We start from the raw sequence: 113,663 nt of genomic DNA, 5'->3' as shown, positions 1-113,663 counted from the left end.
GTCGTAGATCTGCACGATGGACGGGTTGTTGAGCCTGGCCGCGGTCCGCGCCTCGCGGGTGGTGCGCAGCAGCTGGCGCTCGTGGTCTCCCGGCGGAAGACCCGGTGGCAGCAGCACTTCCTTGATCGCGACCAACCGGTTGAGAAGGGTGTCCTGCCCCTCCCACACCACGCCCATTCCGCCCTGGCCGATTTTACGCAACAGGCGGTAACGCCGGGCGATCAGCTGTTCGCCGTCCGGTGACACCATGTCCGCTTCGCCCCTTGATCCCCGGTCAATTGGCCGCAAGTTTCCCATATCGCGGGGGCTGGTGCTGGCGGTCGGGGCGGCGTCTTGCCAGATAAAGCCGAATGTTGTTCTACTGAGCGCCACGGCAACGACTGATATCGAGGAGACGCGATGAGTGAACGCACGGGCCCGCTGGCCGGGGTTCGGGTGCTCGAACTGGCCGGACTCGCGCCCGGGCCGTTCGCCGGAATGATGCTGGCCGACCACGGCGCGGAGGTGTTGCGCGTCGACCGGGTGGCGGCGGTGGAGCGGGCGGGCGACCGCCCGAGGAACGACGTGATGGACCGCGGGAAGCGGACGATCGGGCTCGACCTGAAGTCCCCCGAAGGAGTGTCGGCCCTCAAGGAACTGGCCCGCCACGCCGACGTGATCATCGAGGTCTTCCGCCCCGGCGTCGCCGAGCGGCTCGGCATCGGGCCGGCCGACCTGCACGCGGTCAACGAACGCCTCATCTACGGGCGGATGACCGGCTGGGGTCAGCAGGGCCCGCTGGCGTCCACCGCCGGGCACGACATCGATTACATCGCCGTGTCGGGCGTCCTCTCGATGCTCGGCCGTACCGGCGAGAAACCGACACCGCCGATCAACATCCTGGGCGACTTCGCCGGCGGCGGCCTGATGCTGGCGTACGGCGTGCTGCTCGCGCTGGTCGAGCGGGGACGGACCGGCAAGGGACGGGTGATCGACGCCGCCATGGTGGACGGCGCGTCGGTGCTGTTCGCGATGTTCCACCACGGCGCGCAGAGCGGGTCATGGGGGCCTCGCGGGACCAATCTGCTTGATACGGGCGCGCCGATGTACGACACCTACGAGACGGCCGACGGCGAACACATGGCGGTCGGCGCGCTGGAACCGCAGTTCTGGGCCGAGATGGTGACCCTGATGGGGCTGACCGAGCTGCCCGACCGCGACGACCGGGCCAACTGGCCCGCGCTGCGGGAGCGGCTCGCCGGGGCGTTCAGGTCCAGGACCCGGGCCGAGTGGGAGGCGGTGTTCGAGGGCTCGGACGCGTGCGTCTCACCCGTGCTGTCCGCGGCCGAGGCCACCGTCCATCCGCACAACACGGCACGGGGCACGTTCGTCCGGGTCGGCGAGGTCACGCAGCCCGCGCCCGCCCCCCGCCTGGACGGCGTGCCCGAGGCCGACCTGTCACCGGCCACCCGGCTGACCGACCTCTCCTCCTGGGGACTGACCCGGGAGGACGCGACCGCACTACGCGACAAGGGAGTTCTCGCTTGAACATCTTCGAGGCGCTCTACACGACCAGGGCGATGCGGCGGGTCAAGCCCGATCCCATCCCGCAGGACGTGCAGCGGAGCATCCTGGACGCGGCGATCAGGGCGCCCAGCGGCGGGAACGCCCAGAGCTGGCGCTTCCTGCTCGTCGACGACCCGGCGGTGCGCGGCCGGCTGGGACCGCTCTACCGCGACGCGCTCGGCCGCCTCTTCGAAGGCCACTACAAGGTTCTTCGGGAGAAGGCGGAGGAGTCCGGCGACGAGCAGACCCTGCGGGTGCTGAGATCGGCCAAACACCTGGCCGACCACTTCGAGGGCTATCCGCTGCTGTTGTTCGCCTTCACCCGCAACGATCCCGGCGGTGGCTCGATCTTCCCCTCGGTGTGGAGCGCGCAGCTCGCGGCCCGCGCGCACGGCGTCGGCTCGGCGCTGACCAGCGTGCTCGGCATCTTCCACAAGGAGGAGACCTTCGAGATCCTCGGCGTCCCCGGCGACAAGGGCTGGAACCTGTCCTGCATGGTCACCTTCGGCTACCCCACCGGCCGCTGGGGCGTGGCTCCCCGCCGCCCGGTGCACGAGGTGAGCTACCGCAACCGCTGGGGCGAGCCCGTGGGCTTCGAGATCCCGGAACCGCTCTGGACTCCGGAGGAGATGTCGTAGGAGTTGCTCAGAATGTAGTACACCTACTATCTTCGTTCGCATGAGTACTGCGATCGAAGTTCGCGGGCTGCGCATGAGCTACGGCGCGGCCGACGTGCTGCGCGGGATCGACCTCGACATCCCGCGCGGCGAGGTGTTCGCCCTCCTGGGCCCCAACGGCGCCGGCAAGACCACCACCATCGAGATCCTTGAGGGCTTCCGGGGCCGCTCGGCCGGCGAGGTGCAGGTCCTCGGCGTCGACCCCGAGCGCGGCGGCGACGCCTGGCGCGCCCGGCTCGGCATGGTGCTGCAGACCTGGCACGACCACCGGCGCTGGCAGGTGCGCGAGCTGGTCGCGCACCTCGGCTCCTACTACGACGACCCGCGCGACCCCGACGAGCTGCTGGCCGCGCTCGGGCTCACCGAGCAGGCCGCCCAGCGGGTGGGCCTCCTCTCCGGCGGCCAGCGCAGACGCCTCGACGTGGCGCTGGGCATCGTGGGCCGGCCCGACCTGCTCTTCCTCGACGAGCCGACCACCGGATTCGACCCGGAGGCCAGGCAGGAGTTCCACCGGCTGATCGAGAAGCTGGCCGCCGACGAGGGCATGACCGTGCTGCTCACCACCCACGACCTGGTCGAGGCCGAACGGCTGGCGGGCAGGATCGCGATCCTGGTCGACGGGCGGATCGCGATGCACGGCGCACCGGCGGACCTGGCGCGGGCCGTACAGGCTCAGTCGCGGGTGCGGTGGGTGGAGGACGGTGAGGAGCGGGCGCGGGCCACCGACGACCCCTCAGCGCTCGCCTGGGAGCTGCACCGGCGGTTCGACGGCCCGGTGCCGGGCCTGGAGGTACGGCGGCCGTCGCTGGAGGAGAGCTATCTGGATCTGGTCGGGAGGGCGGCATGAACGTGTTGTGGATCGGTGTGAAGCGTGGCTGGGCGGAGAACCTGCACGTGATGAAGGACCGCAGAGAGCTGGTGACGCAGCTCGTGGGCACGGTCGGCGTGTTCGCGCTGCTGCTGGTGTGGATGGGCGACAAACCGGTGAGGGGGACCGACGTCTCGAACGGCACCTTCATGACCGCCGGATTCCTGGCCTTCACCGTCTTCTCGGCCGGGCTGATGTCGCTGCCGATGATGATCTCGGCGGACCGGGAGGACGGCACCCTGCTACGGCTGCGGATCATGCCGCGCGGCATCCCCGTCTATCTGGTGGGACGGGGCGTGACCCTGCTCTGCCAGATCACCGTGCAGTGCGCGCTGATCCTCGGCGTGGGCGTGGCCGTGGGCGGCGTCACCGCGCCCCACTGGGCGACGGTGGCCTGGGTGGTCGCGCTCGGCACGCTGGCCGTGGTGCCGCTGGGGGCCGCGATCGGCTGCCTGATGCCCAGTCCGAAGAGTGCCGGGGCGATCCTCGGCCTGCCGATGATGGCGCTGATGGTCGTCTCCGGGGTGATGATCCCCGTGACGGTCATGCCCGAGGTCGTGCAGTGGATCGCCCAGGCGTTCCCGCTCTACTGGCAGGGACTCGGCCTGCGGTCGGCCTTCCTGCCCGACTCCATGCTCGCCGCCGAGATCGCCGGGAGCTGGCGTCCCGCGTTCACGGCGGCCGTGCTCGGCGGCTGGGCGCTCGCCGGGATCCTGCTCGCTCCGGTGCTGCTCCGCCGCGCCACCCGCCGCGAATCCGGCTCACGGCTGGCCGAACGGCGGCTCGCGGCACAGGCCGCGTAGATCATGGGAGACTTGCGACGTGTCCGCGGAAGACGTCTACAACCGGATCACCGTGCTGCGCGCGGAACGCGGGATCTCACGCCGCGACCTGGCCGGCGCCTTGGGCGTCCACTACCAGACGATCGGCTACCTGGAGCGCGGGGAGTACAGTCCGAGCCTGCACCTCGCCCTCCGCATCGCCGCGTACTTCGAGGTGCCGGTCGAGGTCGTCTTCTCGTTGCAGCCGTTCCCACGTCTCGGCAGCTGAGGAGGTCGAGATGAGTGGATGGTGGGAGCGCCGACGACGGCTCCAGGCCGAGAAACTGCAGGACGACCGGTGGCATCACCTGCTCGACACCCGGCGCAAACGCCGCCGGCTGGCCGGCGCCGGGGTGCTCGCCCTGGCACTCCAGTGGACGAGCATTCCGGTGATCTGGTTCGCCGCGCCCAGCGACCTCGCCAGGAACATCACCATCTCGTCGCTCGCGATCTCGTTGATGATCTATCTCCCGGTGGTGAGCCTGCTCAACGTGGCCACCAAGGGCAGCACCGGGCTCGCCGAGCACCTGCTCGACGAACGGCAGGTGATCGAGCGCAGGCGGGCCATCACCGTCGCGCACCGGGCGACGACCTGGGTGCTCGGCGGGCTCTTCCTGACGGCCGCACTCGTGACGAACCGCGCGACGCAGGACACCATGACCATCCCCACCGCGATCATCTACCCGCTGGCCTTCGTCCTCTGGCTCACCCACTACGTGCTGCCGCTGCTCATCGCCGGGTGGCGGCTGCCCGATCCGCCACCCGAGGACGACTAGCGGGGTTGCAGCACCGCCACGAACAGGTCGGCGCCGCCCGGGTGGTGGATCTCCAGATCGGTGGTGAACGCGCGCGGCGGGGTGGCGCCCGACTCGGTGTGCTTCCAGACCTGCTGCCAGCATTCGACCAGCGCCTGGGGCATCGGCCCGCGAGCCTCCAGTTTCATCGCGGAGACCTTGGGCACCCGGACCGCCACCATCCCCTCGGGCAGCGCCGCGGCGGTGTGCACGGCGACCCCGACCACCTGTGTGAACGATCCGTGATGGTCGCTCTCGTAGTCGGTGAGCACCGCGTAGAGGCTCTCCCCGGCCTTCCCCGGCACGTGCGCGAACGCGCCCGGCGCGCCCGCCCTGCCCCACAGGATCGGGAGACGCGCCCGCGACGGGTCGAGCTCCTCGGCGTTGGACGTTCGTACGGCGAAGCCGACGACCAGCACCTCGCTCCGTTCAACGATGTTCACAGCGCCTCCCTCTCATGCCCCACCCCTTGGCGTGAATCGATCGCGCCGTCAATGTAGCCCCTCCACGTGAGAAGCGGATCAAAGGTCGGCCCGATCCATCGGTATGGAACGTCGTTCTGGCCCGCGAACGGGGAACGATTACCCTTGACCTCTCGCCGCATAGGATGGGGCTACGTGAAGTTCCTCAATGACATGACGCCCGCGCACGACCTGACCTACAGCGACGTGTTCATGGTCCCGTCGAGGTCCTCGGTCGGTTCCAGGCTCGCCGTGGACCTGTCCACCCGCGACGGAACGGGCACCACCATCCCGGTCGTCGTCGCCAACATGACCGCCGTGGCCGGCCGCCGGATGGCCGAGACCGTCGCCAGGCGCGGCGGCATCACGGTGATCCCCCAGGACATCCCGATCGACGTGGTCGCCGACGTGGTCGACTGGGTCAAGAAGCGCGACCTGGTGCACGACACCCCCATCACGCTCACCCCGCACGAGACCGTCGGCGAGGCGCTCAACCTGCTGCCCAAGCGGGCGCACGGCGCGGTCATCGTCGTCGACTGGGAGAACCGGCCGGTCGGCGTGGTCACCGAGGCCGACTGCCACGGCGTGGACATGTACACCCAGCTCTCGCAGGTCATGTCGGCCTCGCTGCTCACCCTGCCCGCCGGGCTCGACCCGCGCAAGGCGTTCGAGATGCTGCACGAGGGCCGCCACCGGCTCGCTCCCATCGTGGACGAGCAGGGCGCCCTGGTCGGCATCCTGACCAGGACGGGCGCGCTGCGGGCCACCCTCTACCAGCCCGCGCTCGACGCCTCGGGACGGCTCCGCGTGGCCGCCGCCGTGGGCGTCAACGGCGACGTGGCGGCCAGGGGCAAGGAGTTGCTGGACGCCGGGGTCGACTGCCTGGTGGTCGACACCGCGCACGGCCACCAGGAGAAGATGATCGCCGCGTTGCGGGCGGTCAGGGCGCTCGACCCGGGCGTCCCCGTGGCGGCGGGCAACGTGGTGACCGCCGAGGGCGTGCGCGACCTGGCGGGCGCGGGGGCCGACATCATCAAGGTGGGCGTCGGGCCCGGCGCGATGTGCACGACCCGGATGATGACGGGAGTGGGCCGCCCGCAGTTCTCCGCGGTGCTGGAGTGCTCCCTCGAGGCCCGCGGGCTCGGCCGGCACGTCTGGGCCGACGGCGGTGTCCGGCATCCCCGTGACGTGGCCCTGGCGCTCGCCGCGGGGGCCTCCAACGTGATGATCGGCTCATGGTTCGCGGGCACCTACGAGTCCCCCGGCGACACGCGCACCGACGCCGACGGCCGAAAGTACAAGGAGAACTTCGGCATGGCCTCGGCGCGTGCCGTACGGCTGCGCACGGCCGACGACACCCCCTTCGAGCGGGCCCGCAAGGCGCTCTTCGAAGAGGGCATCTCGACCTCGCGGATGTATCTCGACCCGGTGCGCCCCAGCGTCGAGGACCAGATCGACGCGATCGTGGCCGGGCTGCGCTCCTCGTGCACCTACGCGGGGGCCGTCGACCTGGAGGAGTTCCACGAGCGCGCCGTGGTGGGCGTCCAGAGCTCCTCCGGATACACCGAGGGCATGCCACTCCACCAGAGCTGGTAGGAATATCCGCCGCCTGACGGGTAGTCGGAAGCATCGGATCTCATCCCCCGCGAAAGGCGCTCCGATGACCGAACCACCCGTCGGCCCGGAAACCCCCGTCGTCGTCGATCGGCGGCTCCTGGTCAGCTACGACAACTACCCGGCCGCGCAGCGAACCGTCGACGGCCTGTCCGACTCGGGCTTCCCCGTCGAGAACCTCGCCATCGTCGGCAGCGACCTTCGGCTGGAGGAGACCGTCACCGGCAGGGTGACCAACGCGCGCGCCGCGCTCAGGGGCGCGGGCAGCGGAGCCGCCTTCGGCGCCGTGGTCGGCCTGTTCCTCGGGTTGTTCACCACGACGACCGGCTCCTTCGTCGTCCTGGTGCTGTGGGCGGCCCTGTGGGGCGCGGTCATGGGGGCCGCGTTCGGCTTCATCAACCATGCGTTCCAGGGCGGCAAGCGCGACTTCGGCTCCCGCAGCGCGATCGTCGCGGGGCGCTATGACGTGCTGGTCGCCGCCTCGGCGCTGGACCACGCCCGCTCGATCATGGAGGGGGTCACCGGTCAGGCCGACACCATGGTCGTGGAGACCCCGCCGACCGCCGGGGCCTACACCCGGCACCGCGAGCAGCCGGCGGCGGGGGAATCCACCCCCCGCTGAGGAGTGATTGTTTCCCCCCCGGGCGCGGAACACGGGCACGCCGGGAACCCAGCTTCCGCCGGGAACACGTAGAGTCGTCCGGTCGGCCACACGGGTGGCCGCCGGCCGACCCCGCCGCGCCCACGGGTCGGTTCCTGTGCAGAGCGGCGCGAATCCACGCAAGGAGAACCACGTGGCACTGGAGAAGCCGGAGATCGACTTTCCGGAGGGCAACCCGCCCGCCGATCTGGAGATCGTGGACATCAACGAGGGCGACGGCCCGGTCGCCAAGTCCGGGCAGAACGTCAGCGTGCACTACGTCGGAGTGGCCTTCTCCACCGGGGAGGAGTTCGACGCCTCCTGGAACCGCGGCCAGCCGTTCCAGTTCCCGCTGGGCGGCGGCCGGGTCATCGCCGGCTGGGACCAGGGCGTCGCGGGCATGAAGGTCGGCGGTCGCCGCCGGCTCACCATCCCGCCGCACCTCGGATACGGCTCCCGCGGCGCGGGCGCGCGGATCAAGCCGGGCGAGACCCTCATCTTCGTGGTGGACCTGATCGGCGTGAGCTGACGGTTCCCCCTGCTCACGTTGCGGCCGGCCGGGCCCACCCGTCCCGGTCGGCCGCAACGTGAGGCACCATTGGTGGTGTGTTGCTGATCGATGTGGCCAGGGTCTCGGAAGAGGTGGCACGGACCCCCGCACGACTGGGCAAGATCCGGCATCTCGCCGAGCTGCTCGGCCGGGTTCCGCCCGCCGAGGCCGAGATCGCCATCGCCTACCTCTCGGGTGAGCTGCCCCAGCGCCAGATCGGCGTGGGCTGGCGGTCCCTCCAGGAGTTCCCCGCGCCCCGCCAGATCGCCACGCTGACCCTCACCCAGGTCGACGCCCGGCTGGAGCAGATCAAGGCACAGAGCGGGCAGGGCTCCCAGGCCGCCCGCAAGAACCTGGTGGCCGAGCTGCTCGGCGGCGCCACCCGGCAGGAACAGACCTTTCTCATCCGCCTGCTCACCGGTGAGCTCCGCCAGGGCGCCCTCGACGGCGTCATGATCGAGGCCATCGCGAAGTCGTCGGGCGCGCCGTCCGCCGAGGTCCGCCGGGCGCTCACGCTGCGCGGCTGGCTGCCCGCCGTGGGCGCGGCCGCGCTGGCCGACGGCGTCGATGCGCTGCGCGGGTTCCACGTGGAGGTGGGCCGGCCCGTCTCGCCGATGCTGGCGCAGAGCGCCCCGACGGTGACCGCCGCGCTGGAGAAGGTCGGCGGTACGGCGGCGCTGGAGTGGAAGCTCGACGGCGTCAGGGTCCAGGCTCACCGCGCCGGCTCGAAGGTCGCCGTCTTCACCCGCACCCTCGACGACATCACGGCCCAGGTACCCGAGGTGGTGGAGGCCGTCCAGGCGCTGCCGTACGACGATCTGATCCTCGACGGTGAGGTGATCGCGCTGCGGCCCGACGGGCGGCCCGAGCCCTTCCAGGTCACGGCGGGCCGGGTGGCGAGCCGTACCGACGTGGCGCGGTTGCGGGCGGCCACGCCGCTCAGCGTGTTCTTCTTCGACGCGCTGCGGCTGCGCGGGGCCGACCTGCTGGACCTGCCCGACGCCGAGCGGCACGCCGCGCTCGCCGAGGCGGTCCCCGGCACGCTGCTGACGCCCCGCCTGGTGACCGCCGACCCGGCCGAGGGCGAGGCGTTCTTCACCGAGGTCGTACGGCGCGGCCATGAGGGCGTGGTGGTGAAGTCGCCGCTGACGCCCTACGCCGCCGGACGCCGCGGGGCCGGGTGGATCAAGGTCAAGCCGCGGCACACGCTCGACCTGGTGGTGCTGGCGGTCGAGTGGGGCAGCGGACGGCGCAAGGGCAAGCTGTCCAACCTGCACCTCGGCGCGCGCGAGGCGGAGACGGGCGGCTTCGTGATGCTCGGCAAGACCTTCAAGGGGCTCACCGACGAGCTGCTCGCGTGGCAGACCGAGCGGTTCCTCGCGCTGGCCGAGGGGCCCGCCGACGAGTGGACGGTGCACGTGCGTCCCGAGCAGGTCGTGGAGATCGCCATCGACGGCGTGCAACGCTCGAGCCGCTACCCCGGCGGGATGGCGCTCAGGTTCGCCAGGGTGCTGCGCTACCGGCAGGACAAGCGGGCCGAGGAGGCCGACACGGTGGACGCCGTGCGAGCGCTCCTCACTTGATCATGCGCAGGGTGAGCGGGTAGCGGAACTGTCCCGCGCCCAGGGCCGAGGCGCCACCGATGATCACCAGGACGAACGCGGCGACCCAGATGACCGGGATGAGCACGATGCCGATCACGGTGAAGGGCAGCGCGATGGTCGCGAGGAGCAGCGTGAGCTGGAAGTTCAGCGACTCGACCGCGTGCTCGCGGACGTAGGGAGAGGTCTTGCCCGCCGTCAGCAGCATGATCAGCGGGCCGAGGAAGAACAGGCCGCACAGCGGGAGCAGGTGGGCGGCTCCGGCGGCCAGCCGGTCGTTCGACTCGTTCGGCGGGACCGGACGGCGCGTCTGCGGCATCGACCGGGGCATCGATCGGGGCATCGGCTGGGGCACGTTACGCGTGCCGTACAGCTCGTCCATGATCGGCCTGAGGTCGGCGTGGGTGAGCGCGGTCATCGCCCGGTCGACGCGCTCGTCGAACTCGTCCTTGTCGAGCCGCCCATCGGCGTAGGCGCTCTTGATGTGCTCGACGACCTGCTCGCGATCGTCGTCGCTCACCCGGAGGTCCGCGTACGGGTGTTGTGGTTCCTGCCAGCCGGGCCTCACCGTTGATCTCCCTGTGCCTGCCATGAGCCGCGTCCCTCTCTCCGGTCGGTGCTGCGTCTCCATCTTGCGTCACCTTGGCGTCGGACACATCAGGAGAAACCCCGAGGCATCCCGGAGACTCACCACTGAGGCATCCGGGGAGGTATACAAGGAGACATGAAATGGCGGGATCGCTACGGGCTACGGAGACGGCGCGGCCAACGGCTTGCCAAATTCGATCGTGAGGCCACCGACGCGGACATCGAAGCGCTGATCGAGTTCGCGAAATCGAGACGGGGGGTGGAGTTCTACGTCGAGCCCGAGACCTTCGCGACCGACACCACGGCCGTCGCCGTGGCCGACGACGGTGAATGGACCAGGAGGCGGGTGGGCGCTCCGAGCGTGATCGCCAAGGTCGCCCGCGACCTCGCCCTCCCCGTCTACGACGTGCAGCTGACCGGCTATCCGCCGCGCATGCGCGCCTACAACGAACGTCGCAAGCAAGCAGAGGACTGACCCTCCGCCGACCGCACGTCCGGCTTTTCCACAGGGCACTCGAGTACGGCTGGCGGCCATCCCCAGAACGTCACTCGGTGCGATCGGCCGGGCACGTGAAGCGACAGGCTTCCGGCATGGCTACCCCATCGAGTCTTCTGCTCTCCTCCCCCGTCGACGTGCTGGCCGCCGTCCCCTATCTGCTCGGCTTCCATCCCGCCGACAGCCTCGTCGTGATCGGTCTCACCGGCGACCCGCCGCGCGGCCAGGTCTGCGTCACCACCCGCTGGGATCTGCCGATCGAGCCCGGGGTGGCGGCCCAGCTCGTCCCGTTGACTCGCCGGGAGCAGGTCACGCAGATCGTCCTCGTCGGATACGGGCCGGGGGCGCGGGTGACGCCCGCGGTCGACGAGATCCGCGCGCTGGCCGAGACGGCCGGGCTGCGCGTGATCGAGGCGCTGCGCGTCGAGCGGGGGCGGTTCTGGTCCTACGTCTGCGCTCGGGCGGAGTGCTGCCCCGCCGAGGGCACCCCCTACGATCCGGCCGCCAGCCCGGTCCCGGCCCAGGCCACGCTCAACGGCATGGTCGCGCTCCGTGATCGCGCGGCGCTGGAGCGGTCGGCGGCGCCCCTCTCGGACACGGCGAGGGAGGCGATGCGCGAGGCGACGGCCAGGGCGATCGACGAGATGGGACGACGGGTGCGCGCCTGCCGTGACGCCGACGGGTTCGCCGCGGCCTTCGTCGCCGACGGCCTCGCGCGGGTGCGCGCGGCCATCGAGACCTACCAGGAAGGGCGGCGGCTCTGTGACGACGACGTCGCGCGGCTGGGCCTCGCCCTGGCGGTGATCAGGATCAGGGACGAGGCGTGGACCTTGATCGACGATCCCTCCCTGCGGACCCATCTCGCCCTGTGGGGAGACCTCACCCGCAGGCTGGAGCCGCGGTTCGTGCCGCCCGCCGCCGCCCTGCTGGGCCTGTCCGCGTGGCGTGACGGCGACTGCGCGCTGGCCGGCATCGCGCTGGAGCGGGCACTGGCCGCCGACCCGGGCTATTCGATGGCCAACCTGCTGATGCACGCCCTGCACCATTTCCTCTCGCCCGGCATGCTGGCCGAGCGCATGCCGGGCCCCGCCGATCTCGACGAGGCCATGGGCAGCGCGCGGATGTCCTGGCTGCTGCCGATGATCTCCATCCTCGACGAGGAAGCCACCGTGCCCGGGTGACCGGGTCTCTCAGGAGCGCGACTGCTCAAGCCGACGGAGGAGACCGCCGTGTCCACATGACGCGCCCCCACGGGATCGCGACTACTCAAGGCAGCGGAGGAGGCCGCCATGCCCACATGACATGCCGCCGCAGGATCGCGACTACTCAAGCCGGCGGGGCAGACCCCCGCGCCCCACATGACGCGCCCCCGCAGGATCGCGACTACTCAAGCCGGTGGGAGGAGGCCGCCGTGCCCGGGTGGCGTGCCCGCAGGAGTGAGACTGCTCAGGCCGGTGGAGGGGTCGTGGGCGGGGCGGGAGGCGGGGTTGTCGGCCCGGCACCGGGCTGGGCTGCCGGGGGAGCTGAGGGCGGGGCAGTCGGCGGGGTTGCGCGCGGCGAGGTGGCCGGGCCGGGGGCGAGGCGGCGGCGGACCATGATGGCGGCGCCCGCGACGGCGGCGGGCATGGCCACGACCGCGCCCAGCGGGATGAGGAAGATCACGAAGATGACCACGCCGAAGCCGAGGGCCACCGACTTGTTCGCCCGCAGCAGGGCGAACCTGTCCTTTCGCGGCAGCCCCCTGCGTTCCATGGCGAGCGCGGTGAGTTCCACCGTCAGGAAGAAGCCGGAGACCGCCGCGCCCAGCACCGGCACCACCGTCTGGCCGACCACCGGCACGAAGCCGAGCGCGAAGAGGGGGATCGTGAAGAGGAGCACGTAAAAGAGCGTCACCAGGCTGTCGCGGATGGAGCGCGGGATCGACTGCCACAGCGGCAGGTCATGCCCGGAAGGCACCTCGCCGTAGGTCTCCTCGACCTTCTCCGACAGCTTCTCGTAGAACGGCTCACCGATGATCAGGGTGAGCGCCGTGAAGGTCAGCACGGCGAGCGCCAGACCCGCGCCGAAGATCACGATGCCGAGCAGGGTTCGCATGGTGTCCCGCAGGCCGGCGCTCCAGCCGTCCGCGAAGGGCGTGAGAAAGTCGGCGATGGCGCCCACCTGGTTGCCGAGGAAGATCAGCACCACGACATAGACGATCAACGCCGCCAGGGCCGGCACCAAGCCGAACAGCCACCAACGAGGATGCCGTGCCACCCACCGCAAGCCCTGGAAGAAAAAACCGACGCCGTCAAAGAAGGCCCGCATTGCTCCCATGCCCGGCAGGCTAGCGCCTCCCGCCCGCACACGACGATCTCAAGGCAACCCGTTCGGAGCGGGGACTACGCCGACGCCTCCCGCGCGTACAAGACGATCTCCCCCATCACAGGAATGCCCGGCCTCTGCTTCGAGGGGGACTCGACGTGCTGGTCGGTTTCGTCCCCGTCCACCCGAGCCCGGCCGGGTGGTCAGGTGGCCAGGTGGTCAGGCCGAACGCCAGAGGTCGGGGATGGCGACGCCGAGTTCGGCGAAGAGGCGGCGGAGCAGCGGGAGGGAGATGCCCAGCACGTTGCCGTGATCGCCGTCGATGCCCTCGATGAACCAGCCGCCCAGGCCGTCGAGCGTGAACGCCCCGGCGACCCGGAGCGGCTCGCCGGAGGCGACGTAGGCCGCGATCTCCTCGTCGGTCGGGGTGCCGAACCGCACGGTGGTGGCGGCGACCTCGGCGGAGTCACGCCCGGTGGCGGCGTCGATCACGCAGTGGCCGGTCAGCAGGCGGCCGGTGGCCCCGCGCATCGCCTGCCAGCGTGCGACGGCCTCTTCCGGCGTGCCAGGCTTGCCGTACGCCTTGCCGTCGAGTTCCAGCACCGAGTCGCAGCCGATCACCAGGCCGCTGGTCACCTCGTCCGCCACCACCAGGGCCTTGGCCCGCGCCAGCGCCAGCGCGAGGGCAGCGGGCGAGGCGGCGGTGACGGCCTCCTCGTCCACCCCGCTGACGATCACCTTGGGATCGAGGCCGGCACTACGGAGCAGCGCCAGGCGAGCGGGTGAGGCGGAGGCAAGCACGATCGTCGTCACGCCGCCCCACCCTAGACGACACCAGACCTCCGATCGCCCCCTCGCGGCTCACCACTGCGACGAGTACGGCACGCTGACCACACCCACCACGAACCGCACCCAGGCCACACCGAACAACCGGACGGCCCGCCAAACGCCAGAGGACCCGGACGACATCACCGCCCCGACCGCCACCTCCCGCTCGGACACGACCGCGACGAGTACGGACGCCGCCGACCACGCCCACCAAGATCCCGCACCCCCCGACCGCCACCTCCCGCTCGGACACGACCGGGACGAGTACGGCACGCTGACCACACCCGCACCCCCTGCCTCCCCCGCTCGGGCAGGGCCGCGACGGGTGCGTGCGTGCCGGTCATGCCCGCCGGGAAGCGCGCTCCTGGCGAGACGCGGTCAGCAGGGCGACTCGCTGAACGTCAGGTAGCCCGACCGCACGCCCCAGGTGGTGACGTTGCCGGAGCAGCTTTCGGACTTGCCGCCGACCTGGGTCGTGTGGGAGGCGTCGGAGTAGTAGGCCGTGTAACAGGCGTAGTCGATCTTGCAGGCCCTGGCCTGGGCGGGCACGCTGGGGATGACGGCCAAGGCGGTCAGGGCGAGGGCTGCGGCGACGAGTACGCGACGGATCACGGATGGTCCTTCCTGATCACGAAACGGCGTGCGGGCTCGCACCCGACGAGCGGGCTCCGAACCCGGTGACCGGATCATCCGTCGCCCAGCAGCAAAACGCAACGGAGGCTCATGTTTTCAACGTCGACTGTTCTGGCTGGTCAGGACGTGGATCAGGACGTGGATCAGGACCCGGGTCAGGTCTGGCGTCCCGTCCTGGCGGCGGCCATCGCCTCGCGCAACTGCTCCTCGGCCTGGTCGCTCAGCGAGGTGCTCATGAGCTGCCCGCCGTACGGCGCGACCTCCGCCAGCACCTTGTCGCGGGTGCCGCCGACGACGAGGATGAACAACGCGGCGGACCCCGGGCGCAGGCGTTCGCCGAGCTCCCTCATGAAACCGTCGTCGATGCCCGATTCGCTCAGCGCGCCCGCCGTGGCTCCGGTGGCCGCGCCGACGGCCATGCCGACCAGCGGCATGAAGAAGAGCAGGCCGATCAGCCCGCCCCACAGGGCGCCGCCGGCCGCGCCGATGCCGATGGTGTTGTGCGACTGGTGGAGTTTGATCTTTCCGTCGTCCGTGCGTTCGGCCACCACGATGTCGGCGAGTTCGATGAGGTTCTCCCGCTGGAGATCGATGAGCTTGTCTCGCACCTCGTTGGCGGTGGCGACGTCGTTGTAGGCGACGGCGAACAAGTTGGCCATGAAAATCCCCCGAGTTTCACGTACCTAGACGAACACGCGGTACCTCCCCACGCGTGGCACACTTCAACCAATGCCGGAAACACGCCACGATGGCCACATGCGACACCGGGTAGAGCTCCGTTTCGACCTCGCATCCCGGGATGCCGAGACCCATACCAACCTGTCCGCGATCCGCTCGGAAGGGTCCGGCCTCTGGGTGGCCGGAGACGAGACGGCCACCATCGAGCACCTCGCCTGGCACGAGGGGCGCTACGACGGCCAGCGTGGTTTCGCGCTCGCCGACTTCGTGGACCTGCCGGCGGGCCGGGCCGACGAGGCCGACATCGAGGGCCTCGGCCGTGGCGACGGCTGGCTGTGGGCGATCGGCTCGCACAGCCTCAAACGCCGGCGCGCGAAGCCCGGCGACCCGCGCAAGGCGAGGAAACGCCTGGCCACCGTGCTCCGCGAGGAGAACCGCTTCATCCTCGTACGGCTGCCGCTGCTGGGCGAGGGCACCCCCGAGGTGACGCCGGTGCGCAGGGACGGCGATCGCACCGCGGCGATCCTGGCGGGCGATGACAACCTGGCCGACCTGCTCGAGGACGACCCGCACCTGGCGCCCTTCCTGACCATTCCCGGCAAGGACAACGGCCTGGACATCGAGGGCATCGCGGTCAAGGGCGACCGGCTGTTCGTCGGGCTCCGCGGCCCGGTGCTGCGTGGCTGGGCGGTGCTGCTGGAGATCCGGCCGCTGACCCACCCCTCCGATCCGCACCGTCTCAGGCTGGGCGACATCGACGGCGAGCCGTACCGGACGCATTTCGTGAACCTGCGCGGGCTCGGCGTCCGCGACCTCTGCCCGCAGGGTGACGACCTGCTGCTGCTCGCCGGGCCGAGCATGGATCTCGACGGGCCGGTCCGGGTGCTGCGGTGGCCGGGCGCGCTGATCGCCGACATCCCGGCGGTGGTCGCCGCGGACGAGCTGGAAACGGTGGCCGACCTGGCGTACGGCGAGGGCGACGACCACCCTGAGGGCCTGGCCGTGCTCGACGACGGATCGCTGCTGGTCGTCTACGACAGTCCCGCGCCCGACCGGCTCACACCCGAGGGCGGCGTCTACGCCGACGTACTCAAGATCCGGTGAGCGGGCCCCGCGCGGCGGGCCGGTAGCCGCCCTCCCACAGCCAGGGAGCCTCCGCGACGGCCGTGCACGAACCGGGCTCAAGCTCGGTGAACCCGGCGTCGCGCACCATGGGCAGTCCGCTGCCGGCCAGCTCGTCCCACTGGCCGGTCCTGGCCGTCCGCACGGCGACGGCCAGGCCGTCGGCCAGCCACGCCTGCCTGGCCGCGAGGTCGCTCCCCCACCAGGCCAGCTGGGCGGCATGCCCGGCCTGCGCCATGGCCTTGCCCGCCGACATCTCCAGCCCGGGGTTCAGCCAGAGCACGGGGCCCGAGGCGGGCGGCGGCGGCGTGGCGTCGGCCAGTTCGGTGCCCTTCACCTGCAGCCTGGAAAGATCTTTCGGCCAGTCGTCGAGCGGCACGGGCGGGTGCACCCTGACCTCGGCGGTGCGTACGGCCACGGTGATCCCTTCGAGGGCGAGCACCCGCCGCCACTCCGCGCCGCGGGCCCTGCGCACGACCTTCCTGATCCCGATCGTCTCCCAGGCGCGCACCGCCTCGGCCCACTCGCCGTCGTTCGCACGGGGGTCGGTCAGCAGCGTCAGCACCGCGTGGGCGGCGGCCTCCAGCGCGTCGGTGCGCTCGGGCGGCTCGGCCCGCTCGATCCTGACGACGAGGGGCAGGACCCGCTTGTCAAGCTCGCTCATCCCTCAAGGATGCCCCCTTCACGATGGCGATCGACAACACGGCGGCGATCAGGCAGAGCAGGCCCGCGCCGTACCAGACCGGGGTGTACTCGCCGAGGCGGTCGCGGGTGAGCCCGGCGGCCAGCGCGGCGAAGGCGGCGCCGATCTGGTGGGAGGCGAAGACCCAGCCGAAGACCACGGCTCCGTCGGGTCCGTAGATGCGGCGGCACAGCGCGACCGTGGGCGGCACGGTCGCCACCCAGTCGAGCCCGTAGAAGATGATGAAGATCAGCATGCTCGGCTCGGTGGTCGCCGCGAACAGGCTCGGCAGGACGAGCAGCGAGGCTCCGCGCAGGGCGTAGTAGCCGGCGAGCAGGATTCGCGAGTCGACCCGGTCGCTGAGCCAGCCGGAGGCGACCGTACCGGCGATGTCGAAAATCCCGACGAGGGCGAGCAGCCCGGCGGCGGTCTGTTCCGGCATGCCGTGGTCGTGCGCCGCCGGGATGAAATGGGTGCCGACGAGCCCGTTGGTGCTCGCCCCGCAGATCGCGAAACCCGCCGCGAGCAGCCAGAACGACCTGGTGCGCGCCGCCTTCCCGAGCACCCGCAGTGCCCTGGCCGCCGCGCCGCCCGACGGGATGACCCGGCGGGGGGTCCCGGGCGCGGCGCCCAGCGCCGTGGTGCCGACATCCTCGGGATGGTCGCGAAGCAGGAACCAGACGAGGGGCACCACGACGAGCGCCGCGGCGGTCACCGTCAGGGACGCCGTCCGCCAGCCCTGGTGCCCGGCCAGGTGGGCGAGCAGCGGCAGGAAGACGAGTTGCCCGGCGGCGCCTCCGGCGGTGAGCACCCCGGTCACCAGCCCGCGGTGCCGTACGAACCAGCGGTCGGTGACGGTCGCCACGAAGGCCAGCGCCATCGACCCGGTGCCCAGCCCGACCAGCACCCCCCAGCACAGGACGAGTTGCCAGCTGTCGGTCATGAAGACGGTGAGTCCGCTGCCGGTGGCCACCAGCAGCAGGGCGGCGGAGACGACGCGGCGGATGCCGAGCCGGTCCATCATGGCGGCGGCGAACGGCGCGGTCAGGCCGTACAGCAGGAGGTTGATCGAGACCGCCAGGGAGATGCTTCCCCGTGTCCAGCCGAACTCCTGTTCAAGCGGGGTGATCAGCACTCCGGGTGTGGCCCGGAAACCGGCCGCGCCGACGATGGCCACCAGAGCCACGGCGGCGACGAGCCAGGCCCGGTGCAGGCGAAAGGGGGTACGCGGCGGATCGGCGGTCACGGTCATGCGGGCCATCTTGGACGAATCCGGCGGGGGACCACGAGTGGCCGGGAAGCCAATATGTGCAAGAATCCAGCCATGGCGCATCGTGTCGCGATTCTGGTGCTGGACCAGGTGGCCCCCTTCGACCTGGGGATCGTCACGCACCTGTTCCACATGGACGAAGGGGGCGTCCCGCTCTACGAGACGGTCGTGTGCACGCCTGGTGGCTCCGCCGTACAGGTGTCGGGTGGGTTCAAGGTGGTCGGCGAGCACGGGCTTGAGGCGCTGCGCGACGCGGACACCGTGATCATCCCGGGTATCCACGACGGGCCCGCGCTGACGGAGGGCACGCTCGCCGAGCCGGTGCTCGGGGCGCTGCGCGCGGCGGCGGGGCGGGCGCGGCTGGTGTCGATCTGCACCGGCGCGTTCGTGCTGGCCGCCGCCGGCCTGCTCGACGGGCGGCCCGCCACCACCCACTGGCGCCACGCCGACCGCTTCCGCGCCTTCTTCCCGCGCGTGGAGCTCAACGCCGACGTGCTGTACGTGGACGACGGCGACATCCTGACCTCCGCGGGCGTAGCGGCCGGGATCGACCTGTGCCTGCACATCCTGCGCGCGGACCACGGCAGCGAGATCGCCAACGCGGTCGCGCGCCGGTGCGTGGTCGCCCCCTGGCGGGAGGGCGGACAGGCCCAGTTCGTCGAACGGCCGCTGCCGGAGGTGGGCGACGCGACCACGGGCCCGACCCGCGCCTGGATGCTGGAGCACCTGGACGAGCCGCTCGACCTGGCGGGCCTGGCGGCGCACGCGCGGACGAGCGTGCGCACCTTCACCCGCCGTTTCCGGGAGGAGACCGGGCTGAGTCCCGCCAGGTGGCTCACCCGGCAGCGCGTCGACCACGCCAGGCACCTGCTGGAGGCCACCGGCCTCCCGGTCGACCAGGTCGCCGCGCTGTCCGGTTTCAGCACCGCTGTCTCCCTGCGCCAGCACCTGCACGCGGCCGTCGGCGTCGCCCCCCTCGCCTACCGCCGCACCTTCAGAGCCTCACCCCATCCCGTCCCCAGCGGACGCTGAACGCCGGCGGGCGGATCGAGCGGCGCGTCCCACCGGCTCGGCGGGGTCGGCCTGGCGCTCATTCCCAATGCCTTCGGCCGGCGGAGCATCAACGGGTCTACGGTGTGACCCGTCCGGCAAGGGGGTGGCCGCTGCCTTCGGCCAGCGGAGCAGCTACGGGCGTACGGTGCGACCTGTCCGGCGAGGGGGGCCGCGTTGTGGGAGAGTGAGGCGTCCTCGTGGAGCCGTGGTTTTGGCCTGGCCGGATGTCGCTTTCGCGACATGTCAGGGTTTGGTCACGTGCACAGTGATGACGTGAAGGGTCCCCATCCTCCACTCTCGTGATCGGTAATACCGCATCACTGGAGGCCTCATGGGTTGGCTCGCGCGTCTCTCCGCTGTCGGCGTGGCGTCCTCACTACTGGCTTTACCCGCTCTGCCCGCCGCAGCGGAGGAGCAACCCGAGGGTACGGCGGGCGCCGCCCACGAGGTCACGCTGATCACCGGTGACGTGGTCGAGGTCCAGCAGTTCGCGGGCGGCCGGCAGGCGGCGACCGTACGGCCGGGCAAGGGCCGGGAGGACATCAGGTTCACCACCCAGGAGGTCGACGGCGACCTTACGATCACGCCCGTCGACATGGTCCCCTACATCGCCCGTGGCCTGGTCGACCGGCGGCTCTTCGCCGTCGGCGACCTGATCGAGCAGGGCTACGACGACGCGGCCAGCGCGACCCTCCCGCTCATCCTGGTCTACGGCGGACAGCAGCGCGGAGCCCTGCCCGGCGTCACGTCGGGAACCACACTGAGCAGCGTCAACGCGCAGGCGGTCGCCCCGGACAAGGATGACCTGCCGGCCCTGTGGGGCGCGGCGCAGGTCAGGTCGTCGGGGGCGGACGAGCCCCGGCTGAACCGGGGACTGTCGAAGATCTGGCTCGACGGGAAGATCAAGGCCACGCTGGAGCACAGCGTTCCCCAGGTGGGAGCCCCGCAGGCGTGGCAGGACGGCTTCGACGGCAAGGGCGTCAAGGTCGCCGTCCTCGACACCGGCGCCGACGAGGAGCACCCCGACCTCGCCGGGAAGATCTCCGACCGGCGCGACTTCACCGACAACGGCTCCACCGAGGACGGCCACGGGCACGGCACCCACGTCGCCGCCACCGTCGCGGGCCTCGGCGCGGCGTCCGAGGGCAGGCGCAAGGGCGTGGCCCCGGGCGCGGAGCTGATCGTCGGCAAGGTGCTCGACGACAGGGGGTCGGGCAGCGAGTCGCAGATCCTCTCCGGGATGGAATGGGCCGCGCAGTCCGGCGCCGACGTCGTCAACATGAGCCTGGGCGGCTCGGCGACCGACGGCACCGACCCGCTCAGCGTCGGCGTCGACACCCTGACCGAGCAGACCGGCAGCCTCTTCGTGGTCGCCGCCGGCAACGAGGGCGGCGACTACACCGTCGGCACCCCCGGCGCGGCCACCTCGGCCCTGACCGTCGGGGCCGTCGACGCCACGGACGCCCTCGCCTCCTTCTCCAGCCGGGGACCGAGGCTCGACGAGGCGCCCAAGCCGGACATCACCGCCCCCGGCGTGTCGATCATCGCCGCGCGGGCCGCCGAAACCGCGCTGGGCCAGCCGGTCGACGACCGGCACACCGCGCTCTCCGGCACCTCGATGGCGACCCCGCACGTCGCCGGCGCCGCCGCGATCCTCAAGCAGCGTCACCCCGAGTGGAGGGCCGGGCAGCTCAAGGACGCCCTCGTCTCCACCGCCAAGACGATCCCCGGCCAGTCCGTGCACCAGCAGGGCGGCGGACGCCTCGACGTGACGCGCGTCGTACGGCAGGGCGTGACGGCGACCGGGGTGATCGACCTCGGCCTGCACGAGGACGGCAACCCGGGAACCCCCGCCGGCGAGGCCGTCTTCATCAACGCCACCGAGGCCCCCGTCACCCTGGCGCTCGCCGCGAGCCTGGACAACCTGGACGGCGCCGACCCGGCCGAGGGCGCGGTCAGCCTCGGCTCGCCGTCGATCACCGTGGCGCCCGGCGGCACCGCCGAGGTTCCGGTGACCGTCGATCTGGCCAAGCTCCAGCACGGCAGGCACACCGGCTACGTCACCGCGACCTCCGCCGACGGCACGATCTCCGCGCACACCTCGCTCGCCCTGACCCGGCGTGGCCGCATGCACAAGGTGCACTTCACCGGTCTGAACCGGGAGGGCGAGGCCGACCGGGTCCCGGTCATCTCGATGTACGGCGCGTCGCAGCGCGACGACGTCCGCACCTTCATCAACCGCGAGCACGAGGGCACCACGGTCGAGGTGGCCGAGGGCACCTACATGACCCAGGCCATCATGGGCGAGGACCCGAGCGAGCACCCGGTGGACTCCCTGGTCGTCATCCCCGAACTGAAGGTCACCGGCGACCTGGAGGTGGTCCTCGACGCGCGCAAGGCCCACCCGGTGAAGATCAAGACGGCCGAACCGGTCATCCAGGAGGGCATCTCCACCTACTTCACCCACCGCGCGTACGGCTCCCGCAAGATCTCGCAGGGCGCCATGAACTTCCCGTCCGTCGAGCACCTCGCCGTCACCCCGACGGAACCGGTCAAGAACGGCACCTTCGAGTTCGCCTCCCGCTGGCAGCTCGCCGCCCCCCGGGTGACGGCCAAGCTGGCCGGTTCCCACGAGAACGTGCCGATGCGCCCGTTCATCAGATCGCCGGAGATCGACGGCAGGAAGCGCTGGCCGCTGGTCGACGGCGGCAAGGGCACTCCCGAGGAGCTGGCGAAGCTCGACCTGAAGGGCCGGGCCGTCGTGGTGGCCAGCGGCATGACCGGCGACTGGGACCGGAAGATCGACGACGCGGCGGCGGCCGGCGCGGCGGCGATCGTCGTGGTGGGACGCGAGGGCGGGGCCATGTGGCAGCCCTACAACCCGACCGGCGACCGCGACCCGCTGCCGTCCCTGAACACGACCTTCGACCACGGCCGGAAACTGCTGGAGAAGGTCCGCGCCGGCAACGCCGTACTCGAGGTGACCGGCGCCTTCGCCAGCCCTTACCTCTACGACGTCATGCAGGTCTCGCAGGGGCACATCCCCGCCGAGGTCGTCCATGAGGTCAACTGGCGCAACACCGCCCGGGTGGACTCGGGCTACCACGAGTACGGCGGCTTCGGCTGGGGCAAGGACCAGCGGTACGGCTGGCGTCCCTGGCAGACGTACAGCCTCGGCTTCCAGATGGAGACCCAGCGGATCGTCCGCACCCCGCTCCAGCGCGCCGAGTACGTCAGCGCCGGTGACACCCAGTGGCAGCACGTGGTGCAGCACATGTACACCTGGGAGTCGATGAGCCAGCTCAGGGGCGGGCTCACCGAACAGCCGCAGACGTATCAGCCGGGCAAGGTGGTCCGCGAAGACTGGTTCGGCGCGGTCGTACGGCCCGCCGTCCCGGCCGGGGTCGCGCAGAAGCGGACGGGCGACACGCTGTCCATCCACATCCCCGAGTTCGTCGACTCCTCCGGCCACTACGGGTACGCCAAGGGAAGCGGCGACAAGGACACCGCTTCGGCCAGGTTCTACCGGAACGGGGAGCTGGTGGCGGAACGGCCGAACCTGCGCGGCGACTTCCCCGCCGTCGCCGAGGAGGCCGAGTACCGCCTGGAGCTGTCGACCACCCGGACCTCGGAGGAATGGCGGTACGCCACCGCCACCGAGACCGCGTGGACCTTCAAGTCGAAGGCCGCGGACACTACGGTGCCGCTGCTCAAGGTCGACTACGACATCCCCGCCGACCTGAACGGCCAGGTGCGCCGCGCCCTTCCGGTCCCGCTGAAGTTCACCGCCGGGCCCTCCGTCAAGTCGTTCGCAGCCGAGCACTCCTATGACGACGGGAAGACCTGGAAGCGGCTGCACGTACTGCCGATCGGCAACGGCCGCTACAGCACGCTGGTCTCGCACCCCGCGGTGGACGGCGGCGTCTCGCTGCGGGTCACCGCGACCGACACGGCCGGCAACCAGATCAAGCAGACCGTCACCCGGGCCTACGGCGTCCGCTGACCCACCCACGGCGCCCGGGCCCCACCCCGGGCGCCGTCACCCCCCCACCAGCCCAACCCCCACAACCAGCCCACCTCACCCAACCAGCGCAAAGCGCAACCAGCCCAACCAACGCAACCAGCGCAAAGCGCAACCAGCGCCTATCCGAGCAGCACACCTCTTACGCCGGCTCGCACCGAGCGGGCCCGCACCGAGTCGGCCCGCCGCCGGGCGGCGCCGCACTCACAACCAGCTCGCCCGTGCCGCGTGCCAGGCCAGTTGCATCCTGGTCTGGGCGCCGGCCAGCTCCATCAGGTGGTAGACGCGTCGTTGCACGGTGCGCTGGCTGAGGCCGAGCTGGGTGGCGATCGACTTGTCCGGCACCCCCGCGACCAGCAGTGACAGCAGATACAGCTCGTCGGCGTCCAGCGGGCAGGACGGCGACGTCTGCGCTACCTCGCCGTCCTCCGCGATCCTGATCGGCGTCGCCCGCACCCAGCACTCCTCGAACAGCGCGATCAGCGCGTCGAGCAGGCTGCTCCCCCGCACCACCGCCCCGGTCGGCTCGGTCATCCCGCCCGCGTGCTGCACCAGGGGCAACAGGGCGGTAGTCCGGTCGGCGATCAGCATCCGCACCGGAAGGAGGGTGATCGCCCGCGCCCGCTCCCCCAGTTTGATCCCGTATGCCACATTGGGCAGCATCCCCGGTTCTTCGAGCAGCGCCCGCTCGTAGATCACCCGGTAGTCGACTCCCCGGCCCAGCGCGTCCAGTTCCTCGGTGTTGTCCGCGGACGGCATCGCCACGTGCCCGGCCCGGCAGAAGTACAGGACCTCCTCCCGCGCGCTGTCCTGCAGGTGCCGTACCTGCTCCCGCAACGCCGCCCTGCTGGGCAGCACCTCCACGAGCTGCCCGGCGTCCCGGCGGCGGACGTTCCCCCGATACTCCTCCGTGAGCTGCTCCACCGTACGGCGCGCCCAGTCGAGCGTCTCCTGCTGCCGCACCAGCCTCGGCCCCAGCGCGACGTCCGGCGGCACCGGCACGAACCTGCCATCCGGCGTCTCCCGCACCAGCCCCTGCTCCCGCAAGGACGACAACACGCCCGTGACCGCCTCCGCCGTGGCTCCCAGCTCCCCGGCCAGTTCCTCTACCCCCGCCTCGGCCGCCTTCACCAACAGCCGATACGCCCGCTCCTCCACCTCACCAAGCCCAGCAACCTCCAACATGGGGCCAATAATGACATCCGCCCGATTTCACCCTGATTACGGCACTCCCACAACCCGCCGCCCTAGCGGACAACCCTCTCCGCAGGGCTCGGACCATCGTCACGAGCGACCACCCAGCCCACCCGGAATCCGGCGCGCTTCCCCGAATGGGCTCAGCGGCGTCCGGCCTTGCGGTAGGCGTCGAGGACGTCCTGGCGGAGCAGGTAGCCGAAACCGGCCCGCTCCAGCCGCAGCCCCAGGGCGGGCTCGTCGGTGCCGAGCGCGGTGGCCGTGTCCCGTAGGTTCCAGTCGTGCTCGGCCAGCCTGCTGAGCAGGTGGCCACGCCGGCGCTGCGCCTCCGAGAGCCGGAAGGTCTTCAGGTAGGCCGTCCGCCCGGCCTCATCGGTGATCATCTCACCGATGTGGTTCTCGCGCCGCCGCTCGAACGAGGGCAGGAAACGCCGCAGGGTGAAGCGGCCGAGCCGGTAGATCTCGGTCACGGTCTCCGGTGCGTCCAGCAGGCCCCCCGCCATGACCGAGTCATGGAAACCCGCCCACTCCCGTTCGTGTCCCAGCGCCTCGCGTCGCAGGTCGGCCAGGGAGGAGACCTTGGTCTCGTCGATCACGGCCGGAAAGTCGCCGGCGGGGTAGAACAGGGCGTACTCGTAGATCAGCTCGCCGTACAGGTCGCGGATCAGCGTGGGGTGCAGCGCCCGGTAGTCCTCCGGGTGCGGCACCACGAAGGCGCTGGCCAGGGTGTCGCCGACATAGAGCAGCAGGCCGCACTGACGCGGGTAGATCTCGAAGACGCGGAGCGCGTCGTCGAGCCCGCTGATCTGCGCTCCGCTGTACGCCTCCTCGGCCCGGGGGGAGAGGCCATGGGCGACCGCCCGGTGCGACCACTCCTCCCAGGCGATCGTCGGGCCGCCGAAGTGCAGCGCGAGAAAGCCCTCCAACGCCAGGTGCAGGGGCAGGAAACGCAGCCGGTTCTTGTCCGCCCGCCGCGCCGACCGGCGATGGGTCCTGACGGACATGTGCCGCAGCGGCCGGCCCAACTGCGTGCCGTACGCCGCGGCCGGCGTGCCGTCGTCGGTCCAGGAGGCCACGAAGGCATGCGGGATGTAGGCGGTGTAGGTCGTCTTGTCCGGCAGGGAGACCATGGATGGCTCCTCGCCGTAGATCTTGGCGTCCAGCCGCAGATCTTCGATCGGAGCAGACCGCTCCAGAGGCACCAGCCGTACCGATCCCCAGGTCTGCGCGGGGCGGGTCGTCAGTCCCGCGAGGTCGATCATCGCCGGGCCGCCCTGTCCTCCAGGTAGGCGCGCAGCTCGTCCAGGCCGGTGCGGCCCTCGGCGAAGGCGGCCAGTTCCACCAGCGCGGGCAGATCCTCCGCGTCGCGGATCCCGGCCGTGGGCACCGCTGGAGACAGCCGCCGCACCTCGAACCGCTCGGCGTCGTAGACCGGGTTCAGGTGCACGATGCCGACCTTCCTCGCCGGGTCGAGTCTGCGCCGCCAGACGCGCAGCACCTCCGCCGCCAGACCGGGCGGCGCGTTGTCCCAGCCGTCGGAGACGATGACGAGCCGGTCCGGGCGCTGTTCGAGGGCGTCGATGATCCGATGGCCCAGCGGCGTCGGGCCCGCCGGGCGCACCAGGAGAGGGTCGGCGCGCCGGGAGAGCCACAGGCCGCGGTACGACCCGGCCAGCGCCTCCAGCAGGTAGTGGCAGGCCAGCGCTACGGCCAGCGGGCGGCGGCGCTTCACCGGCGAGCCGTACGACGAGAAGCTGTCGTCCAGGACCGCCGTGACGCTCCCCCACGTGCCCGCGCGCGAGCCCGCCGATCGGGCGGCCGACGCTCGCAGCGCGGCGGCGTGCTCGGCACCGCGTTCCCCGGCGGGCAGCGAGAGCACGTAGGAGGCCAGCCGGACCAGCGGCAGGGCGGCGAGGTCGGCCCTGGTGTCCACGCCGTCCTTCCCTGCCGATTCGGTCATCCTCAATCGCTCCAGCCGGGTGAGCCGAGGCGTGATCCGCTCCAGGAAGGTCGCCCGGCTGATCCCGTGGCGCGCGGCGAAGCCCTCCGCGACCGTGTACGGCAGCTCGTACAGCACCGTCTTCTCGTAGTGGGCGCGGCGCCACGCCTCCAGAATGGGAGTCTCGAAGCGGGTACGGCTGCGCGGCGCGAACAGGAAGTCGCCCAGTTCGCCGGTGAGTTCGACATGCGCGTGCCGTACCGCCGCCTTCAGCCCTGAGCGGTACTTGACCGCGTCGAAGGCGAGGTCCGGGCGGGTGGCCAGCCAGTCGCGGATGATCGCTCTGGTGCGCCGGTTGTTGATCCCGTCGCGCCGCAGCCCCTGGAACAGCCGGTAGACCCGCGGCGGGCTCATCCGGGTGAGCCGCCAGGCGATCAGCCTTCCGTCACCGCCCCGCGGCTCCCTCAGCACGTTGCGGATGATCAGCGCGGCGTTGTGGTCGTTGATGTCCAGCGCCAGGATCGCGGCATAGACGTCGGGATAGTTGCCGTGGATGTAGCGGTGCAGGAAGTCGAGCGAGAGCTGTTGCTCGTGCCCCGCGTCACGGAACTCGCGCTGGCCGGTCGCCGCCATCGCCGCGTTCGCGAAGAGCAGCACGTCCTCGCACTCGATCAAGTCGGTATCGACGCGCATCGGCCCCCCAATGGCTGGCGGACCGGCCGGGGAATGAGGGAACGAACTGCGAAGCATCGCTTGCAAAACGGTTTCCGGAAGTCGCGCCGAAGTCCCGCGACCGGTCTGATCCGCGACCCTACCAGCGCGCACCACGGCCCGAGAAAGGGATATATCCGCATTCGGCGAGCAGGCGACCGAACCGGCCCTGTCCAGCCGGAGCCCCCGTGGCGGGCTCGCCGAAGGCCGAGCGCGGCGGGCGTCGAAGCCGGCGATCAGGGTCGATGCCATCCGGCCGTCGGGGCACGTGTCCTCTGGGTGTCGGCGGGCGGCCACCATGGCGTGCCGGAGGCCGGGTCCCGGGCTCTCACCTGCGGTGACTTGACTTTTCGCTGGCCTCTCGGCTCGCCGTTCGGACTTAGGCTTGATACGGAGGTGACCAAAATGCTCACCTATATCATCCTTGGGCTGCTCGCGATCTGCGTCGCCCTCGCGCTCGGTGGGACCAGGATCATCAACCAGGTCGACCGGGGCATCGTCTTCCGGTTCGGGAGGGCCCTGCCGGAACTCCGCCAGCCGGGGCTCACCCTGCTCGTCCCGGTCGTCGACCGGCTGAAGAAGGTCAACATCCAGATCGTCACGCTGCCGGTGCCCACCCAGGAGGGCATCACCCGTGACAACGTCTCCGTGCGTGTCGACGCCGTCGTCTACTTCCGGGTGCAGGATCCGATGAAGGCCGCCATCTACGTGCAGAACTATCTGTTCGCGGTAGAGCAGGTGGCCCAGACCTCCCTGAGGTCGATCATCGGGAAGAGTGAACTGGATGACCTGCTGTCCAACCGCGAGGAGTTGAACAGGGGACTGGCTCTCATGATCGACAGTCCGGCGCTCGGCTGGGGCATCCACCTCGACCGCGTGGAGATCAAGGATGTCCAGCTTCCGGAGAACATGAAGCGGTCCATGTCCCGCCAGGCGGAGGCCGAGCGCGAACGCCGGGCCCGCGTGATCACCGCGGACGGCGAGTTCAGGGCCGCGCAGAAGCTGTCGGACGCCGCGGCGATCATGCACGAGACGCCCGGCGCCCTGCAGCTTCGCCTCCTGCAGACCGTGGTGGAGGTGGCGGCAGAGAAGAGCTCCACCCTGGTGATGCCCTTCCCCGTCGAGTTGCTGCGCTTCTTCGACCGGGCCGGGCCGAGCGGCGGCGGCGGCAAGGAGGGTGCGGAGAGCGAGTCCGCGGCACGGGAGACCAGCCCGGCCGATCTGCCCTCTCCCATCGGCACGCCGGAGCTGTCCTCGGCCGATGACCTCCGCCGTGCCCTCCGCCCCCGCAGCCCGGTGGACCAAGCCGACGCCTGACCGCGATCGCACCTTCCGGTCAGCTGCCGAGGCGGCCCAGCGAGACGGCGGGGCGGGCGCTGACTGCCCTGTCCCCAGGCTGGCGCACACGCGCCGACGCACAGGCCGGCGACGACCGTCCGCGCCGCTCACCGACCGGCGCGGCGCGCTGCTGGTGCAGCCCGTCGATAAAGACTTGGCCTGCCGTTCATCGGCGAGCGCATGGGAGTGGCCACGATGTGGCACAAGTGACATCAGTGCGCTCACACTGAGTCAGGGGAAGTCGCATGATGTCAACACGGGATCCGCGCGGTGCCGGATACGGGCTCCTGCGCCGCAAGCCCGTGGAGCAGATAGCCACGGAGCACGAAGGCGAGCTCTCTCGCTCTCTCGGGTTGTGGCAATTGACCGCCATCGGCATCGGCGGCATCATCGGTGCCGGGATCTTCGCGCTGGCCGGGGCGGTCGCCAACCAGACGGCGGGACCGGCCGTACTCGTCTCGTTCCTGATCGCCGGAGTGGCCAGCGCCGCCGCGGCCCTCTCCTACGCCGAGTTCGCGGGGATGATCCCCAAGGCCGGTTCCGCCTACACCTACAGCTACGCCGTACTCGGCGAGATCGTCGGCTGGTTGGTCGGCTGGGACCTGCTGCTGGAGTACACGGCCATCGTCGCGGTGGTGGCGATCGGCATCTCGGGCTACTTCGGCTTCCTCGTCGGCGCGTTGGGCCTCGATCTTCCGCCGTGGATGCTGGGCGCGCCCGGCACCGGGCCGGGGCATGTCGTCGATCTCTTCGCGGCGCTGCTGTGCCTGTTCATCGCGTATCTGCTCACCCGCGGCATCAAGGTCGCGGCCCGCTTCGAAACCATCGTCGTCCTGCTGAAGGTCGCCGTGGTACTGCTCGTGATCGTGGTCGGCTTCTTCCACATCAACACCGCCAACTACACTCCGTTCTTCCCCTTCGGGATCAGCGGGGCGATCACCGGTGCCGCCACGGTCTTCTTCGCCGTCTTCGGCTACGACGCGATGAGCACCGCGGCGGAGGAGTCACGCGACTCGCTGCGGCACATGCCCAAGGCGATCATCTACTCGCTGGTCATCTCGATGGTGCTGTACGTGCTGGCCACGCTCGTGCTCACGGGCATGCAGAACTACAAGGACATCGACCCGGAGAGCGGCTTCTCGTCGGCCTTCGCCTCGGTGGGACTGTCCGGCCTGGCGAGCGTCATCGCGGTCGGGGCGATCGTGGGCATCCTCACGGTGATGTTCACCTTCATGCTCGGCGTGACCCGGGTGTGGTTCTCGATGAGCCGGGACGGCCTGCTGCCGGAGTGGTTCGCCAAGCTGCACCCGGAGCGCCGGGTGCCGAGCAGGGTCACCTGGATCGTCGGCGCGGGGTCGGCCGTCATCGCGGGCTTCCTGCCGATCCGCGAGGCGGCCGAGTTGACGAACATCGGCATCCTGCTGGCGTTCATCGTGGTGTGCCTGGCCGTCATCGTCCTGCGCTACCGGCAGCCTGAGCTGCCGCGCACGTTCCGCACTCCCGGCATGCCGGTGGTGCCGGCCGTCGGTGTGATCTTCTCCATCTGGCTGGTCACGTTCCTGGCTCCGCAGACCTGGCTGCGATTCCTGGTCTGGTTCCTGATCGGGCTGATCGTCTACTTCACCTACAGCCGCCGCCACTCCCTGCTGAACCAATGAGCGAACCGCGCCGAGGTCCCCGGCGGCCGTGATGGGCTGGCGTCGCGCGCCATGACACCACTGCCGGTTTGTGGGTGCCATCGGTTCCGCCCGGCGAAACGTTCAGCGTTCGCGGCGTGACGGCCGGGGAGGTGCGGGGTGCCGGACGCCCATTGCTTACCTGGCGTCGAGCAGTCATTCAAGCCGAAGACGACGAGACCCCGCCCGACCACAAAGGTCGGACGGGGTACTCGGCAAACAGCCGTAGGTGGAGCTATGGGGATTCGAACCCCAGACCTCCTCCATGCCATGGAGGCGCGCTACCAACTGCGCCATAGCCCCTCTGGTGTGCCCGCCCCCAGGGACCTCTCCGGGGCGGCACCAAGCCAGTGTATCGGAACTCGGGACCATGGCTGTAACCGTTTGGCTCAGCGCAGCTCGGCGGTCCGTCTGATCAGTGCGGCGAGCTCGGTCACGGCCGGGTCCTCGGTGCCCTCCGCGAGGCGGGAGGCGTGGTCGGCGAGGTCCGCGAGGGCGGTGGGAGCGGAGACGGAGGCGGCGGCGACGCCGTCCTGCCGGGGCCCGCCGCGGAGGTGTTCGGCGAAGTCGGCGGCGACGGCGTCGATCTGGAGGCGGGCGGGCGACTCGCGCCACAGGTCGGCGGACAGGTCCTTGACCTCGACGGCCTCACTGGCCTCCGCGGGGCTCCGGCTGTCGGGGTCCTGCCAGCGTACGGTGGCCATGGCGAGCTGGCCGGTGGCGCCCGCGCGGAGCCGTACCCGGTAGAGGGCGGTCACGGAGTGGCCGGGGCCGATCTCGCCGCCGTCCTGGGAGTCGTCGCGGAAGTCCTCGGCGGCGAGGGCCCGGTTCTCGTACCCGATGAGCCCGTAGGACTCCACGGCGGCGGGGTTGAAGGCGACCTGGGCCTTGGCGTCACGGGCACGCAGGTCGAGGGTGGTGGCGAGCTGGTCGACGAAGACCTTGCGCGCCTCGTCCTGGGAGCTCACGTAGACGGCGGCGCCGTCGCCGTTGTCGGCGAGCTGCTCCATCAGTTCGTCGCCGTACTCGCGGCCGACGCCGACGCAGAGCAGCGTGATCTGCTTGGCGGCGTGCTCGCTGACCTGGTCGAGGATGGCCTGCCAGTTCGTCTCGCCGGTGTTGGCCAGCCCGTCGGAGAGCAGGATGACCCGGTTGGTGGCGATCCGCCGGTAGCTCTTCGCCGCCTCCTGGTACCCGGCCACCAGCCCGGCGGACAGGTTGGTGGACTGCTCGACGGACAGCGAGTCGATCGCCTCGTGCAGGGCGGCGCGCGAGGTGGCCGGGGTCATCGGCGCGACCAGCCTGGCCTCGTCGCTGAAGGACACGATCGATACCTGGTCGCCGGGTGCGAGCTGGTCCACGAGGGTGTGCAGGGCGTCGCGGACGAGGTCGAGCCGGCCCGGTTCGGCCATCGAGCCGGAGACGTCCACCACGAAGGTCAGGTTGGCGGACCTGCGCGCGGTGGCGGCCACCCGCCGGGTCTGCAAGCCGACGCGGAGCAGCGCGGTCCCGTTCTCGGCCGTCCGGGCCCCGTCGACGTGTACGGCGAAGCCGTCGTCCTCGGGCTCCGCGTAGTCCTGCCGGAAGGAGTTGACGAACTCCTCCGGCCGCACCCGGTCCGGCTCCGGCAGCCGCCCCTCGTTGATGGCGCTGCGCGCGTAGCCGTACGACGCGGTGTCGACGTCGAGCGCGAAGGTGGACAGCCGCCCGGGATCCTCGCCGGGCGGGCCGGGCGTTCCGGAATCCTGGGGAACGGGGGCCATGGCCGTCCCCGGATGCGCGGGCTCCGGCTTGCCGCCGGGGGCGTCATTACCGCTGTCCGGGCCTCCGCAGGAAGCCAGGAGCAGCACGATCGACGCGATCACGACGGCGATCAGACGATGACGATGCGGTGGGCGCGGGAGCTGCGGGGCCGTACGTGATCTCATGTGTCGCCTCCAGGGGGATGAGCGTCACCCGCTGAGACGGTCCTTCCGAGTCGGCGGCCGGGCCCTTCACCCAAGCGAATGCGAACCGTGTTCGGTCCGTGATCGGAGCCGGTGAACCATGCCGCAATCCGACAGAGAGCCCAAAGTGCACCAGCCGTCACTCCCCGAAACCGCGCCGCGCCCATGCTGGACATCGGAGGTCCTGGACAAGGCCGGTTTTCCCTACAAGATAAGTAGGACACTGGTCTCGTCAGAGGGGGAAGCGCATGCCGGCACAACCCGATCCCACCTTCTATCCCTCCGCCCGGGAGGCGATGCTGGCGCCCCGTGAGCGACTGGCGTACGTCGCCCTGCTCGACGCCGCGGGCGACGGGCGGCCCGACGGCCTGGCCACCGTCGACCTCGATCCCGGCTCGCCCACCTACGGCACGGTCGTGAACGTGCACGACATGCCCGAGTCCGGCGACGAGCTCCACCACTTCGGCTGGAACGTCTGCAGCGCCGCGCTGTGCCCCTACGCCCCGCATCCCCACGTCGAGCGGCGCTACCTGATCGTCCCGGGGCTCAGGTCGTCGCGGATCCACGTCTTCGACACCAAGGACGATCCCGCCCGTCCGCGACTCGTCAAGACGATCGAGCCCGAGACGTTGTTCGAACGCACCGGCTACAGCCGCCCGCACACCGTGCACTGCGGCACCGACGCGATCTACGTCAGCGCGCTCGGGAACGTGGACGGCGACGCGCCCGGCGGCGTGTTCACCCTCGACCACGACACGTTCGAGCCGATCGGCCGCTGGGAGAACGACAGGGGCAGCCAGCTGCTGCACTACGACTTCTGGTGGCATCTGGGACACGACACGATGCTCTCCAGCGAGTGGGGCACGCCGAACATGATCGAGGCGGGCCCGGATCTCGACCTGCTGGTGAACCGGAAGTACGGCCACCGGCTGCACGTGTGGGACCTGCGCAAACGCGTCCATCTCCAGGAGATCGAGCTCGGCGACCAGCACCAGATGGCCCTCGAGCTCCGCCCGGCGCACGACCCCACCAAGACCTACGGCTTCGTCAACACCGTGATCAGCGTCGAGGACCTGTCGGCGAACATCTTCACCTGGTATCTGGACGCGGGCGTCTGGAAGGCCAAGAAGATCATCACAATCCCGGCCGAGCCCGCCTCGCCGGATCTGCTGCCCGAGCCGCTCAAGCAGTTCGGCGCGGTGCCGCCGCTGATCACCGACATCTCCCTGACCCTCGACGACCGGATTCTGCTGATCTCCGCGTGGGGCACCGGCGAACTGCACGCCTATGACGTCTCCGACCCCTTCAACCCCTTCAAGACCGGTTCCCTGCGGTTGGGCGGGATCGTGGAACGCACCGCCCACCCGGCCGCGCCCGGCAGCCCGCTGAACGGCGGCCCGCAGATGGTCGAAACCAGCAGGGACGGCCGCCGCGTCCACTTCACCAACTCGCTCTACCGCTCCTGGGACGACGTGTTCTACCCCGACGGCATCTCCGGCTGGATGGCCAAGGCCGACCTCGCCGACGACGGCTCGATCTCCCTCGACGAGGACTTCTGGATCGACTTCGCCGCGGACGGCCGCCGCGCCCACCAGGTCCGGCTGCAGGGCGGGGACGCCTCCTCCGACTCCTACTGCTACCCGTGATCGACGTCACCTCGTTTCTGGTCCTGGCCGGGCTCGGCGCCTTTCACGGCCTGAACCCGGCCATGGGCTGGCTCTTCGCCGTCGCCCTCGGCCTGCAGGAACGCTCCCGCGACGCGGTGTTCCGCGCGCTCCCCCCGATCGTGCTGGGCCACGCCGCCTCGGTGCTGATCACGCTGGCGCTGGTCGCCGCCGCACGACTCGCCGCCCCGCCCAGGGCCGTGTCGTACGGCGTGGCCGCGATCGTCTGCGGGTTCGGGATCTGGCGGCTGGTACGGCGCCGGCATCCCCGGTGGGTCGGCATGCGGGTGACCCGGTGGCAGCTCGCCGGCTGGTCCTTCCTGATGGCGACCGCGCACGGCGCCGGGCTGATGGTGCTCCCGGTCACGCTGCGCGACGGCGGCACGGCGGCGATCACGCTGACCGGGCAGGCGCTGCTGTCCACGGCGGTGCACACACTGGCGATGCTCACGGTCGCCACCACGCTCGCGTTGATCGTCTACGAGCGGCTGGGCGTCGCCGTACTGCGCAAGGCGTGGTTCAACCTGGACCTGGCCTGGGCGGTCGCGCTGATCGGCGCGGGCGCCTTCGCCGCCCTCACCTGACTCCCGGCCCTGATCCGGTCGTCTCTGAACCAAGCGGCGGGCGGGTACGTCATAAAGCTTGTGCGCTCTCTACTCGCCGCGGCCGTGCTGGCCGTCACCTTCACCGCCACCGCCTGTGCCTCGACAGAAAGCGGGTCCGCCGTGCTGACCGCTGAGGGGGTGGATCGGGAGCTCCCGAAGAACGCCCCCGTCGCCCAGACGGTCCAGGGCCTCACGTCCTTCGGACACGCCCTGTACACCCGCACCGCCAAGCCAGGCGCCAACACGGTGCTCTCACCGCTGAGCATCGCCTACGCGTACGGCATGGCCAGGGCGGGCGCGACGGACGCCACCGGAGCCGAACTGGACAAGGTGTTCGGCTTCCCCGCCGAGGGCCCCCACTCCGCCTTCAACACGCTCAGCAAGGACATCGTCACGGTCGACGGCCCGCCGCCGAAGCCGGAGACCGGCGCCGAACGCGACGGCGCGAAGGAACCGGCCGCGCCCGTCGTCGGCATCGCCAACGGGTTGTTCGCCCAGCAGGGCCTGAAGGTCGGACCCGACTTCCTGCGCACCCTCACCGCGCAGTACGGCTCGGGCGTGCGGACCGTCGACTTCGCCGGCGACGCCACGAAGACCATCGACAAATGGGTGAACGACCAGACCGCCGGCCGGATCAAGAAGCTGTTCGACCAGCTCAGCCCGAACACCAAGGTGGTGCTCGCCAACGCCGTCTACCTCAAGGCCGAATGGGAGGAGCCCTTCGTCGGCGACGCGCCGGAGAAGACCTCCTTCACCCGCGCCGACGGCAGCACCGCGCCGGTCGAGCTGATGAAGAAGAGCGCCTCGTTCAGGTACGCCGAGGGCCCCGGCTGGCAGGCGGTGGAACTCCCGTACGCCAAGGGCGACCTGGCCATGTGGATCCTGCTGCCGGCGAAGGGCGGCTCCCCCGGCGACCTGCTCAAGCCCGCCGCGCTGAGCCAGGTGTCGACCGGCCTGAAGGAGACGCAGGTCGAGGTCGCGCTGCCCGGCTGGGACTTCGCCACCAACCTGGACCTCAAGCCCCCGATGGCCGCGCTCGGGCTGAAGTCCAATGATTTCTCCGGCATCACCGAGGGCGCCCAGATCGACCAGGCGGTCCACCGCGCCAACATCACCGTCGACGAGTGGGGCACCGAGGCGGCCGCCGTCACCGGCCTGGCCTTCCCTGTCATGGCGGCCCCGAGCGCCGGTACCAAGGTCCGCGCCGACCATCCCTTCGCGTTCGCCATCATGCACAAGCCCACCTCCACCCCGCTGTTCATCGGCCAGGTGGCCGACCCGGCCGCTCGCTGAGTCCGGACCGGGCGGGCCGGCGGGTCCGCCCGGGTCAGGGGCGCAGGACGAAGACCCCCCAGCCGAGGTGCTGCCTGCCGTACAGGAGATGGGAGCGGCGGGCGCGGTCGATGATCCCGCGCATCTCGGCGGCTTCGGGGTCGCCGGGATTGGCGGCGAGCCAGTCGCTCATGGTCCACCACTGGCTCGCGACGTAGCGGTCCCAGCTGTCGGGATCCGCCATCACCATCTCGATCAGCTCCACCCCCGAGGACTCGAAACGACCGAGCGTCTCACCCAGCGTGCCGAACTCCTCGCGGCCGAAGCCGAACGCCTCGAAGGCCTCCGGCGGCGGCTCGGAGATCCAGTACGGCTCGCCGACCAGCAGGATGCCGCCCGGCCGCAACGCGGGGAGCATCAGCGCGAGGGTGCCCGCCAGGCCGCCGCCGATCCAGGTCGCCCCGATGCAGGACACGACGTCGAACCCGGCCGGCTCGGCCGACGTGCGGAGGTACTCTCCGGCGTCGCCCTGCTCGAACCGCACCTTGGCGGCCACTCCCAGCTCGGCGATCCTGCTCTCGGCCGCGCCGAGGAAGACGTGGCTGATGTCCACCCCGAGGCCCTCGATGTCGTACCGCGCGGCCCAGCGGCCGAGCAGCTCGCCCTTTCCGCAGGCCAGATCGAGCAGCCGCATCCCCGGGCGCAGCCTGCTCACCTCGCCCAGCAGGTCCAGCTTCTCGTCGGTGAACGGGTTGAGTATCCGGTGATCGCCCTCGGCGATCTCGTGAAAGCGCAATGACATGCAGGGCATACTGCCGAGCCGTCCCCTTCGATGGCCAGTGGATTTATCGCTGCTAGAGTGACCTCGACGGGTTTTGAACATGTTCAAAATCGTTGGGAGCAGTCAATGAGCCCGCTTCTCGGGTTGATCCTGGCAACCGGAATGCTGGTGGTGGTGCCGGCCGGGCTCCGGCTGATCCGGGTGCCCCCGGCGGTCGCGAGATGGTGGTGGCCCGGGGCGGCCGGCGGCGCGGTCTCACTGGTGCTGGACCGGGGAGGGTGGGCCGCCGGGGCGGCGCTGCTGTACGCGGGCGCGGCGGCGCTGCTCGCCGTACAGGCAGTGGTCCGGCGGGGCCGGGGAGTGCGGGAGTTCGCCGTGCGCACCGCGCTGGCGACTCCCGCCGTGGCGGCGGTGGCCCTGGTCGCCGAGCGGGCAGGCCACCGGCTGTGGGGCTACGACCTCGACATTCTCGCGCTGACGGTGGCGCACTTCCACTTCGCCGGGTTCGCCGCCGCGCTCGTCGCGGGGCTCACCTCCCGGGCCGTGGCGGACGGCGCGCTCGCCCGCGCGACGGCGCTCAGCGTGCCGCTGGGCACCTTGCTGGTGCTGGGCGGCTACTTCGTGGGCGACTACGCCGAACTCGTGGGCGCCCTCGTGCTGACCGCCGGCATGTGGCTGGTCGGCTGGCTCACCCTCACCCGGATTCGGCCGGCCGACGTCGTGACGAGGTCGCTGCTGTCGATCTCCGCGACGGTGCTCGCCGTGTCCATGGTCCTCGCCCTGTGGTGGGCGACCGGTGAGGCGACCGGGCTGCCACGGCCGTCGCTGGAGGCGATGGTCGCCACCCACGGCGTGGCCAACGCGTTCGGATTCGGTCTGTGCGCCATCGCCGCGTGGCTGCGCCTGCGACCCGAACCCCTCTGAGAGGATCTCGATGTTCACCTACCCGGAAGTCGGCGCGACCCGTGACGGCGATCCCCCCGCCGGATACCGCCACCTCCGCCGCCGCACCCGGCTCAACGGCGTCCCGTACACCGTCGCGGCCGAGGCGCTGATGACCTGGCGCGGGCACACCAGACTCGGGCTGCGCCCGCTCACCACCGCTCCCCGGGTCGCGCCGGGAGTCACCGTGACGGCACGGCTCGGCCCACTGGCCGCCCCCTGCCGGGTGATCTGGGTGGTGGAGGAGGCGACCAGGACCGGCTTCGGGTACGGCACGCTGCACGGGCACCCGGTGAGCGGCGAGGAGTCCTTCCTGCTCGAACTCGGTGACGACGGCGCCCTCTGGTTCACGGTCACCTCGTTCAGCCGCCCGCACGCGTGGTACGCCCGCCTCGCCGGGCCGATCCTCCCCCTCCTCCAGCACACCTTCGCCCGCCTGTACGGCAGAGGGCTGCACGAGTGACCCGACAGCCACGGCGCCAGGGGCGCCATCAGACGGTGAAGGGGGCGTCGAGGAGTGTCAGCGCCTCCTGCCGGGTCATCGCGGCGCCGTGCTCGAAGGCGGCGATGTAGCCGGCGTCCCCGAGCCGGGCCCGGGCTCCGGCGATGGCACGCGCCTCGTCCAGCCCTGGCGCCATCGGCCCGCCGCGGAGCGCCTGGGCCGCGCCGAGGAGCAGCGCCGCCCGCTCCGGCTCGTCCTCGATCAGCGCCAGGCCCGCCGTACCCTCGGCCGCGGCCGCGGCGGCGGGGTAGCTCGGGCTGTTCACCGCGGCGGCGAGCCCGTCCCGGAAGCGCTCCGCGGCGACGGCCGGGTCGCCCTCGGCGACGGCGATCCTGCCGAGCGTCACGTGCAGCTCGGACCCGACCTCGTCCATGCCCCACCGGCCGGGCGACACCTTCGCGAGCGCCGACTCACATTCCCGGCGAGCCCCGGCCAGGTCACCGCGCAGCCTCGCGACCTCGGCGAGCCCACTGGCCGCCTTGGCCATCGACTCCGGCAGCGCCGTACGGCGGGCCAGCGCCGCCGCCCGTTCGTACTCCTGCTCCGCCCCGTCGAGATCGCCCGCCCGCAGCCGGAGCCGCCCCCGGTGCGAGATGACCTCCGACATGTCCTCCAGCGCGCCGAGCTGCTCGACCAGCAGGAGCGCCTCGTCGGCCATGGCGAGGGCCCGGTCGCGGTCGCCTCGCCAGTCGGCGAGCCTGGAGAGCTCGATGAGGGAGGTGGCCGTCCCCCACCGCTCGCCGCAGGTGCGGAAGAGCGCCAGCGCGCGGGCGAACTCCTGCTCGGCCACCGCCAGTTCCGCGCTCGCGAGCAACCGCTGGAACCCCGTACCCAGGTGGAACAGGGCGCGGGCCCAGGAATCGGTGGCACCTATGACGTGCCGCATCATCGCCGAATCGGCGGCCGGCGGGTCCTGCTTCGGCACTCCGATGAACGTGCCCCAGGCCAGCACGAGGAACGGCCGCTGGAGCGGCTTCCCCAGCGCGACGGCGGCACGCATGGCGAGGTCGACGTGTTCCGCGAGATCACGCTCCCTCGTCACGATCACGTAGGCGCTCAGCACGCAGAGGAGATACTCCTCCTCGTATCCGCCGGGAACCCGCACGCCGATCACGTCCAGCAGGTCGGCGGCCATCGGAGCGCCCTCGGTTCGCTGCCCGCGCAGCCACCAGTAGGGGGCCAGGGACGCCACCAGCCCGAGCCCCGTCTCGATCGCGCGATCGGCCACCGCCCCGCGCAGCGCCGCGTGCAGGTTGTCGTGCTCGGCCGCCAGCCGCGCCAGCCAGTCGAGCTGTGCCGCCCCGTGCAGGCGGGGCCCGGCGGTCGCGGCCAGGTCGAGGTAGTACGCGGCGTGGGCGGCGCGCAGTTCTCTCTCCTCCCCCGCCTCGGCGAGCCGCTCGGCACAGAACACCCGGATCGTGTCGAGCATCCGGTATCGCGTCCCCGAGACCTCGACGAGCGACTTGTCCACGAGGCCGCCCAGCAGTTCGATCACCTCGTAGTCGGGCAGGCCGGACACCCGGGCGGCCGCCTCCAGCGTCATCCCGCCGGAGAAGACGGTCAGCCGCCTGGCCAGGATCTGCTCCGCCTCGTCCAGCAGGTCCCAGCTCCAGGCGACCACCGCGCGCAGCGTCTGGTGCCGTGGCTGCGCCGTACGGCTGCCGCGTGACAGCAGCCGGAACCGGTCGTCGAGCCGGTCGGCGACCTCGGCGACCTCCAGGGAGCGGAGCCGGGCGGCGGCCAGTTCGATCGCCAGCGGCAGGCCGTCGAGGGTGCGGCAGACGCGGACGACGGCCTCGATGTTCCGCGTGGCCTCGAAGGCGGGCCGGACGGCCGCCGCGCGCTCGGCGAACAGCCGGACCGCCGGATAGCCGGCCGCCTCGACGGGCGAGGCGCCGGGCGGCGGCAGCGCCAGCGGGGGGACCGGGCAGAGCGACTCGCCGGTGATGGCCAGCGCCTCCCGGCTGGTGGTCAGGATCCTCAGCTCCGGGCACGCGCCGAGCAGCCGGTGGACCAGGGTCGCGACCGCGGCGACGACGTGCTCGCAGTTGTCCAGCACGAGCAGCGTCGCGCGCTCGGCCAGCGCCGTGAGCAGCCGGGCCACCGGGTCGGGCGGCTGCGTGTCGCGCACGGGGAGCTGCTGGAGCGCGCCCTCGCGCAGGCCGAGCGCGGCCAGCACCGCCTGCGGCACCTCGCCGCCCTCGCCCAGCGCGGCCAGGTCGACGAAGCACACCTCGCCGGGGGTGCGGCCGGCCGCCTCGATGGCCAGCCGCGTCTTGCCCGCGCCACCCGGCCCGGTGAGCGTGACCAGCCTGGCCTCGCCGAGCAGCTTGCCGACCCGCTCCAGTTCCTCGGTCCGGCCCACGAAGCTGGTGAGCTGCCCGGGGAGCGCCCGCCCGACCGGCCGCGCCGTCTCGGTGAGCGCCGGGTCGCCTCTGAGCACCGCCAGGTGGATGCCGGCCAGCTCGGCCGACGGGTCGGCGCCCAGTTCGTCGGCCAGCACCCGTCTGGCGTCCTCGTAGACGGTGAGCGCCTCGGCCTGGCGGCCCGCGCCGTACAGGGCCCGCATGAACTGGCCGCGCAGCCGCTCGCGCAGCGGGTGCGCGGCCACCAGCTGGCCGAGTTCGGTGACCAGGTCGCGGTGCGCGCCCAGCGCCAGTTCGGCCTCGATCCGATCCTCCAGGGCGGCCAGCCGGAGCTCCGCCAGGCGCGCCGCCTGGCCCTCCGCGAACGGCGCGTCGCCCACGTCCGCGAGCGCGGGCCCGCGCCACAGGGCGAGCCCCGCACGCAGTGCCTCGGCGGCTCCTCTCGGGTCTCCCGCCACCAGCGCCCGCCGCCCCTCGCGGGCGAGCCGTTCGAAGCGGTGCGCGTCGACGTCGTCGAGATCCACCGCGAGCCGGTAGCCCGCCGGATGGAACTCCACGGTGGTGCGGTCGTCGGCCTTCAGCGCCTGGCGGAGCCGGGAGACGTGCGACTGCAGCGCGTTGGTCACCCCGGCGGGCGGGGCCGCGCCGTACAGACCGTCGATCAGCCGCTCGGCGGTCACGACCCGGCCCGCGTCGAGAAGCAGCAACGCGAGCAGCGACCGTGCCCGCGGCCCGCCGACGGCCAGTGGGCGCCCGTCGTCGGACCGCACCTCGATGGCGCCCAGAATGCCGAACCGCATGGCGCTGATTATCCCACCTTGCCCCGGAACGCGAGCATGGACGATGCTCCGGCCCCGTTGCCGTACGTGGCCCCGGCTCATATTTATAAAGGTCAAGCTTCTACGAATGGTTACCATTCGATTACTGTAGGCAATATCATGAGGAGGACCCTACGGTTTCTCTGTGATGGAGGGGATGATGCGCACCGACCCTTCTCCGGGTGAGCTCGGACGACGGCTCGACGATCTCAGCTCCGCGATACAGCGGCTCATGTCGCAGGATCTCTTCATCGCCGAGCAGCGCGTAGGCGAGCGACGTTTCATCAGCATCGAACGCGACCTGGAGGAGCTTCGGCGCCGCCTCGACGAGGAGTTCAGGGCCCTGGCCACCAAGATCGAGACCCAGGAGCGGGATCGAGGCACGAACTGGCGGCAGAGCTTCTACGCCGGAATCATCCCCGCCGCCCTCCTCCTGGTCTCCCTCTTCGTCCAGATCTGGCTCTCCCTGAACGGCTCCGCCTGATGCACGTTCCACGACTCCGCCGGGGCGACTCGACGCACGACAGAATCCGGGTCGCCCCCCGCGATCTCGTCCTGGCCCTCGTCGTCGGCATCCTCGCCGGCCTCGCCGTCTGGGTCTCCATGGCCGTCCGAGATCTCGGTGACCGCCTGCACTCCGCCCAGCACGACCGCGACATGCTGTTCCGGCAGGTCAAACGGCTCGGCGGCACCCCCGACGTGACCATCGGGCCGAACGACCGGCGGGCCCCCGTCATCCGTCCCGACCCGCACGCCCCGCCTCCCTCCGCGCCGTCGCCACCCGCGCCGTCGCCACCCGCGCTGTCCTCACCCCGCGCCGTCCCCACCGCGGCGCCCGGCCCGGAGGGTCCGCAAGGCCCGGCCGGGCCACGGGGTCCGCGAGGTCCCGCAGGCCCGCGCGGCGATCCGGGTTCCGCCGACCGTTCGCCGCGTATGATCTACTGCCACCCCCAGCCCCCGGGCCGGCCGTGGCCCTGTTCCACTTCCTCCCAGCCGCTCACCGATCCACTGGCCCCGCCGCCCCGGGCGAAGCGCACCCCGGTGCCGACCGGCCGCCGTCTCCCCCGTCGGCGCGGCGCCCGCCGGACCGTGCGGTGGCGGCCGGAAGCCGACCGTCCACCCCCCGGCGACCTGGCGTCCGCCGTACCGTGGTGCGCACGCTCCCCGGCTGGGCCCGGTTGCCGGTGCGCGGCGTCACAGCAGCTTGTCCAGGGTGATGGGCAGGTCGCGGACACGTTTGCCGGTCGCGTGGTAGACGGCGTTGGAGATGGCCGCGGCGACGCCGGTGATGCTCACCTCTCCCACCCCGATCAGGCCCAGGGGCATGGTCGGATCGGGTTCGTTCAGGTAGTGGACGTCGATGGGCGGGATGTCGGCGTGCACGGGCACGTGATACTCGGCCAGGTTCGGGTTCATGATGCGTCCGGTGCGCGGATCGAGGAGGGTCTCCTCGGACAACGCCATGCCGATGCCCATCACGATGCCCCCGCGAAGCTGGCCGGCGGTCGTCTTCGCGTTGATCACCGTGCCCACGTCGAACGACCCGACCCAGCGCGACACCCTCACCTCGCCGGTGTCGGAGTCGACCCGCACCTCGCAGAACTGCGCCCCGCACGCGGCCTTCACCCATCGCCGCCGGTCACGCAGGAACTTGGCGATGAACTTGGCCTGTCCCAGGATCTCCCCCGCGCGGGTGTCGGACCCGACGCGGGCCTCGACGGACGCACGGCCGGCCCGGCCGAGGATCGCGGCGTAAGTCTCGCCCGGACCGGAGGCCCCGGCCCACAGGCCGCCGTCCCGCGCCTGCAGGTCGTGCGGCCGCCGTCCCCGCAACGGCGAGTCGCCCGACCGTCTGGCCAGCGCGAGCACGGAGCGCTTCAGCTTCTCGCAGGCGGCCAGCAGCCCGGCGGCCACGCTGGCGGTCTGCGCCGAACCGCCGGCGGCGGGCCCGGTGGGCAGGTCGGAGTCGCCGTACTCCACACGCACCGCCTCGAACGGCACGCCGAGCGCGTCGGCGGCGATCTGCGCCTGCGCGGTCGCCCCGCCCATGCCCATCTCGTGGAAGCCGCACCGCACCACCACGGTCCCGTCCGCGGCCAGCCGTACGGTGACGTTGGCGGAGAACTGCCACGACGGGTGGTAGGCGGTGGCGACGCCCATGCCGACGAGCCACTTCCCGTCGCGCATCGAGCCGGGCCGCGGCGTGCGCTCCGGCCAGCCGAACCGCTCCGCGCCGAGCGCGTACGCCTCGCGCAGCATGCGGTGCGCGAACCTCTTGCCGTCGACCGGGTCGCGGGCCGGCTCGTTCCGCATCCGCAGCAGGATCGGATCCATGTCCAGCTCGCAGGCCAGCTCGTCGATCGCGGCCTCCAGCGCGAAGGTCCCGATCGACTCGCCGGGCGCGCGCATGGCCGTGTTGGACAGCAGGTCCAGCGGCACGGTGGCCTGCTGGAGCGTGATGTTCGGGACGTCGTAGAGGTGCCGGGAGGCGGAGGTCACCTGCTCGGGCATGCCGCCGACCCGGCCGGTACGGGTCACGCTGGTGTGGATCAGCCCGGTCAGCGCGCCGTCCGCGCTCGCGCCCAGCGCGACGCGCTGCGCCGACGGGGTACGCCCGCCGACCGTGCGGTAGACGCCCTCCCGGGTGAGCGCCAGCCGCACCGGCCGGCCGGTCACCCTAGCCGCCAGCACGGTGAGAACCGTGCCCGCCCAGACCATCCCCTTGCCGCCGAACGCGCCCCCGACGTACGGCGAGATCACGCGGACGCCGGCCGCCGGAACCCCGAACCTCAACGCGAGATGGCTGCGCATCCAGGCAATGCTCTGCGATCCCTCGTGGACGGTCAGCCGGTCACCGTCCCAGACGGCCGTCGTGGCGTGCGGCTCGATCGCGTTGTGGTGGTGCGGCGGAGTGGTGTATCGCACGTCCACCGACACGGCCGCCGCCGCGATCGCGGCCGCCGCGTCGCCCTTGGCCACCGCGCCCGGCTGAATCGGGCTGCTCTTCTCCGGCCGGGCGTCGCCCTGACCGGCGGCGAAGTCGACCGTGGCGGGGAGTTCCCGGTAGCCGACCCGGACCAGCGCCGCCGCCCGCAACGCGGCCTCCCGGGTCTCCGCGACGACCACGCCCACCGGCTGGCCGTCCCAGTGGACCTCGTCGGTGTTGAGATAGTTGACCGTGGTCCCCGAGACGAGGGTGCTCAGGTTCAGCGGGCTCACCGGCGGCGGCGGCTTCATCGCCGGCGCGTTCAGATGAGTGATCACCGCGAGCACGCCGGGCACGGCGGCCGCCTCCGCGGTGTCGACGCTGGTGATCCGGCCCCGGCTGATCGTGGCGTGGACCAGCGCGGCGTGGGTGAGGCCGGGGTAGGGATATTCCGCCGCGTAACGGGCCGCGCCGGTGGTCTTGGCCGTGCCGTCGACGCGGTCGATCGGCCGGCCGACGTTCCGGCCGGTGGTCCGGCCCGCGGGCAGCTCGCGTGTCTGGACGTCGGTCATGCCGCGCTCCCCTCGGCGAGCAGGTCCCGCAGCGTCGCCACGATGGTGCGGCGGGCCAGCTCGATCTTGAACGCGTTCCCCGGCCGGGCGGTCGCGGCGGTCAGCTCGGCCTCGGCCGCTCGCGTGAACGACTCCTCGGTGGCCGGCGCCGCGAGCAGTGCCCGCTCCGCCGCGTAGGCCCGCCACGGTTTGGGAGCGACACCGCCGAGGGCCAGCCGTACGGTGCTCACGCTGCCGTCCCTGACCTTGAGGACGGCGGCCACGGAGACCAGGGCGAAGGCGTAGGAGGCTCGGTCGCGGACCTTGCGATAGCGCGAGACGGCCCCGGAAGGCGGCGGCGGCAGCTCGATCGCGGTGATCAACTCGTCGGCGGCGAGCACGGTCTCACGGTGCGGTGTCGTGCCGGGCAGCCGGTGCAGGTCGACCAGCGGGATCCGCCGCACACCGTGCTCGCTCCGCGTCTCCACCGTGGCGTCGAGCGCGGCCAGCGCCACGCACATGTCCGAGGGGTGGGTCGCCAGGCAGTCGTCGCTCACCCCGAGGACGCCGTGCTGACGGTTGAACCCGCCGATCGCGTCGCAGCCGCTGCCCGGCTCCCGCTTGTTGCAGGCGGCGGCGCCGTCGTAGAAGTAGAGGCAGCGGGTGCGTTGCAGCAGGTTTCCGCCGGTCGTCGCCATGTTCCGCAGTTGCGGCGAGGCGCCGGAGAGGATCGCCTGGGACAGCATCGGATATCGGGTCGTGACCAGCCGGTGCGCCGCGAGGTGGCTGTTGCGGACCAGCGCGCCGATCCGGATCCCGCCGTCGGGCAGTTCCTCGACCCCGGTCAGCGGGAGGCCGGTGATGTCGATGACCGTGCCGGGCTGCTCGATGTCCTCGCGCAGCAGGTCGACGAGGTTCGTGCCGCCGCCGATGAACTTCGCGCCGGGCTCGGCCGAGATCGCGCGAACCGCCGTCGCGACGTCGGGAGCCCTGAGGTAGGTGAACGGTCTCATCGCGCGGTCTCCATCTCGGCGACCTCCTGGATGGCGCTGACGATTCCGTTGTAGGCGCCGCAGCGGCACAGGTTGCCGCTCATCCGTTCCGCGATCTCCGCGCGGGACAGTTCGACGCCGGTCGCGGCCGGATCCCCGGTCACCGCGCTCGGCGCGCCCGCGCGGTGTTCGGCCAGCATGGCGAGGGCGGAGCAGATCTGCCCCGAGGTGCAGTAGCCGCACTGGAGACCGTCGTGGCGCACGAACGCGGCCTGCAGCGGATGGGCGACGCCCTCGATCGTGGTGATCTCACGGCCGGCGTACTGCACGGCCAGGGCCAGGCAGGAGTTGATCCGCTCGCCGTCGGCCAGCACCGTGCAGGCCCCGCACGCGCCCTGGTCGCAGCCCTTCTTCGTGCCGGTGAGATCGAGCCGCTCGCGGAGCGCGTCCAGCAGGCTGACCCAGGGTTCGAGGTCGAGCGACCTGGTGACCCCGTTCACCCGCAGATGTATCTCGACCACGCGTTCGCTCCGTCCGTGAGGTTCGTTCCAGCAGTCAGGGACGTTAACAGAACGTTGTTGCTTTAACAAGAGGACGCCATTCTGTTAACTCCGCCCTTATGCTGACGGGGACATGACCGAGCCGGCATTCCGCCGGGCCAGGCGGCCCGAGCACAAGCAGCAGCGCCGCGAGGCGATCCTCACCGCCGCCCGCGAACTGGCCCTGCGGTCCGGAGTGCGCAACGTCAGCCTGGGCGGCGTCGCGACGACCGTCGGGCTGGCGAAGTCCAACGTGGTGCGCTACTTCGGGACCCGCGAGGAGATCTACCTCGAACTCGCCGCCGAGGGCTGGCGGGAGTGGGCGGACGCGGTCACCGTACGGCTGCGCGAGGCCACCGCGCCGGCCGAGGTCATCGACGCGCTGACGCAGACGCTGGCGGCCCGGCCGCTCTTCTGCGACCTCCTCAGCCATACCGCCACCAACCTGGAGCACAACATCTCGGTGCCCGCCGCCCGCGCCTTCAAGCGCACCGTGATGGGCGTCGTCACGGAGCTCGGCGCCCAGATCACCAAGGCGCATCCCGATCTGACCGGCGACGAAGGGGGCGAGTTGCTCGTGGCGGCGATCGGGATGGCCGGCATGCTCTACCCCGTCGCCAACCCCTCCAGCGCGCTGGCCGAACTCTACGCCCAGGACCCCGACCTGGCCGCCGCGTGCCTACCGTTCGAGCCGACGATGAAACGGAACCTCACGGTGGTCGCCGCCGGCCTGAAGGCACTGCGGAACGACCGGCCGTAGAGCGGCCGTCGGGCAACCGGCCGTCGAGGGCCGTGGGGAGCCGCGGGCAGGCGAACCGGCCGGAGAGTGGTCATTCCGTCCGACGCAGCGATCGGTACCCTCGCAGGGTGGTCTACGTGGTCGGGGTCGTGTTCGGGTTCACCTGGTGGCTGGGCCTCTATGTCATCGGGCGGGAGCCGGGCGAGCGAAGGTCCCGCCGTGCCGGGCTGGGCATCCTGGTCTACGCCCTGGCACTCGCCGTCGCCGCGCTGCCGGGGAGGCCGGAGGCGCTCGGCCGGGTGGAGACGGTGCTCGTCTGCCTGCCGGTGGTGTTGTGGACGGGGGCGGCGCTGGCGCTGGTCCCCGGACGGGAGCGGCTGGAGCGGGTGTGGTCGTGGGGGCTGGCGCCGGTCTCGCTGGTGGCGATCGGCTGGCTGGCGGTCTCCGGCGGCGGGGATACCGCGGTCAAGGTGCTGCTGCTGGCCCCGCTGGCGGGCGCGCTCATACTGCTGGTGCTGGACAGGCCCGCGCGGGTGTGGTGGCTGGCGGCGGTGGCCACGCTGTTCTTCGGGCTCGGCGCGGCGTTGCTGTTCGGGCCACGCGATCTGACCCTGCTCCTGGCCATCGACCTGGACATGGCCCTGCTCGGGGTGGCGATCGCCATGTCGAACGCACACCGGGCAGGCGAGGCGCTCTGGGCGGACATGGCGCGCTCGCTGCTGGGAGCCGTGGTCGTGGCGATGGCCTCGGGAGGTCAGGTCGCACTGGCGATGGCGCTGGGCGAGCCGTCCTTCGCGCTGGTCGCGCTGCTCTTCGGGGTGATCGCGGTGGCCGTCGCCGTACAGACGCTCGCCGGTCCCGTGCATCGGCTGCTCGACCGGGTGGCCTTCCCCGGCGCCCCCGCGATGCGCCGGGAGCGGGCCGAGTTGCGGGCGACGTCCGAGGCGCTGCCGCGCCGCGAGGAGGGCCCACCGCCCCTCGACGACACCGAGTTCGTACGGCTGACGCGGCGCGCCCTGGCCAACTACGGCGATCTGGGGAAGCTCGCCAGCAGCCCGCTGGCGAACCTGCCAGTGATCGACAAGCAGGTCACCGGCGACAGCCCGCTGGAACGGGCCTCGGAGTTGAAGCGCCTGCTGCTGGACAGCATCCAGCGGCTCAGGCCACGCGACGGCGAGTTCGGCACCAGCGAGGAGTGGCGTTACTACAACGTCCTCTTCTTCCCCTATGTCCGTGGCCTGCGTCCCTACCGGCGGGGTGCCAGCCGGGACCTGCTCGACCCGGTGGAGCGGCAGGCGTTCGACTGGTTCGCCCGGCATGTTCCCGAACGCACGCTCTACAACTGGCAGAACGCCGCCGCGAAACTCGTCGCCGACGACCTTCGCAGCGAGAACTGGCAGTGAATGGCAGTGACATGTCTGCAGGTGGCAGTGGGTGAGGCGGTGTGCTGAGGAGGTCGAAAGGAGAAACCGATGACCGCCATCGCCCTACCTCGCACCTCTCCGCTGATCCGCGCCCTGTGGGTGGACGCCGTGCTCTGCGGCGCTTTCGGGGTCCTCATGACCGCCGCCGCGGGACCGCTCGGTGACCTGATGAGTCTGCCGACGCCGTTCGTCCGCTGGGTCGGGATCATCCTGCTGCCCATCGCCGCTTTCGTCGCCTATCTGGCCTCCAGGCCGGTGCCGCCGAGGGCGGGCGTCTGGACCCTCATCGCGATCAACGCGCTCTGGGCGGTCGACAGCATCGCCGTACTGTTCACCGGCTGGCTCGACCCCAACCCGCTGGGCATCGCGTTCATCGTCGCCCAGGCGCTGCTGGTCGGCGGGATCGCCGAGTTCCAGTACATGGGACTGCGCCGGGTCCGCTCCTAGCCCGCCGCCTCACCGGCACGCCGGGCTCGCTCGTGGAGCCCGGCGTGCGCGCGCCGGTCCAGCCAGGCGGGGACCAGGGCGGCCACCAGCACGGCGGCGGTGAGGGCGAACCCGAGCGGGTAGCCGGAGGCGGCGAGCAGGAATCCCATGCCGAGCGCCCCGGCGCCCATCCCCGCGTCGTAGGCGAGGTTCCACAGCGCGCTCACCCTGCCGAAATCCTGCCGCCGCACCCGCTCGAACATCATCGCCAGCGTGACGTTCTGCAGGATCCCGAACCCGGCGCCGAACAGCGCCGCCCCGGCGATCACCACCGGCGGCAGGCTCACCCACACGAGCGCGGCCATGCCCGCCGCGGCGGCCGCCATGCCCGGCAGCAGCAACCGGGACGACCCGTGCCGGTCACCGGCCCGGCCCGCCCACCAGCGGGCGATCGGCGTGGCGGCCGACTGCGCGAACAGGGCAGCCGTGGCCAGGTGCAACGACTCCCTGGGCACCGCGAGCGGCAGGAAGGTGACGACGACCCCGGCGGCCAGCGTGACCGCAGAGAAGATCAACGCCGGCCGTGCCAGACCACGTGGCCAGAGCGTTCCCCCCGTCCGCACCGTCCGGGGCACCCCGGGCGTCCGGGGCGTCCGGGTCGACGGCAGGCCGACGACGGCCAGCAGGACCAGCACCGGGAGGACCGCCCCCGCGGCGAACACCGGCCCGTAGCCGAACGCGTCGCTGATCCACAGGCCGAGCGGCAACCCGGCGACCGACGGGACGCCGACGGCCACGCCGTACACGCCGAGACCTTCGGCGCGGCGGGCGGCGGGCACCAGTTCCGCGGTGAGGGCGGTGCCGACCACGACCACGATGCCGAGCCCCGCGCCGCGCGCCAGGCACACGATCAGTACGGCGGGCAGCGAGGAGGTCACCAGCAGGCCCAGCGCGGGGACGCCGAGCAGGACGAGACCGGCGGCCATGACCGCCCGGTAGCCGAACGCGGCCACCAGCCGGGGCACGGCCAGTTCCATCAGCACGGTGGACAGCATGATCGCGCCGGTCGCCAGTCCCGCCCCGACGCCACCGCCCCCGGCAGCGGCGGCGTACAGGGGGACGACGGAGAGCAGCAGGTAGAAGCTCGTCATCCCGCCGACGGACGCGGTCATCATCATCGCCAGCGGCCGAGTGATTATCGGGCCAGGAGGAGCGGCTTGTACCGTTTCGGTCATGGGGCCACGATGCCAAGGTGAGGGGCGGATGACATTGGGAGATTTCCCTAGACGGGAATGTCCGGCATCCTCAGATTCGCCGGTGCGACCATCGTCTCGATGAGCGGCCATGCGGTGAGCCCCGTGTTCGTGGGGCACGAGGCCGAGCAGGCCGCCCGGCTGCTCCCCGAGCTCGGCGTCTTCGACGAGGTCACCGCCAACGCTGAGACACGCACGCTTCCCGCCTGAGAGATACGGCAGGCCCGATTCGTGGCCGCTCGCCGTCGATGGTGGCGGCCCCGTCGCCGACGCTTCTCAGGTGTGGGTGCCTGAGCGCCGTTTCGGCTCGGCCGTCGGCCGTCTTCTTTGGTGCCGCGTGCTTTCTTGGTGCGGGGGAATGGCGGTTCGTCGGGCTTTCGGAAATGCTCGGGCGGGGACGGGGATTCGAGCTTTCGGAAGCCGGAAGATCGGTAGCGTGACGGGCGGGGATCAGCCGTCTGGCGGCGAGGATTTCCAGCTGACCGGAGCGTGCCAGGGAGTGAGATGACGACGACCGTGAAACCGGCGGAACCGGTTCCTTTTGATGCGACTTGTCCGCTGATGGGGGTTGAGGAGGAGTATCTGGTCGTCGATCCGGCTACCCGGGAGGTGGTGCCCCGGGCGGACGAAGTGGTCGAACGGGCGAGCCTGGAGCTGGGCGAGCAGGTGTGCACCGAGATCACCCGCTTTCAGGTGGAGGCCAAGACGACGCCGTGCGCGGGGATCGCGGAGCTGGCGGAGCAGTTGCGGAGGCTGCGGTCGGCGGTGGCGGAGGCGGCCCGGGGGGTGGGGCTGGCCGTGGTCGCCTCGGGGACGCCGGTGCTGGGCGAGATCGTCCCGCCGCCGATCACCGAGGACCCCAGGTACGGGGTGGGGATCGCCAACTACCGGGCGCTGCACGACGAGCAGAGCATCTGCGCGGGGCACGTCCACGTCCACCTGCCCGACCGGGAGCGGGCCGTGCTGGTCGGCAATCACCTGCGGCCGTGGCTGCCGGTGCTGGTGGCGATGACGGCCAACTCGCCGTTCTGGGCGGGCCGTGACACGGGATACGCCTGCTGGCGAACCCTGACCTGGGGGAAGTGGCCGGTGGCGGGGCCGCCGCCGTACTTCGCGTCACTGGCGGAGTTCGATGCGCTGGTCGGCGCGCTGACCGGGAGCGGGGCCCTGGTGGATCCGGGGACGATCTTCTGGGACGTGCGGCCCTCCACGCGGTTTCCGACGTTGGAGGTCAGGGTGGCCGACGTGCCGGCCACCGCCGGGGAGTCCGCGCTGCTCGCGCTCATCGTGCGGGCGCTGGTGACGGTGTCCCTGACCAGGGTGGAGGACGGCGATCCCGGTCCCCGGTTCCCGGCCGAACTGCTGCGCGCGGCCTACTGGCGGGCGGCGCGCGACGGTCTGGACGGGCACGGCGTCGACGTGATCAGCGGCGAGTTGCGGCCCGCCGGCGAACTGGTGGACGGCCTGCTGCGGCACATCGGGCCGGCCCTGGCGGAGACCGGCGACCTGGACCTGGCGCGGACAGCCTGCGATCGGCTCCGCGCCGCCGGCACCGGGGCGGCACGCCAACGGGCCGCTCACGACAAGCGCGGGCGGCCCGCCGACGTGGTCGACCACCTGCTGGAACACCACCTGGCCGACCCGATCATGTCCTGAGCCGGGCGGCCATGGACCGGGTCCGGCCACGAGCCGGGCGACACCGGGTCCAGCCCGTTCACCCGCCGAGCCGGGCGGCCATGAACCGGTCCGGCCCGTTCACCCGCCGAGCCGGGCGGCCATGAACCGGTCCGGCCCGTTCACCCGCCGAGCCGGGCGGCCATGAACCGGTCCGGCCCGTTCACCCGCCGAGCTGGGCGGCCATGAAGGCGCGCAGGGGTTGCACGTGCCGGACCGGGTCGCGCCAACGGGCCTGGAGGTCCTCCAGCAGGTGACGTTCGGCGACTTGTTCGCCATTCCGCCAGGCACGGATGACCGGATGCAGGAAGGCGCACTCGTCGGCCCGGTCCGGCACCGGATGCCGCTGGATGGCGAACACGTCGCCGTAGTCCCGGCGGCCCCACCGCAGGGTGACGGTGAAACAGAGGGACCGGTCGGCGAACCGCTGCACCGCGTAGTCCTCCGGCAGGTCCACGAAGTGCCGGACCTGTCCGGCTTCCTCGTCGACCACGTACACGTCGGAGAGATACTCGAACTGGGTCCACAACGCCGAGCTGTGGTTCGCCCGTTCCAGCATGGCGGCGGTCAGCAGGTCGGGATCGGCCGGCAGCGACCGGCCGGCGAGCGGCACCCCGTCATACCGTTCGGCGAGCAGGGCGGCCAGCGACCGCAGGTTGTAGCGGAACCCGTCGATGAAGGCGGAGGAGGCGCGTTTGAAGTCGCGGGCCTGCATCAGGGTTCCGGCGAAGTAGAGGCCGTCGACGTTGGTCGACTGGAAGTCGGGGCGGATGGCCGGGATTCGCCCGTTGGGAGCGAGTTCCGGCCGGCAGGACGCGCCGAACAGGCCCGTGTTCATGGTGAACCCGGTGCAGCGCAGCACCGCGTCGTACTCCAGCAACTCCTGTTCGCCGTCGGCGAGGGTGTAGGTGATGGCCGCCTTGAACCGGTCGTCCTCGCGCCAGATCCGGTCGACCTCGCACTCCAGCACGCCGTGCAGGGTCTTGAACCAGTAGCTGTCGAGCAGCGCGCCGTACTGACCGCGCACGTGGCCGGGGTGCTTGGTGGTCCACGCCAGCCGGACCGGGCTCGGGCTGGCCAGATGGATGATCGACGCGTACGGCAGCATGGCCTGGGCGGTCTCGAACGCCGAGTTGCCCTTGCCGACGATCAGAACCCGCTTGTCGGTGAAGTCCTCACCGACGATCGACATGTCCTCATACCCGACTGCCAGCTCGATCCCGGGAATATCCGGAATGTACGGCCCGCCGAAACCCGTCGCCACGATCAGGCACTCGGCCTGGAACACCCGCCCCCCGGCGTGTACGGCGAAGCGCCCGCCGACCTTCTCGACGCGCTCGACAGGCGTGTCGAACCGCACGTTGAGCGCGTGTTCCCGCTGGAAGTCGGCCAGATAGCGGACCAGGTCGTCGGCGTGCGGGAAGTAGTCGCGCGAGTAGTCGGCGAACACCAGATCGGACGTCTCGTCGAGCAGCGAGTTCCAGTCCCAGCGGAGCTGGATCTCCCGGTCCTTCTCGCCGGTGTGGACCTTGTTCAGCGAGATCAACCGGCGATGGCGGGGGTAGCGGTTGAAGAAGCCTCCCGGCGCGGCCTCCCGCTCCAGGGTGAGGTAGTCGGCCCCGGCGCGCTGCAGGAAGTAGCTGAGCTGCAACCCGCCGGGGCCGGCACCGATGATCAGATAGCGGTGGATGTGCTCTTCCGAGTCTGTTGCGGCCATCAACCTTGCTGCCCCACCCGGGTGGCCGCCGACGGGTTCGTCAGTGTGCTCAGATACCCGCTCGTGAGGATCCGCTCGGTCGAGGCCGCGTAGACGGCCGGATCGTCGGGGGCGAACGTGCCCATGCCGTCGACGTACCGGTTGAACATGCAGAACGCGGCGGCGATCAGCACGGTGTCATGGATCTCCAGATCCGTCGCGCCCTCCGCGCGGGCCGCGGCCACCTGCTTCTCGGTGACGCGCTGGCCGCTCTCCTGGACCGCACCCGCGATCACCAGCAACGCCCGCAGCTTGGCGGAGACCGGCGCGCTGTCCAGATCGGCGCGCACCTGATCCACCAGCTCCATCCCCTCGGGCAGCTGCGCCGCCGCGAACGACGCGTGCGAGGCCGTGCAGAAACGGCACTCGTTCAGCGACGAGACGTAGGCGGCGATCAGCTCACGCTCGCCGCGAGACAGGGTGCTCTCTCCGCGCAGCAGTACCTCGGCCAGCCCGTTGAGCGGCCCGGCGGTCTCCGGCCGGTAACGCATCAGGCCGATGATGCCAGGCTCGTCGTTGTGCAGGGTGATATGGGGCACGCGCACTCCTCAAGTTGAGACCACGACTCTCACGCGAAGCTTGAACGAGCCCGCTCGTCCGGTCAAGTAACGCAGGCGGTCCAGAGCCGGCCGGTTTCCCGGAATTCATCCGAACGTTTCCCGGTGCTTTTAATGATTGCCGAGTCACGGAATTCTGGAGAATGCTCGTCAATGGACGTCGTCACGTCGGCGAAAACGAGGGAATTTCGCACAGCCGTCGCGAACGGACCCACCCACTGACATTCATGATCGCCATTGAACGGCCTGCTGTCAACCCTCAAATTCGTCGCCGCACATCACTCTACGTAAGGCGATCATTGCCTTGGCATTGCCGGCCTATCGCCGTCGCATTCGCGTCTCCCGGACGATCGGTAAGACTTCTTCCATCTTGCTCACTCGCGCCCGGAAGCGTAGCGTGACGAACGTCTAGTCCGTTTCATCCCTAGGGAGCCAGTTCATGTCCGAACATCCCCTCAGCGCCCTTGCCCGAAACAGCTACGACGCTCTGGCCAAGGGCGACCTGGACTCCATCAGCCCACTACTCACCGATGACGTGGTCTTTCACGTACCCGGCCGCGGCCCGCTGGCAGGCGACTATCGCGGTAAGGAAGAAGTGCTGCGCTACCTTAAGCAGCTCATCGAATCGACCGACAACACCCTGCGCTTCGAGCCGGAGTCGTTCCTCGTCGGCGACGATCATGTTGCGGCGATACTCCAGATTCAGGGCGAGCGCGGCGGCAAGAACCTGGACGACCGGGGCCTCCAGGTCTTCAAGAGCAGGGACGGGAAGATCAGCGAGCGCTGGAGCTACCCGCAGGACCCCTACACGGCCGACGAGTTCTTCGCCTGACCTGACAGGTAGTTCGCGCCGGCCCACCCCGTCTCCCGCAACGTGGGTGGTCCGGCGCGATTTGGCGCCTTGAGATCACACGTACTTCGCTCATCCTCCTCTCGTCGGCCATGGACGCCCAGGTGAGGCGCCTGCAGTTCTATACGGCCCCGAATCGCCGCGACCTCCGGTCACGCTCCCAGGCAGGTCACGCCCGGACGATCACGCGGCCCGGCCGAGTGCGTCGGCCCAGACCGCCACATAACCTCCCGTCATTTTCGCTCGTTCGGCATAGTGGGCCGGCTCGTCCGCGGCGACGGTCGCCAGGCCGTCGACGTAACGGTTGTACATGCAGAACGCGGCGGCGATCAGCACGGTGTCATGGATCTCCAGGTCCGTCGCACCCTCGGCGCGGGCCGCGGCCACGTGCAGCTCGGTGACGCGCTGACCGCTCTCCTGGACGGCGGCCGCGATCACCAGCAACGCCCGCAACTTGGCGGAGACCGGCGCGGCGCCGAGGTCGGCCCGCACCTGATCCACCAGGGCGGCTCCATCGGGCAGCCGCGTGGCCGCGAATGCCGCATGTGTGTAGTAGCAGAATCGGCACCGGTTCAACGCCGATACGTAAGTCGCGATCAACTCCCTTTCCCCACGCGGCAACGTGCTGTCCCCGCAGAGCAACACCTCCGACAATTGATTCAAAGGAAGAGCCGCCTCCGGCCGAAACCGGAACAGCCCACGAATACCCGGCTCGCCGGAATTCAACGCAATATGCGGGTGAGATTTTCCCGCATGATTCACCAATCCTGACCGCCTTTCCTTTGGCCATTCGTCGTCACGCGAGGCGACGTCGGACAAGTAATCCGCCGACAGCTCGACAGGTGCGCTCGCGCAATCCTCACAAGAAATCGAGTTAGTCATCAGTCAGCTCTCGCCTCGGTTGGCCTAATTTCTCTTATCACCACTCTGAGTGTCGTCACGCCACAAGTCGAGCCTTCTGTCTTTCACCAAGCTGACTGCCGATTACCACTTCCTGCCAATACATCTCTTGACACCGGCCGGCCTTTACTCCGTGCGTGCGCCACGCCTTTACTCCGTTCGTGCGCTACGTAAGTGGCGGCCCACTCGCCGACGGATCAACGCGCGGGTGAGAAACCGGCGGACATAGCCAGGGGGCGAGTCGTGACGGCGGCCGGCCGCCCACGCTGGAGGAGCGTCGGCCCCAGGGACGGCTGGAGGTGCGGCGCGAGGCGCCAAGGTGGCCTGCCGTACGGTCTCGGGCGGGGTTCCCGGCGGCACGGACGGGCGGCGCGCGCAGACAACACGGACGGGCGGCGCGGACGGACAGCGCGGACGGACAGCGCGGACGGACAGCGCGGACGGACAGCGCGGACGGACAGCGCGGACGGACAGCGCGGACGGACAGCGCGGACGGACAGCGCGGACGGACAGCGCGGACGGACAGCGGGGACAGACTACACAGAGCGGGCGGCGTGGATGGGTGGTGGCATGGCGACGGCCGCCCGGGCTGGCCGGGCGGCCGTTGGGTGACGCGTCGTCATTCGGCGAGGCGCCGATCGACGTGGTCGATCAGCAGGTGCTCGCGCCGTCGAAGTTCCGCGGGCCTCTGGGGATCTTGTGGCTGATGGTGCTGCCCGACGAGACGGTCGAGCACGGGCCGTCCACGCCGAACGCCCAGACGATCCTGATGTTCAGGGCGTTTGAGCAGTCGTTTCGGGCATAGCCCGTCTTGGTGATGGTTCCCACGGTGTGCCAGACCCTGACACAGTCCGGGGCGTTCCCCACGGGCTTCGACACCACTGTGGGATGCGATTCGGAGCCGGCGGACGCGTGCGCGACGGGCATGGCCTGCAGGCCGAAACCGGCTGCGGCCAGCACGACCAGCGCGGACGTTCTCATCTTCCCCATTGGACCCTTCCTCGAAATCGTCGAAACAGGGAGCAAAGGGGATATCCCCCTCCCTGCACAATGACGCGGCGACTTTAATCGAGCTTAATTGAACCATCACCTAGACGCACTATGAATTTCAATTCACCCTCACATCGGCAGCATTCGCGGCATCGCTATCAACCTAAATTGATCAGAATTGTCACTTATTTCAGAAATATTCTTCCATCGTGGCAATTCTGGCTTAAATCATGCATCAACGCAGGTCAGGTCACTCTCGCGACACCTCGGCGATATCGTGGAACTTGCCTGATGAGAGCGGCAAGCCCCTGCCCTACGAGCAAGGCGGAAACGGCCAGACCGGCCACGGAACACAACCTCGCCAGGGGTCTCCTCAATTTCGCCATCCCCGTCGAATGTTCCCCGGACCCGCGCCGTCGTTCGACTTTTCATGCCTTCCAGCTCGCCAGCCGACATATCATCAAAAGGCACATCATCATGTCTCATCGAGAGATGCGACCGCACAGCGGACCGGGCGGCTGTAGCCGACCGTCTGTCGGCGTCGGGGGCCATTGCACCGGATTTCAGCCCGGCTTCAATGCGCTCGGGCCACCATGACCTCTACTACACCCGTACGGCGCGACGGGCGGAAACTGGAACAACGAGATCGACCACGTCGACCTGCTCCAGTCTCGTCTTCGCCGCCCTGGAACGGGTCGGCTGGATCGAGAGCAGGCAGGAAGGCGTCGATCCTTCCCGCGCGATTTCCTCGCCGCCGCCCTGGCAGAGCTGCGTTCGAGAGGAATGTCCGATGGGTGGAGCTATGGGGATTCGAACCCCAGACCTCCTCCATGCCATGGAGGCGCGCTACCAACTGCGCCATAGCCCCTTGAGACGCGATGAGTGTATAGGACTTCCGGCTCTCTCGTGGAATCGGATGCCCGGCGGCGTCGGGGAATCGACGCCGCCGGGGATGCCGACGAATCAGGCGCCCAGATTCAGCTGACCGAAATCAGCTGACCAGGTTCAGCTGACCGGTGCGAGGCGGATGACGTTCCAGGAGACGGGAGGCAGATGGGCGTGCAGCGTGCCGTCGGCGGCCGAGGTGCCGGTCGCCGGGCGGGGGCGGACGCGGTCGGGGGCGTCGGCGGTGTTGCGGGCGCCGAGGTCGGCGTCGGTGAGGACGGTGTGCTCCAGCACCCGGACCTCCCCCAGCGCCCGCACATCGGCCGCCAGATCGAGCGGCGACGTCTGCGACCGGTTCACCGCGAAGATCGTCACGCTCCCGTCCTCCCCCTGCACGGCGGTCGCGTGCAGGGCCCCCACCTCCCCCGCCGCGCACTCGAACGCCGGCGAGTCGGCCTCCACCCGCAGCACCCGGCCCTTGCCGTGCAGGGCGGCCTGCGCGAACGGGTGGAAGATCGTCTGCCGCCAGGCCGGGCCGCCCGGCTCCGCGAGGATGGGCGCGATCACGTTGACGAGCTGGGCCTGGCTGGCCATCCGCACCCGGTCGGCATGCCGGAGGAGGGCGATCAGCAGGCTGCCGACCACGACGGCGTCGGTCACGTCGTAGTGGTCTTCGAGCAGGCGGGGCGCGGGCCGCCAGCCGCCGGGCTGCTCCTCCGCCTGGTGCCGCGACATGTACCAGACGTTCCACTCGTCGAACGAGAGGTTGATCCGCTTGCTCGACTTGGTGACCGAGCGCATGTGGTCACAGGTCGCGACGGTGTCCTCGATGAACGACTCCATCCGGGCCCCCGAGGCGAGGAAGGTGGCCACGTCGCCGTTCAGCGGCTCGTAGTAGGCGTGCAGCGACAGGTAGTCGACCTGGTCGTAGGCATGCTGGAGGACCGTCGCCTCCCACGTCCCGAAGGTCGGCATCGACGCCCCCGAACTGCCGCACGCGACGAGCTCCAACCGGGGGTCGATCATGCGCATCGCCCTGGCCGTCTCCGCCGCGAGCCTGCCGTACTCCTCGGCGGTCTTGTGGCCGACCTGCCAGGGTCCGTCCATCTCGTTGCCGAGGCACCAGAGCCTGATGTCGTACGGCTCGGCGTCGCCGTTCTTGCGCCGGAGGTCCGACAGCGCGGTCCCCGACGGGTGGTTGGAGTATTCGAGCAGGTCGACGGCTTCCTGGATGCCTCTGGTGCCGAGGTTGACGGCCATCATCGGATCGACGCCCGCGGCGGCGCACCATTTGACGAACTCGCCGAGACCGAAGGTGTTGGGCTCGATGGTCCGCCAGGCGGGGTCGAGACGGGTCCGGCGGTCGGGGCCGACGCCGTCCTCCCAGCGGTAGGCGGAGACGAAGTTGCCGCCGGGGTAGCGCACGGTGGTCACGCCCAGTTCGCGGACCAGGTCGAGCACGTCACGCCGGAAGCCGTTCTCGTCGGCGGCCGGATGGCCGGGTTCGAAGATCCCGCTGTAGACGCACCGGCCCAGGTGTTCGACGAAGGAGCCGAACAGCCTCGGGTCGACGTCGCCGACGGCGAAGGCGGGGTCAATGGTCAGGGACGCGTGGGTCATCGCACCTCGATCGTTCAGGTTCCGCTGAGCCCGGTGTGGGCGACGGAACGGATGATGTTTCGCTGGAAGAAGACATAGGCGACGAGCAGCGGCAGCCCGCCGAGCACGGCCGAGGCCATGATCTGGGCGTACCGCAGGCCGTACGAGCTCTGGATGGTGGCCAGGCCGACGGGGATGGTCATCAGGTCGGGGTCGGAGACGGCCAGGAACGGCCAGAAGAAGTTGTTCCAGGTGAAGATGAAGGTGAAGATCCCGACGGCGGACAGGACGGGCCGGGAGAGCGGGAGCACCACCTGCCAGAAGATCCGCAGGATCGAGGCGCCGTCGACCCGGGCGGCCTCCTCCAGCTCGCGGGGGATGCCGTCGAAGAACTTCTTCAGGATGAAGACCATGGCCGGCGCGGCGACCTGCGGCAGGATCATCGCCCAGTAGGTGTCGATCAGGCCGAGGGCCAGCATCTCGTCGTACAGCGGCACCACCAGGACCTGCGGCGGGACCATGATGCCGGCGACGACGACGCCGAAGACGAGGCGCTTGCCGCGGAAGTCGGTGCGGGAGAAGCCGTACGCGGCGAGGCTCGCGGTCGCCAGCACCAGGGCGGTCACGCCGACGGCGACGACGGTGCTGTTGAGAAACCAGCGCAGCATGTCGCTCTGCGCGAACACCCGCTGGAACGCCTCGACGGAGAAGTTGTCGGAGAACCAGGTCAGCGGGACCAGCGTGGTCTCGCCCTCCGGCTTCAGGGAGGTGTCGACCGCCCACAGCAACGGCGTCAGCCAGAGCACCGCGATGAACGCGGTCACCAGCAGCCCGACGAGATTCCAGGCTCGTACGCTCGTCATCAACGCTCCTTCGAGGAATTCGAGGAATTCGAGGATGAGGGGAACAACTTGAGCTGGGCCACGGACACCGTGACGATCAGTACGAAGAAGAAGGTGGAGATCGCCGAGGCGTAACCGAACCGGAAGTTGGTGAACGCCGTGGTGTAGACGTGTTCCAGGATCGGCCTGGCGGCGAAGTTGGGGCCGCCGGTGCCCTGGTAGAGCAGGTAGATCTGGTCGAAGACGCGCAGCGAGGCGAGCAACTGCAGCACGATGACGAGCCCGGTGGTGCGCCCGAGCATGGGCAGCGTCACCGACCGCAGCCGCTGCCACCAGCCCGCGCCGTCGATCGCGGCGGCGTCGTAGAGGTGCTGCGGGATCTGCTGGAGCGCGGCCAGATAGAGCAGGAAGTTGAAGCCGACGGTCCACCACACGGTGGTGATGACGACCGAGACCATCGCCAGGTCGGGCTCGGTGAGCCAGCCCGCCTCGGCCAGCCCGAGGCGCGCGAGCGTGTCGTTGACCAGGCCGAAGCCCGGTTGGTAGAGCCAGACCCAGATGAGCGCCACGACGCTGGCCGGCAACAGGAACGGCAGGAAGAACGCCAGCCGCCACAGCCACCGCAGCGGCATCGCCCGGTTCGTGAGCAGCGCCATGACCAGGCCGATGAGCACCAGCGGCGGCGTGCTGAGGAGGGTGAAGTAGACGGTGTTGCCGAAGGCCGACCACATCGCCGAGTCACCGAACATCTCGGTCCAGTTGGCCAGGCCGACGAACTCGCCCCGGGTGCCGGTGAGGCTCTCGTTGAAGAAGCTGAGGAACAGCGACGACACCGTCGGCCAGACGAGGAAGGCGAGGTAGAACACCAGGAAGGGCAGGGTGAACAGCAGTCCGGCGGGCATCCGCCGCCAGAGGGGTACGGCACGCGTGGCGGGAGGGGCGGGGGGCGCGGGCGAGATGGTGGTCGCCATGGGGGGTCTCCTACGCCGGGCTGGGGGTGGTGAGCAGCTTGTCGACGGCGCCCTTGAACTGGTCGAGCCCCTGCTGGGGGGTCAGGTCGCCGGTGAGCACGGCCTGGAAGGCGGCTCCTCCCTGGTTCTGGAAGTCGGAGCCCGAACCGCTGAACCACGCGGGCGGGTCGAGTTGCACGTCGGGCGTGACGTCGCGGTACTCCGACTGGGGCTTGAGCGCGAGATACGCGGGGCTCGTCGCCACCGGCCGGTAGGCGGGCACGTGTCCGGCCTTGCCCCAGGTCACGCTGCTCTTAATCAGGTGCGCGAGGAAGCGGTAGGAGGCACGGGTGGCTTCGGGATCGCGGCTGCGCTGGTGGGGCAGCACGAAGGAGTGGGCGTCCCCGGTGGTGCGCGCATTGCCGAAGATGTTCGGAAATCTGGTCATGCTGTAGGGCGTCTTGGCGGTGCTGAAGGTGGTGGTCTCCCAGCCGCCGTTCCAGTGGAAGCCCGAGTCGCCGTTGACGAACGCGGCGATCGCGCCCGCGTAGTCGAGCCCCTGGGTCGCCAGGCCCTCCTCGGTGAGCCGGCGCATGAGGCCGAGCGCCTGGAGCGCCTTGGCGTCGTCGATGCCGATCGAGCCGCCGAGCGGAAGGGCGAGTGTGCCGTCGAGCTGGCGGTACAGGGCGTAGAACAGCCGCCAGGGCATCACGTCGAGGTTGTCCAGGGCCAGACCGTGCTTGCCGGTCACCTTCTTGGCTCTGGTCAGCGCGTCGATCAGGGCGTCGGGGCCGTTGATCGGGGTGAGCCGGCCGGCTGCGTCGAGGAGCCCGGCCTGCTGGGCGACGTCGGTGTTGTAGTACATGACGAACGGATGGGTGTCGAGCGGCAGCGCGTAGAGCCTGCCGTTCACGGTGGCCCGTTCGATCAGGCCGGGCGGAAACTCGGCGGGGTCGAGCCCGACCTCTTCGAGCAGGTCGACGTCGAACGCGTCGAGCAGATGGCCAGGCGCGTACCCGGGCATCCTGGCCAGGTGGAGCACGGCCACGTCGGGACCACGCCCGCCCGCCGCGGCCATGGCGAGCTTGGTGTAGTACGGCGCGCCCCAGGCAAGAGTGACGGCTTCGAGCGATATATCGGGATTCTTCGCTCGGAAGTCGTCCTGCATCTGGAGCATCAGCAGGCCATCGCCGCCGGCGAACAGGTTCCAGTAGCGAACCTTGGTCCGCGCGCCGTCGCCGGCCCCGCACGCCACGAGCGGGAGCGCTCCCACAGCAAGCATGGTGCCGAGGACGGCACGCCTGCTCACATCGTCCATAACACACTCCTCATCGGATCACCTCTGCGAACCGGGCGAGTTTGCCGGGCAGTCGTGCGCCGAGCGGGGACATGCCGTCGTCCGCGCCCAGCCGGGCCAGGGCGTCGAGAACGAGACGGCCCCGCCGTACCCTCTCCTTGCCGCTCTCCACGGCCACGGCGCGGATGTGGCCGCCGACCGGATAGATGTCGGGCGCGTTGCGCAGCCCGAACTTCAGGTAGATCGGCGCGCCGCATCTGATCAGCTCGGCCGCCTCGTGGATGCGCACCTGGCCGCCCAGGCCGTCGGGGGCCTCGACGTAGAAGTCCAGCGGCGCGGCGCTGACCGCGCGCAGGTCGGCCAGCTCGGCCAGGGTCAGGTCACTGGGCACGTTGATCGAGTCGGCGCCGAGCTGCTCCCAGAGCGCGTACGTCGCCGGGTTGACCGGCCCCACCAGCGCGGAGACCTTCAGCGTGGTGTCGGCGGGCAGGTCCCCCGCCTCCCGCATCCGGTGCAGCGCCCACAACACGCCCTCGTCGGCCACCAGCAGGCAGCGCACGCCTAGCGCGACGGCGCGCTCGGCGTCGTCAATGCACCCGGCGAGCTGGTCACGGCCGCGGGCGCGCGGCCCGGCGATCGGCACGGGCGCGGGCCCCCAGGTGCCCCGGGGTCCCAGGAAGAGGCAGAGCTCGATGTTCTCCGCCTCGCACGCGGCGACCATCTCGGTGATCTCCGCGTCGGTCAGCATCCACACGCCGCTGCCCTGGCTGATCCGGTGCAGCGGCACCGAAAGGCGCCGGCTCTCGGCCAGGACCGCCTCCAGCACGGCGGGTCCTTCACAGGAGGGCAGCTCGGTGCGCCAGGTCCCGCCGTCGGGGAAGGCGACCGGCGAGCCGGGGACGGGGGCCGCGGGGGAGGCGAGGCCCAGGCGGTTCAAGGCGAGGATTCCTGACGACTGACGCAAGTGGAACTCCGGTTATGTTCGATATTTCGGACAACTTCCGAGAAGCTGCCGTGACTGTAAACAGGTGTCCGGTTCGGGTCAAGGTAGGCTGTTCGAAATTTCGGGTAAAGTGCGAAATGTCGAACTGAGGGAGAACCGAGGGAGTCTGTCGATGGGCCGAGCCGTACCCGCCGTGACCCGCGCGCTGGACATCCTGGAGCTCTTCCTGCCCGGACGTGTGCTGTCCGCCACGCAGATCGCCGAGGCGACCGGCCTGCCCCGCACGACGGTCCACGAGCTGGTCACCACGCTCACCACCCGCTCCTACCTGTCCGCGATCCACGGCCAGCCCACCCGCTACCGGCTGGGCATGCGGCTCTTCCAGCTCGGCAACGTCTTCGCCGAGCAGCTCGACCTCGCCCACGAGGCCCTCGAAGCGGCCAGGGAGACGGCGGCCGGCTGCGATGAGACGGTGCACGTGGCGGTGCTCGACGGCCCTGACGTCGTCTACATCGCGAAGGTCGACAGCACCCACCCGATCCGGATGGTCTCCGCCGTCGGCCGCAGGCTGCCCGCCCACTGCACGGGCGTCGGCAAGATGCTGCTCTCCGGCCTGTCCCCCGACGCCCTCGACGTGCGCTATCCCCCCGACCGCGAGCAGCCCGCCATGACCCCGAACAGCATCACCTCCCCCGCCCGGCTGCGCGCGGCCCTCGCGGTGATCCGCGAGCAGGGCCTCTCCTTCGACGAGTGCGAGTCGAACGAGGCGGTCAACTGCGTCGCCGCGCCGGTCTACGACCAGACCGGCCTCATGGTCGCGGCGATGAGCGTCTCCGCGCCCATCCTGCGCTGGGACGACACCCGCCGCCGGGAGTGGGGCGAACTGGTACGGCGGGGCGCCCGTACGCTGTCGGAACGCCTCGGCCACCGCATGCTGGAGACCACATGACGATCGACGTGGCCCTGTCCTTCTCCGCCGACGCCCGCTGCTTACGCAGGACGGGCCGGCACGAAGGCGCTCGGCTCGTCGGCCCGGAGTCGGCACCCGTCACCGGCTGAGCTCCGCCCGATCCCCCTTCCCCCCTCACCCCCGCCGGCCACCGCAGGCCGCGGGAATCGGGGCCCACGTTCCCCAGCAGGCGGCCCGACGACGTGCCCGCCCACCTGGATCAGACCGCGCGCGGCCCGAGGGCCGTGTCCCGGATCACTGCTTCCCGAGAGGAGACCCGTGCGCATCACGAGGCTGACCACCCATGTCGTCGGAACCCCCTGGCGCAACCTCACCTACGTCCAGGTGCACACCGACGAGGGCCTGACCGGGGTCGGCGAGACCCGCATGCTGGGCCACACCGACGCGCTCCTCGGCTACCTCGCCGAGGCGGAGTCCAACCACGTGGCCGGCTCCGACCCCTTCGCCATCGAGGACCTCGTGCGCCGGATGAAGTACGGCGACTACGGCCGCGCGGGCGAGATCGTGATGTCGGGCATCGCCTGCGTGGAGATGGCCTGCTGGGACATCATGGGCAAGGCGCTCGGCGTGCCCGTCTGGCAGCTGCTCGGCGGCAAGGTCAACGACCGGGTCAAGGCGTACGCCAACGGCTGGTACACCGTGGAACGCTCCCCCGAGGAGTTCCACCGGGCGGCACTGGGCGTCGTCGAGCGCGGCTACGACGCGCTGAAACTCGACCCGTTCGGCGCCGGGCGGATGGAGCTCGACCACGAGGAGACCATGCGCTCGATCTCGCTGGTGGAGGCGGTGCGCGACGCGATCGGGCCCGCGCGTGAGCTGCTCGTGGAGATGCACGGCCGCTTCTCCCCGGCGACGGCGATCCGGCTGGCCGGCATGCTCGAACCGTTCGCGCCGAGCTGGCTGGAGGAGCCGTGCCCGCCGGAGAACCTCAAGGCCCTGGCCAAGGTCGCCGAGCACACCGGGCTGCCGATCGCGACCGGCGAGCGGATCCATGACCGGCTGGAGTTCAGGGAGCTGTTCGAGCTCCAGGCCGCCGACGTCATCCAGCCCGACGTCGGCCACATCGGCGGCCTGTGGGAGGCGCGCAAGCTCGCCGCCACGGCAGAGACGCACTTCGTCATGATGGCCCCGCACAACGTCGGCGGCCCGGTCCTCACCGCCGCCAGCCTGCACCTCGCCGCCGCCACCCCGAACTTCAAGATCCAGGAGCACTTCAACGACTTCGCCGACACCGAGGTGAAGAAGGTCGCGCCCGGCGTCCCCGAGGTCGTGGACGGCTACTTCGCCATCCCGACGGGCCCGGGACTCGGCGTGGAGTTCGACCCGGACGCCGCGGCGGAGTTCCCCAGGCAGCGCGCCAAGTTCGACCTCTACGCCGACGACTGGCACCTGCGAGACCCGGAGCGCACCCGATGAACCGATCGGTCGTGCTCGACGGCCCCGGCAGGCACCACATGGTCAAGTCCGAACCGCCGGCCTGTGGTCCGGGTGAGGCCCTGGTGCGGATCGCCGCGGCCGGGATCTGCGGCAGCGACCGGGAACTGTACGAGGGGACCAGGCCCGCCGCCTTCCGCCGCTACCCGATCGTCCCCGGCCACGAGTGGTCGGGGACGGTGGTGGCGGTCGGCCCCCGCGCCGACCCCGCGCTGGTCGGCGCGGACGTCGTCGGTGAGGGCTTCCGCAACTGCCTGACCTGCGACAGGTGCCGTGCCGGTGAGTCGAACCTGTGCTCGGCCGGCTACGACGAGACCGGGTTCACCCGGCCCGGCGCCTTCGCCGACCACCTGCTGCTGCCGGCCCGGCTGCTGCACGTGCTCACGCCGGGCGCCGACCTGGTCGCAGCCGCCCTGCTGGAACCCGCCGCGGTCGCCGCCGCGGCCGCCCTGCGGGCCGCGGTGCTGCCCGGTGAACGGGTGGCCGTGGTGGGCGCGGGAACCCTGGGCGTGCTGGTCGTCCAGTTCCTCGCCGCGAACTCCCCCGCCGAACTGGTCGCCGTCGATCCCCGTCCGTCCCGCGAGCGGCTCGCACGTCTCTCCGGCGCGACCGAGCTGGTCCCGCCCGACCAGCCGGGCCGTTTCGACGTGGTCGTGGAGACCGCTGGCGTGGCGTCGAGCGGGCTCGCCGCCGTACGGCTGGCCCGTCCCGGCGGGCGGGTGGTGCTGACCGGGCTTCCGGGCGGCGAGCCGTACGGGATTCCGCCGGGGCTGCTGGTGGGCGGGCAGCTCTCGATCTCCAGCGTGTTCGGGGCGTCGTCGGCCGCCTGGGTGCACGCCGTACGGGTGTTCAACGCGGGGTTGCTCACGTTGCGGCCGCTGATCACCCATGAGCTGGGGCTCGAAGACTACGGCCGGGCGATGGAACTGCTCGCCGACCCCGCCACGGGGAAGGTGCTGCTCCGGCCCGAGCGGTGATCGGCCGCCACCGGCGAGCACCGTGACGCGCATCCGCCGCCGAGCCGTCGGCGGCGGACTCCGGCCACCGTGGTGCGCATGCGCCGCCATGCCGTCGGCGGCGGGCTCCGGCCGAACACCGCGCCGGCCTACCCGGTGACGGGCAGGCCGGCGGCGAGGTCGCCGGTCCCGCTGCAGGCTTGCGCCGCCCCCGATGGGGCGCAAGCCGCAGGAGGTCAGACGCGCTCGTCCTCCAGATAGCGGTCGCGGCCCGCGTACCATCCGGTGGCGAGCTGCACGGTCACGACCGCGAACAGCAGCAGGACGGGCAGCGTCCAGCCGCCGGTCGCGCCGTAGAGGAGGCCGACCAGCAGCGGACCGGCCCCGGCGATGAGATAGCCGGCGCTCTGCCCGAAGGCCGAGAGCGCGGCGGTGGCCTCGGGTGTGCGGGTCCGCAGCGCGAGCAGGGTGAGCGCGAGCGGGAAGGAGCCCATGCCGAGGCCCACCACGATCACCCAGACCAGGGCGGTGGCGTCCGGAGCCAGCCAGAGGCCGGCGAAGCCCACCACGTAGCAGGCGACGAACGCGGCGACCACCGGCCGCTGGTCGGCGAACCGGCTGGTCACCATGGGAACCACGATCGCGACCGGGATGCCGAGCGCGGTGAAGACGGCCAGGAAGACGCCCGCCTGCCCGGCGGTGTAGCCCTTGTCGAGCAGCATCTGCGGGAGCCAGCCGAACATCACGTAGGCGACCATGGACTGGGTGCCGAAGTAGGCGGCGACCGACCATGCGAGGCGGCTGCGCACCAGGGCCCGGGGCCCCAGGGCGGCGGCGCCGGTGTCGCGGGCGGGCTCGCTGCGCAGCAGCACCAGCCAGGGCAGCGCCGCCACGGCGGCCAGCGCGGCCCACACGCCGAGGGCCACGTGCCAGTTGCCGTCGGTGGCGCGCTCGATCGGCACCGTGGCGGCGGCCGCGAGCATCGTGCCCATGGCGAGCGCGGTGGTGTAGACGGTGGTCATCACGCCGGTGCGACGCGGGAAGTGCCGCTTGATCAGCGTGGGGATGAGCACGTTGCCGACGGCGCCGCCCGACAGCGCCACAGCGCTGCTGAGCAGGAAGACGGCCGCCGAGTCCACCAGTGAGCGGGTCAGCATGCCGACCCCGAGGGTCACCAGGGCGAGCAGCAGCAGGCGGTGCTCGCCCACCCGGCGGGACAGGGCCGGCGTCACCACGCCCACGGTCGCGAAGCAGAGAACGGGTAGAGTGGTGAGCAGGCCCGTCGTGACGCCGGTAAGCCCGAGCGCGGTGGAGATCTGGTCGAGCACGGGGCCCACGCTGGTGACCGCGGTCCGCAGATTGAGCGCCGCGAGGACGATTCCCAGCACGAGCAACCAGGCGAGCGATCCGGTACGACCTCTTGCCTCGTGGGTGAGCACACTCATGCTGACTCTCGTCCTCCTTAAGGATCATCGAATCATAGGATGATTGACAGACCTCAAGGGAAACTGTTTTAATGGGTACATTTGTTCCTGGCAAAGCGAAGCGGCCGCGGTCCCGGGGGACCGCGGCCGCCGATTCCTCAGGCGATGGGGCCTGGAACCGCCGGAGGATCGTCACCTGGGCGCCGGCCCCCGGCCTCGCGCCACGCGCCGGTCTCCCCGCCGACGCCGCCGGTCTCGCCGCTGACAGCGCCGCTCCCGTTTCGGACGGCACCGCGCCACGCGCCGGTCTCGCCCCCGCGAGACTCGATGAACCTCTTGAAACGCTCAAGGTCGCCGCGCACGCGGAGCCGTACGACCTGCAGCCAGTCGCCCGCCGTCTCCGCCGCGCCCTCCGGGTCGAAGTCCATCTGGAGCATGACCCGGCAGTTGCCGTCGTCGATCCGGTGGAAGGTCACCACGCCCGCCTGATGGGGCCGTCCCTCCGACCGCCACGCCACGCGCCGGTCGGGAAGCTGCTCGGCGATCTCGGCCTCGAACTCGCGGCGGACACCGGCGATCTCCACCACCCACGCCGTCCGCGTGTCGTCGAGTTGCTTGACCGACTGCACTCCCTCCATGAACTCGGGGAAGCTCTCGAACTGGGTCCACTGGTTGTAGGCGGTCCGCACGGGGACCCGCACGTCGACCGAGTGCTCGATGGTGCTCATCTGGGGGGCTTCTCCCTCCCTGTCTCGGGGGTGGTTCTCGGGTACGAGGCCCTGAACTGCCCGTGGGAGAGGGGATGTAACACCCCGGTCAATCATCCGGGGCGGCGGCGGAGCAACCAGAACAGCCCGACGACGGGCAGGATCAGCGGGATGAACAGGTAACCGCTGCCGTAACCCGACCAGACGGTCGCCCTCGGAAACGCCTCCGGATCCAGCATGCTCAACGTGCCCACGACCAGCACCCCGGTCAGCTCGATCAGGCAGGCCGCCAACGCCGTACGGCGAGCGGACACGGCGAGCGCCACGGTCAGCACGACGTAGACGGCCGCGGCGAACGCCGACAGCGCGTACGCCAGGGGCGCCTCGTCGAAACTCCGCACGATCTGCACCGTGGCCCGCGCCCCCGCCGCCAGCGCGAAGAGCCCGTAAACCGCCACCAGCGCCCGCCCCGGCCCGGTCCCGATGCCCTCGCTCACCGCACTCCCCGATCTCCGCTCCCCGGCGGCCCGCTCCCCGGCGGCCTGCTCCCCGGCGGCCTGCTCCCCGGCGGCCGGTGAAGGCTCACGCCGTGCCCTGCCAGATCTGCAGCAGCCTGCCCGTCATGACCGCGATCGCGAACCCGGCCACCACCAGGATCCCGGACCCCCATCGGCTCCGCTCCGCCAGCGCCAAGCCCACCCCTGCCAGCGGGATCAGCGCGGTGCCCACGAGATAGCCGTACAACGTGACCTTCTCCTGCGGCCCCTCCCCCGAGACGGCCGCCGCGATCGTCACCCCCGCCTGGACCAGCACCGCCAGTTCCAGCACGCCGAAGCCGATCAGCAGGACCATTCCCATCGCCCTGTCCCTGATCGCCACGATCAGGCTCACCAGCGCCAGCACCAGCGCCCCGACGATCACACACGTAGCGAGCACGCTGTTCACAAGGCAGTCACCCCGATCGACATGGCCAGCAGGCTACCCCCGCCACCCCCCGCCCTCGACCTCGCCATCCGTGATCCCGTGTCGTGGCCGGTTCCGTTACGAAGCGCGGCGCATCCCGACGCTCACCGCTGAACTCACTCGCCCGATATCTACAGCGAACTTCTGGCGCGGCACACTGGCGACGCGCAGCCGCCGTGTCCCGCGCAAAACGCGTTGAACAGGCAGTACGCGCACAACCAAGATGAACCTCATGGACCTCATCTCCTCTCTGCCCGCCTTCGTCCTTGCCGTGGTGCTGATCTCCGCCTCGCCAGGCCCGGCGATGGCGCTGATCCTGCGCCGCGCGGCCCTGCGCGGCTTCTCCGGCGCGGTGCCCACGGTGCTGGGCCTGGAGGCCGGCCTGTACCTGTGGGCGTTGCTCGCCGCCGCCGGGCTCGCCGCCCTGGTGGCCGCCTCGGAGGTGGCCTTCCTCGTCCTGCGCGTGGTGGGCGCGGGCTTCCTGCTGTACCTCGGGATCAAGGCCTGGCGCTCAGCGTGGCGCAGCAGGGAGACAGGACGGGCGGCCGAGGAGGTCGCGGTCGGGGAGCCGAAGCCCGGTTCGGCGCTGACCTGGTGGGGGGCCTTCGGCGAGGGAGCGGTGGTGATGCTGGCCAACCCGAAGGCCGCCGCCTTCATGATCGCGTTCTATCCACAGTTCGTACCGGCCGACCGGCCGCTCTTCGCCACGACCGCGCTGCTCGCCGTGCTCCAGGTGGCCATCGAGATCATCCTGTATTTGGCGCTGGCGGCCGCGGTTGGGCGGGCGGGCGCGTGGTTCCGCCGCCCGGTGATCCGGCGTCGGCTGGACGCGGTCAGCGGAACGGTCCTAGTCGCCCTGGGCCTGCGCTTGGCTATCGAGAGCCGCTGACATGCCGGAGCCGAGCAGCGAGCCGCCGGGGGACGTCGGACGGACCGCCCACCGGTGAACGGCCGCGCCAGGATGCTCACGCCTGCTGTGGGCGCGGCCAACCCTTCGTGATCCCTCACTCTCCGGACAGGCCAAGATCCTTGGCAGGCAACGGCACGGTTGCCGCGCGGCCACCGGAGGAGGGCGGGCGCACCGTGGCCCGTGGAGCTGCGTTCGGCCAGGTGAGCCCCGCCTACCATGGGCAGGGTGGAACGGATTCTGGTCAGTGCGTGCCTGATGGGGCGGAAGGTCCGGTATGACGGGCGGGCCAAGAGCAGTGATCACGCGTTGCTCGCCGCGTGGCGGGCTGAGGGGCGGCTGGTCGCCTTCTGCCCCGAGGTGGCGGGCGGGCTGCCGGTGCCCCGCCCGCCCGCCGAGATCGAGGGCGGGGCGGGCGGGGCCGCCGTGCTCACCGGGGCGGCGCGGGTGCTGACTCCCGAGGGAGACGACGTCACGGGCGCGTTCCTGGCCGGGGCGCAGGCCGCGCTGGCGGTGGCCGCCTCCTTCGGGGTGCGGATCGCGATCCTGAAGGAGGGCAGCCCTTCCTGCGGCACACTCAGCGTCTACGACGGCACCTTCCGGGGCCGTACGCTGCCCGGCCAGGGAATCACCACCGCGCTGCTGGAGTCACACGGCGTCCGGGTGTTCAACGAGGATCACATCGCCGAGGCGAGCCTCGCGCTCACCGAACTGGAGCGGCTCACCACGCCATGAAGATCCGCTCCTGGCTGACCGGGTAACCGGCCTTGGCGAAGGCCGCCGCCATCGGCCCGTTGGTCGCGTCGGTCTCGCCGACGATCTCGGTCACCCCCTCGGCGGCCAGCAGGTGGGTCGCCTCCACCAGCAGGTCGTAGCCGTAGCCGTGACCACGCTGCTCGGGCACCACGCCGATGATGCCGATCACCGGGCTCGAATGGTTACGGCTCGGCACGGTGAGGCCGACCAGTTCACCCGCTGGGGTGTAGGCGAGCCGCCACCACTCACGCGGTGCGGGGAACCAGTTGAGGATGTCCAGATCCTCCTTGGCCGCCGCCTCCGCGCCCTCGCGCGCGGTCTGGTCGATGACGTGCGCGTCGAGACTGCCCACGTGGAACCGCCTGATGACGTCGAGCACCACCTCGTCGTCGGGGCACGGCCGATACTCCAGTCGTGCGGGCCGTTCGGGCAGGCCCAGCTCAGGGGTCCAGGTGTAGCGGATCCGCTCCACCAGCGGCCGCATGCCCGCCCGTTCGGCGGCGGCGACGCGTGCCTCCGCCTCGGCCCTGACGACCGGATCCTCCCGCCACGCGGGCGGCAGGACCAGGCAGTACTCGGCGGTGAAGGGAGCGGCGCGCAGCAGCCCGGTGCCGGCCTCGTGGTCCTGGCCGAAGTCGAACCAGTCGAGGGTGAGCGGTTCGGCGTCGTCGGGCCCGCCCCACCAGGCGGCCCTGGCGACGACGCGGTCGCCCTCCAGGGCGACCCAGGTCCACTCGGGACGGTACTGCCGGGCGGCGAGGAAGGTGCGGTAGTCACGGCCGGTCGACGCGATGCCGACGAGCGCGGAGTCGGGCAGGGACAGGAACAGATCGTGCTCGCCCGCACGAAGCGGGCGGATGACCAGATCGGTCATGGGTGAATCCTCCAGGGAAAGCGTGCGCTCCCCCGGTCAGATGATCGCCCGGGCAGAGGGGGAGCGCATGGTCATGACGGTTGACATCGCGCTCACCTCCTTTTCGCTCCAAGGGCGTGGAGGAAGCCAACCACACGTGGACGAGTACGTCCAACCGGTTTCGGGTGAGCGGCCGCAGGCGCACGCGTCGGTGACCGCTGGGGCAGGGGCGCGGCGTCGCCGGCACGGTACGGCGGGACGCGCGCTGGGCCTCGCGCAGCGAGTCGTCGAGTCGAGAAACCCTAATCCCGACACCCATCAAGCGAACCCAATGGCGCCGGGCCCACAGATCGCGATCGTGGGAAGTGGGAAGGGCCGCCGCCGCTTGTGAGCCGGCTCGGCGGGGGACGGGGTGACGGTGGCCGACCGGTGTGGAACATGCTCGAGCCTCAGGCGCGCTGGTGAACCCCTGCGGCCGCGGATCGCGGTCGCAGGGGCGGGCCGGCTCAGGCGCCGACCGGGATCTCCTTCTTCAGCATTCCCCTGATCTGCTCGCGGAACTCAAGGGTGTCGGCGTGGCCGTGTACGGACGCCGCGTGCTCGGCGGCGGCCCTGACGACCTCGTCCTCCTCACCGCTGATTGTGAGCGTGCAACCGGACTCGCTGGGCATGTCACGACAGTCGGCGACCATTCGCATCCCTGTCTCACCTCCCCCGGCGGCCTGCGAAACCACCGCGTCCCTCTTGTTCGGGGGCTGTCTTTTCATCGTTGCACGATGGCTCCGACCTGGGAAGTCGTCAGGGAACCAGGTTGCCCACGACCTCCTTGGCGATCTCTTCCATGCCCTTCAGCAATATGTCTTCCGCCACCGGCCTGGAATTCTTGTTGGAAAGGATCTCGCGGCCTTTGTTATCAGTCCCGAAATATCGCACTTCGACCACAGAATTACCGATATGGAGCAAGAGCCAGGCATTTGCTGATTTCCGGACTTTATCCATGGAATAGACGCCATACGCTTCGCCGCCCAACGTGGTGATCGTTTGCAGCTCGCCGTACACGGTGTTGTAGGGGGCGGGGCGGGTGGTGCCGGCGAAGTCGCGCATCGAGTCCCACGAGAAGTCGGCGTCCTCGGCGGCCTGCGCGCTGTCGGGATACACGGCCACCTTGACGTGGATCGTCCGGGATTGGTTGTAGCCATTTTTCATGGCGTACCCCTTCTGGTTCCACTGGCAGCCCTTCCGGAGCGCGCCGTAGCCGTCCCTGGAGGAGTCGGGCTCCGCCGCGCCCTGGGGCGCGAGCCGCTTGACCGTGCTCTCGCCGAGCAGATCGCACACCTCGGGGATCTCGGTCAGCGTCGGGCCGGTGGACTGCGCGCTGGGAGTGGCCGACACGTCCGCCGACGCACCCACGGAGGGGGACTCGGCCGGATCGGCGGAAGGCGAACCGGACGAATCGGGCAGGGCCGAAGGCGGCGGCACGACCGGGGTCCCTGTCAGCTTCGAGGGCTTGACCGACGGCAGCACGGGCGGCGCGGCCACCGGGGGCGGCTCCGGATCCCCGCCCGACACCGCGAAGGCGACCCCGCCGAGCAGCGTGAACGCAGCCGCGCCGGCGATCATCCCCAGAGCCCATTTCGGCGGCCCTGACATGCTTGAACGTTCCTGCCCACCCTGATCGGGCCAGTACGAGGACGGCGGTACGGGAGGTCCGGGACTCCCGCCTGGACGCGTGGTCATAGCACCCCTCGCGGGTCGGAATTGATACCGGACCATTATGGGGAGCGCGCCCTTTGCGTCAAGGTTCACCATCTAGCGAAGTAATGGGGAAAAGCACTAGGGTCCCCTACCGTGCCGGATCAGGGGGAATCAAAGATCGCAGGCCGATACCGTCTCCTGCGCGCGCTCGGCCAAGGTGGCATGGGCACCGTCTGGCTCGCGCACGACGAGCTCCTGCACCGCGAGGTCGCGGTCAAGGAGGTACGGCTGCCGCCCGCGCTCGACCGGGCCGCCCGCGCCGAGGCGTGCCGGCGAACCGTGCGCGAGGCGATGGCCGCCGCCCAGCTGAGAGACGCCGGCATCATCAAGGTCCACGACGTGCTCACCGAAGGCGAGCGCCCGTGGATCGTCATGGAGCTGCTGCGCGGCTCGAACCTTGAGGACGCGGTCAGAGACGGCGGCCCCTGGTCGCCCGAGCACACGGCCGCACTGGGCCTGCGGCTGCTGGCGGCGCTGTCCGTCGCGCACCAACAGGGCATCCAGCACCGCGACGTCAAACCCGCCAACGTCTTCCTCACCGAGGACGGCCGGACCGTCCTCGGTGACTTCGGCATCGCCAGGATCGACGACCAGGCCACGATGACCGAGTCGGGACTGCTGATCGGCTCCCCCGGCTTCATCGCCCCCGAACGGCTGCGCGGCGAGCGCGGCGGGCCGGAGTCCGACCTGTGGTCTCTCGCCGCCACCCTCTACGCCACGGTCGAGGGCGCCCCGCCGTACCTGGGCGGGTCTCCCATGATGGTGCTGCGTGAGGTGCTGACCTCGCCGCCGCGCCCGCCGCAGCGGGCCGGCCATCTCGGGCCCGTGCTGCTCCGGATGCTCGGCGGCGAGCCCGCCACCCGGCCGCCCGCCGGGGAGACCGCCCGGCTGCTGCGGCTCGTCGCCGACGGCCGGGAGGCCGTCGCGGCGCCCGCTCCGCCCCGCCGGGGGAACCGTACGCGGATGCTGGTGGCGGCCGGGTTGTGCACGCTGCTGGCGGGCGGCGCGGCGGTCGCCGTCGCCCTCCGGGCCGACCGGGAGCCCGGCCCGCGACCCACGCCCGTCGCGCAGCAGTCCGGGCCCGCCAGTGATCCCGTGGGGCAGCAGACCAGTCCCGCACCCCAGCCCAGTCCCACGCCCGAGGCCGAGGAGACGGCCATGTTCACCGTGCCGGTCGACTTCTGCACCCTGCTCACCGCCGGGCAGGTCCGCGAACTGGTGCCCGAGGTGCGGGCCGTGGGCGGGAAGCGCCAGGAGGAGGGCTGTGAATGGACCTCGCGGGGTGTCGGCATCGGAGCCGTACCACTGAAGATCGACAGCGAGGCATGGGACGCGGTTCCCGACGCGGCCAGGGAGGCGTTCATCAACCGTAAGAACGGCATCGTGGCCACGGAGGGCATGGTCTGGAGCTGGCCCGGCATCGGCCTGAGGAGCAAGGTCGCCGCGGCGGGAACGGCGGCCGAGATCACGGAGGGAGTGGGTGACGAGGCGATCGTCTACGACCTGCTCTCGCGCAAGACGCGCAAGGTGGAGAACAGCATCGTGATCTTCCGGCTCGACAACCTGCTCGTCCAGGTGGACTACGTGAACGTGAACAAGATCGGTGACGACGCGGCGATCCGCGCCGGAGCGAACAAGGCCGCCCGCCGGATCGCCGCCGCGCTGAAGGAGACCCCGTGACCGGAGAACGACTCGTGGGCGGACGCTACCGCCTGCTCGCATCCCTCGGCCGTGGCGGCATGGGCATCGTCTGGCGCGCGCACGACCAGACGATCGGCCGCGAGGTGGCGGTCAAGCAGGTGCTGTTCCCGCCGGAGCTGCCCCCGGCGGAACGCGCCGGGTTGCGCGAACGCACCCTCCGCGAGGCTCGGTCGGCGGCCCGGATCCGCCATCCGGCCGTCGTCGCCGTGCACGACGTGATCGAGGACGGCGGCGAGCCCTGGATCGTCATGGAGCTGATTCGCGGGCGCTCCCTCGACCAGGTCATCAAGACCGGCGGCGCGATGTCGCCCCAGTGGGCCGCCTCCGTCGGGCTGTTCGTGCTCTCCGCGCTGGCGAACGCGCACATGCAGGGAGTGCTGCACCGTGACGTGAAGCCGGGCAACGTGCTGCTCGCCGACGACGGCCGCATCCTGCTCTCCGACTTCGGCATCGCCACCCAGACCGGTGGGCCATCATCCGGCGCGCCCATGGGCACACCGGGATTCACCGCGCCCGAATGCCTCACCCCCACGTCCGGCCAGCCGCCCGGTCCCCCGTCCGACCTGTGGTCGCTGGCCGCGACCGTCTACACGGCGGTCGAGGGCGTCTCGCCGTACCAGCGGCCGAGCGCGGTGGCGACGCTCGGGGCGGTCATGACCGAGCCGCCGCGACCGCCGCAGCGGGCGGGGCCGCAGCTCGGCCCGCTGCTGGTCGCCGCACTGTCGCAGAACCCGGCCCGGCGGCCGGACCTGCCCGCGCTCAGGCAGGGGTTGCAGCAGGTCATCGGTCAGACGGCGGCCACCGTCGCCTCGCCGGGGCCGATGCCCGACTGGCTGGTGCCGCGCAACGCCGCGTACGGCTCGGCGGCGGCCGTGGTGCTGGCCTTCGTCACCTCGCTCATCCTCGTCCTGACCACCTCAAGCGCCCCCGCCGCCGTGCGGCCCCCGGCTCCCGCGTCTGCGGACGTGGCGAAGCCGGCCCCGGTGGCCACCCCTACGGCCGCCGCCACGCCCTCAGCCGCGGGACCGACCTTCTCGCCCGCCCCGACCCAGGCGCCCGGCAAGTTCGACGCCGTGCCCCGCCCCTGCCAGCTCCTCACCGAGCAGCAGGCCAAGGAGATCTTCGGCGCCTACCGGACCACGCTGCACAACGTGCGAGACGAAGACCCCCCGCTGTGCTCCTGGTCGTCCACCGACTACAAGGGGACCAAGGAGCATTCCATGTTCCTCAAGCTCCACCTCTACAAGCAGCAGGGCGACGGTTACGAGAACACGCTCGCGGAGGAGCACGTCGCCGGCGGCCGGACCGCGGCCGAGGAACTGGCGGGCAGGGGCGGCGCGGGTGCCAAGAACTCCGACGTGTTCGACGTGGGCGCCGGCGACGGCGGAGCCGGGTGGGAGGTCGCCGAGAAGACGTTCTCCCGCCAGAAGTTCACGGTCCACATGCTCTTCAGGACGGGCAACATGGTCTGTGAGATGCGCATGGAGCGCGAGGTGGCGTCGGATCCCAAGCTCCGCGAGAAGGCGGTCAAGGCGGCCGAGTACATCGCCGAGAACCTCGACCGCGAGGCATAGCCCATGCGTGTGGTCGCCGAACGCTACCGCCTGCTCGACCGCCTCGGCGCGGGCGGCGCGGGCACGGTCTGGCGTGCCCGCGACGAGCTGCTCCAACGCGACGTCGCCGTCAAGGAGGTACGGCTGGCCTCCGGCCTGAACGGCCACGACAGGGCGCTGCGGAACACCCTGCGCGAGGCACGTGCGGCGGCGGCGCTCAGCCATCCCGGGATCATCACCGTGCACGACGTGATCGCCGAGAACGGGCAGCCGTGGATCATCATGGACCTGCTCTCCGGGCGCTCACTCCGCGAGCTGACGAACGACCTCGGACGGCTGCCGCTCGGCCAGGCCGCCACCGTCGGCCTGCGGGTGCTCGACGCCCTCGGGGCGGCCCACCGGCACGGCATCCTGCACCACGACGTCAAACCGGGCAACGTCATGATCACCGACGCCGGTGAGGTGATCCTCGCCGACTTCGGCATCGCGTCCCAGCAGGCCCTCCCGCCGGGGCCGGGCCAGGAGGGCACCGACGCGGGAGCCGGGCACCTGGCCGGGTCGCCGGGATACATCGCGCCGGAACGGCTGCGCGGCGAGGCGCCGGGGCCCGCCGCCGACCTGTGGTCGCTCGGCGCCACCCTCTACGCCGCGATCGAGGGCCGCCCGCCGTTCGCCCGCGACAGCATGGTGGCCTCCATCGCCGCGGTGCTCACCGTCCCCACGCCACCGCCGGCGGCCGCCGGGCCCCTCACCGGGCTCCTGCTCGCGATGCTGGACAAGAACCCGGCCATGCGGCCCTCGCCCGGCCAGGTCAAGGCCGAACTTGAGCCGCTGGCCATCCCGATGCCGTCGCGGCGTGCCGCCACCGGTCCCGTCACCGTGCCGGTGGTGGTCGGGAGGCGACGCAGGACCCCGATCGTGATCGGCGCCTTCGCGACCGGCGCGGCCGTCGCCACCACGGTGGCGGTGCTGCTGAACGGAGGGGCCGGCCCCGACACCACCATCACCACCACCACCGCGTCCCCGAGCCTCACGGCGACCGCCACCGTGGCGGCGACGCCCACCTCCGCTCCCGCCCCCACCAGGACACCCGGCCCGACGGCCGCCGGCTCGTTCGCCACCGCGCCTCGCCCGTGCGAGCTGCTCACCGCCGAACAGGTGCAGACGATCGTGCCCCAAGCGGGAGAAGGCAGCGCGAGAGGCGACGAGTGCAGCTGGCACGCTTTCCTCGGCCCCTCCATCGCCGTGGAGGTCACGCACGCGGCGAGTCCCGACCTCGCGAAGCGGACCTTCGCGTACGCCCGCCAGACCCGGACCTCCCAGGCCGGCACCTCGCAAACCACGACCACCACCCCCGTCCGCACCGTGCCCTCGCTCGCCGACGGGGCCTTCGCCCAGGACACCGCGAACACCACGTTCAAGGTGACGACCGGAACCGTCTGGCTGCGGCACAGCAACCTGGTGATCACGGTCAAGGCGACGGGCGAAGGGACGAAGGTGGACAGCCGCGTCGCCAAGACGGCGCTCACGGCCGCCCGCACGGTCGACGACAACCTCCGGAAGAGATCCTGATGAGTGACGACGAGCGATACATCCCGACCACGGCCATGCGCCCTCCCCCGCAGTCCACGGTTCCGTTGGGAAGCCCGCCGCCCGCGGGGTCACCGGTGCTCCGGCTCACTCCGGCGATCTTCGGCTCGGCGCTCGCCGTGATCGTGGTGATGGTGCTGACCCTGATCTTCCTGCTGACGCGCCCCGCGCAGGTGAGTGAGGCCCAGGTCGTGCCGACTCTGGCGGCCCCGTCCACCGCGGCCGTGCCCCCGCCCGCCGACCCCAGCGTTCCCGCGCAGCCCGCGTCCACGCCCAGCGTCGCGCCCACCGGTCCGGCCCGGTTCACCGAGGAGGCCAAGCCCTGCGAGCTGGTCAGCACCGAGCTGATCGACAAGCTCGTGCGGCGGCAGAAGCAGTCGCAGATCTACAAGGAGGAGTGCGAGTGGAGCACGATCGCCAACCTCCCGGACAACATGACCCACAACCTCACGGTCTTCGTCAAGGTCTATCCCGATGACGTGGCCAAGGCCCACGAGCAGCTCTACGCGAAACGCGCCGAGTACAACTGGCACGAGGCGGGCATCTGGCCGTTGCAGCCCGCCATCGGCGACGACTCCTACGTCACCGTGAACAGCCTGGAAGGCGGCAGAAACCAGGGGCCGAGCAAGGCCATCGTGGGGATCCGCGTCAGCAACGCCCTGATCGAGGTCACCTACGACCGCCGCGTCCCGGCGGACCCGACCGGCCGCCTGCTACAGGGCGCGACCGAGGTGGCCAAGGCAGTGGCCGACAAACTCACAGAGTCCGGCTGACTCGACCACGCTCACGCGCCCCGACCACCCCCGTCACGGCGACTCACGAAACCCCGGCCGCGCGACCCCGCTGAACCACAGGCGCACGAGATCCGCCCGGCTGTCCGCGATGACCCCGCTCAACGGCCGGCTCACACAATCCGCCCGTCCCTCCTCGACGATCAGGCCGAGCCGGTGGGCGGCCGTGTCACGGACGCCACTCCTCCAGGTAGCCGGAGTGCTGGGAGTACGGCCCCGCCAGCCGGCCGAGGGTCCGCCTGGCCAGCCGCACCAGCTCAGGCGAGGCCGACGCGAGCGCCTCCTCGCATCCCGCGATGATCTGCCGCTTGGCCTCGACCTCGGCGGTCACCCGGCCGGGATCGTGCCGGGCGATGTGCCGCCCCAGCTCCACATCGAGCTGAGCCATCCTGGTCTCCTTCGAGGAACCGGCCACGAACCTCCCTGACTGGCTCCACCACCAGTTGCGCCCGTGCAGGGAACTCCCCGCGACCCGCGCGTCGGCCTCGTCCTCACCGAGACGCGCCCTGAGAAAGACGACAAGGCCCTCAACACTCACATCTTCCCGCACCGGCCCGCCCTCTCCAACCTGGTCTCCCGTCCCCGAATCCTCTCGCGCTTCGCCCCCGTCTCACCAGATTTTCGAGAAGGCGCACCCTCGTACGGCACGCCACGCTGACACCCTCGCGGGCTTCCGGACCGCGAAACCGCTCGTCAAGCCACTGGGAGCCTGCTGGCACGAAGGTGGGCGATGCCCATGTCCAGGGCTGCCTCCAGATGGATGGTCTGGCCGGTGGACATCTGGATCAGGACGCCGCCCTGGATGCCGGCGAGCAGGGCGGCCGCCGCGCGGTCGGGGTCCAGGCCCGGGTCGATCTCGCCGGTGTCCTGCATGTGCCGTACGCCGGTGGCGATCTCGGTCTGCCAGCGGTGCATCAGCTCGGTGACCACGGCCTGAGAACCAGGTGTGCCGTTGCCCAGGTGCGATGTGACGGAGTTGAGAGGGCATAGGCGGCCCTGCCGCTGGTACCGATCGACGACCTTGTCGCGCCATGACCGCCAGGCCGGCCAGGAGGTGAGGTCGCCGAGCTGGGGTCGCTGGTCCTCCAGCACACGGTCGGCCTCGAAACGGGCCACGGCCAGCAGCAACTCCTCCCGTCCGCCCGGAAAGTAGTGGAACAGCTGGCTCTTGCTTGTCGCGGTCCTGGCCAGCACGTCGTCGAGGGTCGTGGCGACCACGCCGTTCTCACGGATGTGCGCGGCCGCACCTTCGAGGATGCGCTGTCGCGTCGCGGCTCCCTTGCGGGTCAGCGTGCGCATGGCCACCTCCAGGTTGGACTCCATAGTCCACAATAGCGCGGCGCCAACCGGGCATACATCTACAAATACGACGTGGAGCGGACTGTGATCCCGGGGGCCACAATCAGGACTGGAGATGATCAGGCCGGTCACGAGCGCTCCGACGGCGGCACCCGACCGCACGAGCCGGCCCGTGCCGGAGCTGCTCGTCTTTGGACTTGACAGTCCATTTTGTGCTGCCCAAGCTGACATGGACCGCACCGAAAGGAAGCACACCCTCATGTCCCTGGACCACTACTACCTGCTCGGACGTTCTGGGCTGCGCGTCAGCCGCCTGGCGCTGGGCACGATGAACTTCGGCACCGGCGGTTTCCACGCCGCGTACGGCAAGACCGAGGAGGAAGCCCGCCCCATCTTCGGTCGCTATCTCGAAGCAGGCGGAAACTTCATCGACACCGCCGATTTCTACACCGCCGGCGAGAGCGAGACCATCCTCGGCGATCTCATCGCGGAAGCCAAGGTGCGCGACAGGGTGGTTCTCGCCACCAAGTTCACCAACAGCGTCGACCCCGGAGATCCGAACGCGGGGGGCAACGGCCGCAAGCACATGATCAGAGCGGTCGAGGCGTCACTGCGCCGCCTGCGCACCGACTACATCGACCTGTTCCTGCTGCACACCTGGGACCGGATCACTCCTGTCGAGGAGGTCATGCGGACCTTCGACGACCTCACCAGGGCGGGAAAGATCCGGTACGCGGGCCTGTCGGACGTGCCCAGCTGGTACGCGGCGCGGGCCCAGACCCTTGCCGAGGCCCACTCCCTCGTACCGATGGTCAGCCTGCAACTGCCCTACTCCCTCATCGACCGGACGATCGAGCTGGAGCACGTCCCGATGGGACAGAGCCTGGGACTCGGTATCACCGCATGGAGCCCGCTTGGCGGCGGCTTCCTCACCGGGAAGTACCGGCATGCCGACCAGGGCTTGGCAGGGGAAGGTCGGCTGAGTGGCGGAGGTTCGCCTGGACGCTCGTGGACAGAGCGGGAATGGCAGCTTCTGGCGACACTCGAGAGTGTCGCGGACGAGCTCGACATGACGATGGCTCAGGTCGCCGTCAACTGGGTCGCCACCCAGCCCGGGGTCGCCTCGGCGATCATCGGAGCGAGCAGCACGGACCAGCTCGACGCCAATCTGGCCGCCCTCGACTTCGAGCTGCCGGCCGAGCTGCGTGTGAAGCTCGACGAGGCGAGTTCGGTGCCGCCCCAGTCGGTCTACCAGATGTTCACGCCGGACTATCAGAGCTGGTTGATCAGTTCCGGCGTCAAGGTCGGGGACAAGCCGACCGGATACGCCCCGGCCGTGCGGAACTGGGTGGATTGACGGACTTCCTCGTCCGCACGGCGGCGGCTCGACCGCCGCTTGACCGTCATTCACCGGTCAGCCGGCGCCAACGACCAAGCCCTTCTTCCACCGGCTCCACCTCGGCACCGACGATGCGTCGGAGCGGGCCGGTTCGCCGAACCCATCGCGCCGCTCCGGTACGTCCACCGGGCACGAGCGCGCAGAAGCGGCGCTGCCTCTTCAGACAACGCCGCTGCGGATATCTCGACGCTTCCCGCCACCGCCCTCGCGGAGCCGTGTTCGAGTAACGTCACTGGGGTGGAGCTATGGGGATTCGAACCCCAGACCTCCTCCATGCCATGGAGGCGCGCTACCAACTGCGCCATAGCCCCTTGTCGCCGCTCGGAGTCCACTCTTCACGGCGCTCGGGAAGCATATAGGACCTCCCCGAGTTCGGCTAATCGCCGCGTGTACGGCTTGCGCCCGTCATCTGTCGACCACTTGGCAGGCGCAAGCCGTAGAGGAGGTCAGGGCTGGTCTTCCGCGGCCTCCGGGGTGTCGTCGCTGCTGACGGGCTCAGGCAGGGTGCCCGCGTTGTGTTCGAGGAGACGCCAGCCCCGGCGTCCCTCTTCGAGCACCGACCACGAGCAGTTGCCGAGGCCGCCGAGGGCGGACCAGTGCTCCTCGGGGAGGCCGAGGAGACGGGCGAGGCCGAGGCGGATGGCGGCGCCGTGCGAGGCGATGACGAGCAGGCCGTCGTCGTCGAGCTGGCCGGCCCAGCGGCGGACCGCGGCGGCGACCCGGTCGGCCACCTCCGTGACGGGCTCACCGCCCGGCGCCTCCCACGCGGTGTACTCGCGCGGCCAGCGGTCGGCGATCTGCTGACGGGTCAGACCCTCCCACTCGCCGCCGCCCCGCTCACGCAGCTCCTTGTCGGTCACCACGTCGAGGGCGGCGATCCGGCCCAGGGCCGCGGCGGTCTCGGAGGCGCGCTGCAGGTCGGAGGACACGATCATGGACGGCCGCAGCGCGGCGAGCAGTGAGGCGGCCCGCGTGGCCTGCGCGACTCCCGTCTCGTCGAGCGCGATGTCGGTGTGGCCCTGAAACCGGTGTTCGACGTTCCAGAGCGTCTGGCCATGCCGCCAGAAGACGATCCGGCGGCTCACGCGTGCTTCCTCACGTGGCCGCTCCGCGTGCTCGCTGCGCGGCCGACTGCTGGACGCTGTCGGGCAGCGGGATCACCGGGCAGTCCTTCCACAGGCGCTCCAGCGCGTAGAACGTGCGGTCCTCCTCGTGCTGGACGTGCACGACGACGTCGAGATAGTCGAGAAGCACCCAGCGGCCCTCTCGCTCCCCCTCTCTGCGGACCGGTTTGGCGTCCGTCTCGATCCGCAGCCTGTCCTCGATCTCGTCGACGATGGCGCGGACCTGACGGTCGTTGGTGGCGGAGCAGAGCAGGAAGGCGTCGGTGATGACGAGCTGCTCGCTCACGTCGTAGGCGAGGATGTCATCGGCCAGCTTGTCTGCCGCGGCCTCGGCGGCGACCCTGATGAGCTGGACGGCTCTTTCTGATGCGGTCACGATGTGGGTCTGTCCTCCTGTTGTCGGCGCTGTCACTAGGAGGATTCCCGGTACAGCCCGCGTTTATTGATGTATTGCACAATCCCGTCGGGCACGAGGTACCAGATCGGTTCCCCGGAGACGACTCTGTGACGGCACTCCGAGGAGGAGATCGCCAACGCCGGGATCTCGATCAGGCTGACCTTCCCCTCCGGGAGTCCCGGATCGTGCAGATGATGACCCGGTCGAGTACAGCCTACGAAATGTGCGATGGTGAAAAGCTCCTCGACGTCTCGCCAGGAGAGTATCTGGGAGAGGGCGTCCGCGCCGGTGATGAAGTAGAGCTCGGTCTCCGAACCGTATATGTCACAGATGTCGTGCAAGGTGTCGGCGGTGAAAGTCGGGCCCGGCCGATCGATGTCGACCCGGCTCACCGTGAACCGGGGGTTCGACGCGGTCGCGATGACCGTCATCAGATAACGGTCCTCCGCCGCCGTGACCGTCTGGTCGGCCTTCTGCCACGGCCGCCCGGTCGGCACGAAAACGACCTCGTCGAGCTCGAAATGGTGGGCGACCTCGCTCGCGGCGACAAGGTGTCCGTGGTGGATGGGATCGAACGTGCCGCCCATCACGCCCACCCTCCGTTTCCCCTGGCCGTTAGGCGCGTTCGTCATGTGACGGACCTTACGCGCAGTCCAGGAAGAACCTTGACGCACCCCCTCCAGGCGACCCACGCGCATCGTCGCTCGCATCGACGTAGCATGCCGGGCATGACGACCACCCCGGATCGCAACCGCGCACAACTTCCCGGTATCTCGTCCCGTGCCTACGAACACCCTGCAGACCGGTCCGCCCTGGTCGCGCTTCGTTCGCTCAGCGGGTTCGACACCGTGCTCAAGCAGATGTCAGGACTGATCAGTGAGCGCCGGCTGCGCCTGATCTACCTCGCCTCGGCCGTGCGCACCAGCGAAACCCAGTTCCGCGCCCTCTACGACATGGGCCGCGACGCCGCCTACATCCTCGACCTGCGCAGGATCCCGGAAATCTACGTCCAGCAGGACCCCAGGGTCAACGCCATGGCGATCGGCTTCGACGACCCCTTCATCGTCGTCACGACGGGGCTGCTCGACCTGATGGACGAGGAGGAGCAGCGTTTCGTCATCGGGCACGAGACCGCGCACATCCTCTCCGGGCACGCCGTCTACCGGACGATGCTCGACATCCTGACCCGGCTCGCGACCCGGGTCGCCTGGATCCCGCTCGGCTACATCGGCCTGCGCGCGATCGTCGCCGGCCTCGAGGAGTGGTACCGCAAGTCCGAGCTCTCCGCCGACCGTGGCGGTCTGCTCTGCGGCCAGGACCCCGACGCCGCGCTGCGCGCCCTGATGAAGCTCGCCGGCGGCTCGCGCCTGCACGAGATGAACATCGAGGCGTTCCTCGACCAGGCCCGCGAGTACGACACGGCCGGCGACGTCCGTGACGGCTTCCTCAAGGTCCTCAACCTGCTGGGCACCACCCATCCCTTCGCGGTCGTCCGCGTCGCCGAGCTCGACCGCTGGCGTCGTGGCGGCGACTACGAGACGATCATCGGCGGCGACTACCCGCGCCGCGCCGACGACGCCAACGCGAAGATCAGCGAGGAGGTCAAGGCGGCCGCCAACTCCTACCGCGAGTCGTGGTCACAGTCTCAGGACCCGTTCATCGGCGTCCTGCGTGATGTGGCGGAAGGCGCCGTCCACGCCGGCGAGCGCATCTTCAACCGCTTCTCCCGCCGGGACGGCAGCTAGGCTCCCTCACACGCGCGCTCGGCGTCCAGAGGACCGGACGCCGGCCTGAGCAGGACCGAGGCAGGCGCGTCACAGCAGGAGGGCGATGGCCCGCACGGCCGCCGCGCACAGCGCCACGAAGCCGCCCAGTACGGCCAGCGCCCGCAGCCCCTCCTTGCGGAGTTCCGGGATCTCGGGACTGACGTGCTCGACCTCGCGGCCGACGATGCCGCCGCAGACGACACTGAAGACGACCCCGGCGACCGTGACGGGGACCGGCTTGTCCCACCACGTGGGGCCGAGGTCCCCCGCGGCGGTCGCCCAGAGCGCGGCGCCCGCCGCCGCGGCGGCGGGCACACCCGGCCACACCACGGCGCTCAGGGCCGAGACCGTGAAGGTCAGCGGGAAGGCGAGCAACCGGAGGCACAGTCGCATCCGGGGTGACTTCCGGTTCTTCACCAGCCAGTGACCGCCCCACAACGCCCTCGCCAGCACCACGAACCCCGCGGTGATGGCGAAGGTGGCGAGCGGCCAGATCACCGACGCGATCACACACGGCACCGCCAGCACGGCCAGTACCACCAGGGCCACGGTCCCGGCGGGCAGCGGCCCCGACGACGTGCCCGCCTCCGCCCGGCGCGTGCGTTTCCGCCCGCCCGCCGCCCGGGCGGGAGCGGCGGCCCGCGGCTTCCGGGACGCGCGGACCTTCCCGTCGCGGCCCTTCGCCTCCGGGGCGGGCACGCGGCTCTTGACGTCCGAGGCGGACGCGCGGCTCTTGACGTCCGAGGCGGACGCGCGGCTCTTGACCTCCTGGGCCGACGCGCGGGCCTTGGGGTCCGGGGTGGACGCGCGGGCCTTGGCGTCCGGGGTGGACGCGCGGGGCTTGGCGTCCGGAGCCGACGTGGAGCGGGCCTGGGCGTCGTGCGCGGGTGCCCGCCCCTTGCCGTCCTGGCCGGAGGAAGAGCGCCCGGCGGCCTCCTGAGCGGCCGAGGCGGACGTACGGCTCTTGCCGTCCGCGGAAGCCCGCCCCTTGCCGTCCACGGGCGGAGCGCCCGCCTGGGAGGTCTGGGGAGCGGGCGGAGACTGGGGGGCGGCCGGGTGGGGCCGGCTGCGGGAGGCCGCGGGATTTCGCGTCGCCGGGGGGACGGCGGGATCCGCTTCGGCGAGGTCGTCGGAGACGGGAGCCGAGAGGGGGACGGAGTCCGGGGTGGTCCTCTGCTTCGCCTTGGCCCGGGCGGGCCGCAGCGGCGCCTGGTCCCCCGGCCGGGCGGGCCGCGACGTGGCGGGGTCCGTGGGCCGGGTCGGGCGGGTGGCGAGGTCGGGAGCGAGGGCGGGGCCGGAGGCGGCCGGATGCGCGGCCATGGCATGGGCGAGGCGGGTGATCCGGTCGGCGAGGACGACCGCCGTGGGTCGTTTGTCGGGGCTGCGGTTCAGGGCCGCCCTGACCAGCGGCAGCAGGGCGACGGGGACGCCGGTGAGGTCGGCCTGGCCGTTGAGGATCGCGTACATCTGCGCCTCCACGGTCCCGCGGCCGAAGGTGGGGCGACCGGTGGCGGCGAAGGCCACGGTGGCGGCCCAGGCGTGCACGTCGGCGGGCTCTCCCACCGGCTCCTCGGCGAACAGCTCGGGCGCCGCGTAACCGGGGGTGCCGAGGAAGGTGCCGGTCAAGGTGAGCCGGGTGGCGTCGGGGAGCTGGGCGATGCCGAAGTCGATCAGGATGGGCCCGTCGGCGCCCAGCAGCACGTTGGCGGGCTTGAGATCGCGGTGCACCACGCCGGCCGCGTGCACGATGGCCAGGGCGGTGGCGATCCGCTGCGCGAGGGTGATCAGGTCGGCCCGGCTCAGCGGGCCGCTCCGCCGTACGCGCTCAAGGAGGGTGTCGCCCTCGATGTGCTCCATCACGAGGTAGGGGCGGTCGCCGGCCAGGTCGGCGTCGATGACCCGGGCCACGTAGGGGCTCTCGACCCGGCGAAGCGCCCGGACCTCGCGTTCGAGGCGTAACCGGGCGTCGCTGTCCTCTTCCAGGGGGTCGCGGAGCATCTTCAGCGCGACTCGTTCACCGCGCCGGGTGCCGGCCAGATAGACCTCACCCATGCCGCCGCGACCGAGCCGTTCAAGGAGCGTGTACGGACCGACCCGGCCGAGCTTGCCCACGCCCCCTCCTCGCCCGGCGCCACCACAGGGGCCTCAACCCTAGTGGAGTGTCACTCCCATCACCGTACGGCGCGCCGAGCGTAGAAACTTCAACTTCTGGGTGGCGGCTCCTCGCCCGGGGGCTCCTGGCGATACGGCGGTTCCTCGCCCGGCGGCGGCTCCTGGCGATACGGCGGCTCGCCACCGGGCTCCCCGTCACGCGGCCGGCCCTCCTGTCCCGGCCAGTCCCCACCACCGGGCTCCCCTTCGCGTGGCCGGCCCTGCTCCGGCCAGCCCGCACCGCCGCGTTCCTCCGGGCCCGGCTGGCCCTCTCTGCCGTGCTTCGGCGCGCGCGTCGGCAACTCCTGGGTCGGTTCGGCCGAGCGCGGCCAGCCTTCCAGGGAGCCGGAGGCCGGCGAGGGCGGCGACTCGGGCCCTGCGGACGCCGACGACTCCGCGCCGCCGTACCATTCGCCCGAGGGCGCGGGGGCCACCTCGTGGGCGCGCTCCCTGCGGCGGCCGAACATCAGGTGGTCCAGGCTGAAGCGGCCCGCGCCGCCCGCGGCGAGGAGCAGGGCGGCGGAGCCGAGGCCGCCGACGAGCTCCCAGCCGCCCTCGTCCACGAACACCCCGTTGCGGCCGTGCACGAAGACGGCCGCGCCGACGCACACCAGGACGAGCGCCAGGCCGGCCAGCGGAGTCAGCAGGCCGAGAATGAGCAGCACCCCGCCCAGTAGTTCGGCGACCATCGTGAATCCGGCCGCAAGCTGCGGCAGGGGCACGCCCAGCTGGGTGAACCCGTTGCTGATCGGCCCCCACCCGATGCTCATCTTCTGCCAGCCGTGCGCGACGAAGATCACGCCCACGATCACCCGGGCGATCAGGGCGGCGATGTCGTACAGCGTCCGCCTCATGACCGGCGTCCCAGGAGGCTGTCGAGCCTGGCGTCAGGCTGAACCGAGGGATCGGGGCGGCCCCTGCGCCGCCAGTTGACGTGTCCCTGGCTTTCGAGCCACAACAGCAACCGGTCGGCGCCGAACAACACGACGGCGGCCGACGCGACCGCAGCGACAATCTCCATGACACCCAGTCATCAGTACGAACCGGGTGATTACACGGAGCGACACGCCCTGATGGGAGACCTATTATGCTCCTCTGAGATGTCCCTCACCGGTGTAAACCCATTTGGTGGAGGTGAGCTCGGGCAGCCCCATCGGGCCGCGGGCGTGCAGCTTCTGGGTGGAGATGCCGATCTCCGCGCCGAAGCCGAACTCGCCGCCGTCGGTGAACCGGGTGGACGCGTTGACCGCGACCGCCGCCGAGTCGACCAGGGAGACGAACCGCCGCGCGGCCTGCTGCGACCGGGTCACGATGGCGTCGGTGTGGCCGGAGCCGTACTTCCTGATGTGCGCGACGGCCGCCTCCAGCGAGTCGACCACGGCCGCCGCCAGGTCGAGCGAGAGATACTCGGCGTAGTAGTCGTCGTCGGTGGCGGGCTCGACGGCGCCGTGGGCGGCGTGGGCGGCCACCCGTGCGTCACCGTGCACAGTCACCCCGGCCTCCGACAGCGCCCGGAGGGCCTGCGGCAGGAACTCCGCGGCCACGTCGGCGTGGACCAGCACGGTCTCGGCCGCGTTGCACACCGAGGGCCGCTGCGTCTTGGCGTTCAGCAGGATCCGCACCGCGAGGGCAACGTCGGCGTCGGCGTCCACGTAGACGTGGCAGTTGCCGACCCCGGTCTCGATCACCGGCACCGTCGACTCCTCGACGACCGAGCTGATCAGCGACGCGCCGCCCCGCGGGATGAGCACGTCGACCAGCCCTCGGGCGCGCATCAGGTGCTTGACCGACTCGCGGGTGAGGCCGGGCACCAGTTGCACGGCTCCCGCCGGGACGTCGGTCGCGGCCAGCGTCTCCTGCATGATCTTCACCAGGGCGGCGTTCGAGGAGTAGGCGCTCGACGAGCCGCGCAGCAGCGTGGCGTTGCCGCTCTTGAGGCACAGCGCGGCGGCGTCGACGGTCACGTTGGGACGGCCCTCGTAGATGATGCCGACCACGCCGAGCGGCACCCTGAGCTGGCGCAGCTCCAGGCCGTTCGGCAGGGTGCTCCCCCGCACGACCTCGCCGACCGGATCCGGTAGATCGGCCACCTGGCGCACGGCCTGGGCGATGGTCTCGATCCGCCCGCTGTCGAGGCTGAGCCGGTCGATCATCGCCTCCGGGGTGCCGGACTCGCGGGCTTTGGCCACATCCGCGGCGTTCGCCGTGACGATCTCGGCCGACCTGGCCACCAGGGCGTCGGCGATGGCACGGAGCGCGGCGTCCTTGGGCGCCCGCGGCAGCGGCGCCAGCTCGGCGGCGGCCTCCTTGGCCGCCGTGGCCACCTTCAGGAAGTCCTCAGACATGCCGTTACTCCAGGGATTAGTGGGTGGTCTCCAGTATGACGATGTCGTCGCGGTGGATCAGCTCACGCTCGTACTCGGGGCCGAGGGAGGTGGCGAGCTCCCTGGTGGACCGGCCGAGCAGCTCCGGGATCTCCACCGCGTCGAAGTTGACCAGGCCGCGTGCCACCACCCGGCCGAGCGGCCCGCACAGATCGACCGGGTCGCCGGCGGCGAACTCGCCCTCGACCGCGGTGACCCCGGCGGGCAGCAGCGACTTGCGCCTGCCGACCACGGCCTCGACCGCCCCCCGGTCGAGGTGCAGCCTGCCGCGCCCGGTGGCGGCGTGCGCCAGCCAGAGCAGCCGGATGCCCGGGTGGCGGCCGTCCGGGTGGAAGTAGGTGCCGACGTCGGCGCCCAGCAGCGCCTGCGCGGCGTGCGCGGCCCCGGTGAGCAGGACGGGCACGCCCGCCCCGGTGGCGATCTTGGCGGCCTGCACCTTCGTCACCATTCCACCGGTGCCGACCCGGCCCGACCCGCCCACTTCCACGCCGACGAGGTCCTGCGGGCCGCGCACGTCGGCCAGCCGCCGGGCTCCCGGCCTGCGCGGGTCGCCGTCGTAGAGCGCGTCGACGTCGGAGAGCAACAGCAGCGCGTCGGCGTGGACCAGGTGGGTGACCAGCGCCGCGAGCCGGTCGTTGTCGCCGAAGCGGATCTCGTCGGTGGCGACGGTGTCGTTCTCGTTCACCACCGGCATGATGTCGAGGTCGAGCAGCCGGTTGAGGGTCCGCTGGGCGTTGCGATGGTGCGAGCGGCGCATCATGTCATCGGCGGTGAGCAGCACCTGGCCGACCCGCAGGCCGTACCGCGCGAAGGAGGAGGTGTAGCGAGCGATGAGGACGCCCTGCCCCACCGACGCCGCGGCCTGCTGGGTGGCGAGGTCACGGGGACGGGCGGGCAGGCCGAGCGGGCCGAGGCCGGCGGCGATCGCGCCGGAGGAGACCAGCACGATCTGCGTGCCGGCCGCCCTCCTTTTGGCCAGCACGTCGGCGAGGGCGTCGACCCGGTCCACGTCGATCATGCCCTGCGGCGTCGTCAGCGAAGAGGACCCCACCTTGACCACGATGCGTGCCGCCGTGCGTATCCGCTCCCGCTCGGAGCCTGTCACGAATCCCCCGTTCAGAGCCTGTTGCCATAGCCGGTTGCCAGAGCCTGTAGTCAGAGCCTGTTGTCGGTGCCACGCGGACCCGTGCGGGCCACGTCGCCGAGCGTCGGCTGCCAGTCGAAGACGTAGCCGTCGTCCATCGAGCCGATGACCACCACGGCTCCGGCGGTCGCGCCCGCCTTGAGGAGCGCATCCTCGATGCCGAGCCGCTCCAGCCGGTCGGCGAGGTAACCGACTGCCTCGTCGTTGGTGAAGTCGGTCTGCCGGATCCACCGCTCGGGCTTCTCACCGGTGACCTGGTAGGTGTTCTCACCCGCCTGCCGTACGGCGAAGCCCGCGGCGCCGAGCTGCTTGGGCCGGATGACCAGCCGGGTCGGCTCCTCGATCGGGGCGGCGGCGCGGGCGGCGGCGACCATCTCGCCCATCGCGAAGGACAGCTCGCGGAGCCCTTCGTGGCTGGCGGCGGAGATCGTGAAGACCCGCAGGCCGCGCTCCTGGAGCATGGGACGCACCAGGTCGGCCAGCTCGCGGGCGTCGGGCACGTCGACCTTGTTGAGGACCACCAGGCGCGGCCGGTCCTCCAGCCTGCCGTACGCCTTCAGCTCGGCCTCGATCACGTCGAGGTCGGAGAGCGGGTCGCGGTCCGGCTCCATGGTGGCGCAGTCGAGCACGTGCACGATGGTCGAGCAGCGCTCGACGTGGCGGAGGAACTCGTGGCCGAGGCCCTTGCCCTCGGAGGCGCCGGGGATGAGGCCGGGCACGTCGGCGACGGTGAAGATGGTGTCGCCCGCGGTGACCACGCCGAGGTTCGGGATGAGCGTGGTGAACGGGTAGTCGGCGATCTTCGGGCGGGCCGCGCTGAGCGCGGCGACCAGGGAGGACTTGCCCGCGTTGGGGAATCCGACGAGCGCCACGTCGGCGACCGTCTTCAGCTCCAGCGTGATCTCCAGCTCGCCGCCGGGCTCGCCGAGCAGCGCGAAGCCCGGCGCCTTGCGCTTGCTGGAGGCGAGGGCGGCGTTGCCGAGGCCGCCGAAGCCGCCCTCGACCACGACGTAGCGGGTGCCCGCGCCGATGAGGTCGACCAGGACCTCGCCGGTCGCGGAGTCCTTCACCACGGTGCCGTTGGGGATGGCGAGCACGATGTCGCCGCCGTTGGCGCCGTCGCGGTTGGAGCCCTCGCCCTGCTTGCCGTTGGCGGCCTTGCGGTGCGGGCGGTGGTGGTAGTCGAGCAGCGTGGCGGTGTTCGGGTCGACTTCCAGGATGACGTTGCCGCCCCTGCCTCCGTTCCCGCCGTCGGGGCCGCCCAGGGGCTTGTACTTCTCCCTGTGGACGGAGGCGCAGCCGTTACCGCCGTCACCCGCTTTGACGTGCAGTACGACTTGGTCCACGAACTCGGCCATGAGCCTCCCCCTTCGATAACGAGAACAGGGGTGGACCGCACGAAGGCGATCCACCCCTGTCCCAAGAACGTCTAGCGGCGCGGATCTACTCCGCGGCCGGGACGATGCTCACGGCACGACGGCCGCGCTTGACGCCGAACTGCACGTTGCCCGCGACGAGCGCGAACAGCGTGTCGTCGCCACCACGGCCGACGTTGTCGCCAGGGTGGAAGTGGGTGCCACGCTGCCGGACGATGATCTCGCCGGCGTTGACCAGCTGACCGCCGAAGCGCTTGACGCCCAGGCGCTGGGCGTTGGAGTCACGGCCGTTCCGAGTGGACGACGCGCCCTTCTTGTGTGCCATCTCGCAATACTCCCGAACTCAGGCCTGGTCGATGCCGGTGATCTTCACCTGGGTGTACCGCTGGCGGTGACCCTGGCGCTTCTTGTAACCCGACTTGTTCTTGTACTTAAGAATGCGGATCTTCGGGCCCTTGGTCTCGCCGAGAATCTCGGCGCTGACCGTGAACCTGCCGGCCTGCGTGGTCACGTCGCCCTCGTTGACGACGAGCACCGTCGGCAGCGACACCGTGGAACCGACCTCGCCGGCGAACTTGTCCACCTCGAGGACGTCACCGACGGAGACCTTCTGCTGCCTGCCGCCGCAACGAACGATCGCGTACACCGCGGAACCCTTCTTCTGCTTCTTGCTCGCTGGATGCTGCGCCCCGCATCCGGCTACCGTCACTGGAATTAATCGACGAACCGGGTAGGCGCGCGAACAGGGCACGTCACCGGACGCACCGATTGACTAGGATACCGGATTACGGGTGCCCTGGTCGAACCGGACGGATCGTCGACCGTCGGCCGCTAGTCGGCCGACTTGGCTCGGCGGGAGCGTCTCCGCCCCTTGCCTGAGGTCTGAATTGCTTGGTCGTCCTCATCGTGGACGTCGTCAAGCGCATCGGTCACGGTATCACGTCCGGCTTGATCTCCGGCCGCGACCGCGGAACCGTCACCGTTCTTGGAGAGCTTCTCGGCGACCGACTTCTCGATCGCCATCTTGCTCTGGGTGCCCCGCGGCTCCGCCTTGCCCTCGACGGGCTCAGTGGCCACGTGCAGGCCTCTGCCGTTGCAGCACTCACACGTGGTCGTGAACGCCTCCAGGAGGCCCTGTCCGACCCGCTTACGGGTCATCTGCACCAAACCGAGCGAAGTGACCTCGGCCACCTGGTGCTTGGTCCTGTCGCGCGCCAGGCATTCGAGCAGCCGGCGCAGCACGAGATCGCGGTTGCTCTCCAGCACCATGTCGATGAAGTCGATGACGATGATGCCGCCGATGTCCCGCAGCCGGAGCTGGCGGACGATCTCCTCGGCCGCCTCCAGGTTGTTGCGGGTGACCGTCTCCTCCAGGTTGCCGCCCTGTCCGGTGAACTTGCCGGTGTTCACGTCGACGACGGTCATCGCCTCGGTCCGGTCGATCACCAGGGAGCCGCCGCTGGGCAGCCACACCTTGCGCTCCAGGCCCTTGGCGATCTGCTCGTCGATGCGGTAGGCGGCGAAGACGTCGACGCCCTCCTCCCACTTGGTGAGGCGGTCGGCGAGATGCGGCGCGACGTAGCGGACGTACTCGTCCACGGTGTCCCACATGTCGCCCGCCACGACCAGCGACGAGAAGTCCTCGTTGAACACGTCGCGGACGACCCGGATCGTCAGGTCGGGCTCGGAGTAGAGCAGCTCGGGCGGGCTGGCCGACTTGGCCTTGCGCCGGATGTTCTCCCACTGCGCCGACAGCCGCGACACGTCGCGGGCGAGCTCCTCCTCCGAGGCGCCCTCCGCGGCGGTGCGGACGATCACGCCCGCGTTCTCCGGCATGACCTTCTTCAGGATGCTCTTGAGGCGGGTGCGCTCCTTGTCGGGGAGCTTGCGCGAGATGCCGGTCATCGAGCCGTCGGGCACGTAGACCAGGTAGCGGCCGGGCAGCGAGACCTGGCTCGTCAGGCGGGCGCCCTTGTGACCCATCGGGTCCTTGGTGACCTGCACCAGCACCGACTGGCCCGACTTGAGCGCCGCCTCGATGCGCTTGGGCTGACCCTCCAGCCCGGCGGTGTCGAAGTTCACCTCGCCGGCGTACAGCACCGCGTTGCGGCCCTTGCCGACGTCGACGAAGGCGGCCTCCATCGAGGGCAGCACGTTCTGCACCTTGCCGAGGTAGACGTTGCCGACGTAGGACTGGCTGGCCTCACGGTCAACGTAGTGCTCGACGAGCACTCCGTCCTCCATCACGGCGATCTGGGTACGGCCCGCGTTGCGGCGCACCACCATCAGCCGCTCGACCGACTCGCGGCGGGCCAGGAACTCCGACTCCGTGATGATCGGCGGACGCCTGCGGCCCAGCTCACGGCCCTCACGGCGGCGCTGCTTCTTCGCCTCCAGGCGGGTCGAGCCGCGGACGCTCTGCACCTCGTCGACCGAGGTGCTCGTGCCGCCCCGCCCGGCCCGCGGCGCGCGGATGCGCACGACCGTGTTCGGCGGGTCGTCGGCGGTCTCGACGCCGCCGTCGTCACCGCCGCGCCTGCGCCGCCTGCGCCGCCTGCGCGAACCCGAGGACTCCTCCTCGGCGCCCGAATCGGCCTCGGCCTGATCGGGGGCCGCGGCCGAGTCGTCCTCGTCCTCGCCCTGCTCGTCGCCCTCGTCGCGTTCCCGGGACTTGCCCCGGCCCCGGCCGCCACGCCTGCGGCGCCTGCGCCTGCCGGCGCTGTCGTCGCTCTCGTTGTCGCCGTCGACGTCGCCGTCGTTGTCCTCGTCGTCCTCGTCCGCGGTGTCGGCCTGCTCGGCCTGCGCCGGCTGCTCGCGGGGCGGCTCCTCCTCGCGGGCCGGCTGGATCGGCCGCGGCGGCTCCGCCGTACGCGGCTCGGGGGCCTGGAACAGCGGTGTGAAGACCGCGGCCGGCGACTGGAAGCTCGTCGAGGGGGCGGAGCGCATCAGCTCGTGCGCGGTCAGTCCGAACGGATCGGCAAGCAGTCCGCGGCGGCCGTCCTGGGGCTCCTCGTCGAGGTCCTCCCCCGCGGGCTCGTCGTCGAGGGGCTCCTCCTCGGGCAGCGCGAACTGCAGGGCGGAGTCCACCTCGTCCTCGGCCGCGCTGGGCGCGGCAGGCGCCTCCTCGGCCTTCTTCCGGGTACGGCGGCGCTTGGGCGCCTCCTCGGCGGTCGAATCCGCCTGGGCACGCGTCTTCCTGACCCGGGTCGCCCGGACCGGGGCCTCTTCAGCCGGACCGGCTTCGGCCGGGGCCTCTTCGACGGGGGCCGTCTCGGGGACGGCCGCCGTCTCGGCGGGGGCGGTCTCCTGGACCTGTTCCCGCGTGGGCTCCTGGACCTGCTCCTGGGCCGGTTCGTCCGTCTCGGCCTTCTTGGCGCGGCTTCGCCTGGTGGTGGTCGCCGTGGAGGCGGTCTTGCGCCGGGTGGCCGTCTTCTTGGGAGCGGCCGGCTCGGTCGCGGGCGTGTCGGCAGCGCCGTCGATCAGCCCGGCGGCCCGCTCGGCCTCCTCCGGCGGCGGACCCGCGGGGCGGCTGGCGGCACGGCGCCTGATAGTCGTCGGCTGCTGTTCTGTTGTGCCATCGCCGGGGCCTGTAGCCCCGCCGGTGGGCTCGTTGTCGAGCATGCGGGCGTTCTCCCGTCAGCTTCCGGGCGCGTCGCCGCGCCGCACGGAAGCTCTCGTCTCAGTTGTCCGCCGGTTCTCCGTGGAGAGCCGGCGCCAAGTCCTATAGGTCGCCGACAACGTGGTCCGCTGAACCCGGGTCGCCGCCGCGCGTAGCGTCGCGGTCAAGGTCGAACGGGTCGGCGGGTTCGCCGGTACTCTCGTCAAGCGGTCCCTGCGCCAGCCTGGTCACCTCGGGGGGCACCGGCGGCGCGAAGTCGGCCACAAGTCGAAGAGCCGTTAGAACGTCGTCGGGTCGAACGGCAGGAACTGCGTGCCGTACAACCATGCGAAGTATGACACATGACGGTCCCGGCTTCTGACCTGCGGTTCTCGTTGTCCCCTCGGATACCGCCAGCGTCAGCACCGCGGCACGTGCGTCGAAGCGGCGCAGACCCTTCTTGGTCATGCGCTCGACCTCCACACGATCGGCGGCGAGGAACTTCTCCACCGCCACCGTGGCGAGCCCGGTTTCCGCACCGGGCAGCCGCAGCTCCCACGCGGAGCACTCCAGCCGGTCGGCCAGCCCACCGGTGCGCGCCACCACCACATCGACCACGTCGAGGCCGGGCGGCAGTGAGCCGTCCAGGTCGGCGCGGAGCCGTTCGGGGTCGCACGGCGAGGTCAGACCGATCTCAAGGTATTCGGCCTCGCTCGCGACGCCGGTCGGCGCAGCGCCCGCGTAGGAGATCTTCGGGTGGGGTGAGAAGCCCGCGCTGAATGCCACCGGAACGTCCGCACGACGGACCGCACGCTCGACGGCCCGTGAGATGTCACGGTGGCTGGTGAAGCGCAGACGACCGCGCTTGGCGTAGCGCACGCGAAGGCGCTGCACCACGGGCGCGGGCGGAGGCCCATCGGGAACAGGTTTCAGTGTGCTGTCGTCCTTCCTCATAGAAACGCTTTTCACCCAGGATACGGCCAGTATCTGGAGCGCTGGTCAGACGACGGTGAGCGGGAGCAGTTTCTTGCCCGTGGGACCGATCTGGATCTCGGTGCCCATCGTGGGACAGACGCCGCAGTCGTAGCAGGGAGTCCAGCGGCAGTCTTCCACTTCGACGTCGTTGACGGCGTCCTGCCAGTCCTGCCAGAGCCACTCGCGGTCGAGGCCGGCGTCGAGGTGGTCCCAGGGCAGGACCTCCTTCTCCTCGCGCTCGCGCGTGGTGTACCAGTCGACGTCGATCCCGGCCTCGGCGGCGCAGCGCAGCCAGCGTTCGAAGGAGAAGTGCTCGCTCCAGCCGTCGAAGCGGCCGCCGTCGGCCCACACGGCCAGGATGGCCGCGCCGACCCGGCGGTCGCCGCGGGAGAGCAGGCCCTCCACGATCGAGGGTTTCCCGTCGTGGTAGCGGAAACCGATGGCCTTGCCGTACTCCCTGTCGCCGCGGAGCGCCATCTTCAAGGCGTGCAGGCGACGGTCGACGGTCTCGTCGTCGCACTGGGCGGCCCACTGGAACGGGGTGTGCGGTTTGGGCACGAACCCGCCGATGGAGACGGTGCACCGGATGTCGCGGGAACCGGTGACCTCACGGCCGGCCTTGATGACCTTCTTGGCGAGGTCGGCGATGCCCAGCACGTCCTCGTCGGTCTCGGTGGGCAGGCCGCACATGAAGTAGAGCTTCACCTGCCGCCAGCCCTGGCCGTAAGCGGCGGTGACGGTCCGGATGAGATCTTCCTCGGTGACCATCTTGTTGATCACCTTGCGCATCCGCTCGGAACCCCCCTCGGGGGCGAAGGTGAGGCCGGAGCGGCGGCCGTTGCGCGAGAACTCGTTGGCCAGGTCGATGTTGAAGGCGTCGACCCTGGTGGACGGCAACGACAGGCCGGTCTGCGTGCCCTCGTACCGGTCGGCCAGGCCCTTGGCCACCTCGGCGATCTCGGAGTGGTCGGCGGACGACAGCGAGAGCAGGCCGACCTCGCTGAAACCGGACTCCTTCAGCCCCACCTCGACCATGTCGCCGATGGTGGAGATCGACCGCTCCCGGACCGGACGGGTGATCATGCCCGCCTGGCAGAACCGGCAGCCGCGGGTGCAGCCGCGGAAGATCTCCACGCTGAACCGCTCGTGCACCGTCTCGGCCAGCGGGACCAGCGGCTTCTTGGGATAGGGCCACTCGTCCAGATCCATCACGGTGTGCTTGTTGACGCGCCACGGCACGCCCGGCCGGTTGGGCGCAACCCGCTTGATCCGGCCGTCGGCGTGGTATTCCACGTCGTAGAACTTCGGGACGTAGACGCCGCCGGAGCCGGCCAGGCGCATCAGCACCTCGTTGCGCCCGCCGGGCGACCCCTCCGACTTCCACTCCCTGATCACCTCGCTGATCGCGATGGCGATCTGCTCGCCGTCGCCCAGCACGGCCGCGTCGAGGAAGTCGGCGATCGGCTCGGGGTTGAACGCCGCGTGCCCGCCGGCCAGCACGATCGGGTCGTCGTCGCCCCGCTCGTCCGCCCGCAGCGGGATGCCCGCCAGGTCGAGCGCGGTCAGCATGTTGGTGTAGCCGAGCTCGGTCGCGAAGGACAGGCCGAGCACGTCGAACGCCCTGACCGGCCGGTGACCGTCCACGGTGAACTGCGGCAGGCCCTCGGACCGCATGAGCGCCTCAAGGTCGGGCCACACCGCGTAGGTGCGCTCGGCCAGGGTCTCCGGCATCTCGTTGAGGATCTCGTAGAGGATCTGGACGCCCTGGTTGGGCAGCCCCACCTCGTAGGCGTCCGGATACATCAGCGCCCACCGGACCGTGGCCTCGTCCCAGTCCTTGACGGTCGAGTTCAGCTCACCCCCGACATACTGGATCGGCTTCTGCACCTTCGGGAGCAGCGCTTCCAGGCGGGGAAACAGAGACTCGACAGACATGCTCACAGGGTATCGGCTAGAACGGATGCCACGGGCGGTCATCCCCAGCGCGAAGCGACGCGAGCCGGTGGCCCAGTTCCTCGCGGGCCCGCGCGTCCCGGTGCCCGTTGCGCAGCACGGCGGTGAGAGTCCGCAGCTCACGCATGTCGCGCAGCACCGGGTATCCCTCCCAGTCACGCGCGTCGTAGCCGTACATCTCGCAGAACGCCGTCCGCTGCTCCTCCGCCACCCCGAACCTGGCCCCCTGCAACGTCGGGATCAGGTCGATCTCACGCGGCCCTGCGCTCACCGAGTCCCAGTCGCACAACAGCAGCCGCCCACCGGCCCGGATCAGATTCCCCCGGTGCGCGTCCCCGTGGATCAGCCCGTACGGCAGGCCGAACCGCAGCCGCTCGTAGTAGGTCTCCGCGAGCACGGAGCAACGATCGAGCAACCAGTCCCGATCCGCGTCGCCGAGCACCCGGCTGGCCTCGACGGCCCCGCGCACCGGCCCGAACGGGTCGTACACCGGCAGCTCGAACGGGACCGGCGGCAGATCGTGCAGCCGCCGGAGCAGCGGGCCGAGCACCGCCGGATCATGGATGACGCCCTCGTCGTCGTCCTCGTGGTGCCAGAACGTCACGAGGAACCCCTCGGCGGCGACCGGTTGCCGGACGTCGAGCGGCCTGGTCGCCGGATACTCGTGCTCGGCGAGCCAGCGGGTGACCCGTAGCGAGGCGACCAGCCGCTCGTGCTTGCCCGTCGCGCTCGCCTCGGCCAGCCGTACGACGACGGCCTCGGCGGGCAGGTGGTAGACGGTGCTGGCGAAGCTGCGCAGCAGCCTGGCGCCGGTCGTGTCCAGGCCTTCGCGTGCGCAGACCTCCTCCAGTGCGTGCATGGCACGGGTGAGGAGCGCGTCCCCGGCGGCGATCGTCATCGCGCGTTCCCCTCGGTGAGCTCGGGGGCGGCCTGGGGCAGCCCGACTGCGCAGAAACTCTCGATCCGGCGTGCCGTGCGCTCGCCGCCCGGATGGTCCGCCAGCAGCGCGCGGCCGGTGCCGAGGGTGACCGCCAGACTGCTGATCCGGCGTTCGGGGGGCAGCGCGAGCAGCGGGGCGACCGCGTGGTCGGCGCCCTCCGGATCGCCCTCCATGAGATGGGCGATCACCAGATGGGCACGGGCCATCGACTCGCACCCGTAGGAACGGTTCTGCTCGTCGTCGGCGGCGTAGAGGGCGAGCGAGGAGCGGCCCTCCTCGATGGCGCGGGGGGCGTCGCCGAGGTGCAGCCGGGTGACGGAGGCGTAGTAGCGGTGTTTGGCGGGCAGGAAGGCGAACTCGCCGGCCATCTCGTCGTGCAGTTCGTCGCCTTCGCCCTCGGCCCGGGCGTCGTCGGCGCGCGCCAGCGCCTCCACCGCCTCCGCGCCTCTGCCGAGCATCGCGCTCGCCCGCGCCCTGATCATGTGGAGCCGGGCGCCGCCCGCGCCGCGCGACAGGTGGGTGAGGCCGTCCTCCGCGTAGCCGGCGGCATCGTGGAAGCGCTTGTCCCACAGCGCCACCGACGCCTGCATGCCGCGTGCCCAGCCCATCATCGCGTTGTGCCCGGCGACCCGGCCGTACGTCCACGCCGCCCTGGCCAGGGTGTCGGCCGGGACCCGGCGGCCGAGGTCCATGCTGACGTTGGCCATCAGCCCGCACAGGGCGCCGGTGAGGAAGTAGAGTTCGCCGGCCTGCCCCGGGTGGATCCGCCGGTCCAGCGCCCTGCGGGTGCGCTCCTGCAACGCGCGCATCTCCACGAACAGCGGCAGCGGCGACTCCCAGACGTATCTCCTGGAGACCCAGACCACCTCGGCGCGCAACCGCTCCAGCGCGCTCGCGCCCAGTTCGCTGGCCTCGGCCCGCTCGGCGTGCTCGCCCGCCTCGTCGGCGGCCACCGCGATCGGATCGGGGGCGGGCCCGGTGGTCCGCAGGTGCTCGGGAGAGTAGTCACGGGCGAAGCCGAGCTGGACCGGGCCGGTCTCGAACAGCCGGCACAGCAGGTCGGTGTACTCCCGGTCGGGCCGCGCGCCCGCCTCCCACTCACGCCAGGACCGCTCGGTCAGCCCTCTGCGCCTGGCCCCCGCACGGTCGCACATCGCGTGGAACCGCTCGATCGCCTCCTCCACGGTCCAGCCGTGCGCCAGCCGGAAGCACTTGAACCTCGACGCCTGCGGGCAGCAGGCGTGCACCTCCTCGGCGATGCGATGGACCACCTCGATCGACGGCGGCGCCCCCCGCAGGTCGGCCAGGGCTCGATCGCGGATGATCGTCGCACAGGTCAGCACGGAGCGCTCGCCCGCACGAGAGGTCATCGACTCTCCTTCTGGAAGGGCACGATGGCTCCGCCGCTGGTCAGCTGAGCGAGGAAGAGCTGCCCGCACAGGCTGCTCGGGGTGTCGGCGAACCAGACCTGGGGGGGATCGCCCGCCGCGGCCGCCGCCCAGCGGCCACCGCCGTACACGATCCGGTAGTCGGGGAAGGCCGCCCGCAGCAGCTCCAACGCCCGGCTTCGTAGCGCGGCCTCCTGGCCCTCCTTGAGGAGAGTCGGTCGATCAGCCATCACGACTCCTCGGTCATCCTGTGTTCCGCGTCGGTTTCCAGGATGTTCGCTTGACAGCGCCGATGGTAGTGAGAGTTGTCAACTCCCACCATGCGGATCGCTCTCAGTGTTGCCGCTCGCGAATGTGAATCGCCTGGAGCAGGCCGATCGCTACAAGATTCGCGAAGGTGGCAGTACCGCCATAGGAGACGAAAGGCAGCGGCAGGCCGGTGATGGGCATGATCCCGACCGTCATCCCGATGTTGACGAACGTCTGGAACGCCAGCCAGCAGACGATCGTCCCGGCCACCAGGCTACCGAACCGGTCCTCGCACTGCCAGGCGATGCGCACGCCGCGCAGCAGCACCACGCTGAGCAGCGTCACGACCGTGACCGAGCCGACGAAGCCGAACTCCTCGCCCACCACGGTGAAGATGAAGTCGGTGTGCTGCTCGGGCACGAACCTGCCGGTGGTCTGGCCGCCGCCGAACAGTCCCTTGCCGAACACCTCGCCCGAGCCGATCGCGTTCAGCGCCTGGGTGCTGTTGTAGCCGACGCCCCGCGGGTCCGTGGACGGGCGGAGGAAGGCCGTGAACCTGGCCACCTGGTACGGCTCGAGCAGATCGAGGAACCATACGGCGACGCCACCGGCCGCCACCAGCAACGCCAGCACGGCTATCCAGCGCTTCCTGACGCCGGCGATCATCATCGCCCCCGCCGCGATCACGCCGAGCACCATGGCCGTGCCGAGGTCGGGCTGGAGCATCACCAGCCCTACCGCGATCCCCGTCGCCACCAGGACGAAGAACACGTCGAGCCCGCGCGGCCGGTCGGTGCCCTCGGCCGGCTGGGCCATCAGCATGGCCGGCAGCAGGACCAGCCCGACCTTGGCGAACTCCGACGGCTGCACGGCGAAACCGCCGCCGAGCAGGATCCAGGAGTGCGAGCCGTTCACCGTCGAGCCGACCGGAGTGATCACCAGGATCAGGCCGAGCATCGTGACCAGATAGACCACGGGTGCGTAGGCCCGCAGCCAGCGGTGGTCGACCATCGCCGCCGTGCTGCACAGCGCCGCCCCGATGGCCACGTTGAGCACGTGCTTCTTGACGAGTCCCGTCGCCCCCGGCGCCCACGTCCTGGTCGAGGACCACACCAGCAGCGTGCCGATCACGCACAGCGCGGCCACCGCGACCAGCAGCACACCGTCCATCCGCCACACCGCCGACGAGGAGCCCGCCAGCCTGCGCGCCAGCGACTCCCTGCGGACGGCGAGCGCCCGGTCGGCGGCGGTCACCGGTCCACCGTCCCGTCCGGCCTGATCACGGGCAGCTTCGGCGCGGGCCGCCGGTCGGGCAGCGCCGCCTCGACCGGCTGCTTCGACTCCGGCGGGGCGAACCCGAAGATGCCCTCGTAGATCTCGCGCACCGCGGGCGCCGCCGCCGAACCGCCCATGCCGCCCTGGGAGACCATGACGACCACCACGAACCGCGGGTTCTCGGTGGGCGCGAAGGAGGCGAACCAGGCGGTGTCCTGCTTGCCGTAGACCTCGGCGGTGCCCGTCTTGCCGCCGATGCGCACCTTGTCCATCGGGAAGCCGCTGAAGGCTCCGGCGGCGGTGCCGTCGGAGGGGACCTCGCTCAGCGCCCGCTTGATGTAGAGCCGCTGCGCCTCGGTGATCGGCAGCCTGCCCGTCACCGGCGGCTCGATGCGCTCGACCAGCGTGCCGTCGGGCCGTATCCGCGCCCACGCCACCCGGGGGCTGCGCAGCTTCCCGTCGGTGGCCAGCGCCGCGTAGGCACGCGCCAGCTGGAGCGGGGTGACCAGCACGTCGCCCTGCCCGATGGCGAAGTTCGCCGCGTCACCCGGCCGCAGCTGGAACCCCTCCAGGCAGTTCTCGTACGCCAGCTGTTTGAGGAAGGCGGCGCGGGCCGAATCGGTCTTCGCCACCTCGGGGAAGCCCGTCTTGGCCCGCTTGCAGTTGTCGTCCCTGGTCACGGCCCACAGTTGCTTCTTCCACGCGCGGTCGGGGATCCGCCCCGCCGACTCGCCCGGCAGGTCGATCCCGGTCCGGCTGCCGAACCCGAAGGCACGGGCCATGGCGGCCATCGGCTCCTTGGTGCGCCGCTTCGGCTTGATCCCGCCGTCACGCTGCCACTGCTCGTACGCCGCCCGGTAGAAGATCGTGTCGCAGGACTTCACCAGCGCCATGTGCAGGGTCAGCACGCCGAGCCCCTGACCGCGGAAGTTGTTGAACGGCCGGCTGCCCACCATGAACGACCCCGGGCAGTCGTAGCGCCCGTTGATCGGGTAACCGTCGTGCAGCATCGCCGACACCGAGGACACCTTGAACGTGGAACCCGGCGCGAACTCGCCCTTGATCGCCCGTGACACCAGCGGCTTGCCGTACTTGTCGGAGAGCAGCCCGCTGTACTCCTTGTCGGAGATGCCGCCGGTCCAGACCGACGGGTCGTACGTCGGCGCGCTGCCCAGCGCGATCACCCTGCCGGTCTTCGCGTCGAGCACCACCCCCGCCGCGCCGTCGGCCCTCGGGGCCTTCTTCATGGCGTTGGCCAGCGCCTTCTCCACGATCTCCTGCACCTTGGCGTCGATGCTGGTGATCAGCGTGTCACCCGGCACCGGCGGCACCTGGCGTTCCACGCCGAGGGCCTTGCCCAGCCGGTCCACCTGCACCCGCCGCAGCCCCGGAGTGCCGCGCAACGCCTCGTCGTACACCGACTCCAGGCCGTCGCGGCCCATCAGATCGACGCCGGAGAACCCCGACGCGAGCCCCTTACGCCGCTCAAGCTCCTGCTGGGTGACCGGCTGGAGATAACCGAGCACCTGCGAGGCCGCGGTGCTGTGCGGGTACTGCCTGACGGCCTGCACCTCCGCCGTCACCCCGGGAAACCCCTCCTGCCGCTCCAGGATCTGCAACGCCTGCCTGGTGGTGACGTCATTGTCGATCGGAATCGGCTGGTACGGCGAGCCGGGCCAGCACGGCCTGCTCACCCCCGGACCACACGACCTGATCCGCTTGCGCAGATCCTTCACCGGCTGCCCGAGCACCACCGACAGGCGCTTCAGCACGGCGTCCCCGCCATCGGGCATCCGGGACAGCTTGACCCTGTCGATCGACACCACCAGCGCCGTCCGGTTGCGCACCAGCGGCCTGCCCCGCGAGTCGAGGATCTGCCCGCGTACGGCCGGCACCACCACGTCCCGCGTCCGGGTCTGCGTCGCGGCCGAGACGAACTCCTTACCCCGCACCACCTGGACCTGCCAGAGCCGCACCGCGAGCACAGCCAGCAGCGAGAGCACCAGTACCTGCAGCATGAACAGCCGGGCCCGCATCCTGGTCACGCCTCCGCCCCCCTCACATACGACTCCGCGCCGGATCGCCGAACACCCGTACGGCACGCTCCCGCCGCCGCCCCAGCAGCCGCCCCACGCCCCAGACCACCAGCGGGGCGGCGAGCAGGTTGTAGACGACGGCCAGCGGCACCGTCGCGACCATCGCCTCCACCGTGATCCGCGGATCGCCCAGCAGCATCGACACCACCGCCGCGAGCAGCGGGCCGAGCACGGCGCACCCGATCGCGGCCGGCACCGTCGCCGACGACGACCGCTCGGCCGCCCGCCCCGCCACGAACCCCACCACGCAGAACACCAGCGCGTACTGCCCCACGACGTGCGCCGACGGCGGCAGCACATCGACGGCCAACCCCGCGCAGAACCCGATCACGGCCCCCCGCACCGACCCTCTGACCAGCGCGCACCCGATCACCACCAGCAGCACCAGATCAGGCGCGGCGTCCCACGGCAACGGCACCCTGTTCACCAGGATCACCTGCGACAGCATCGCCGCGACCAGCAAAGCGGCGACCATCATTCCCGCTCCCCCGCCCGCGTGCCCCCCGCGCCCCGCCCATCCCGGCCCTCTCCCCGGCGCGGCGGACGCGTGATCATCTGCAGCCCTTCACCGTCCCGCAGGCCGAACTCCCGCCCCGCGCCGCCACGCCCCACACCATCACGGGCCCCCCGATCACCCGCCGCACCATCACGCACCCCACGACCCCGGACCTGCTCCTCAACCACCACCCCGCCATCCACCCGGCCCTCGATCACCCCACGATCACGCGCCTCACGACCACGACCACCCCGATCACCCGCCGCACCATCACGCACCCCACGACCCCGAACCTGCTCCTCAACCACCACCCCGCCATCCACCCGGCCCTCGATCACCCCACGATCACGCACCTCACGACCACGACCACCCCGAACACCCACCACACCATCACGCACCCCACGACCCCGAACCTGCTCCTCAACCGCCTCGCCACCGCCTGCCTGACCCTCGACCGCCTCACGATCGCGCGCCTCGAAGCCACGGGCTCCCCGATTACCGACCTCACGTCCCCGGGCCTGGTCCTCGACGGCCTCCCCGCCATCTGTCCGGCCCGCAGGTGGCCGGCCCTCGCCCGCCTCCGCCTTGGGCGTGCCGTCCTTGTCCTTGGCGCCCTCCATGCGAGCCCGCGTCTCCGCGGCGGCACGCGGCGAACGGGGCAGCACGGCGTCGCGGGGATCCCTGGCGGGTGCCCGCACCACGACCCCGACCACGTCGAGCGCGGTCAGATCCGCGAACGGCCGCGCGTAGGCGACCCGGGTCAGCTCGCCGGGCGTGGACTCGACCCGCTCGATGACCCCGATCGGCACCCCCGGCACGTACGGCGCGCCACGCTGGGAGCCGAAGCTGACGATCCGGGTGCCCGCCATGAGCGCGGCCGTGGGGTCGAGCAGCCGCAGGCGCACCAGGCGGCCGGACTCTCCCACGCCGTTCACCACGCCCACCTCGTTGCCGCCCTCCAGCCTCGCCCCCGCGGATGAGGCGGGATCGCTCAGCAGCAGCACCGTCGAAGTCGTCGGGCCCACCTGCACGACCCGCCCGACCAGCCCCTCACCGTTGAGCACGGTCATCTCGGGGCGAACCCCGTCAACGGATCCCGCGTCGATCTCGACGGTGTCCTCGAATCCGGGCAGCCCACGCCGGGCGACGACCCGCCCGGCCACGATCGTGTAGCTCCCCAGCCCGGCGACCCCGAGCACCTTGCGCAACTCGGCCGAGTTCTCCTTGGCGAGCCGTTCCTCCGCGAGCCGGCTCTTGAGCCGCTGGTTCTCCGCCTGGAGTTCCTTGAGACGCCCCTGGGCGCCGGGCGCGCCGACCAAAGCGTTGAAGAGGTCGCCGACCGGACGGGTGACACTCGTGACGGCCTGCTCCGCCGTACCGAACACCGTGGAGCCGAACCCTCGCAGCGGGCCCAGCGGTGAACCCGGCCCCGCGCGGTGGTCCACGGTCATGAGCACCAGCGCCGCGGCGAGCAGCAATCCCAGAATCAGCCGGGCCCGGCGCGTGTCCCGCATCAGTGCCTGGACTCCGGAATGAGCACCTGCTGCAGCGCCTCGAACTCCTCGACGCATCTGCCCGAGCCGAGCGCGACCGAGTCGAGGGCGTTGTCCACCAGATGGACAGGCATGCCCGTCTCGTCCCTCAGCCGCTCGTCCATACCTTTGATCAGCGCGCCACCGCCGGTGAGGGCGATGCCCCGGTCCATCAGATCGCCGGACAGCTCGGGAGGGCACTTGTCGAGTGTGGTCTTGACCGCGTCGACGATCGCGTTGATCGGCTCCTCGGTGGCCTTACGGATCTCGTGGGCGGAGATCACGATCGTCTTGGGCAGCCCGCTGACCAGGTCACGTCCCCGGACCTCCGCGTGGCTCTCGTCCTCTATCGCACAGGCGGACCCGATCGCCATCTTGATCTCCTCGGCGGTGCGCTCACCGAGCATCAGGGAGTATTCCTTCTTGGCGAAGGTGATGATCGTCTGATCGAGTTCGTCGCCGCCGACCCTGATCGACTGACTGGCGACGACGCCGCCCATCGAGATGATCGCCACCTCGGTGGTGCCGCCTCCGATGTCGACGACCATGTTGCCGGTCGGCTCGTGCACCGGAAGCCCCGCGCCGATCGCCGCCGCCATCGGCTCCTCGATGATGTAGACCTTCCGCGCGCCCGCCTGGTATCCCGCCTCTTTCACCGCACGCTGCTCCACGCCGGTGATGCCGCTGGGAACCGCGATGATGATGCGCGGCTTGGCGAAATGGCGTCGCTTGTGCACCCGCTGGATGAAGTAGCGGAGCATCCGCTCGGTCACCTCGAAGTCGGCGATCACGCCGTCCTTCAGCGGCCGGATCGCGATGATGTTGCCCGGGGTGCGGCCGATCATACGTTTCGCTTCGATGCCGACTGCGACGATCTTCCCGCTGGTGGTGTTGATCGCGACGACCGAGGGTTCGTTGAGCACGATTCCCCTGCCACGCACGTAGACCAGGGTGTTCGCCGTACCTAGGTCCACCGCCATGTCACGGCCGAGAAAAGCGAGCTTGCTACCCATGGCGAAGGGGCCTTCCATACGTCGTCGTCGCGTCCAGTAACGCACCGCATTCGAATCGTAACGTGACGTACCCACCCGTGCCCCCAAAGAGCCCCCCGGCCCCCCAAAAATCTTCCCCTCCTCAGATCACCCCCGTGCCGCGCGGCCCCACCGCCACGTCACCCGGCATCAGCACGCCAGGTGTCTGCGGCTGCGCGGACGCACCCACCCCGGCACGAACCACCCCGGCACGAACAGCCCTGGCACAAACAGCGAGGGGCGCCGGGATACCCGGCGCCCCTCGTCCGCACGTGCGTTCAGAAACGGTCAGGGAAAAAGATCTTGACCTCGCGCGCGGCCGACTCGAGGGAGTCGGAGCCGTGCACGATGTTCTCGCCGATCTCCAGAGCGTGGTCGCCGCGGATGGTGCCGGGGGCGGACTTCACCGGGTCGGTGGCGCCCGCGAGGGCGCGGAACGCCTCGATGGCGCGCGGGCCTTCGAGGACCATGGCCACCAGGGGCCCCGAGGTGATGAACTCGACCAGCTCGCCGAAGAACGGCTTCTCCGCGTGCTCGGCGTAGTGGGCCTTGGCGGTGTCGGCGTCCAGGGTGCGCAGGTCCATCGCCACGAGCTTGAGGCCCTTGCGCTCGACGCGGGCGATCACGTCGCCGACGAGCCCGCGCGCCACGCCGTCGGGCTTGATCAGGACAAGAGTGCGCTCGGACACTGAAGTTCTCCTTCGAACATGGAATGTCTCGCGGTAAGCGGGTGAACGCGGCGAAGCTTACCGTCCCCGCCGGGATTCGCCGTGCTCGACGCCGGTCACCCCCCGTGTGTCAGTCGTCCTTCGGGCTTTCGGGCGAGGGTGTCGGCGGCGGCACCTGCGGAGACGGCGGCGGAGACACCGGTGGCGGCTCCGCAGGCGGCTCCGCCTCCTCCGCCGGGACGTCCTCCCCCACACGCATCGGCGGCACGATCGGCTGCGGCTCATCCTCGGACGCGGCGACCCGCGGCGACTCCCCGCCAGACGGCACCGACGGCCACGACGTGCCCTCGAACGACACACCCCGCCACGGCTCCCCGCCGGACGGCGCCGACGCGCCCTCAAATGGCACGCCCCGCCGCAGCTCATCCTCGGAGCCGGCGACCCGCGGCGACTCCCCGCCAGACGGCACCGACGGCCACGACCTGCCCTCGAACGACGCGCCCCGCCGGGGCTCGCCCTGGGACGTCGGGACCGCCTCCGGCTCGTTCCCCCCAGGCTCTGCGGCTCGCCGCCATCCGTCCTCGGCCACCGTGGCGGTCTGCGACTCGCCACCGGACGGCACCACCGGCCACGTCCTGCCGTCGGACGGCGCCACCGGCCGCGACTCAGCACCGGACAGCACGGCGGCTGCGACTTCGCCGTCCGAGCCGGCCACGCCGCCTGCCTCGCCTGCCGTACCCGGCCTCGCGGGGCGACGGCGGGCCAGCAACGCGCCCAGCACGATCACCAGGACGACCAGGAAGCCGGCCGCCAGCGCCCACACCCACATCGCCGAGACGAGCGCGTCGACCAGGGCCTGCGGCGTGGTCGCGGCGCGCAGGCCGGACAGCTGGAAGCCGCTGCCCAGGAGGAAGCCCGCCAGCATCGCGGGGAAGCAGAGCGACAACGCGAACAGCGCCGCACCGACCCCGGTCGTCCGCAGGGCGGCGACCAGCGCCACGGCCGCACCGGCGGCGAGCAGCCCGTACGGCACCAGCAGCGTCATCCCGCCCTCCGCCGGCACCAGCAGACGCACCGCGCACAGGCCCACGACCACCGTGAGCAGCCCGGCGGCCCCGAGACGCGACATCGACGCCTGCCCGGCGCGGGCGGCCGACACGGCGACGACCAGCCCCGCGAGCCCGGCCAGCGCGAACGGGAGCCAGAGCCCGGACAGACCGGGCCCGCCGAGACCACCGAGCTCCATGTTCGTGACCTGTGCGGAGGTCGGCAGGATCACGACCCCGACGGCCACCATCGTGAACGCGGTCGTACGGCCCGCCACACCGTCGAACGTGCCGGTCGCGGCCAAGCCCAGCAGGGTGACCAAGGACACCAGGGCGGCGATCGACACGACGTCGGGCGCCCAGTCGAAGGTGGCGCCGAGCGCGACCACCCCGATCACGGCGGCGGGCACGGCGGCGAGCAGCAGCCGCCCTCGCTCGGCCGCCGCCGGCTCGTGGCCGGAGTCGCCCTCGCCACCGGACAGCCACACCACCAGGTAGACGGCGGCGAGAGCGAGGGCGATGCCGGTGAGCATGGGATAGGGCTGGAGGGTCACGCGCCAGGTGTCCACGTCGTCGAGCGGCCACAGGGCGAGCGCCTGCGCGGAGACCATGCTGATCGCCAGCATGGCGGCCCACACGGCCTTCAGCTGCGGGGCACGGCCCCACACGGCCACCAGTGTGGCGGGAATCAACAGGCCCGCGCCCACGCCGTGCGCCACCCGCAGGGCTCCGACCATGAACACCGAGTCGGCGAAGCCGCCGGCGATGTCGGCGAGAGCGAGCAGGGTCAGCCCGCCGACCAGCAACGGCGGGGCCTTGAGGCGCCGGATCACCACTGCGGCGAGCGGAACCGTCACCATCATCGCCGGTAGCGCGAGCCCGTGTGCCCTGACCATGTCGGTCGGTAAGACATGGGGCGGCAAGAGCGCGGCCACCACCGAGATGGTGTTGGGAATCGCGACGATCGCCAGCGGCAGCACCGCGACGATGAGCAGCCCGAGGATGACGTCGTGCGCCCACGGAATCCGCAGGGCACGGGCCAGCCCCGCGGGGGCGGCAGTCACCGCCTGGGACGGTTGAGTTGGGGGGACGGCCATGTCCGCCGACTTTAGCGCGAAGTCACGCCTTCGACACGGCGAGCGACGAATATGGCCGTTATCCACAGCGCCGCAAAGATCACTCCAAGGAAGAACATCGGGAAGACCAGGAAACCCGTGGCGATCACGAGCACCTGGAGCAAACTTCCGGCGAGGTACGAAAAGGGCCTTTTCAGCATGCCCGCGATCAGCACGCAGGCGACGGCCAGACCGACCCCGACCGCCACCGCGGTACCGGGCGCGACCCCGTACAGATTGATCGCCACCGGTGTGATCAGGGCGACCACCACGGCCTCCATGCCGAGCACCGTGGCACACAACCGCCGCATGCCGGGCGTCACCTCGAACATCATGAACTCCCCCTAGACGCCTTCCGCGTGCAGCAGGAACCGCGCGTCGCCCGCCGTCACCACCGACCCGGTGATCAATACCCCGGAGCCGAACTCGCCCGCCGCGTCGGCCAGCCCCACAGCCAGGTCGATCGCCTCGTCCAGCCGCTCGGCGACCGTGACCCGCTCGGCGCCGAACAGCCCCTCCGCCACCTCCGCCAGCTCCGCCGGGCTCATCGAACGGGGCGAGGAGTTACGGGTGACCACAACCTCGGCCAGCACCGGCTCCAGCAGTTCCAGCAGGCTGTGAACATCCTTGTCGGCCATCACGGCCACCACCCCGACCAGGGTGGTGAAGTCGAACGACTCCTGTAGCCCCTCGATCGTGGCGATCATGCCGGCCGGGTTGTGCGCCGCGTCCGCCAGCACCGTGGGTCCCCGGCGGACGATCTCCAGCCGCCCCGGTGACGTGGCCTTCGCGAACGCCTGCCGCACCATGTCCTCGGCGAGCGGATCCCCTCCCGCGCTGAGGATCTCGACGGCCGCCAGGGCGCAGACGGCGTTGTTCGCCTGGTGCTCGCCGTACATCGGCAGGAAGATCTCCTCGTAGACGCCCTTGAGGCCCTTGAGTCGCAACATCTGGCCACCCAGCGCGACCTCTCTGGCCAGCACCCCGAACTCCAGGCCCTCACGCGCGACCACGGCCTCGGTCTCGGCCGCCCGCTGCATGAGCACCTCGGCCACCGACAGCTCCTGCTGCGCCAGCACCACGGTCGCGGCCGGCTTGATGATGCCGGCCTTCTCCACCGCGATCGTCTCGACGTCCGCGCCGAGATAGTCGGTGTGGTCAAGGGAGATCGGTGTGATCACCGCGACGGTGCCGTCGGCCACGTTCGTCGCGTCCCACGTGCCGCCCATCCCGGTCTCGATCACCGCGACGTCGACAGGCGCGTCGGCGAACGCCGCGAACGCCATGGCGGTCAGCGTCTCGAAGAACGACAGCTTGCCGACCTGCTTGTCGATCATCTCCAGGTACGGCGCGACGTCCTGGTAGACCTCGACGAAGCGTTCCTCGCTGAGCGGTTCGCCGTCGACGGAGATCCGCTCACGAATCGAGGCCAGGTGCGGACTCGTGTATCGCCCCACCCGGAGGTTGCGCTCCGACAGCAGCGTCTCGACCAGTCGCGCCGTGCTCGTCTTCCCGTTGGTGCCCGCGATGTGCACCACGGGGAACGCCCGCTGCGGCGACCCGAGCAGATCCATCAACGCGACGATCCGGTCCAGCGTCGGATCGAACTGCCACTCCACGCCGCGTCCCATGATGGCGCTCTCCACCGCACGATATTCCACGCTCCAACCCTACTGACTCCCCACTCCCGGCCTCGCCCATCCCCATAGCCCATCGATTGACGTCTCGAACGGATGACGGCGAGGTAAGACGGCGGCGTCAGGCGGCAGGGGTGGGATCAACCCGGCAACTGGGCGATGCCATGGGCCACGGCGCCAAACGGAAGCAGCACGGCCACGCATCCCACAGCGCAGTGGCACAGCCGGCGAATTGCTCAGAAGCGATCGGCATCCGTCGCCACCTGCTCAGGTGGCGACGCTCAGATCCGCCACCAGCCGCTCTCGGCGGTCACCCACCGCTGCCCAGGTGGGCGACCGGTCGGCGAAGGCGATCGGAGCCGCTCGAGCGATGTCGCAAGTTGCGGAGTGGCTCGAACGTCGACACCGCGCCAGCGTGCCCGCTGCTACGTGGTCAACGTCACCACCAGGAACACCGTCCCCATCACCAGCGCGACCGGTGTCATCACCGAGCGCTCGAACTTGCTGCGCGACAACAGGTTCAGCACCGAAGCCAGCCCCAGGTAAATCACGATCACCCACATCCCGATCGTCAACAGCGGCTCGCCGATGATCGACACCAGGCCGGCTTTGCTCAGTAGGAACAGCGCGAACACAGCGTAGATCGGGACCGCGACCACGCTCCCGATCCGCAGGTTTCGAGGCAGCACGTCGTGCCGGCCGCCCCAGGCGAAGCGGCCCAAGGGCGCTCCGGCAGCAAGGGCGATCTGGAAGACGGCGAGTATGGCGAGCAGGATCAGGCCTGCGATCGCTAAGGCGGGCATGGCTTGGACGCTACCGGGTTTCGGGGTTCAACGAGTGTCCCCGATGGGCTTCCTGGGAAACGAGGATCGGATCGCGCGTTGCATCAAACGAGTCCTGCCGATCCTGGGCATCCGCCACGAAACCGAACCCTTCAGGAACTTGAACAACCCCTGCTCGAAGGGTGCTCAAAGAGTTGAATCGTGGAAGCAGCCAGAAATAGAAGAAGGCCCGCACGGAAACCGTACAGGCCTAACTTCCAACAACGACAAACATCAAATGTTTGTCCGGCGGTGACCTACTCTCCCACACCGTCCCCGGTGCAGTACCATCGGCGCTGGAGGGCTTAACTTCCGGGTTCGGAATGTAACCGGGTGTTTCCCCACCGCTA

General features: G+C 70.8%; 104 protein-coding genes, 3 tRNA genes and 1 rRNA gene (1 of these 108 running past the window's edge). 40 read left to right on the top strand and 68 right to left on the bottom strand.

What is annotated here, in order from left to right; all coding sequences use genetic code 11:
- A protein-coding gene (locus MBA17_RS42030) for a serine/threonine-protein kinase (RefSeq protein WP_238503498.1) crosses the window boundary here: on the bottom strand, positions 1-249 show its 5' portion. Its footprint begins 1,311 nt before the window's first position; 249 of the gene's 1,560 nt are visible here — the first part of the coding sequence; it begins with the start codon at positions 247-249; the stop codon falls past the left edge of the window.
- Positions 250-399: 150 nt separating this feature from the next.
- Between MBA17_RS42030 and MBA17_RS42025 the strand changes: the two genes are divergently transcribed.
- Genes MBA17_RS42025 through MBA17_RS42000 form a run of 6 tightly spaced genes read left to right on the top strand, consistent with a single transcriptional unit; the run spans position 400 to position 4,687 of the window.
- Positions 400-1,527 carry a CaiB/BaiF CoA transferase family protein gene (locus MBA17_RS42025; protein WP_238503497.1) on the top strand — a complete coding sequence of 376 codons (1,128 nt, stop codon included), beginning with the start codon at positions 400-402 and terminating at the stop codon, positions 1,525-1,527.
- Entirely contained in the window at positions 1,524-2,183 is a 660-nt protein-coding gene (locus MBA17_RS42020; protein ID WP_238503496.1) for a nitroreductase family protein, read from the top strand. The genes MBA17_RS42025 and MBA17_RS42020 overlap by 4 nt, the downstream gene beginning before the upstream one ends.
- A 40-nt stretch (positions 2,184-2,223) precedes the next feature.
- The gene (locus MBA17_RS42015; RefSeq protein ID WP_238503495.1) at positions 2,224-3,069 is read left to right on the top strand and encodes an ABC transporter ATP-binding protein; all 846 of its coding nucleotides are present in this window, start codon (positions 2,224-2,226) and stop codon (positions 3,067-3,069) included.
- Positions 3,066-3,893 (top strand): ABC transporter permease, encoded by an 828-nt coding sequence (locus MBA17_RS42010; protein ID WP_238503494.1) that lies wholly within the window; start codon positions 3,066-3,068, stop codon positions 3,891-3,893. Before MBA17_RS42015 ends, MBA17_RS42010 begins: the two co-directional genes overlap by 4 nt.
- Before the next feature lie 19 nt (positions 3,894-3,912).
- A complete protein-coding gene (locus MBA17_RS42005; protein ID WP_238503493.1) occupies positions 3,913-4,140 on the top strand; it encodes a helix-turn-helix transcriptional regulator in 228 nt (75 codons plus the stop codon).
- A 10-nt stretch (positions 4,141-4,150) separates the two neighbouring features.
- Positions 4,151-4,687 carry a hypothetical protein gene (locus MBA17_RS42000; RefSeq protein WP_238503492.1) on the top strand — a complete coding sequence of 179 codons (537 nt, stop codon included), beginning with the start codon at positions 4,151-4,153 and terminating at the stop codon, positions 4,685-4,687.
- Here the strand turns inward: MBA17_RS42000 and MBA17_RS41995 are convergent.
- Positions 4,684-5,148 (bottom strand): GyrI-like domain-containing protein, encoded by a 465-nt coding sequence (locus tag MBA17_RS41995; protein ID WP_238503491.1) that lies wholly within the window; start codon positions 5,146-5,148, stop codon positions 4,684-4,686. The two genes, MBA17_RS42000 and MBA17_RS41995, sit on opposite strands and share 4 nt — an antisense overlap.
- Positions 5,149-5,322: 174 nt before the next feature.
- Between MBA17_RS41995 and MBA17_RS41990 the strand changes: the two genes are divergently transcribed.
- The 4 genes from MBA17_RS41990 to MBA17_RS41975 all read left to right on the top strand — a co-directional run bounded on the left by MBA17_RS41990 (position 5,323) and on the right by MBA17_RS41975 (position 9,553).
- On the top strand, positions 5,323-6,762 hold the full coding sequence (locus MBA17_RS41990; RefSeq protein ID WP_238503490.1) for a GuaB1 family IMP dehydrogenase-related protein: 1,440 nt from the start codon (positions 5,323-5,325) through the stop codon (positions 6,760-6,762).
- A gap of 64 nt (positions 6,763-6,826) precedes the next feature.
- On the top strand, positions 6,827-7,402 hold the full coding sequence (locus tag MBA17_RS41985; protein WP_238503489.1) for a YflT domain-containing protein: 576 nt from the start codon (positions 6,827-6,829) through the stop codon (positions 7,400-7,402).
- A gap of 172 nt (positions 7,403-7,574) precedes the next feature.
- Positions 7,575-7,949, top strand: a complete 375-nt coding sequence (locus tag MBA17_RS41980) for an FKBP-type peptidyl-prolyl cis-trans isomerase (RefSeq protein ID WP_455432959.1) — start codon at positions 7,575-7,577, stop codon at positions 7,947-7,949.
- Positions 7,950-8,026: 77 nt separating this feature from the next.
- Positions 8,027-9,553 (top strand): ATP-dependent DNA ligase, encoded by a 1,527-nt coding sequence (locus MBA17_RS41975; RefSeq protein WP_238503487.1) that lies wholly within the window; start codon positions 8,027-8,029, stop codon positions 9,551-9,553.
- Here the strand turns inward: MBA17_RS41975 and MBA17_RS41970 are convergent.
- Positions 9,546-10,091 (bottom strand): DUF1707 and DUF4870 domain-containing protein, encoded by a 546-nt coding sequence (locus tag MBA17_RS41970; protein ID WP_238503486.1) that lies wholly within the window; start codon positions 10,089-10,091, stop codon positions 9,546-9,548. The two genes, MBA17_RS41975 and MBA17_RS41970, sit on opposite strands and share 8 nt — an antisense overlap.
- 204 nt (positions 10,092-10,295) lie before the next feature.
- Between MBA17_RS41970 and MBA17_RS41965 the strand changes: the two genes are divergently transcribed.
- Complete coding sequence (locus MBA17_RS41965) at positions 10,296-10,634, top strand: hypothetical protein (protein WP_238503484.1); 339 nt, start codon at positions 10,296-10,298, stop codon at positions 10,632-10,634.
- 116 nt (positions 10,635-10,750) lie between these two features.
- Positions 10,751-11,836, top strand: coding sequence for a DUF4192 domain-containing protein (locus tag MBA17_RS41960; RefSeq protein WP_238503483.1), 1,086 nt, complete (start codon positions 10,751-10,753; stop codon positions 11,834-11,836).
- A 265-nt stretch (positions 11,837-12,101) separates the two neighbouring features.
- Here the strand turns inward: MBA17_RS41960 and MBA17_RS41955 are convergent, their stop codons facing one another.
- The 4 genes from MBA17_RS41955 to MBA17_RS41940 form a co-directional block, all read right to left on the bottom strand.
- A complete protein-coding gene (locus MBA17_RS41955) occupies positions 12,102-12,971 on the bottom strand; it encodes an EI24 domain-containing protein (protein ID WP_238503482.1) in 870 nt (289 codons plus the stop codon).
- A 207-nt stretch (positions 12,972-13,178) separates the two neighbouring features.
- Positions 13,179-13,772, bottom strand: a complete 594-nt coding sequence (locus MBA17_RS41950; protein ID WP_238503481.1) for a Maf family protein — start codon at positions 13,770-13,772, stop codon at positions 13,179-13,181.
- A gap of 393 nt (positions 13,773-14,165) precedes the next feature.
- A complete protein-coding gene (locus MBA17_RS41945; protein ID WP_238503480.1) occupies positions 14,166-14,399 on the bottom strand; it encodes a DUF6289 family protein in 234 nt (77 codons plus the stop codon).
- Positions 14,400-14,575: 176 nt separating this feature from the next.
- The gene (locus MBA17_RS41940; RefSeq protein ID WP_238503479.1) at positions 14,576-15,079 is read right to left on the bottom strand and encodes a DUF1269 domain-containing protein; all 504 of its coding nucleotides are present in this window, start codon (positions 15,077-15,079) and stop codon (positions 14,576-14,578) included.
- A 97-nt stretch (positions 15,080-15,176) separates the two neighbouring features.
- Between MBA17_RS41940 and MBA17_RS41935 the strand changes: the two genes are divergently transcribed.
- Positions 15,177-16,202, top strand: a complete 1,026-nt coding sequence (locus tag MBA17_RS41935) for a DUF3616 domain-containing protein (RefSeq protein WP_238503478.1) — start codon at positions 15,177-15,179, stop codon at positions 16,200-16,202.
- Here the strand turns inward: MBA17_RS41935 and MBA17_RS41930 are convergent.
- Positions 16,189-16,884 (bottom strand): aminoacyl-tRNA hydrolase, encoded by a 696-nt coding sequence (locus tag MBA17_RS41930; protein WP_238503477.1) that lies wholly within the window; start codon positions 16,882-16,884, stop codon positions 16,189-16,191. The genes MBA17_RS41935 and MBA17_RS41930 overlap by 14 nt on opposite strands.
- Entirely contained in the window at positions 16,871-18,154 is a 1,284-nt protein-coding gene (locus MBA17_RS41925; RefSeq protein ID WP_238503476.1) for an MFS transporter, read from the bottom strand. The genes MBA17_RS41930 and MBA17_RS41925 overlap by 14 nt, the downstream gene beginning before the upstream one ends.
- Positions 18,155-18,226: 72 nt before the next feature.
- On the opposite strand from MBA17_RS41925, the gene MBA17_RS41920 reads away from it, so the two are divergent.
- Positions 18,227-19,204 (top strand): GlxA family transcriptional regulator, encoded by a 978-nt coding sequence (locus MBA17_RS41920; protein ID WP_238503475.1) that lies wholly within the window; start codon positions 18,227-18,229, stop codon positions 19,202-19,204.
- Between the two features lie 352 nt (positions 19,205-19,556).
- Positions 19,557-23,228: a S8 family peptidase gene (locus tag MBA17_RS41915; RefSeq protein WP_238503474.1), complete on the top strand. Its 3,672-nt coding sequence runs from the start codon at positions 19,557-19,559 to the stop codon at positions 23,226-23,228.
- A gap of 222 nt (positions 23,229-23,450) precedes the next feature.
- On the opposite strand, the gene MBA17_RS41910 is transcribed toward MBA17_RS41915, so the two are convergent.
- The 3 genes from MBA17_RS41910 to MBA17_RS41900 all read right to left on the bottom strand — a co-directional run bounded on the left by MBA17_RS41910 (position 23,451) and on the right by MBA17_RS41900 (position 27,072).
- Complete coding sequence (locus MBA17_RS41910) at positions 23,451-24,431, bottom strand: helix-turn-helix domain-containing protein (RefSeq protein ID WP_238503473.1); 981 nt, start codon at positions 24,429-24,431, stop codon at positions 23,451-23,453.
- 152 nt (positions 24,432-24,583) lie between these two features.
- Positions 24,584-25,702: an ARPP-2 domain-containing protein gene (locus tag MBA17_RS41905; protein WP_238503471.1), complete on the bottom strand. Its 1,119-nt coding sequence runs from the start codon at positions 25,700-25,702 to the stop codon at positions 24,584-24,586.
- A complete protein-coding gene (locus tag MBA17_RS41900) occupies positions 25,699-27,072 on the bottom strand; it encodes a hypothetical protein (RefSeq protein ID WP_238503469.1) in 1,374 nt (457 codons plus the stop codon). The genes MBA17_RS41905 and MBA17_RS41900 overlap by 4 nt, the downstream gene beginning before the upstream one ends.
- 423 nt (positions 27,073-27,495) lie before the next feature.
- On the opposite strand from MBA17_RS41900, the gene MBA17_RS41895 reads away from it, so the two are divergent.
- Together MBA17_RS41895 and MBA17_RS41890 are read left to right on the top strand one after the other, a co-directional pair.
- Positions 27,496-28,407, top strand: a complete 912-nt coding sequence (locus tag MBA17_RS41895) for a slipin family protein (protein ID WP_238503467.1) — start codon at positions 27,496-27,498, stop codon at positions 28,405-28,407.
- A gap of 266 nt (positions 28,408-28,673) precedes the next feature.
- Complete coding sequence (locus MBA17_RS41890) at positions 28,674-30,086, top strand: amino acid permease (RefSeq protein WP_238503466.1); 1,413 nt, start codon at positions 28,674-28,676, stop codon at positions 30,084-30,086.
- A 248-nt stretch (positions 30,087-30,334) separates the two neighbouring features.
- On the opposite strand, the gene MBA17_RS41885 is transcribed toward MBA17_RS41890, so the two are convergent.
- Positions 30,335-30,407, bottom strand: a tRNA-Ala gene (locus tag MBA17_RS41885).
- A gap of 86 nt (positions 30,408-30,493) precedes the next feature.
- Positions 30,494-32,032 carry a vWA domain-containing protein gene (locus MBA17_RS41880; RefSeq protein WP_238503465.1) on the bottom strand — a complete coding sequence of 513 codons (1,539 nt, stop codon included), beginning with the start codon at positions 32,030-32,032 and terminating at the stop codon, positions 30,494-30,496.
- A gap of 266 nt (positions 32,033-32,298) precedes the next feature.
- Between MBA17_RS41880 and MBA17_RS41875 the strand changes: the two genes are divergently transcribed.
- From MBA17_RS41875 to MBA17_RS41865, 3 genes are read left to right on the top strand one after another with little or no spacing between them, the layout of a single operon-like run.
- A complete protein-coding gene (locus MBA17_RS41875; RefSeq protein WP_238503464.1) occupies positions 32,299-33,696 on the top strand; it encodes a selenium-binding family protein in 1,398 nt (465 codons plus the stop codon).
- On the top strand, positions 33,693-34,298 hold the full coding sequence (locus MBA17_RS41870; protein ID WP_238503463.1) for a hypothetical protein: 606 nt from the start codon (positions 33,693-33,695) through the stop codon (positions 34,296-34,298). The genes MBA17_RS41875 and MBA17_RS41870 overlap by 4 nt, the downstream gene beginning before the upstream one ends.
- 60 nt (positions 34,299-34,358) lie before the next feature.
- The gene (locus MBA17_RS41865; RefSeq protein WP_238503462.1) at positions 34,359-35,612 is read left to right on the top strand and encodes a serpin family protein; all 1,254 of its coding nucleotides are present in this window, start codon (positions 34,359-34,361) and stop codon (positions 35,610-35,612) included.
- A 34-nt stretch (positions 35,613-35,646) separates the two neighbouring features.
- Here MBA17_RS41865 and MBA17_RS41860 read toward each other — a convergent pair whose 3' ends face one another.
- The gene (locus MBA17_RS41860) at positions 35,647-36,393 is read right to left on the bottom strand and encodes an SAM-dependent methyltransferase (RefSeq protein ID WP_238503461.1); all 747 of its coding nucleotides are present in this window, start codon (positions 36,391-36,393) and stop codon (positions 35,647-35,649) included.
- Positions 36,394-36,498: 105 nt separating this feature from the next.
- On the opposite strand from MBA17_RS41860, the gene MBA17_RS41855 reads away from it, so the two are divergent.
- Together MBA17_RS41855 and MBA17_RS41850 are read left to right on the top strand one after the other, a co-directional pair.
- Positions 36,499-37,296, top strand: coding sequence for a YndJ family protein (locus MBA17_RS41855; protein ID WP_238503460.1), 798 nt, complete (start codon positions 36,499-36,501; stop codon positions 37,294-37,296).
- 10 nt (positions 37,297-37,306) lie between these two features.
- Entirely contained in the window at positions 37,307-37,777 is a 471-nt protein-coding gene (locus MBA17_RS41850) for a DUF1990 family protein (RefSeq protein WP_238503459.1), read from the top strand.
- Positions 37,778-37,805: 28 nt separating this feature from the next.
- Here the strand turns inward: MBA17_RS41850 and MBA17_RS41845 are convergent, their stop codons facing one another.
- Complete coding sequence (locus MBA17_RS41845; protein WP_238503458.1) at positions 37,806-40,982, bottom strand: AfsR/SARP family transcriptional regulator; 3,177 nt, start codon at positions 40,980-40,982, stop codon at positions 37,806-37,808.
- 163 nt (positions 40,983-41,145) lie between these two features.
- Between MBA17_RS41845 and MBA17_RS41840 the strand changes: the two genes are divergently transcribed.
- The gene (locus MBA17_RS41840; RefSeq protein WP_238503457.1) at positions 41,146-41,484 is read left to right on the top strand and encodes a hypothetical protein; all 339 of its coding nucleotides are present in this window, start codon (positions 41,146-41,148) and stop codon (positions 41,482-41,484) included.
- A gap of 710 nt (positions 41,485-42,194) precedes the next feature.
- On the opposite strand, the gene MBA17_RS41835 is transcribed toward MBA17_RS41840, so the two are convergent.
- Genes MBA17_RS41835 through MBA17_RS41825 form a run of 3 tightly spaced genes read right to left on the bottom strand, consistent with a single transcriptional unit; the run spans position 42,195 to position 45,990 of the window.
- Entirely contained in the window at positions 42,195-44,498 is a 2,304-nt protein-coding gene (locus tag MBA17_RS41835) for a xanthine dehydrogenase family protein molybdopterin-binding subunit (protein ID WP_238503456.1), read from the bottom strand.
- The gene (locus tag MBA17_RS41830) at positions 44,495-45,490 is read right to left on the bottom strand and encodes an FAD binding domain-containing protein (protein WP_238503455.1); all 996 of its coding nucleotides are present in this window, start codon (positions 45,488-45,490) and stop codon (positions 44,495-44,497) included. The genes MBA17_RS41835 and MBA17_RS41830 overlap by 4 nt, the downstream gene beginning before the upstream one ends.
- Complete coding sequence (locus MBA17_RS41825; protein ID WP_238503454.1) at positions 45,487-45,990, bottom strand: (2Fe-2S)-binding protein; 504 nt, start codon at positions 45,988-45,990, stop codon at positions 45,487-45,489. Before MBA17_RS41825 ends, MBA17_RS41830 begins: the two co-directional genes overlap by 4 nt.
- A gap of 112 nt (positions 45,991-46,102) precedes the next feature.
- On the opposite strand from MBA17_RS41825, the gene MBA17_RS41820 reads away from it, so the two are divergent.
- From MBA17_RS41820 to MBA17_RS41810, 3 genes are all read left to right on the top strand, one after another.
- Positions 46,103-46,768: a TetR/AcrR family transcriptional regulator gene (locus MBA17_RS41820; RefSeq protein ID WP_238503453.1), complete on the top strand. Its 666-nt coding sequence runs from the start codon at positions 46,103-46,105 to the stop codon at positions 46,766-46,768.
- Positions 46,769-46,875: 107 nt separating this feature from the next.
- On the top strand, positions 46,876-48,150 hold the full coding sequence (locus MBA17_RS41815; RefSeq protein ID WP_238503452.1) for a hypothetical protein: 1,275 nt from the start codon (positions 46,876-46,878) through the stop codon (positions 48,148-48,150).
- A 69-nt stretch (positions 48,151-48,219) separates the two neighbouring features.
- Positions 48,220-48,618: a hypothetical protein gene (locus MBA17_RS41810; RefSeq protein WP_238503451.1), complete on the top strand. Its 399-nt coding sequence runs from the start codon at positions 48,220-48,222 to the stop codon at positions 48,616-48,618.
- Here MBA17_RS41810 and MBA17_RS41805 read toward each other — a convergent pair.
- Positions 48,615-49,832, bottom strand: a complete 1,218-nt coding sequence (locus MBA17_RS41805; protein WP_238503450.1) for an MFS transporter — start codon at positions 49,830-49,832, stop codon at positions 48,615-48,617. The genes MBA17_RS41810 and MBA17_RS41805 overlap by 4 nt on opposite strands.
- Positions 49,833-49,931: 99 nt before the next feature.
- Here MBA17_RS41805 and MBA17_RS49985 point away from each other — a divergent pair, with 99 nt between their 5' ends.
- Complete coding sequence (locus MBA17_RS49985) at positions 49,932-50,060, top strand: hypothetical protein (RefSeq protein WP_274386781.1); 129 nt, start codon at positions 49,932-49,934, stop codon at positions 50,058-50,060.
- A 351-nt stretch (positions 50,061-50,411) separates the two neighbouring features.
- Positions 50,412-51,506 carry a carboxylate-amine ligase gene (locus MBA17_RS41800; RefSeq protein WP_238503449.1) on the top strand — a complete coding sequence of 365 codons (1,095 nt, stop codon included), beginning with the start codon at positions 50,412-50,414 and terminating at the stop codon, positions 51,504-51,506.
- Between the two features lie 181 nt (positions 51,507-51,687).
- On the opposite strand, the gene MBA17_RS41795 is transcribed toward MBA17_RS41800, so the two are convergent.
- Positions 51,688-53,241 carry an NAD(P)-binding domain-containing protein gene (locus MBA17_RS41795; protein WP_238503448.1) on the bottom strand — a complete coding sequence of 518 codons (1,554 nt, stop codon included), beginning with the start codon at positions 53,239-53,241 and terminating at the stop codon, positions 51,688-51,690.
- Positions 53,241-53,819 carry a carboxymuconolactone decarboxylase family protein gene (locus MBA17_RS41790; protein ID WP_238503447.1) on the bottom strand — a complete coding sequence of 193 codons (579 nt, stop codon included), beginning with the start codon at positions 53,817-53,819 and terminating at the stop codon, positions 53,241-53,243. The genes MBA17_RS41795 and MBA17_RS41790 overlap by 1 nt, the downstream gene beginning before the upstream one ends.
- Before the next feature lie 457 nt (positions 53,820-54,276).
- On the opposite strand from MBA17_RS41790, the gene MBA17_RS41785 reads away from it, so the two are divergent.
- On the top strand, positions 54,277-54,669 hold the full coding sequence (locus tag MBA17_RS41785; RefSeq protein ID WP_238503446.1) for a nuclear transport factor 2 family protein: 393 nt from the start codon (positions 54,277-54,279) through the stop codon (positions 54,667-54,669).
- A gap of 201 nt (positions 54,670-54,870) precedes the next feature.
- Here MBA17_RS41785 and MBA17_RS41780 read toward each other — a convergent pair whose 3' ends face one another.
- From MBA17_RS41780 to MBA17_RS41745, 8 genes are all read right to left on the bottom strand, one after another.
- Positions 54,871-55,569 (bottom strand): carboxymuconolactone decarboxylase family protein, encoded by a 699-nt coding sequence (locus tag MBA17_RS41780; RefSeq protein ID WP_238503445.1) that lies wholly within the window; start codon positions 55,567-55,569, stop codon positions 54,871-54,873.
- A 669-nt stretch (positions 55,570-56,238) separates the two neighbouring features.
- The gene (locus tag MBA17_RS41775; RefSeq protein WP_238503444.1) at positions 56,239-56,568 is read right to left on the bottom strand and encodes a hypothetical protein; all 330 of its coding nucleotides are present in this window, start codon (positions 56,566-56,568) and stop codon (positions 56,239-56,241) included.
- Positions 56,569-57,372: 804 nt separating this feature from the next.
- Positions 57,373-57,445, bottom strand: a tRNA-Ala gene (locus tag MBA17_RS41770).
- 137 nt (positions 57,446-57,582) lie between these two features.
- Positions 57,583-59,082: an arabinosylfuranosidase ArfA gene (gene arfA / locus MBA17_RS41765; RefSeq protein ID WP_238503442.1), complete on the bottom strand. Its 1,500-nt coding sequence runs from the start codon at positions 59,080-59,082 to the stop codon at positions 57,583-57,585.
- 14 nt (positions 59,083-59,096) lie between these two features.
- Entirely contained in the window at positions 59,097-59,924 is an 828-nt protein-coding gene (locus tag MBA17_RS41760) for a carbohydrate ABC transporter permease (RefSeq protein ID WP_238503440.1), read from the bottom strand.
- Positions 59,924-60,874, bottom strand: a complete 951-nt coding sequence (locus MBA17_RS41755) for a carbohydrate ABC transporter permease (RefSeq protein ID WP_238503439.1) — start codon at positions 60,872-60,874, stop codon at positions 59,924-59,926. The genes MBA17_RS41760 and MBA17_RS41755 overlap by 1 nt, the downstream gene beginning before the upstream one ends.
- A gap of 10 nt (positions 60,875-60,884) precedes the next feature.
- Positions 60,885-62,171: an extracellular solute-binding protein gene (locus MBA17_RS41750; RefSeq protein ID WP_238503438.1), complete on the bottom strand. Its 1,287-nt coding sequence runs from the start codon at positions 62,169-62,171 to the stop codon at positions 60,885-60,887.
- 10 nt (positions 62,172-62,181) lie between these two features.
- Positions 62,182-63,087 (bottom strand): hypothetical protein, encoded by a 906-nt coding sequence (locus MBA17_RS41745; protein WP_238503437.1) that lies wholly within the window; start codon positions 63,085-63,087, stop codon positions 62,182-62,184.
- A 178-nt stretch (positions 63,088-63,265) separates the two neighbouring features.
- On the opposite strand from MBA17_RS41745, the gene MBA17_RS41740 reads away from it, so the two are divergent.
- From MBA17_RS41740 to MBA17_RS41730, 3 genes are all read left to right on the top strand, one after another.
- Positions 63,266-64,042, top strand: coding sequence for an IclR family transcriptional regulator (locus tag MBA17_RS41740; RefSeq protein ID WP_238503436.1), 777 nt, complete (start codon positions 63,266-63,268; stop codon positions 64,040-64,042).
- 279 nt (positions 64,043-64,321) lie between these two features.
- Complete coding sequence (locus MBA17_RS41735) at positions 64,322-65,479, top strand: mandelate racemase/muconate lactonizing enzyme family protein (RefSeq protein WP_238503435.1); 1,158 nt, start codon at positions 64,322-64,324, stop codon at positions 65,477-65,479.
- Positions 65,476-66,474 carry a zinc-dependent alcohol dehydrogenase gene (locus tag MBA17_RS41730; protein ID WP_238503434.1) on the top strand — a complete coding sequence of 333 codons (999 nt, stop codon included), beginning with the start codon at positions 65,476-65,478 and terminating at the stop codon, positions 66,472-66,474. Before MBA17_RS41735 ends, MBA17_RS41730 begins: the two co-directional genes overlap by 4 nt.
- Before the next feature lie 215 nt (positions 66,475-66,689).
- Here the strand turns inward: MBA17_RS41730 and MBA17_RS41725 are convergent, their stop codons facing one another.
- The 4 genes from MBA17_RS41725 to MBA17_RS41710 form a co-directional block, all read right to left on the bottom strand.
- Positions 66,690-67,898: an MFS transporter gene (locus MBA17_RS41725; RefSeq protein ID WP_238503433.1), complete on the bottom strand. Its 1,209-nt coding sequence runs from the start codon at positions 67,896-67,898 to the stop codon at positions 66,690-66,692.
- Between the two features lie 137 nt (positions 67,899-68,035).
- Positions 68,036-68,605, bottom strand: a complete 570-nt coding sequence (locus tag MBA17_RS41720) for an SRPBCC family protein (RefSeq protein ID WP_238503432.1) — start codon at positions 68,603-68,605, stop codon at positions 68,036-68,038.
- 92 nt (positions 68,606-68,697) lie between these two features.
- Entirely contained in the window at positions 68,698-69,081 is a 384-nt protein-coding gene (locus MBA17_RS41715) for a hypothetical protein (RefSeq protein ID WP_238503431.1), read from the bottom strand.
- A gap of 85 nt (positions 69,082-69,166) precedes the next feature.
- On the bottom strand, positions 69,167-69,529 hold the full coding sequence (locus MBA17_RS41710; protein ID WP_238503430.1) for a hypothetical protein: 363 nt from the start codon (positions 69,527-69,529) through the stop codon (positions 69,167-69,169).
- 250 nt (positions 69,530-69,779) lie between these two features.
- On the opposite strand from MBA17_RS41710, the gene MBA17_RS41705 reads away from it, so the two are divergent.
- Together MBA17_RS41705 and MBA17_RS41700 are read left to right on the top strand one after the other, a co-directional pair.
- Positions 69,780-70,436: a LysE family translocator gene (locus tag MBA17_RS41705; RefSeq protein WP_238503429.1), complete on the top strand. Its 657-nt coding sequence runs from the start codon at positions 69,780-69,782 to the stop codon at positions 70,434-70,436.
- A gap of 246 nt (positions 70,437-70,682) precedes the next feature.
- Complete coding sequence (locus tag MBA17_RS41700) at positions 70,683-71,189, top strand: 2-thiouracil desulfurase family protein (protein WP_238503428.1); 507 nt, start codon at positions 70,683-70,685, stop codon at positions 71,187-71,189.
- Here the strand turns inward: MBA17_RS41700 and MBA17_RS41695 are convergent.
- The 3 genes from MBA17_RS41695 to MBA17_RS41685 form a co-directional block, all read right to left on the bottom strand.
- A complete protein-coding gene (locus MBA17_RS41695) occupies positions 71,176-72,084 on the bottom strand; it encodes a GNAT family N-acetyltransferase (protein WP_238503427.1) in 909 nt (302 codons plus the stop codon). The genes MBA17_RS41700 and MBA17_RS41695 overlap by 14 nt on opposite strands.
- A 485-nt stretch (positions 72,085-72,569) precedes the next feature.
- Positions 72,570-72,734, bottom strand: a complete 165-nt coding sequence (locus tag MBA17_RS41690; RefSeq protein WP_238503425.1) for a DUF1059 domain-containing protein — start codon at positions 72,732-72,734, stop codon at positions 72,570-72,572.
- 127 nt (positions 72,735-72,861) lie between these two features.
- On the bottom strand, positions 72,862-73,683 hold the full coding sequence (locus MBA17_RS41685) for a hypothetical protein (protein WP_238503423.1): 822 nt from the start codon (positions 73,681-73,683) through the stop codon (positions 72,862-72,864).
- 228 nt (positions 73,684-73,911) lie between these two features.
- Between MBA17_RS41685 and MBA17_RS41680 the strand changes: the two genes are divergently transcribed.
- The 4 genes from MBA17_RS41680 to MBA17_RS41665 are packed head-to-tail and all read left to right on the top strand — an operon-like array spanning position 73,912 to position 79,435.
- Positions 73,912-75,498, top strand: coding sequence for a serine/threonine-protein kinase (locus MBA17_RS41680; RefSeq protein ID WP_455432958.1), 1,587 nt, complete (start codon positions 73,912-73,914; stop codon positions 75,496-75,498).
- Complete coding sequence (locus MBA17_RS41675) at positions 75,495-77,093, top strand: serine/threonine-protein kinase (RefSeq protein WP_238503421.1); 1,599 nt, start codon at positions 75,495-75,497, stop codon at positions 77,091-77,093. The genes MBA17_RS41680 and MBA17_RS41675 overlap by 4 nt, the downstream gene beginning before the upstream one ends.
- A gap of 3 nt (positions 77,094-77,096) precedes the next feature.
- The gene (locus MBA17_RS49980; RefSeq protein ID WP_274386780.1) at positions 77,097-78,644 is read left to right on the top strand and encodes a serine/threonine-protein kinase; all 1,548 of its coding nucleotides are present in this window, start codon (positions 77,097-77,099) and stop codon (positions 78,642-78,644) included.
- Positions 78,644-79,435: a TraB/TrbI/VirB10 family type IV secretion system protein gene (locus MBA17_RS41665; RefSeq protein ID WP_238503420.1), complete on the top strand. Its 792-nt coding sequence runs from the start codon at positions 78,644-78,646 to the stop codon at positions 79,433-79,435. Before MBA17_RS49980 ends, MBA17_RS41665 begins: the two co-directional genes overlap by 1 nt.
- 187 nt (positions 79,436-79,622) lie before the next feature.
- Here MBA17_RS41665 and MBA17_RS41660 read toward each other — a convergent pair whose 3' ends face one another.
- Together MBA17_RS41660 and MBA17_RS41655 are read right to left on the bottom strand one after the other, a co-directional pair.
- On the bottom strand, positions 79,623-79,991 hold the full coding sequence (locus MBA17_RS41660) for a DUF6221 family protein (protein ID WP_238503419.1): 369 nt from the start codon (positions 79,989-79,991) through the stop codon (positions 79,623-79,625).
- A gap of 155 nt (positions 79,992-80,146) precedes the next feature.
- The gene (locus MBA17_RS41655; RefSeq protein WP_238503418.1) at positions 80,147-80,776 is read right to left on the bottom strand and encodes a TetR/AcrR family transcriptional regulator; all 630 of its coding nucleotides are present in this window, start codon (positions 80,774-80,776) and stop codon (positions 80,147-80,149) included.
- A gap of 205 nt (positions 80,777-80,981) precedes the next feature.
- Here MBA17_RS41655 and MBA17_RS41650 point away from each other — a divergent pair, with 205 nt between their 5' ends.
- Positions 80,982-82,109, top strand: coding sequence for an aldo/keto reductase (locus tag MBA17_RS41650; RefSeq protein ID WP_238503417.1), 1,128 nt, complete (start codon positions 80,982-80,984; stop codon positions 82,107-82,109).
- A 280-nt stretch (positions 82,110-82,389) separates the two neighbouring features.
- On the opposite strand, the gene MBA17_RS41645 is transcribed toward MBA17_RS41650, so the two are convergent.
- The 4 genes from MBA17_RS41645 to nadD all read right to left on the bottom strand — a co-directional run bounded on the left by MBA17_RS41645 (position 82,390) and on the right by nadD (position 84,304).
- A tRNA-Ala gene (locus MBA17_RS41645) sits at positions 82,390-82,462 on the bottom strand.
- 135 nt (positions 82,463-82,597) lie between these two features.
- Positions 82,598-83,236, bottom strand: coding sequence for a histidine phosphatase family protein (locus tag MBA17_RS41640; RefSeq protein WP_238503416.1), 639 nt, complete (start codon positions 83,234-83,236; stop codon positions 82,598-82,600).
- Between the two features lie 10 nt (positions 83,237-83,246).
- The gene (gene rsfS, locus MBA17_RS41635; RefSeq protein ID WP_238503415.1) at positions 83,247-83,651 is read right to left on the bottom strand and encodes a ribosome silencing factor; all 405 of its coding nucleotides are present in this window, start codon (positions 83,649-83,651) and stop codon (positions 83,247-83,249) included.
- A 35-nt stretch (positions 83,652-83,686) separates the two neighbouring features.
- Positions 83,687-84,304 carry a nicotinate-nucleotide adenylyltransferase gene (gene nadD / locus MBA17_RS41630; protein ID WP_238503520.1) on the bottom strand — a complete coding sequence of 206 codons (618 nt, stop codon included), beginning with the start codon at positions 84,302-84,304 and terminating at the stop codon, positions 83,687-83,689.
- Between the two features lie 87 nt (positions 84,305-84,391).
- On the opposite strand from nadD, the gene MBA17_RS41625 reads away from it, so the two are divergent.
- Positions 84,392-85,417: a M48 family metallopeptidase gene (locus MBA17_RS41625; protein WP_455432957.1), complete on the top strand. Its 1,026-nt coding sequence runs from the start codon at positions 84,392-84,394 to the stop codon at positions 85,415-85,417.
- Between the two features lie 69 nt (positions 85,418-85,486).
- Here the strand turns inward: MBA17_RS41625 and MBA17_RS41620 are convergent, their stop codons facing one another.
- From MBA17_RS41620 to rrf, 25 genes are all read right to left on the bottom strand, one after another.
- Positions 85,487-87,550 (bottom strand): serine/threonine-protein kinase, encoded by a 2,064-nt coding sequence (locus MBA17_RS41620; RefSeq protein WP_238503413.1) that lies wholly within the window; start codon positions 87,548-87,550, stop codon positions 85,487-85,489.
- Between the two features lie 89 nt (positions 87,551-87,639).
- Positions 87,640-88,443, bottom strand: coding sequence for a DoxX family protein (locus MBA17_RS41615; protein ID WP_238503411.1), 804 nt, complete (start codon positions 88,441-88,443; stop codon positions 87,640-87,642).
- On the bottom strand, positions 88,440-88,610 hold the full coding sequence (locus tag MBA17_RS41610) for a hypothetical protein (protein WP_238503409.1): 171 nt from the start codon (positions 88,608-88,610) through the stop codon (positions 88,440-88,442). Before MBA17_RS41610 ends, MBA17_RS41615 begins: the two co-directional genes overlap by 4 nt.
- A 64-nt stretch (positions 88,611-88,674) precedes the next feature.
- Positions 88,675-89,934, bottom strand: a complete 1,260-nt coding sequence (locus MBA17_RS41605) for a glutamate-5-semialdehyde dehydrogenase (protein ID WP_238503407.1) — start codon at positions 89,932-89,934, stop codon at positions 88,675-88,677.
- A gap of 16 nt (positions 89,935-89,950) precedes the next feature.
- The gene (gene proB, locus MBA17_RS41600) at positions 89,951-91,078 is read right to left on the bottom strand and encodes a glutamate 5-kinase (protein WP_455432956.1); all 1,128 of its coding nucleotides are present in this window, start codon (positions 91,076-91,078) and stop codon (positions 89,951-89,953) included.
- A 50-nt stretch (positions 91,079-91,128) separates the two neighbouring features.
- A complete protein-coding gene (obgE, locus tag MBA17_RS41595; RefSeq protein WP_238503406.1) occupies positions 91,129-92,475 on the bottom strand; it encodes a GTPase ObgE in 1,347 nt (448 codons plus the stop codon).
- An 85-nt stretch (positions 92,476-92,560) separates the two neighbouring features.
- Entirely contained in the window at positions 92,561-92,818 is a 258-nt protein-coding gene (rpmA, locus tag MBA17_RS41590) for a 50S ribosomal protein L27 (RefSeq protein ID WP_238503405.1), read from the bottom strand.
- A gap of 18 nt (positions 92,819-92,836) precedes the next feature.
- Positions 92,837-93,139 carry a 50S ribosomal protein L21 gene (rplU, locus tag MBA17_RS41585; RefSeq protein WP_238503517.1) on the bottom strand — a complete coding sequence of 101 codons (303 nt, stop codon included), beginning with the start codon at positions 93,137-93,139 and terminating at the stop codon, positions 92,837-92,839.
- Between the two features lie 185 nt (positions 93,140-93,324).
- Positions 93,325-96,114, bottom strand: a complete 2,790-nt coding sequence (locus MBA17_RS41580; RefSeq protein WP_238503404.1) for an Rne/Rng family ribonuclease — start codon at positions 96,112-96,114, stop codon at positions 93,325-93,327.
- Positions 96,115-96,214: 100 nt separating this feature from the next.
- Positions 96,215-97,045 (bottom strand): TIGR03936 family radical SAM-associated protein, encoded by an 831-nt coding sequence (locus MBA17_RS41575; protein ID WP_238503403.1) that lies wholly within the window; start codon positions 97,043-97,045, stop codon positions 96,215-96,217.
- A 45-nt stretch (positions 97,046-97,090) separates the two neighbouring features.
- Entirely contained in the window at positions 97,091-99,001 is a 1,911-nt protein-coding gene (locus tag MBA17_RS41570; RefSeq protein WP_238503402.1) for a TIGR03960 family B12-binding radical SAM protein, read from the bottom strand.
- A 16-nt stretch (positions 99,002-99,017) separates the two neighbouring features.
- Positions 99,018-99,917, bottom strand: coding sequence for a phosphotransferase family protein (locus tag MBA17_RS41565; protein ID WP_238503401.1), 900 nt, complete (start codon positions 99,915-99,917; stop codon positions 99,018-99,020).
- A complete protein-coding gene (locus MBA17_RS41560) occupies positions 99,914-101,329 on the bottom strand; it encodes an NsdA family TPR-like regulatory protein (RefSeq protein ID WP_238503400.1) in 1,416 nt (471 codons plus the stop codon). The genes MBA17_RS41565 and MBA17_RS41560 overlap by 4 nt, the downstream gene beginning before the upstream one ends.
- Positions 101,326-101,577, bottom strand: a complete 252-nt coding sequence (locus tag MBA17_RS41555) for a hypothetical protein (protein ID WP_238503399.1) — start codon at positions 101,575-101,577, stop codon at positions 101,326-101,328. The genes MBA17_RS41560 and MBA17_RS41555 overlap by 4 nt, the downstream gene beginning before the upstream one ends.
- A 103-nt stretch (positions 101,578-101,680) precedes the next feature.
- Positions 101,681-102,850 (bottom strand): rod shape-determining protein RodA, encoded by a 1,170-nt coding sequence (gene rodA / locus MBA17_RS41550; protein WP_238503398.1) that lies wholly within the window; start codon positions 102,848-102,850, stop codon positions 101,681-101,683.
- On the bottom strand, positions 102,847-104,907 hold the full coding sequence (mrdA, locus tag MBA17_RS41545) for a penicillin-binding protein 2 (RefSeq protein WP_238503516.1): 2,061 nt from the start codon (positions 104,905-104,907) through the stop codon (positions 102,847-102,849). Before mrdA ends, rodA begins: the two co-directional genes overlap by 4 nt.
- Before the next feature lie 22 nt (positions 104,908-104,929).
- Positions 104,930-105,445: a rod shape-determining protein MreD gene (gene mreD, locus MBA17_RS41540; protein ID WP_238503397.1), complete on the bottom strand. Its 516-nt coding sequence runs from the start codon at positions 105,443-105,445 to the stop codon at positions 104,930-104,932.
- Positions 105,442-106,977: a rod shape-determining protein MreC gene (gene mreC / locus MBA17_RS41535; protein WP_238503396.1), complete on the bottom strand. Its 1,536-nt coding sequence runs from the start codon at positions 106,975-106,977 to the stop codon at positions 105,442-105,444. Before mreC ends, mreD begins: the two co-directional genes overlap by 4 nt.
- Complete coding sequence (locus MBA17_RS41530) at positions 106,977-108,008, bottom strand: rod shape-determining protein (protein ID WP_238503395.1); 1,032 nt, start codon at positions 108,006-108,008, stop codon at positions 106,977-106,979. The genes mreC and MBA17_RS41530 overlap by 1 nt, the downstream gene beginning before the upstream one ends.
- Before the next feature lie 296 nt (positions 108,009-108,304).
- Positions 108,305-108,715 carry a nucleoside-diphosphate kinase gene (gene ndk / locus MBA17_RS41525; RefSeq protein WP_238503394.1) on the bottom strand — a complete coding sequence of 137 codons (411 nt, stop codon included), beginning with the start codon at positions 108,713-108,715 and terminating at the stop codon, positions 108,305-108,307.
- A gap of 109 nt (positions 108,716-108,824) precedes the next feature.
- Complete coding sequence (locus tag MBA17_RS41520) at positions 108,825-110,804, bottom strand: hypothetical protein (protein ID WP_238503393.1); 1,980 nt, start codon at positions 110,802-110,804, stop codon at positions 108,825-108,827.
- 44 nt (positions 110,805-110,848) lie between these two features.
- Positions 110,849-111,190: a DUF4233 domain-containing protein gene (locus MBA17_RS41515; RefSeq protein WP_238503392.1), complete on the bottom strand. Its 342-nt coding sequence runs from the start codon at positions 111,188-111,190 to the stop codon at positions 110,849-110,851.
- Between the two features lie 9 nt (positions 111,191-111,199).
- A complete protein-coding gene (locus MBA17_RS41510) occupies positions 111,200-112,486 on the bottom strand; it encodes a bifunctional folylpolyglutamate synthase/dihydrofolate synthase (RefSeq protein WP_238503515.1) in 1,287 nt (428 codons plus the stop codon).
- 431 nt (positions 112,487-112,917) lie between these two features.
- Entirely contained in the window at positions 112,918-113,295 is a 378-nt protein-coding gene (locus MBA17_RS41505) for a hypothetical protein (RefSeq protein WP_238503391.1), read from the bottom strand.
- Between the two features lie 262 nt (positions 113,296-113,557).
- Positions 113,558-113,663 (bottom strand): 5S ribosomal RNA (rrf, locus tag MBA17_RS41500); the annotation flags it as partial.

Origin of the sequence: Dolomitihabitans soli (assembly GCF_022213955.1) — a bacterium.
Taxonomy (GTDB): domain Bacteria; phylum Actinomycetota; class Actinomycetes; order Streptosporangiales; family Streptosporangiaceae; genus Streptosporangium_A; species Streptosporangium_A soli.
The sequence above is the reverse complement of the archived record's forward strand: the minus strand, read 5'-3'. Positions and strand labels throughout refer to the sequence as shown.

Coding starts and splice junctions, on each gene's coding strand:
- MBA17_RS42025 (WP_238503497.1), top strand. CDS start 400: ATGAGTGAACGCACGGGCCCGCTGGCCGGGGTTCGGGTGCTCGAACTG.
- MBA17_RS42015 (WP_238503495.1), top strand. CDS start 2,224: ATGAGTACTGCGATCGAAGTTCGCGGGCTGCGCATGAGCTACGGCGCG.
- MBA17_RS42010 (WP_238503494.1), top strand. CDS start 3,066: ATGAACGTGTTGTGGATCGGTGTGAAGCGTGGCTGGGCGGAGAACCTG.
- MBA17_RS42000 (WP_238503492.1), top strand. CDS start 4,151: ATGAGTGGATGGTGGGAGCGCCGACGACGGCTCCAGGCCGAGAAACTG.
- MBA17_RS41985 (WP_238503489.1), top strand. CDS start 6,827: ATGACCGAACCACCCGTCGGCCCGGAAACCCCCGTCGTCGTCGATCGG.
- MBA17_RS41965 (WP_238503484.1), top strand. CDS start 10,296: ATGAAATGGCGGGATCGCTACGGGCTACGGAGACGGCGCGGCCAACGG.
- MBA17_RS41960 (WP_238503483.1), top strand. CDS start 10,751: ATGGCTACCCCATCGAGTCTTCTGCTCTCCTCCCCCGTCGACGTGCTG.
- MBA17_RS41955 (WP_238503482.1), bottom strand. CDS start 12,971: ATGGGAGCAATGCGGGCCTTCTTTGACGGCGTCGGTTTTTTCTTCCAG.
- MBA17_RS41940 (WP_238503479.1), bottom strand. CDS start 15,079: ATGGCCAACTTGTTCGCCGTCGCCTACAACGACGTCGCCACCGCCAAC.
- MBA17_RS41935 (WP_238503478.1), top strand. CDS start 15,177: ATGCGACACCGGGTAGAGCTCCGTTTCGACCTCGCATCCCGGGATGCC.
- MBA17_RS41930 (WP_238503477.1), bottom strand. CDS start 16,884: ATGAGCGAGCTTGACAAGCGGGTCCTGCCCCTCGTCGTCAGGATCGAG.
- MBA17_RS41925 (WP_238503476.1), bottom strand. CDS start 18,154: ATGACCGTGACCGCCGATCCGCCGCGTACCCCCTTTCGCCTGCACCGG.
- MBA17_RS41920 (WP_238503475.1), top strand. CDS start 18,227: ATGGCGCATCGTGTCGCGATTCTGGTGCTGGACCAGGTGGCCCCCTTC.
- MBA17_RS41915 (WP_238503474.1), top strand. CDS start 19,557: ATGGGTTGGCTCGCGCGTCTCTCCGCTGTCGGCGTGGCGTCCTCACTA.
- MBA17_RS41910 (WP_238503473.1), bottom strand. CDS start 24,431: ATGTTGGAGGTTGCTGGGCTTGGTGAGGTGGAGGAGCGGGCGTATCGG.
- MBA17_RS41905 (WP_238503471.1), bottom strand. CDS start 25,702: ATGATCGACCTCGCGGGACTGACGACCCGCCCCGCGCAGACCTGGGGA.
- MBA17_RS41900 (WP_238503469.1), bottom strand. CDS start 27,072: ATGCGCGTCGATACCGACTTGATCGAGTGCGAGGACGTGCTGCTCTTC.
- MBA17_RS41895 (WP_238503467.1), top strand. CDS start 27,496: ATGCTCACCTATATCATCCTTGGGCTGCTCGCGATCTGCGTCGCCCTC.
- MBA17_RS41890 (WP_238503466.1), top strand. CDS start 28,674: ATGATGTCAACACGGGATCCGCGCGGTGCCGGATACGGGCTCCTGCGC.
- MBA17_RS41880 (WP_238503465.1), bottom strand. CDS start 32,032: ATGAGATCACGTACGGCCCCGCAGCTCCCGCGCCCACCGCATCGTCAT.
- MBA17_RS41875 (WP_238503464.1), top strand. CDS start 32,299: ATGCCGGCACAACCCGATCCCACCTTCTATCCCTCCGCCCGGGAGGCG.
- MBA17_RS41860 (WP_238503461.1), bottom strand. CDS start 36,393: ATGTCATTGCGCTTTCACGAGATCGCCGAGGGCGATCACCGGATACTC.
- MBA17_RS41855 (WP_238503460.1), top strand. CDS start 36,499: ATGAGCCCGCTTCTCGGGTTGATCCTGGCAACCGGAATGCTGGTGGTG.
- MBA17_RS41850 (WP_238503459.1), top strand. CDS start 37,307: ATGTTCACCTACCCGGAAGTCGGCGCGACCCGTGACGGCGATCCCCCC.
- MBA17_RS41845 (WP_238503458.1), bottom strand. CDS start 40,982: ATGCGGTTCGGCATTCTGGGCGCCATCGAGGTGCGGTCCGACGACGGG.
- MBA17_RS41835 (WP_238503456.1), bottom strand. CDS start 44,498: ATGACCGACGTCCAGACACGCGAGCTGCCCGCGGGCCGGACCACCGGC.
- MBA17_RS41830 (WP_238503455.1), bottom strand. CDS start 45,490: ATGAGACCGTTCACCTACCTCAGGGCTCCCGACGTCGCGACGGCGGTT.
- MBA17_RS41820 (WP_238503453.1), top strand. CDS start 46,103: ATGACCGAGCCGGCATTCCGCCGGGCCAGGCGGCCCGAGCACAAGCAG.
- MBA17_RS41810 (WP_238503451.1), top strand. CDS start 48,220: ATGACCGCCATCGCCCTACCTCGCACCTCTCCGCTGATCCGCGCCCTG.
- MBA17_RS41805 (WP_238503450.1), bottom strand. CDS start 49,832: ATGACCGAAACGGTACAAGCCGCTCCTCCTGGCCCGATAATCACTCGG.
- MBA17_RS49985 (WP_274386781.1), top strand. CDS start 49,932: ATGAGCGGCCATGCGGTGAGCCCCGTGTTCGTGGGGCACGAGGCCGAG.
- MBA17_RS41800 (WP_238503449.1), top strand. CDS start 50,412: ATGGGGGTTGAGGAGGAGTATCTGGTCGTCGATCCGGCTACCCGGGAG.
- MBA17_RS41795 (WP_238503448.1), bottom strand. CDS start 53,241: ATGGCCGCAACAGACTCGGAAGAGCACATCCACCGCTATCTGATCATC.
- MBA17_RS41785 (WP_238503446.1), top strand. CDS start 54,277: ATGTCCGAACATCCCCTCAGCGCCCTTGCCCGAAACAGCTACGACGCT.
- MBA17_RS41780 (WP_238503445.1), bottom strand. CDS start 55,569: ATGACTAACTCGATTTCTTGTGAGGATTGCGCGAGCGCACCTGTCGAG.
- MBA17_RS41775 (WP_238503444.1), bottom strand. CDS start 56,568: ATGAGAACGTCCGCGCTGGTCGTGCTGGCCGCAGCCGGTTTCGGCCTG.
- arfA (WP_238503442.1), bottom strand. CDS start 59,082: ATGACCCACGCGTCCCTGACCATTGACCCCGCCTTCGCCGTCGGCGAC.
- MBA17_RS41760 (WP_238503440.1), bottom strand. CDS start 59,924: ATGACGAGCGTACGAGCCTGGAATCTCGTCGGGCTGCTGGTGACCGCG.
- MBA17_RS41755 (WP_238503439.1), bottom strand. CDS start 60,874: ATGGCGACCACCATCTCGCCCGCGCCCCCCGCCCCTCCCGCCACGCGT.
- MBA17_RS41750 (WP_238503438.1), bottom strand. CDS start 62,171: ATGGACGATGTGAGCAGGCGTGCCGTCCTCGGCACCATGCTTGCTGTG.
- MBA17_RS41740 (WP_238503436.1), top strand. CDS start 63,266: ATGGGCCGAGCCGTACCCGCCGTGACCCGCGCGCTGGACATCCTGGAG.
- MBA17_RS41730 (WP_238503434.1), top strand. CDS start 65,476: ATGAACCGATCGGTCGTGCTCGACGGCCCCGGCAGGCACCACATGGTC.
- MBA17_RS41725 (WP_238503433.1), bottom strand. CDS start 67,898: ATGAGTGTGCTCACCCACGAGGCAAGAGGTCGTACCGGATCGCTCGCC.
- MBA17_RS41720 (WP_238503432.1), bottom strand. CDS start 68,605: ATGAGCACCATCGAGCACTCGGTCGACGTGCGGGTCCCCGTGCGGACC.
- MBA17_RS41705 (WP_238503429.1), top strand. CDS start 69,780: ATGGACCTCATCTCCTCTCTGCCCGCCTTCGTCCTTGCCGTGGTGCTG.
- MBA17_RS41695 (WP_238503427.1), bottom strand. CDS start 72,084: ATGACCGATCTGGTCATCCGCCCGCTTCGTGCGGGCGAGCACGATCTG.
- MBA17_RS41690 (WP_238503425.1), bottom strand. CDS start 72,734: ATGCCCAGCGAGTCCGGTTGCACGCTCACAATCAGCGGTGAGGAGGAC.
- MBA17_RS41685 (WP_238503423.1), bottom strand. CDS start 73,683: ATGATCGCCGGCGCGGCTGCGTTCACGCTGCTCGGCGGGGTCGCCTTC.
- MBA17_RS49980 (WP_274386780.1), top strand. CDS start 77,097: ATGCGTGTGGTCGCCGAACGCTACCGCCTGCTCGACCGCCTCGGCGCG.
- MBA17_RS41665 (WP_238503420.1), top strand. CDS start 78,644: ATGAGTGACGACGAGCGATACATCCCGACCACGGCCATGCGCCCTCCC.
- MBA17_RS41655 (WP_238503418.1), bottom strand. CDS start 80,776: ATGGAGTCCAACCTGGAGGTGGCCATGCGCACGCTGACCCGCAAGGGA.
- MBA17_RS41650 (WP_238503417.1), top strand. CDS start 80,982: ATGGACCGCACCGAAAGGAAGCACACCCTCATGTCCCTGGACCACTAC.
- nadD (WP_238503520.1), bottom strand. CDS start 84,304: ATGACGAACGCGCCTAACGGCCAGGGGAAACGGAGGGTGGGCGTGATG.
- MBA17_RS41625 (WP_455432957.1), top strand. CDS start 84,392: ATGCCGGGCATGACGACCACCCCGGATCGCAACCGCGCACAACTTCCC.
- MBA17_RS41615 (WP_238503411.1), bottom strand. CDS start 88,443: ATGAGGCGGACGCTGTACGACATCGCCGCCCTGATCGCCCGGGTGATC.
- MBA17_RS41610 (WP_238503409.1), bottom strand. CDS start 88,610: ATGGAGATTGTCGCTGCGGTCGCGTCGGCCGCCGTCGTGTTGTTCGGC.
- MBA17_RS41605 (WP_238503407.1), bottom strand. CDS start 89,934: ATGTCTGAGGACTTCCTGAAGGTGGCCACGGCGGCCAAGGAGGCCGCC.
- obgE (WP_238503406.1), bottom strand. CDS start 92,475: ATGGCCGAGTTCGTGGACCAAGTCGTACTGCACGTCAAAGCGGGTGAC.
- rpmA (WP_238503405.1), bottom strand. CDS start 92,818: ATGGCACACAAGAAGGGCGCGTCGTCCACTCGGAACGGCCGTGACTCC.
- MBA17_RS41580 (WP_238503404.1), bottom strand. CDS start 96,114: ATGCTCGACAACGAGCCCACCGGCGGGGCTACAGGCCCCGGCGATGGC.
- MBA17_RS41575 (WP_238503403.1), bottom strand. CDS start 97,045: ATGAGGAAGGACGACAGCACACTGAAACCTGTTCCCGATGGGCCTCCG.
- MBA17_RS41570 (WP_238503402.1), bottom strand. CDS start 99,001: ATGTCTGTCGAGTCTCTGTTTCCCCGCCTGGAAGCGCTGCTCCCGAAG.
- MBA17_RS41565 (WP_238503401.1), bottom strand. CDS start 99,917: ATGACGATCGCCGCCGGGGACGCGCTCCTCACCCGTGCCATGCACGCA.
- MBA17_RS41560 (WP_238503400.1), bottom strand. CDS start 101,329: ATGACCTCTCGTGCGGGCGAGCGCTCCGTGCTGACCTGTGCGACGATC.
- MBA17_RS41555 (WP_238503399.1), bottom strand. CDS start 101,577: ATGGCTGATCGACCGACTCTCCTCAAGGAGGGCCAGGAGGCCGCGCTA.
- mrdA (WP_238503516.1), bottom strand. CDS start 104,907: ATGCGGGCCCGGCTGTTCATGCTGCAGGTACTGGTGCTCTCGCTGCTG.
- mreD (WP_238503397.1), bottom strand. CDS start 105,445: ATGATGGTCGCCGCTTTGCTGGTCGCGGCGATGCTGTCGCAGGTGATC.
- mreC (WP_238503396.1), bottom strand. CDS start 106,977: ATGCGGGACACGCGCCGGGCCCGGCTGATTCTGGGATTGCTGCTCGCC.
- MBA17_RS41530 (WP_238503395.1), bottom strand. CDS start 108,008: ATGGGTAGCAAGCTCGCTTTTCTCGGCCGTGACATGGCGGTGGACCTA.
- MBA17_RS41515 (WP_238503392.1), bottom strand. CDS start 111,190: ATGATGTTCGAGGTGACGCCCGGCATGCGGCGGTTGTGTGCCACGGTG.
- MBA17_RS41510 (WP_238503515.1), bottom strand. CDS start 112,486: ATGGGACGCGGCGTGGAGTGGCAGTTCGATCCGACGCTGGACCGGATC.
- MBA17_RS41505 (WP_238503391.1), bottom strand. CDS start 113,295: ATGCCCGCCTTAGCGATCGCAGGCCTGATCCTGCTCGCCATACTCGCC.